This is a genomic window from Devosia sp. (genome assembly GCF_048261455.1).
Lineage (GTDB): Bacteria > Pseudomonadota > Alphaproteobacteria > Rhizobiales > Devosiaceae > Devosia_A.
On record NZ_JBLXGA010000013.1, the window covers coordinates 1 to 112670 of the forward strand.

The 112670-nt window shown below is 63.7% G+C and carries 109 protein-coding genes and 1 other RNA gene (1 of these 110 running past the window's edge); 48 read left to right on the top strand and 62 right to left on the bottom strand.

The features are described 5' to 3' along the window. Positions 1-196: 196 nt before the first annotated feature. The 3 genes from ACN0TK_RS13690 to tolQ are packed head-to-tail and all read right to left on the bottom strand — an operon-like array spanning position 197 to position 2454. Positions 197-1291 (bottom strand): hypothetical protein, encoded by a 1095-nt coding sequence (locus tag ACN0TK_RS13690; protein WP_417310076.1) that lies wholly within the window; start codon positions 1289-1291, stop codon positions 197-199. A 3-nt stretch (positions 1292-1294) separates the two neighbouring features. After that, positions 1295-1750, bottom strand: a complete 456-nt coding sequence (locus ACN0TK_RS13695; protein ID WP_417310077.1) for an ExbD/TolR family protein — start codon at positions 1748-1750, stop codon at positions 1295-1297. Beyond that, on the bottom strand, positions 1750-2454 hold the full coding sequence (gene tolQ, locus ACN0TK_RS13700) for a protein TolQ (RefSeq protein ID WP_417310191.1): 705 nt from the start codon (positions 2452-2454) through the stop codon (positions 1750-1752). Before tolQ ends, ACN0TK_RS13695 begins: the two co-directional genes overlap by 1 nt. Positions 2455-2745: 291 nt before the next feature. Between tolQ and ACN0TK_RS13705 the strand changes: the two genes are divergently transcribed. Further along, positions 2746-3387, top strand: a complete 642-nt coding sequence (locus tag ACN0TK_RS13705) for a CHRD domain-containing protein (RefSeq protein WP_417310078.1) — start codon at positions 2746-2748, stop codon at positions 3385-3387. A 57-nt stretch (positions 3388-3444) separates the two neighbouring features. On the opposite strand, the gene ACN0TK_RS13710 is transcribed toward ACN0TK_RS13705, so the two are convergent. From ACN0TK_RS13710 to ruvC, 4 genes are all read right to left on the bottom strand, one after another. Beyond that, the gene (locus ACN0TK_RS13710; RefSeq protein WP_417310079.1) at positions 3445-3843 is read right to left on the bottom strand and encodes a YbgC/FadM family acyl-CoA thioesterase; all 399 of its coding nucleotides are present in this window, start codon (positions 3841-3843) and stop codon (positions 3445-3447) included. Further along, positions 3840-4877: a Holliday junction branch migration DNA helicase RuvB gene (ruvB, locus tag ACN0TK_RS13715; RefSeq protein ID WP_417310080.1), complete on the bottom strand. Its 1038-nt coding sequence runs from the start codon at positions 4875-4877 to the stop codon at positions 3840-3842. The genes ACN0TK_RS13710 and ruvB overlap by 4 nt, the downstream gene beginning before the upstream one ends. 82 nt (positions 4878-4959) lie before the next feature. After that, positions 4960-5577, bottom strand: a complete 618-nt coding sequence (ruvA, locus tag ACN0TK_RS13720; protein ID WP_417310081.1) for a Holliday junction branch migration protein RuvA — start codon at positions 5575-5577, stop codon at positions 4960-4962. After that, positions 5574-6077 carry a crossover junction endodeoxyribonuclease RuvC gene (gene ruvC / locus ACN0TK_RS13725; protein WP_417310082.1) on the bottom strand — a complete coding sequence of 168 codons (504 nt, stop codon included), beginning with the start codon at positions 6075-6077 and terminating at the stop codon, positions 5574-5576. The genes ruvA and ruvC overlap by 4 nt, the downstream gene beginning before the upstream one ends. Positions 6078-6229: 152 nt before the next feature. Here ruvC and ACN0TK_RS13730 point away from each other — a divergent pair, with 152 nt between their 5' ends. Next, positions 6230-7018: a GGDEF domain-containing protein gene (locus ACN0TK_RS13730; protein ID WP_417310083.1), complete on the top strand. Its 789-nt coding sequence runs from the start codon at positions 6230-6232 to the stop codon at positions 7016-7018. 6 nt (positions 7019-7024) lie between these two features. On the opposite strand, the gene ACN0TK_RS13735 is transcribed toward ACN0TK_RS13730, so the two are convergent. From ACN0TK_RS13735 to ACN0TK_RS13775, 9 genes are all read right to left on the bottom strand, one after another. After that, complete coding sequence (locus tag ACN0TK_RS13735; RefSeq protein ID WP_417310084.1) at positions 7025-7771, bottom strand: YebC/PmpR family DNA-binding transcriptional regulator; 747 nt, start codon at positions 7769-7771, stop codon at positions 7025-7027. Positions 7772-7841: 70 nt separating this feature from the next. Continuing rightward, positions 7842-8321: a DUF421 domain-containing protein gene (locus ACN0TK_RS13740; protein ID WP_417310085.1), complete on the bottom strand. Its 480-nt coding sequence runs from the start codon at positions 8319-8321 to the stop codon at positions 7842-7844. Between the two features lie 215 nt (positions 8322-8536). Continuing rightward, positions 8537-9355 carry a TIGR00282 family metallophosphoesterase gene (locus ACN0TK_RS13745; RefSeq protein WP_417310086.1) on the bottom strand — a complete coding sequence of 273 codons (819 nt, stop codon included), beginning with the start codon at positions 9353-9355 and terminating at the stop codon, positions 8537-8539. Beyond that, on the bottom strand, positions 9352-9942 hold the full coding sequence (locus tag ACN0TK_RS13750) for a 5-formyltetrahydrofolate cyclo-ligase (RefSeq protein ID WP_417310087.1): 591 nt from the start codon (positions 9940-9942) through the stop codon (positions 9352-9354). The genes ACN0TK_RS13745 and ACN0TK_RS13750 overlap by 4 nt, the downstream gene beginning before the upstream one ends. A gap of 18 nt (positions 9943-9960) precedes the next feature. Then, a non-coding RNA gene (gene ssrS, locus ACN0TK_RS13755) (6S RNA) lies at positions 9961-10115 on the bottom strand. A gap of 35 nt (positions 10116-10150) precedes the next feature. After that, positions 10151-10438 (bottom strand): type II toxin-antitoxin system RelE/ParE family toxin, encoded by a 288-nt coding sequence (locus tag ACN0TK_RS13760; RefSeq protein ID WP_417310088.1) that lies wholly within the window; start codon positions 10436-10438, stop codon positions 10151-10153. Continuing rightward, positions 10428-10691 (bottom strand): type II toxin-antitoxin system ParD family antitoxin, encoded by a 264-nt coding sequence (locus ACN0TK_RS13765; protein WP_417310089.1) that lies wholly within the window; start codon positions 10689-10691, stop codon positions 10428-10430. Before ACN0TK_RS13765 ends, ACN0TK_RS13760 begins: the two co-directional genes overlap by 11 nt. Before the next feature lie 79 nt (positions 10692-10770). Then, a complete protein-coding gene (locus tag ACN0TK_RS13770) occupies positions 10771-11166 on the bottom strand; it encodes a cell division protein ZapA (RefSeq protein WP_417310090.1) in 396 nt (131 codons plus the stop codon). Continuing rightward, positions 11166-11453 carry a DUF4164 family protein gene (locus ACN0TK_RS13775; protein ID WP_417310091.1) on the bottom strand — a complete coding sequence of 96 codons (288 nt, stop codon included), beginning with the start codon at positions 11451-11453 and terminating at the stop codon, positions 11166-11168. Before ACN0TK_RS13775 ends, ACN0TK_RS13770 begins: the two co-directional genes overlap by 1 nt. A 221-nt stretch (positions 11454-11674) precedes the next feature. On the opposite strand from ACN0TK_RS13775, the gene tkt reads away from it, so the two are divergent. The 12 genes from tkt (at position 11675) to ACN0TK_RS13835 (ending at position 23595) form a co-directional block, all read left to right on the top strand. Continuing rightward, positions 11675-13657: a transketolase gene (tkt, locus tag ACN0TK_RS13780; RefSeq protein ID WP_417310092.1), complete on the top strand. Its 1983-nt coding sequence runs from the start codon at positions 11675-11677 to the stop codon at positions 13655-13657. 168 nt (positions 13658-13825) lie between these two features. Next, a complete protein-coding gene (gene gap / locus ACN0TK_RS13785; protein ID WP_417310093.1) occupies positions 13826-14833 on the top strand; it encodes a type I glyceraldehyde-3-phosphate dehydrogenase in 1008 nt (335 codons plus the stop codon). A 101-nt stretch (positions 14834-14934) separates the two neighbouring features. Further along, complete coding sequence (locus ACN0TK_RS13790) at positions 14935-15495, top strand: hypothetical protein (RefSeq protein ID WP_417310094.1); 561 nt, start codon at positions 14935-14937, stop codon at positions 15493-15495. Between the two features lie 251 nt (positions 15496-15746). Beyond that, a complete protein-coding gene (locus tag ACN0TK_RS13795; RefSeq protein WP_417310095.1) occupies positions 15747-16613 on the top strand; it encodes an outer membrane beta-barrel protein in 867 nt (288 codons plus the stop codon). 211 nt (positions 16614-16824) lie between these two features. Beyond that, the gene (locus ACN0TK_RS13800; protein ID WP_417310096.1) at positions 16825-17100 is read left to right on the top strand and encodes a hypothetical protein; all 276 of its coding nucleotides are present in this window, start codon (positions 16825-16827) and stop codon (positions 17098-17100) included. A 163-nt stretch (positions 17101-17263) separates the two neighbouring features. Continuing rightward, positions 17264-18115, top strand: coding sequence for an outer membrane beta-barrel protein (locus tag ACN0TK_RS13805; protein ID WP_417310097.1), 852 nt, complete (start codon positions 17264-17266; stop codon positions 18113-18115). Positions 18116-18303: 188 nt separating this feature from the next. Next, positions 18304-19503 (top strand): phosphoglycerate kinase, encoded by a 1200-nt coding sequence (locus tag ACN0TK_RS13810; protein ID WP_417310098.1) that lies wholly within the window; start codon positions 18304-18306, stop codon positions 19501-19503. Between the two features lie 28 nt (positions 19504-19531). Next, a complete protein-coding gene (locus ACN0TK_RS13815) occupies positions 19532-20143 on the top strand; it encodes a GNAT family N-acetyltransferase (protein WP_417310099.1) in 612 nt (203 codons plus the stop codon). A gap of 109 nt (positions 20144-20252) precedes the next feature. Continuing rightward, entirely contained in the window at positions 20253-20873 is a 621-nt protein-coding gene (locus ACN0TK_RS13820) for an NADase-type glycan-binding domain-containing protein (RefSeq protein ID WP_417310100.1), read from the top strand. Further along, positions 20870-21643: a hypothetical protein gene (locus ACN0TK_RS13825; protein ID WP_417310101.1), complete on the top strand. Its 774-nt coding sequence runs from the start codon at positions 20870-20872 to the stop codon at positions 21641-21643. Before ACN0TK_RS13820 ends, ACN0TK_RS13825 begins: the two co-directional genes overlap by 4 nt. After that, positions 21624-22433 carry a M15 family metallopeptidase gene (locus ACN0TK_RS13830; protein WP_417310102.1) on the top strand — a complete coding sequence of 270 codons (810 nt, stop codon included), beginning with the start codon at positions 21624-21626 and terminating at the stop codon, positions 22431-22433. Before ACN0TK_RS13825 ends, ACN0TK_RS13830 begins: the two co-directional genes overlap by 20 nt. 127 nt (positions 22434-22560) lie before the next feature. Continuing rightward, positions 22561-23595 carry a class I fructose-bisphosphate aldolase gene (locus ACN0TK_RS13835; RefSeq protein WP_417310103.1) on the top strand — a complete coding sequence of 345 codons (1035 nt, stop codon included), beginning with the start codon at positions 22561-22563 and terminating at the stop codon, positions 23593-23595. Positions 23596-23649: 54 nt separating this feature from the next. Here the strand turns inward: ACN0TK_RS13835 and ACN0TK_RS13840 are convergent, their stop codons facing one another. After that, a complete protein-coding gene (locus ACN0TK_RS13840; RefSeq protein ID WP_417310104.1) occupies positions 23650-24102 on the bottom strand; it encodes a GNAT family N-acetyltransferase in 453 nt (150 codons plus the stop codon). A 218-nt stretch (positions 24103-24320) separates the two neighbouring features. On the opposite strand from ACN0TK_RS13840, the gene ACN0TK_RS13845 reads away from it, so the two are divergent. From ACN0TK_RS13845 to ACN0TK_RS13870, 6 genes are all read left to right on the top strand, one after another. Next, positions 24321-24866 carry a thiamine phosphate synthase gene (locus ACN0TK_RS13845; protein ID WP_417310105.1) on the top strand — a complete coding sequence of 182 codons (546 nt, stop codon included), beginning with the start codon at positions 24321-24323 and terminating at the stop codon, positions 24864-24866. After that, positions 24863-25984 carry a tetratricopeptide repeat protein gene (locus ACN0TK_RS13850; protein ID WP_417310106.1) on the top strand — a complete coding sequence of 374 codons (1122 nt, stop codon included), beginning with the start codon at positions 24863-24865 and terminating at the stop codon, positions 25982-25984. The genes ACN0TK_RS13845 and ACN0TK_RS13850 overlap by 4 nt, the downstream gene beginning before the upstream one ends. A gap of 69 nt (positions 25985-26053) precedes the next feature. Next, a complete protein-coding gene (locus ACN0TK_RS13855) occupies positions 26054-26845 on the top strand; it encodes an inositol monophosphatase family protein (protein ID WP_417310107.1) in 792 nt (263 codons plus the stop codon). Between the two features lie 176 nt (positions 26846-27021). Next, entirely contained in the window at positions 27022-28041 is a 1020-nt protein-coding gene (locus tag ACN0TK_RS13860; RefSeq protein ID WP_417310108.1) for a flagellar motor protein MotA, read from the top strand. Between the two features lie 24 nt (positions 28042-28065). Then, positions 28066-29082, top strand: a complete 1017-nt coding sequence (locus ACN0TK_RS13865; protein WP_417310109.1) for a peptidoglycan -binding protein — start codon at positions 28066-28068, stop codon at positions 29080-29082. Between the two features lie 42 nt (positions 29083-29124). After that, entirely contained in the window at positions 29125-29409 is a 285-nt protein-coding gene (locus tag ACN0TK_RS13870) for a YrhK family protein (protein ID WP_417310110.1), read from the top strand. Positions 29410-29432: 23 nt separating this feature from the next. On the opposite strand, the gene ACN0TK_RS13875 is transcribed toward ACN0TK_RS13870, so the two are convergent. After that, positions 29433-31166, bottom strand: coding sequence for an ABC transporter transmembrane domain-containing protein (locus ACN0TK_RS13875; protein WP_417310111.1), 1734 nt, complete (start codon positions 31164-31166; stop codon positions 29433-29435). Positions 31167-31427: 261 nt separating this feature from the next. On the opposite strand from ACN0TK_RS13875, the gene rpmE reads away from it, so the two are divergent. After that, complete coding sequence (gene rpmE / locus ACN0TK_RS13880) at positions 31428-31649, top strand: 50S ribosomal protein L31 (RefSeq protein ID WP_417310112.1); 222 nt, start codon at positions 31428-31430, stop codon at positions 31647-31649. Between the two features lie 67 nt (positions 31650-31716). On the opposite strand, the gene ACN0TK_RS13885 is transcribed toward rpmE, so the two are convergent. The 3 genes from ACN0TK_RS13885 to ACN0TK_RS13895 all read right to left on the bottom strand — a co-directional run bounded on the left by ACN0TK_RS13885 (position 31717) and on the right by ACN0TK_RS13895 (position 33208). Further along, positions 31717-32127: a GFA family protein gene (locus ACN0TK_RS13885; RefSeq protein ID WP_417310113.1), complete on the bottom strand. Its 411-nt coding sequence runs from the start codon at positions 32125-32127 to the stop codon at positions 31717-31719. 59 nt (positions 32128-32186) lie between these two features. Next, positions 32187-32717 carry a DUF1465 family protein gene (locus tag ACN0TK_RS13890; RefSeq protein ID WP_417310114.1) on the bottom strand — a complete coding sequence of 177 codons (531 nt, stop codon included), beginning with the start codon at positions 32715-32717 and terminating at the stop codon, positions 32187-32189. Positions 32718-33022: 305 nt separating this feature from the next. Then, the gene (locus tag ACN0TK_RS13895; RefSeq protein WP_417310115.1) at positions 33023-33208 is read right to left on the bottom strand and encodes a DUF1192 family protein; all 186 of its coding nucleotides are present in this window, start codon (positions 33206-33208) and stop codon (positions 33023-33025) included. A gap of 104 nt (positions 33209-33312) precedes the next feature. Between ACN0TK_RS13895 and ACN0TK_RS13900 the strand changes: the two genes are divergently transcribed. The 5 genes from ACN0TK_RS13900 to ACN0TK_RS13920 all read left to right on the top strand — a co-directional run bounded on the left by ACN0TK_RS13900 (position 33313) and on the right by ACN0TK_RS13920 (position 38302). Beyond that, complete coding sequence (locus tag ACN0TK_RS13900; RefSeq protein ID WP_417310116.1) at positions 33313-34368, top strand: NAD(P)H-quinone oxidoreductase; 1056 nt, start codon at positions 33313-33315, stop codon at positions 34366-34368. Between the two features lie 96 nt (positions 34369-34464). After that, positions 34465-35184, top strand: coding sequence for a DUF1013 domain-containing protein (locus ACN0TK_RS13905; protein WP_417310117.1), 720 nt, complete (start codon positions 34465-34467; stop codon positions 35182-35184). A 20-nt stretch (positions 35185-35204) separates the two neighbouring features. Then, on the top strand, positions 35205-37094 hold the full coding sequence (locus ACN0TK_RS13910) for a monovalent cation:proton antiporter-2 (CPA2) family protein (protein WP_417310118.1): 1890 nt from the start codon (positions 35205-35207) through the stop codon (positions 37092-37094). A 33-nt stretch (positions 37095-37127) separates the two neighbouring features. Next, positions 37128-37904, top strand: coding sequence for a sulfite exporter TauE/SafE family protein (locus ACN0TK_RS13915; RefSeq protein WP_417310119.1), 777 nt, complete (start codon positions 37128-37130; stop codon positions 37902-37904). Continuing rightward, positions 37904-38302, top strand: a complete 399-nt coding sequence (locus tag ACN0TK_RS13920; RefSeq protein WP_417310120.1) for a VOC family protein — start codon at positions 37904-37906, stop codon at positions 38300-38302. The genes ACN0TK_RS13915 and ACN0TK_RS13920 overlap by 1 nt, the downstream gene beginning before the upstream one ends. Before the next feature lie 76 nt (positions 38303-38378). On the opposite strand, the gene ACN0TK_RS13925 is transcribed toward ACN0TK_RS13920, so the two are convergent. Continuing rightward, on the bottom strand, positions 38379-38552 hold the full coding sequence (locus tag ACN0TK_RS13925) for a YdcH family protein (protein ID WP_417310121.1): 174 nt from the start codon (positions 38550-38552) through the stop codon (positions 38379-38381). A 194-nt stretch (positions 38553-38746) separates the two neighbouring features. Here ACN0TK_RS13925 and ACN0TK_RS13930 point away from each other — a divergent pair, with 194 nt between their 5' ends. The 6 genes from ACN0TK_RS13930 (at position 38747) to ACN0TK_RS13955 (ending at position 42453) form a co-directional block, all read left to right on the top strand. Then, positions 38747-38953 (top strand): YdcH family protein, encoded by a 207-nt coding sequence (locus tag ACN0TK_RS13930; RefSeq protein WP_417310192.1) that lies wholly within the window; start codon positions 38747-38749, stop codon positions 38951-38953. Between the two features lie 93 nt (positions 38954-39046). Further along, positions 39047-39763 (top strand): TetR/AcrR family transcriptional regulator, encoded by a 717-nt coding sequence (locus ACN0TK_RS13935; protein WP_417310122.1) that lies wholly within the window; start codon positions 39047-39049, stop codon positions 39761-39763. Between the two features lie 88 nt (positions 39764-39851). Then, complete coding sequence (gene purE, locus ACN0TK_RS13940) at positions 39852-40319, top strand: 5-(carboxyamino)imidazole ribonucleotide mutase (protein WP_417310193.1); 468 nt, start codon at positions 39852-39854, stop codon at positions 40317-40319. Next, entirely contained in the window at positions 40306-41397 is a 1092-nt protein-coding gene (locus ACN0TK_RS13945; RefSeq protein WP_417310123.1) for a 5-(carboxyamino)imidazole ribonucleotide synthase, read from the top strand. Before purE ends, ACN0TK_RS13945 begins: the two co-directional genes overlap by 14 nt. 162 nt (positions 41398-41559) lie before the next feature. Continuing rightward, positions 41560-41784 (top strand): 30S ribosomal protein S21, encoded by a 225-nt coding sequence (gene rpsU / locus ACN0TK_RS13950; protein ID WP_417310124.1) that lies wholly within the window; start codon positions 41560-41562, stop codon positions 41782-41784. Positions 41785-41985: 201 nt separating this feature from the next. Next, positions 41986-42453 carry a DUF992 domain-containing protein gene (locus ACN0TK_RS13955; RefSeq protein ID WP_417310125.1) on the top strand — a complete coding sequence of 156 codons (468 nt, stop codon included), beginning with the start codon at positions 41986-41988 and terminating at the stop codon, positions 42451-42453. Between the two features lie 72 nt (positions 42454-42525). Here the strand turns inward: ACN0TK_RS13955 and ACN0TK_RS13960 are convergent, their stop codons facing one another. From ACN0TK_RS13960 to ACN0TK_RS13995, 8 genes are all read right to left on the bottom strand, one after another. Further along, positions 42526-43341, bottom strand: coding sequence for an alpha/beta hydrolase (locus ACN0TK_RS13960; RefSeq protein WP_417310126.1), 816 nt, complete (start codon positions 43339-43341; stop codon positions 42526-42528). Between the two features lie 73 nt (positions 43342-43414). Continuing rightward, the gene (locus tag ACN0TK_RS13965) at positions 43415-44074 is read right to left on the bottom strand and encodes a DsbA family oxidoreductase (protein WP_417310127.1); all 660 of its coding nucleotides are present in this window, start codon (positions 44072-44074) and stop codon (positions 43415-43417) included. Between the two features lie 97 nt (positions 44075-44171). Further along, a complete protein-coding gene (locus ACN0TK_RS13970; RefSeq protein ID WP_417310128.1) occupies positions 44172-45791 on the bottom strand; it encodes a hypothetical protein in 1620 nt (539 codons plus the stop codon). 102 nt (positions 45792-45893) lie between these two features. Further along, positions 45894-46514 carry a LysE family translocator gene (locus ACN0TK_RS13975; RefSeq protein WP_417310129.1) on the bottom strand — a complete coding sequence of 207 codons (621 nt, stop codon included), beginning with the start codon at positions 46512-46514 and terminating at the stop codon, positions 45894-45896. Between the two features lie 158 nt (positions 46515-46672). After that, on the bottom strand, positions 46673-48076 hold the full coding sequence (locus ACN0TK_RS13980; protein ID WP_417310194.1) for an NAD(P)(+) transhydrogenase (Re/Si-specific) subunit beta: 1404 nt from the start codon (positions 48074-48076) through the stop codon (positions 46673-46675). Continuing rightward, complete coding sequence (locus tag ACN0TK_RS13985; protein ID WP_417310130.1) at positions 48076-48213, bottom strand: hypothetical protein; 138 nt, start codon at positions 48211-48213, stop codon at positions 48076-48078. Before ACN0TK_RS13985 ends, ACN0TK_RS13980 begins: the two co-directional genes overlap by 1 nt. Further along, positions 48213-48515 carry a proton-translocating transhydrogenase family protein gene (locus ACN0TK_RS13990; RefSeq protein ID WP_417310131.1) on the bottom strand — a complete coding sequence of 101 codons (303 nt, stop codon included), beginning with the start codon at positions 48513-48515 and terminating at the stop codon, positions 48213-48215. The genes ACN0TK_RS13985 and ACN0TK_RS13990 overlap by 1 nt, the downstream gene beginning before the upstream one ends. Further along, positions 48515-49861, bottom strand: coding sequence for a Re/Si-specific NAD(P)(+) transhydrogenase subunit alpha (locus ACN0TK_RS13995; protein WP_417310132.1), 1347 nt, complete (start codon positions 49859-49861; stop codon positions 48515-48517). Before ACN0TK_RS13995 ends, ACN0TK_RS13990 begins: the two co-directional genes overlap by 1 nt. Before the next feature lie 265 nt (positions 49862-50126). On the opposite strand from ACN0TK_RS13995, the gene ACN0TK_RS14000 reads away from it, so the two are divergent. Next, complete coding sequence (locus ACN0TK_RS14000; protein ID WP_417310133.1) at positions 50127-50795, top strand: outer membrane protein; 669 nt, start codon at positions 50127-50129, stop codon at positions 50793-50795. A 119-nt stretch (positions 50796-50914) separates the two neighbouring features. Here ACN0TK_RS14000 and ACN0TK_RS14005 read toward each other — a convergent pair whose 3' ends face one another. The 5 genes from ACN0TK_RS14005 to ACN0TK_RS14025 all read right to left on the bottom strand — a co-directional run bounded on the left by ACN0TK_RS14005 (position 50915) and on the right by ACN0TK_RS14025 (position 55958). Further along, positions 50915-51157 (bottom strand): aa3-type cytochrome c oxidase subunit IV, encoded by a 243-nt coding sequence (locus tag ACN0TK_RS14005; protein ID WP_417310134.1) that lies wholly within the window; start codon positions 51155-51157, stop codon positions 50915-50917. An 18-nt stretch (positions 51158-51175) separates the two neighbouring features. Then, positions 51176-53014: a M3 family oligoendopeptidase gene (locus tag ACN0TK_RS14010; RefSeq protein ID WP_417310135.1), complete on the bottom strand. Its 1839-nt coding sequence runs from the start codon at positions 53012-53014 to the stop codon at positions 51176-51178. Between the two features lie 99 nt (positions 53015-53113). Further along, complete coding sequence (locus ACN0TK_RS14015; protein WP_417310136.1) at positions 53114-54022, bottom strand: alpha/beta hydrolase; 909 nt, start codon at positions 54020-54022, stop codon at positions 53114-53116. A gap of 83 nt (positions 54023-54105) precedes the next feature. Then, the gene (locus ACN0TK_RS14020; protein ID WP_417310195.1) at positions 54106-55461 is read right to left on the bottom strand and encodes a mechanosensitive ion channel domain-containing protein; all 1356 of its coding nucleotides are present in this window, start codon (positions 55459-55461) and stop codon (positions 54106-54108) included. An 86-nt stretch (positions 55462-55547) separates the two neighbouring features. After that, entirely contained in the window at positions 55548-55958 is a 411-nt protein-coding gene (locus tag ACN0TK_RS14025) for a host attachment family protein (RefSeq protein ID WP_417310137.1), read from the bottom strand. 316 nt (positions 55959-56274) lie between these two features. Here ACN0TK_RS14025 and ACN0TK_RS14030 point away from each other — a divergent pair, with 316 nt between their 5' ends. The 4 genes from ACN0TK_RS14030 to ACN0TK_RS14045 are packed head-to-tail and all read left to right on the top strand — an operon-like array spanning position 56275 to position 58209. Beyond that, entirely contained in the window at positions 56275-56505 is a 231-nt protein-coding gene (locus tag ACN0TK_RS14030; protein WP_417310138.1) for a hypothetical protein, read from the top strand. Beyond that, positions 56502-57260, top strand: coding sequence for an SDR family NAD(P)-dependent oxidoreductase (locus tag ACN0TK_RS14035; protein WP_417310139.1), 759 nt, complete (start codon positions 56502-56504; stop codon positions 57258-57260). The genes ACN0TK_RS14030 and ACN0TK_RS14035 overlap by 4 nt, the downstream gene beginning before the upstream one ends. Next, on the top strand, positions 57257-57724 hold the full coding sequence (locus ACN0TK_RS14040; RefSeq protein ID WP_417310140.1) for a hypothetical protein: 468 nt from the start codon (positions 57257-57259) through the stop codon (positions 57722-57724). The genes ACN0TK_RS14035 and ACN0TK_RS14040 overlap by 4 nt, the downstream gene beginning before the upstream one ends. Further along, entirely contained in the window at positions 57721-58209 is a 489-nt protein-coding gene (locus tag ACN0TK_RS14045) for a hypothetical protein (RefSeq protein ID WP_417310141.1), read from the top strand. The genes ACN0TK_RS14040 and ACN0TK_RS14045 overlap by 4 nt, the downstream gene beginning before the upstream one ends. A 3-nt stretch (positions 58210-58212) precedes the next feature. On the opposite strand, the gene ACN0TK_RS14050 is transcribed toward ACN0TK_RS14045, so the two are convergent. Both ACN0TK_RS14050 and ACN0TK_RS14055 read right to left on the bottom strand, forming a co-directional pair. Continuing rightward, complete coding sequence (locus ACN0TK_RS14050) at positions 58213-59268, bottom strand: malate/lactate/ureidoglycolate dehydrogenase (protein ID WP_417310142.1); 1056 nt, start codon at positions 59266-59268, stop codon at positions 58213-58215. Then, complete coding sequence (locus ACN0TK_RS14055) at positions 59261-60064, bottom strand: IclR family transcriptional regulator (protein WP_417310143.1); 804 nt, start codon at positions 60062-60064, stop codon at positions 59261-59263. The genes ACN0TK_RS14050 and ACN0TK_RS14055 overlap by 8 nt, the downstream gene beginning before the upstream one ends. 306 nt (positions 60065-60370) lie before the next feature. Between ACN0TK_RS14055 and ACN0TK_RS14060 the strand changes: the two genes are divergently transcribed. After that, a complete protein-coding gene (locus ACN0TK_RS14060) occupies positions 60371-61717 on the top strand; it encodes an aspartate aminotransferase family protein (protein ID WP_417310144.1) in 1347 nt (448 codons plus the stop codon). A gap of 35 nt (positions 61718-61752) precedes the next feature. Here ACN0TK_RS14060 and ACN0TK_RS14065 read toward each other — a convergent pair whose 3' ends face one another. The 6 genes from ACN0TK_RS14065 to ACN0TK_RS14090 form a co-directional block, all read right to left on the bottom strand. Next, the gene (locus tag ACN0TK_RS14065; RefSeq protein WP_417310145.1) at positions 61753-62748 is read right to left on the bottom strand and encodes an ABC transporter permease; all 996 of its coding nucleotides are present in this window, start codon (positions 62746-62748) and stop codon (positions 61753-61755) included. An 80-nt stretch (positions 62749-62828) separates the two neighbouring features. Then, positions 62829-63869: a sugar ABC transporter substrate-binding protein gene (locus ACN0TK_RS14070; RefSeq protein ID WP_417310146.1), complete on the bottom strand. Its 1041-nt coding sequence runs from the start codon at positions 63867-63869 to the stop codon at positions 62829-62831. Continuing rightward, positions 63866-64681, bottom strand: a complete 816-nt coding sequence (locus ACN0TK_RS14075; RefSeq protein WP_417310147.1) for an ATP-binding cassette domain-containing protein — start codon at positions 64679-64681, stop codon at positions 63866-63868. The genes ACN0TK_RS14070 and ACN0TK_RS14075 overlap by 4 nt, the downstream gene beginning before the upstream one ends. Then, the gene (locus ACN0TK_RS14080) at positions 64678-65844 is read right to left on the bottom strand and encodes an ROK family transcriptional regulator (RefSeq protein ID WP_417310148.1); all 1167 of its coding nucleotides are present in this window, start codon (positions 65842-65844) and stop codon (positions 64678-64680) included. Before ACN0TK_RS14080 ends, ACN0TK_RS14075 begins: the two co-directional genes overlap by 4 nt. A 327-nt stretch (positions 65845-66171) precedes the next feature. Next, entirely contained in the window at positions 66172-67188 is a 1017-nt protein-coding gene (locus ACN0TK_RS14085) for an ABC transporter permease (RefSeq protein ID WP_417310149.1), read from the bottom strand. 10 nt (positions 67189-67198) lie between these two features. Beyond that, positions 67199-67996, bottom strand: a complete 798-nt coding sequence (locus ACN0TK_RS14090) for an ATP-binding cassette domain-containing protein (protein ID WP_417310150.1) — start codon at positions 67994-67996, stop codon at positions 67199-67201. A 358-nt stretch (positions 67997-68354) separates the two neighbouring features. Between ACN0TK_RS14090 and ACN0TK_RS14095 the strand changes: the two genes are divergently transcribed. Then, positions 68355-69344 (top strand): substrate-binding domain-containing protein, encoded by a 990-nt coding sequence (locus tag ACN0TK_RS14095; RefSeq protein WP_417310151.1) that lies wholly within the window; start codon positions 68355-68357, stop codon positions 69342-69344. Positions 69345-69417: 73 nt separating this feature from the next. Here ACN0TK_RS14095 and ACN0TK_RS14100 read toward each other — a convergent pair whose 3' ends face one another. The 7 genes from ACN0TK_RS14100 to ACN0TK_RS14130 form a co-directional block, all read right to left on the bottom strand. Further along, a complete protein-coding gene (locus tag ACN0TK_RS14100; RefSeq protein WP_417310152.1) occupies positions 69418-71748 on the bottom strand; it encodes a glycosyl hydrolase family 95 catalytic domain-containing protein in 2331 nt (776 codons plus the stop codon). Beyond that, a complete protein-coding gene (locus ACN0TK_RS14105) occupies positions 71745-73610 on the bottom strand; it encodes a dipeptide ABC transporter ATP-binding protein (RefSeq protein ID WP_417310153.1) in 1866 nt (621 codons plus the stop codon). The genes ACN0TK_RS14100 and ACN0TK_RS14105 overlap by 4 nt, the downstream gene beginning before the upstream one ends. After that, positions 73607-74437, bottom strand: coding sequence for an ABC transporter permease (locus ACN0TK_RS14110; protein ID WP_417310154.1), 831 nt, complete (start codon positions 74435-74437; stop codon positions 73607-73609). Before ACN0TK_RS14110 ends, ACN0TK_RS14105 begins: the two co-directional genes overlap by 4 nt. A 20-nt stretch (positions 74438-74457) precedes the next feature. Then, positions 74458-75426, bottom strand: a complete 969-nt coding sequence (locus tag ACN0TK_RS14115) for an ABC transporter permease (RefSeq protein ID WP_417310155.1) — start codon at positions 75424-75426, stop codon at positions 74458-74460. Between the two features lie 54 nt (positions 75427-75480). Then, on the bottom strand, positions 75481-77070 hold the full coding sequence (locus ACN0TK_RS14120) for an ABC transporter substrate-binding protein (RefSeq protein ID WP_417310156.1): 1590 nt from the start codon (positions 77068-77070) through the stop codon (positions 75481-75483). Positions 77071-77258: 188 nt separating this feature from the next. Continuing rightward, positions 77259-78170 (bottom strand): dihydrodipicolinate synthase family protein, encoded by a 912-nt coding sequence (locus ACN0TK_RS14125; protein WP_417310157.1) that lies wholly within the window; start codon positions 78168-78170, stop codon positions 77259-77261. An 82-nt stretch (positions 78171-78252) separates the two neighbouring features. Continuing rightward, positions 78253-80052 (bottom strand): M24 family metallopeptidase, encoded by a 1800-nt coding sequence (locus ACN0TK_RS14130; protein WP_417310158.1) that lies wholly within the window; start codon positions 80050-80052, stop codon positions 78253-78255. 120 nt (positions 80053-80172) lie between these two features. Here ACN0TK_RS14130 and ACN0TK_RS14135 point away from each other — a divergent pair, with 120 nt between their 5' ends. Together ACN0TK_RS14135 and ACN0TK_RS14140 are read left to right on the top strand one after the other, a co-directional pair. Next, positions 80173-81276, top strand: coding sequence for a cis-3-hydroxy-L-proline dehydratase (locus ACN0TK_RS14135; RefSeq protein ID WP_417310159.1), 1104 nt, complete (start codon positions 80173-80175; stop codon positions 81274-81276). Between the two features lie 65 nt (positions 81277-81341). After that, positions 81342-82073, top strand: a complete 732-nt coding sequence (locus tag ACN0TK_RS14140; protein WP_417310160.1) for a GntR family transcriptional regulator — start codon at positions 81342-81344, stop codon at positions 82071-82073. Between the two features lie 10 nt (positions 82074-82083). Here ACN0TK_RS14140 and ACN0TK_RS14145 read toward each other — a convergent pair whose 3' ends face one another. The 6 genes from ACN0TK_RS14145 to rhaS form a co-directional block, all read right to left on the bottom strand. Next, the gene (locus ACN0TK_RS14145; RefSeq protein ID WP_417310161.1) at positions 82084-83346 is read right to left on the bottom strand and encodes an MFS transporter; all 1263 of its coding nucleotides are present in this window, start codon (positions 83344-83346) and stop codon (positions 82084-82086) included. A gap of 101 nt (positions 83347-83447) precedes the next feature. Then, the gene (locus ACN0TK_RS14150) at positions 83448-84863 is read right to left on the bottom strand and encodes an MFS transporter (protein WP_417310162.1); all 1416 of its coding nucleotides are present in this window, start codon (positions 84861-84863) and stop codon (positions 83448-83450) included. 133 nt (positions 84864-84996) lie between these two features. Further along, the gene (locus ACN0TK_RS14155; RefSeq protein WP_417310163.1) at positions 84997-86004 is read right to left on the bottom strand and encodes an ABC transporter permease; all 1008 of its coding nucleotides are present in this window, start codon (positions 86002-86004) and stop codon (positions 84997-84999) included. Next, complete coding sequence (locus ACN0TK_RS14160; RefSeq protein WP_417310164.1) at positions 86001-86978, bottom strand: ABC transporter permease; 978 nt, start codon at positions 86976-86978, stop codon at positions 86001-86003. The genes ACN0TK_RS14155 and ACN0TK_RS14160 overlap by 4 nt, the downstream gene beginning before the upstream one ends. Continuing rightward, positions 86975-88519 carry a sugar ABC transporter ATP-binding protein gene (locus ACN0TK_RS14165; RefSeq protein ID WP_417310196.1) on the bottom strand — a complete coding sequence of 515 codons (1545 nt, stop codon included), beginning with the start codon at positions 88517-88519 and terminating at the stop codon, positions 86975-86977. The genes ACN0TK_RS14160 and ACN0TK_RS14165 overlap by 4 nt, the downstream gene beginning before the upstream one ends. A gap of 74 nt (positions 88520-88593) precedes the next feature. After that, on the bottom strand, positions 88594-89595 hold the full coding sequence (rhaS, locus tag ACN0TK_RS14170; protein WP_417310165.1) for a rhamnose ABC transporter substrate-binding protein: 1002 nt from the start codon (positions 89593-89595) through the stop codon (positions 88594-88596). Positions 89596-89836: 241 nt separating this feature from the next. On the opposite strand from rhaS, the gene glgX reads away from it, so the two are divergent. Continuing rightward, the gene (gene glgX, locus ACN0TK_RS14175; protein ID WP_417310166.1) at positions 89837-91933 is read left to right on the top strand and encodes a glycogen debranching protein GlgX; all 2097 of its coding nucleotides are present in this window, start codon (positions 89837-89839) and stop codon (positions 91931-91933) included. A 39-nt stretch (positions 91934-91972) separates the two neighbouring features. Here the strand turns inward: glgX and treY are convergent, their stop codons facing one another. The 6 genes from treY to ACN0TK_RS14205 all read right to left on the bottom strand — a co-directional run bounded on the left by treY (position 91973) and on the right by ACN0TK_RS14205 (position 106101). Then, complete coding sequence (gene treY, locus ACN0TK_RS14180; protein ID WP_417310167.1) at positions 91973-94636, bottom strand: malto-oligosyltrehalose synthase; 2664 nt, start codon at positions 94634-94636, stop codon at positions 91973-91975. Further along, positions 94633-96519 carry a 4-alpha-glucanotransferase gene (gene malQ, locus ACN0TK_RS14185; RefSeq protein ID WP_417310168.1) on the bottom strand — a complete coding sequence of 629 codons (1887 nt, stop codon included), beginning with the start codon at positions 96517-96519 and terminating at the stop codon, positions 94633-94635. The genes treY and malQ overlap by 4 nt, the downstream gene beginning before the upstream one ends. After that, positions 96516-98375: a malto-oligosyltrehalose trehalohydrolase gene (gene treZ / locus ACN0TK_RS14190; RefSeq protein ID WP_417310169.1), complete on the bottom strand. Its 1860-nt coding sequence runs from the start codon at positions 98373-98375 to the stop codon at positions 96516-96518. The genes malQ and treZ overlap by 4 nt, the downstream gene beginning before the upstream one ends. A gap of 81 nt (positions 98376-98456) precedes the next feature. Beyond that, the gene (gene glgB / locus ACN0TK_RS14195; RefSeq protein WP_417310170.1) at positions 98457-100688 is read right to left on the bottom strand and encodes a 1,4-alpha-glucan branching protein GlgB; all 2232 of its coding nucleotides are present in this window, start codon (positions 100686-100688) and stop codon (positions 98457-98459) included. Next, complete coding sequence (gene treS, locus ACN0TK_RS14200; protein WP_417310197.1) at positions 100685-103963, bottom strand: maltose alpha-D-glucosyltransferase; 3279 nt, start codon at positions 103961-103963, stop codon at positions 100685-100687. The genes glgB and treS overlap by 4 nt, the downstream gene beginning before the upstream one ends. Before the next feature lie 65 nt (positions 103964-104028). Continuing rightward, a complete protein-coding gene (locus tag ACN0TK_RS14205; protein WP_417310171.1) occupies positions 104029-106101 on the bottom strand; it encodes an alpha-1,4-glucan--maltose-1-phosphate maltosyltransferase in 2073 nt (690 codons plus the stop codon). A 989-nt stretch (positions 106102-107090) separates the two neighbouring features. Here ACN0TK_RS14205 and ACN0TK_RS14210 point away from each other — a divergent pair. The 6 genes from ACN0TK_RS14210 to ACN0TK_RS14235 all read left to right on the top strand — a co-directional run. Beyond that, on the top strand, positions 107091-108173 hold the full coding sequence (locus tag ACN0TK_RS14210) for a LacI family DNA-binding transcriptional regulator (RefSeq protein ID WP_417310172.1): 1083 nt from the start codon (positions 107091-107093) through the stop codon (positions 108171-108173). Further along, a complete protein-coding gene (locus tag ACN0TK_RS14215) occupies positions 108170-109438 on the top strand; it encodes a sugar ABC transporter substrate-binding protein (RefSeq protein WP_417310173.1) in 1269 nt (422 codons plus the stop codon). Before ACN0TK_RS14210 ends, ACN0TK_RS14215 begins: the two co-directional genes overlap by 4 nt. A 142-nt stretch (positions 109439-109580) precedes the next feature. Then, positions 109581-110609 (top strand): carbohydrate ABC transporter permease, encoded by a 1029-nt coding sequence (locus ACN0TK_RS14220; protein ID WP_417310174.1) that lies wholly within the window; start codon positions 109581-109583, stop codon positions 110607-110609. A gap of 3 nt (positions 110610-110612) precedes the next feature. Beyond that, the gene (locus ACN0TK_RS14225; protein WP_417310175.1) at positions 110613-111491 is read left to right on the top strand and encodes a carbohydrate ABC transporter permease; all 879 of its coding nucleotides are present in this window, start codon (positions 110613-110615) and stop codon (positions 111489-111491) included. A 27-nt stretch (positions 111492-111518) separates the two neighbouring features. Further along, on the top strand, positions 111519-112511 hold the full coding sequence (locus ACN0TK_RS14230) for a hypothetical protein (protein ID WP_417310176.1): 993 nt from the start codon (positions 111519-111521) through the stop codon (positions 112509-112511). A gap of 26 nt (positions 112512-112537) precedes the next feature. Next, positions 112538-112670, top strand: the start of a protein-coding gene (locus tag ACN0TK_RS14235; protein WP_417310177.1) for an ABC transporter ATP-binding protein. The gene runs 950 nt beyond the window's last position; the window shows 133 of its 1083 coding nt (coding positions 1-133); the start codon lies at positions 112538-112540; its stop codon lies beyond the right edge, outside the window.

Consider the following 112670-nt stretch of genomic DNA (forward strand, 5'->3'; position numbering starts at 1 on the left):
GGATCGGACGAGGCGAAATCGGGAATGGCGATCGGCAGCGGCGTGAAATCGCCGCCGGTGACGACAATCTCGACCAGAGCCTGCGCTCGCGTGGTTGCGAGCAGGGCGCCGCCGGCCAGGCCGAGCAGAAGCGCGTTGCGCCGGGTAATCAGAGTCATGACTGTCTCCCTTTGTGCTCTGGCGTCGGGGTCATTGGTTAGAACTCCCGTGCCCGGAACTGTGCTTTTACGTCTTCCCCGGCGAAGCGGGGATAAGGTCCACATTGCAGAATGGCGCGCACGACGGCACGCGCATAGGCGTCCTCGATGGCGTTTGCCGGAAAGCTCTCAACGGATGGCGTGCCCGAAACGCTCCCGTCGGCGCCGATTGAAAACAGCAGGTCAGCGGTCACGCCCAGGTCCTCGGCGCCAGCCGGCATGAAGATGCACTGGCGGATCTGCGCGGCGAGCGCGTCGAGATCGGTCTTTGTCAGCGTCGCCGAACGGCCATCTTCGCGGCCCAGCGTCGGGCTTCCACCGGCACCGGTCGTCGCGCCGCGGGACTCCTCGGTGTTGATGATATTGGCGACCTCGTCCGCAATGCGCGCCGCTTCGTCCTCGCGGCGCTTGGCCTCGCGAATGCGCGCTTCTTCTTCCCTCTTCTTGCGTTCGGCCTCTTCCTTGGCTGCCGCAGCCTCCGCCTCGGCGGCCCTCGTGCGCTCGGCCTCGAGCTGCCGCTGGAACTCGGCGCGCTTCTGATCGATCGACGCCGTCCTCATAAGCGGGCGCGGCGCGGCATCGGCGGGATTCTCGGTGACTTCCGGCGTGACCAGAGCCTCGGGCTCGGCGACAGGCTCGGGCACCGGCTCGGGGGTCGGCTCGGGTTCGGGCGGCGGTGCCTCGACTGGACGTTCTACGGGCACCGGGGCCACTTCCGGCTCAGGCTCGGGAACCGGTTCGGGCTCGGGCACAGGCTCGGCCTCGGTCGTCGGCTGCGGCGCCGATTGCTCGGTCGGCGCCGGCGTCGCGTCAGGGTTGTCGGCGGGGGCCGGCTGATCTTCTTCGGTATTGCCGGTCGGCTGGGCGATTTCCGGCGGCGTCTTGGATTCGACCACCGACGGCGCATCGGTTTCGACGACTTCGCTGTCGAGACTGCCCAGCCGGATGTTGGAGACGTCGGACAAGGCCACCAGATCGACGGCGATGGCATCGACCTGCGTCGGTTCGAGCGGCCGCGACATGCCGATACCGATCACCGCGATGGCGATCAGTCCGGCGTGCAGCGCTGTCGAGACCGTGAGGCCGGTGCGCATGGGCTACTGGTCCCGTGCTTGTTCCGTGATCAGGCCGATCCGGGAATAGCCGGCGCCCGACAGGGTACCCATCACCTGGACAACCGCACCATAGCTGGCGGCGCTGTCGCCCTGAACGTTGATGCGGTCGACCGCCTTGTCGAGCCCCATCTCATCGAGCCGGGCCGGCAGATCGGCCAGCGTCACCGGCTCGTCGCCGAGAAAGGCGGCGCCATCGGGCGTGACCGTGATGACGACGGGCTTTTGCTGCGTATCGAGCGGACGCGCCGCAGACTGCGGCAGGTCGATCGGCACACCGACAGTCATCAGCGGCGCCGCGACCATGAAGACGATCAGCAGCACCAGCATGACGTCGACCATCGGGGTGACGTTGATGTCGCTCATCGGGCGATTGCCGCCGCGACGGCGCCGCCGGCGCCCCCCGCCCCCGCCACCATTGGTTGGTGTGGCCATGGCCATCAGCGGGCGCTCCGCGCTTCGAGCTGACGGCTGAGGATGGTGGAGAATTCGTCGGCAAAGCTTTCCAGCCGCCCGACCATCTTATTGGCGTCGGAACTGAGCTTGTTATACGCGATCACGGCCGGGATGGCGGCAAGCAGGCCCAGCGCCGTCGCGAACAGCGCTTCGGCGATCGGACCGGCGACAACCGACAGGTTGGTGCTTGAGGCCGCGGAGATGGCTGTAAAGGCGTTCATGATGCCCCATACCGTACCAAAAAGGCCGACGAATGGCGAAGCCGAGCCCACGGTCGCGAGAAAGCCGAGGCGCTTTTCGAGGTTCTCGGTCTCGCGGTTGATGGCGACGTCGAGCACCTTTTCGAGCCGCGCCTGCACACCGAAGAAGGAGGAGGCGTTCTGCTCGTGGCTGCGCTTCCACTCCTTCATGGCGGCGACGAAAACGGCGCCGAGCCCGAAGGCCGGCTTTTCCGACATCTGCTGATAGAGTTCGTCCAGCGACTGACCGGACCAGAACACCCGCTCGAACCGGTTCATCTCGCGGCGCATGCGGCCATACAACATCCACTTGTCGACGATGATGGCCCAGCTCCAGATCGACGCGGCGAGCAGGCCCAGCATGACGGACTTGACGATCAGATCGGCCTGCCAGAACAGCGCCCAGATTGACAGGTCGGCATGTGGCGCGGCCGCGCCAACAGCATCCATAGCGTCCATGAAGGGTCCTTTCGGTCCGGCCCCGACGACCGATTCATAAGCCTAGGTCGATGCGGGCCAAATTTGTCAAATTTAAGAGAAAAGCCCGGAATGACCGAGGTCTCACCATGCGGCTAAGCGCCTGCGTAAGTATGGTCAACAAACGGTTAACAAACCGATTCCGGCGCGCCCTCATCGCCGGCTCCTGATCACGTTCACACACACCGCGCAACCGAATGCGAAACAGCAAGTTGAGTGCCGAGCCCTAAATCTTGGGCGAGCATTTAATGGGAGGACCCCAAAATGAAGACGCATCTTCTGAACCGCACCCTGATGTCCGCAACCGCCATCCTGGCCCTCGGCGCTGCGCCGGCCCTTGCCGAAATGGTGCACTACTCGGCCGACCTGACTGCTGCGGCAGCGGGCACCGACTCTGCCGGCATGGGCATGCTCGATGGCGAGCTCGACACCGACAACAACACCTTCAGCTGGACAATCAGCTACGAAGGCCTGAGTGGTCCGGTGACCGCGGCCCATTTCCACGGCCCGGCCAGCGAAGGTGAGAATGCCCCGCCAGTGGTGCCGATCGACGGCGACCTGACGAGCCCGATCACCGGCAATGTGCAGCTGACCGACGCACAGGTGACCCAGCTCAACGACGCGATGTGGTATTTCAACATCCACACCGAGATGTACCCGGACGGCGAAATCCGCGGTCAGGTGATGGAAGGCATGCGCTCCGACGACGAGATGGCAAGCCCCGGCACCACTGACAACGTGATGTCCGACGATGATGATGACAATGACGACGGCGCCATGTCCGATGACAGCGATGATGATGGCACCGGCGCGAGTGTCGACGTCGATGCCGGTGCCGACGTTTCGGCCGGTGGCACGGACGCGAGCGTCGATGCTGACGCCGGCGTGACCGTCAACGCCAACTAAGACTTTCAGTTGCGAGACTGACCCTGAGCCGCCGGCATGCCCGGCGGCTCTTTTTTGTCAGGGGTCGCTGGTGAGCGCCGTCCGCACTAGGACTGGAAAGCGGGTCACCCCACCCTGCATCTTGATCGCGACAAGCTGAACCTCGGCACGCGTCAGTTCGACACCGTCACGAGAAATCGTCTGGCGGAGGTCCAGCCGGGCCGCGGTAAGCTGCACCAGTTCGGTGGCGACCTCGAGCGCATCGTCGATATGCGCAGCCGCCAGGTACTCGATCTGCAGCTTGCGAACGGCGAACGCCACGCCATCGTTCAACAGCTCGGTGTGATGAACGCCCCGCGCGCGCAGAAACTCCGTGCGCGCCCGCTCAAAAAAATGCAGATAGGCCGCGTAGTAGACATTGCCGGAAAAATCGGTGTCTTCGTAGTAGACCCGGACGGTGAATGTGTCTGCGCTCACGGCTCTGGTTCCTCGAACAGACTGCTCTGCTGCCCAACGAACCCCTGCGGAACCGAAAGGCCGAGATGCTGGAAGGCGATGGCCGTCAGCATGCGCCCGCGCGGGGTGCGCTGGATGAAGCCCTGCTGCAAGAGATAGGGCTCGACGATTTCCTCGATCGCATCGCGCGGCTCGCTGAGCGCTGCGGCCATGGTCTCGATCCCCACCGGCCCGCCGTTGTAGAACTCGGCAATGGTGGTGAGATAGCGCCGGTCGAGCATGTCGAGCCCGCGCGCGTCGACATCGAGCCGCAGCAGCGCGCGGTCGGCGACGGCCCGTGTGATCTCCGACGCCTGTTCGACCAACGCGAAATCATTGACCCGGCGCAGCAGGCGGCCGGCGATACGGGGCGTGCCGCGCGAGCGCCGCGCGACTTCCAGCGCGCCATCCGGCGTCATCGGTGTTCCCATCATCCGCGCGCCACGCTCGACGATCTTCACCAGTTCTTCGGGCGTATAGAAATTGAGCCGGATCGGGATGCCGAACCGGTCGCGCAGCGGCGTGGTGAGCAGCCCGGCGCGGGTGGTGGCGCCGACGAGCGTGAAGCGTGCCAGATCGATCCGCACCGACCGCGCCGACGGCCCCTCCCCGATGATCAGATCGAGCTGGAAATCCTCCATCGCGGGATAGAGGATTTCCTCGACCGCCGGGTTGAGACGGTGGATTTCGTCGATGAACAACACATCGCGGTCTTCGAGATTGGTCAGCAGCGCCGCGAGGTCACCGGCCTTGGCGATAACCGGACCGGACGTCGCGCGAAACCCGACGCCGAGTTCGCGCGCCACGATCTGCGCCAGCGTCGTCTTGCCCAACCCCGGCGGGCCGACGAACAGCACATGGTCGAGCGCCGCCTGGCGCTGTTTGGCGGCCGAGATGAACACCTCGAGATTTGCCCTGGCCTCTGCCTGGCCGATGAAATCGGAAAACCCGGACGGGCGCAGCGCCACATCCAGCGGCTCGTCACGCCCGGCTTCAGGTGAAGTGAGATCGGTCATACCGTCGGCATCCTAGCAGTATTCGGCACAGCCATGAAAACCCGCGCCCTGTCCTGAGGTGTGTTATCGGCGAGAGCGCTGATCAATTGCTCAATTCCCGCAGACCCAGGCGAATCAGCTTGTCGGTCGCGAGGTCATCGCCTTCGCGCGCCACCACCTTGGCGACGGCGGCCGAGGCCTGGGCGCTGGAATAGCCGAGATTGGTGAGCGCCGACACCGCATCCGACACCGGTCCTGCCGCCCGGCCCTCTCCCAGCTCGGTCTGCAGGCCCAGGGCCGTAGCATCGACACCGGCGACAGTCGGGACCTTGCCCTTGAGTTCGGTCACGATGCGCGTTGCGAGTTTTGGGCCGACGCCATTGGCCCGCCCGATCGTCGCCTTGTCCTGCAGCGCGATGGCGGTCGCCAGTTCGGAGGGACCGACCACGGACAGAATGGCCAGCGCGACGCGCGCACCCACGCCCTGGACGCCGGTCAGCGTATGAAACCACAGCTTTTCGGCCCGGCTGTGGAAGCCGAACAGCCGCACGAAATCCTCGCGGACCACCATTTCGGTATAGAGCACCGCGGCCTGCCCCACCTGCGGCAGGGCCGCTATGGTCTTGCTGGAGCAATAGGCTTCGTAAACGACACCCCCGACATCCATTTCGACCAGGTCGTCGCCATAGCCGTCGACGATGCCCTTGAGCTTGCCGATCATGCGCTGAGCGCCATGGCGGCGCGCGCCCGATGGTGCGCATGACAGATGGCGATCGCCAGTGCGTCGGCGGCATCGGCGCCCTTGAAGGTCGCCGTGGGCAGGAGAATCTTGACCATGGTCTGGATCTGCCCCTTTTCCGCGTGCCCGGTGCCGACCACCGATTTCTTGATCAGATTGGCCGCGTATTCGCCGACCAGCAGGCCACGTAGCGCCGGTGTCATCAGCACCACGCCGCGCGCCTGACCCAGCTGCAGCGCCGAGCGCGCGCCGGCGGACACGAAGGTTTCTTCCACGGCCGCTTCGTCGGGCGTGTATTGATCGAGCACGTCGACAACGCCGGCATGCAAGGCGACGAGGCGCTGCGACAGGGCCTGATCGACCGGTGGGGTGATGGTGCCGGAGGCGACGAAACGCAGGCGATTGCCTTCGCTCTCGATGATCCCCCAGCCGCATCGCCGCAGCCCGGGATCAATCCCGATGATTCGAACCATATCTGCCATCCGCCCAGCTTTATGCCACGAGGCCCAGCCTACCAAGCGCTTTGTGAACAAACCGGCAACACAGAGGCAGCTTCGTTAAACTTGCTACGGCTGTGGTGACGGTGCGGACACGCTCGCGACCTTATCTTTGGCGGGCGAAGGATAGGCTCTGAATGCACGGCACGAACTGGCTTCTGGCACCGACGGGGCGCATGCGGGTGATCCTGGGAACGAGCCTGGGCACACTCACCTGCATCCTCGTCGCGCTCGGGGCGGATTCGCCCAATTTCGAAAGCTACAGCCAAGATCAACTCGTCCGCTCCGTGCTGCTGGATGTCCTGCTGCCGCTGGGTCTGGCCGGCCCGGCGCTGTTCTACTTCCTGTCGAAGCTGCGGGAACTGGCCATCGCGCATGAGAAACTGATGATCTACGCGTCCAAGGATGCGTTGACCTCGGTGCTCAACCGGGGCGCGTTCACCTCGCTGGTCGAAGCCTACCTCGGAGACTTGGGTGACGCCGACAAGCTGCCGACCGGCGCATTTCTGGTCATCGATGCGGATCACTTCAAACGCATCAACGATCAATTCGGACACGCCCAGGGCGACCGCGCTCTCATCGTCATAGCCGACACTCTCCGGGCCATGGTGCGCAGCATCGACCGCGTCGGCAGGCTAGGGGGCGAGGAATTCGGCATCTTCCTGCCCGGCGCAACGATCAAGGAGGCAGAGGGGGTCGCGGAGCGCATCAGAGCGGGCATCAACACCGCGCATTTTTCCCCGGACGGGACGGCTAAGCCGCTCAGCGTGAGCATTGGCGGCGTGGCGTTTTCCAGCCAGCTCTGCTTCAACGAACTGTTCCGGCTTGCCGACAAACAGCTCTATTTTGCCAAAGAAAACGGGCGAAACCAGGTCTCGGTCTCGCCCGCGATATCGGGGGATAGCAGGAGGCTTTCGGCCGCCTGAATGGTGTCAGCCGGCGAGGCGCTCTGCGTCTTCGTCGCTCAGCTCGAAATTGGCATAGACGTTCTGCACGTCATCATCGTCCTCAAGCACGCCGATCATCTTCATCAGCGTTTCGCCCTTGTCGCCGTCGATTGGATTGTAGTTCTGCGGCTTCCAGGTGGCCTTGACCGACTCGGCTTCGCCGAGCTGGCTTTCGAGAGCGCTGGCGACATCGCCCATCGTTTCGAACGAGGTGTAGATCCAGTGCCCGTCCTCTTCCGACTGCACATCGTCCGCGCCAGCCTCGATGGCGGCCTCAAGCACGGTATCGGCATCGCCGACCGAGGCCGGATAATAGATCTCGCCGACCCGGTCGAACATGAACGACACGGAACCCGTCTCGCCCAGCGCGCCGCCATGCTTCGAAAAGGTCGAGCGCACATTGGAGGCGGTCCGGTTGCGATTGTCGGTCAGTGCCTCGACGATGACCGCGACGCCGCCGGGACCATAGCCCTCGTAGCGCACCTCATCGTAGTTCTCACTGTCAGCGCCCGCGGCCTTGTTGATGGCACGGTCGATATTGTCCTTGGGCATCGACTGGGACCGCGCATTGGCGACAGCCAGACGCAGGCGCGCATTGAACTGCGGATCGGGCACACCCAGCTTGGCTGCAACGGTGATTTCGCGGGCGAGCTTGGAAAACATCTTTGATCGCACTGCATCGCTCTTGCCCTTGCGATGCATGATGTTCTTGGCGTGCGAATGGCCTGCCATGGTCATCCTCTAGGCTGGAAACGGGTCTTGGAGGCGCCTTATAGGGGGCCGTCGGGACGAAATAAAGGGCTCAGAGCAGTCGCACGCTGAGCGAGCCGTCGCTTTCGAGCACCACCTGATCGGCATCTGCGAGGCTGGCGCCGCCACTGGCACGCACCGCGCTCTCGACTTCCTCGCCGGTAATGCGCTCCCGCTTTGCGGCCTTCTCCAATAGGGTACCATGCTGCAACACAAGCGACGGTTCGGACCTCACCACCCGGGCAAAGGGCGGAAACCTGACGGAGGTGAAGGTGACGAGATATTGCAGCGCAATCAGCACCGCAAAGCCGACAAGTCCCTCGGCCAGCGCCACGGATTCCTGCAGCAGGATGGCGGAGAGTGTCGAGCCGAGGGCGACCGTTACCACCAGGTCGAAAGCGTTCAGTTTGGCGAGAGTGCGTTTGCCGGAAATGCGCAGGAAAAGCACCAGCCCGACGTAGGCGGCAACACCGACGATCACCGTGCGAACAATGTCTTCCCACCCCTGAAAAAACATTGCGGAAAAATCCATCGTCCTACCCTCCCTTGCCACAACTGATCATAGCTCAACGCCACGGGATGAGGATTGATGCACACACGAACTCAGTCTGTCGCGTTAAAGGCGCAGTGGGTGATGTTGTCGAAAGGCGAAATACCGGGGCGTATCGGACGGGTAATTGTGACGAGCGCTCGCCCACTGCCCCGACATTGCCGCCTCACGGCCATACCGATGAACGGACTTTGACTTCAGCCGAAGGCCGGTTCGGCCTGGCTGAGCGAACCGCCGACGCGCACCGGGAACATACGGGACGTGAGCCCTGTTCTCGGGTCGGTCTCGATCGCGACACCGCAAAGGGTCGCTTCGCCTTCAGCCGGCGTGAAGCGGCCGCTGGAAATGCCAGTGAGAAACCGGTTCAGCGGTTCGTCCACCTCGACACCGATGACGGAGTCGAAATCGCCGCACATGCCGGCGTCGGCCATCAGTGCGGTGCCGCCCCGAAGGATGCGGTGGTCGGCTGTGGGGATATGGGTATGGGTGCCGACGACAAGGCTGACCTTGCCATCGAGGAAATGGCCCATGGCCTGGATCTCGGAGGTCGCCTCGGTATGGAAATCGACAACGATAGCGTCAGCCTGCTCGCCGAGCGGACAGGCCGAGACCGCCATCTCGACGGCGCGGAAGGGATCATCGACCGGGTTCATGAACACCCGGCCCTGCGCATTGATCACCAGTACGCGATAGCCGCCGCGGCTTTCGACCAAAGTGGCGCCGCGGCCCGGCGTGCCCGGCACCATGTTGATGGGCCGCACCAGCATTTCCTCGCGCGCGATATAGCTGAGCGTATCGCGCTGATCGAAGGCATGGTCGCCCAGCGTCACCGCATCGGCGCCGGCCGATCGGATATCGTGATAATGCGCCTCGGTGAGACCACGGCCATGGCTGGCATTCTCACCATTGACCACGACGAGGTCGAAGCCGTGCTTCTCGATCAGCCCCGGCAGGCGCGCACTGACGGCATCCCTGCCGGCGCGGCCGACCACATCGCCCAGAAAAAGCAGTTTCATTCGGACGGCACCGCAAAATGCCGGACGCCTGTCTCGGTAATGATCATATCCATAGGCCTATCGTGCGCTTCACGCGGCACGGTGTCCACTTCCTGAGCGGCGAATGCAAGCCCGATGCAAAGCGGACGTATCGCAAAACCCGCCAGCGTCCGGTCGTAGTGACCGGCGCCATAGCCGAGGCGATTGCCCCAGGCATCGAACGCAAGAAGCGGCATGAGCAGCACAGTGGGCGTGAGCAAGTGCTCTGACTCGGCGGGTGCCATGGTGCCGAAACCGGAGCTGACCAGAGCGCTGTCCGGTCCCCAGCGACGGAAGACCAGCGGGTCACCCCGGCTGCCGGTGACCGGAAGGCATAAACGGAAACCCGTGGCTGCGAGACGGTGGAGCGCCGGCCGCGTGTCCAGCTCCTCACCGATCGGCCAATAACCGGCGATGACCGCATCCGGTGGCAACGACAGGTTAGAAAGATGTCCGGCAACGGCCTCTGCTGCGCCAGCGCGATGGGCAAGGTCGAGGGCAGACCGCCTGGCGCGCGCTGCGGCGCGCAGGGCCGACTTGTTGTCCCGGATGCGCGCCGTATTGGTCATCAGCTGTGGCTCAGAAGTTCAGGTGCCGCCCTGGCCGTGGGATGAAATCCTGGGAACCTACATAAGTAGGTGGGCGCCGTGTGCCCGGACCCACGAGTCCGGGCGGGGACAGCTCCCTCAGGAGTGAGTAAGGCCCCAGGGATGTGTATCCTACACGCACCGGGCAGCAGTGCTTATATAGGGACGCGCGGGACGGGGTGCAAAGGGATTAGACGAGATCTCTCCAATTGGCGCTGTGATGCAAGATCCGGATGATCCAGACGTACTCGCCTTCGATGCGATAGAAGATCTGATGTGCCCTGTGGACGGCGATCCTGACAGGCGGCCGAACCACGTCTCGTTCCCGCATCATCAACGGCATCGCTTCAACCGATGCCAAGGTCATGATGAGCTGATCGAGATAGAGATCGGCCTGCTGGACGCCGTACGTCAGCGAGCCGAACTCGTGGAGCCCCACGATATCCCGCTCGGCCTGTGGCGACAGCCTAAGCCGCATCGCGCGCTTTCACCGCGTCCCGTCCCTTTCGCCTTGCCTCTGCAAAAACGTCCTCGATCGGGCGATCACTCATGCCACCCGCAATGCCCTTGTCGATCTCGGCCTGAAGTTCAGAAATCGCGGCTGACCGATCGGCGTCGCGCCGGATGAGGTCCCGTACATAGTCACTGGCGTTGGCGTAGCGGCCGGTGGCGACCTGGTCTTCGACCCACCGCTTCATCTGGTCGGGCAGGGAAATATTCATCGTGGCCATAGGATATCTCCTTTGGCACGATCATAGCAGTTTTTGGCAATGTTTGGCAAAGATTGCCAAAAACCGTCAACGCCGCAGGTCAGTCCTGCTGTTCCGCCTCCGGCGGTGAGGCGGCGCCGGTCTCGTCGAGCACGGTGGCGATGGATTCGATCTTGCGGGCCGCCTCGTTGAGCCGCTTGGCGAAGCGGCGTTCGAGCTCGTCGGCCTCGTCGCTGAGCGCCTCGCCGGCTGCGGTCAGCTCGGCCACGTCCTGCTTTAGGCTCTCGATGCGCCGCTGGGCTTCCGCCAGTTCGTCGACCACGGCGATCCCCGCCATGACTGTCAGGCGATTGTCTCCGATCTCGCCGAAGTCGCCCTTGAACCCGTCGACGTAGCTGTTGAATTGCGCCGCGAGGTCGAGCAGGTGCTGCTCCTGGCCTTCTTCACAGGCCATGCGATAGCGGCGTCCGTTGATCTCGACATTGACCTCGGGCATCACTCGTCCTTTGCCAGCACTTCGCGAACGGTCTCCATGGCGACCACCAGCCGCCGCGCCACATCGGCCGCGCTGTCGTCGAGCCGCTTGGCCTTGGCGCTTTCCTTGTCGAGTTCGCTGGCCAGCCGGGCGCGCTCGCCCATCAGCTTCTTGGCCTCGGCTTCAATGCGGACATGGGCACGCATCCGCCCGTTCAGGCTGCGCACGCTGGCTTCAAGACGGGCAAAGGCGCGATCCAGTCGCGACGCCGCCGCATCAAATCCGTCTTCGCCCCCGGTATCGGCCATATTACAGTTCCGTTCAAACTCGGGAATCCGGCGATTCCATCGATGACTATAGCGCAAACCTCAACACAGGTGGCAACGCTGCAGCAGCTCGACCGTTGAACCAATGCCGATGTCGTGACATTGACAGGCCAACTGAACCTGTTAAGCCTCTGGACCGCCTCGCCTCGGGGGTCCGAGGCGCCCGGAATCCGGCCTCTTTTCACCAAAAAACGAGCGAGTCCATGACCAATACAGCCGCTGCCAACGATATGGCCAATGCCATCCGTTCCCTTGCCATGGACGCGGTGGAAAAAGCCAATTCCGGTCATCCAGGCCTGCCGATGGGCTGCGCCGACATTGCGACGACGCTGTTTACCAAGGTGATGAAGTTCGATCCCAAGGACCCCTGGTGGCCGGATCGTGACCGCTTCATCCTGTCGGCCGGCCATGGCTCGATGCTGCTGTACGCCTCGCTTTATCTCCTCGGTTACGAGGACATGACGATCGACCAGATCAAGCAGTTCCGCCAGTTGGATTCGAAGACCGCCGGGCATCCCGAGTATCACTTTGCCGCCGGTATCGAGACGACGACCGGCCCGCTCGGCCAGGGCATCGCCAACTCCGTCGGCTTCGCCATTGCCGAGCAGAGCCTCGCTGCCGAGTTCGGCCCGGACCTGGTTGACCACCATACCTGGGTGATCGCCGGCGACGGCTGCCTGATGGAAGGCATCTCGCAGGAAGCGATCTCGCTCGCCGGCCATCTGAAGCTCAACAAGCTCACGGTGATCTGGGACAATAACAACATCACCATCGACGGCGCCGTTTCCAACGCAGATTCGACCGACCAGATCGCGCGCTTCAAGGCCGTCGGCTGGAACACGATCGAGATCGATGGGCATGACCAGAGCGCCATCGAAAAGGCGCTGACCGCCGCCAAGGACTCCGACAAGCCGACCCTGATCGCGGCAAAGACCACGATCGGCTTCGGCGCGCCGACCAAGGCGGGCACCCACAATGTGCATGGCTCGCCGCTCGGCGCCGATGAACTGAAGGGCGCCAAGGAAAAGCTTGGCATCACCTACCCCGCTTTCGAAATTCCCCCTGAGACGCTGAATGCCTGGCGCGCGGCGGGCACCCGCTCGGCCAATGCCCGCGGCGACTGGGAAGGCCGCCTCGCGTCGGCGCCCGCCGACAAGCGCTCGGAATTCGAGCGGCGCATGAAGGGCGACCTGCCCGAGGGCTGGGAAAAGGCCATCGCCGACTACAAGGCACAGCTGATCAAGGACAAGCCCAAGGTCGCGACCCGCAAGTCGAGCCAGATGGCCCTCGAGGTCATCAACAAGGCGCTGCCCGAGACCATCGGCGGCTCGGCCGACCTCACCGGCTCGAACCTCACCAATACGCCCGAGACCCTGCCCTTCACCGCCACCGACCGCACCGGACGCTACATGCGTTACGGCATTCGCGAGCACGAGATGGCTGCAGCCATGAACGGCATCGCGCTGCATGGCGGGCTGATCCCCTATGGCGGCACCTTCCTGGTGTTCACCGACTACGCCCGTCCCGCGATCCGGCTCTCGGCGATCATGGAACAGCGCGTCATCTATGTGATGACCCATGACTCGATCGGCCTCGGCGAAGACGGCCCGACCCATCAGCCGGTCGAGCATCTGTCGACACTGCGCGCCATCCCGCAGTTGCAGGTCTTCCGCCCCGCCGACGCCGTCGAAACGCTGGAGTGCTGGCAGATCGCCATCGAGTCCCAGGACCGCCCGTCGATCCTGGCGCTGAGCCGTCAGGGCCTGCCGGCGCTGCGCACCACGGCCACCGAAGGCAATCTGAGCGCCAAGGGCGCCTATGTGATCGCCGGCGACGAAGGCGACACCGATGCCGTGATCTTCGCGACCGGTTCGGAAGTCGAGATCGCCGTCAAGAGTCTCGAGCTGCTGAAGGACCGTGGCGTCACCGCCAAGGTCGTCTCGGTGCCCTCGATGGAACTGTTCAATGCCCAGCCGGATGACTATCGCCAGTCGATCCTCGGCAGTGCCAAGGCCCGTGTCGCGGTCGAGGCCGGGATCGAGATGAGCTGGTCAAAGCTGCTGGGCGACAAGGGCCGCTTCGTCGGCATGTCGAGCTTCGGCGCCTCCGCCCCGGCAAGCGAGCTCTACAAGTTCTTCGGCATCACGCCCGACGCCATCGTCGAGGCGGTGATCGTCCAGCTCTGAGCTGGGCACGCCCCGAACCGAACAGGAGGCCGGGCCCGCAAGGCCGGCCTTTTTCATCTGACAGGCGGCAATTTGCAGCCTGCGTCACCCACGGCTGTTGAAGCTGTCATGAGGCGGATGTAAGAGACCGGCAATCTCTGTTCCGCTTTTCGCTGAGAAGGAGCCATCATGGCTGTTCGCGTCGCAATCAATGGTTTTGGCCGGATCGGCCGCAATATCCTCCGCGCCATCGTCGAAAGCGGTCGCACCGACATCGAGGTCGTGGCCGTCAACGACCTCGGCCCGGTCGAAACCAATGCGCATCTGCTGCGCTATGACAGCGTGCACGGCAAGTTCCCGCACGAGGTGGTTGTCGACGGCGACACGATCACGACCAGCGGCCAGAAATTCAAGGTGACCGCCGAGCGCGACCCGGCCAATCTGCCGCACAAGGAACTGGGCGTCGAGATCGTGCTCGAATGTACCGGCATCTTCACCTCCAAAGAGAAAGCCTCGGCGCATCTGACTGCCGGCGCCAAGAAGGTGATCATTTCCGCCCCCGGCACCGACGCCGACCTGACCGTGGTCTATGGCATCAACCACGACAAGATCGCCAAGGAGCACGTGGTCATCTCCAACGGCTCGTGCACCACCAACTGTCTGGCGCCGATGGCCAAGGTGATGAACGAGCTGGTGGGCATCGAAAAGGGCATGATGACAACCATCCATTCCTATACCGGTGACCAGCCGACGCTCGACACCATGCACAAGGATCTCTACCGCGCCCGCGCCGCGGCGCTGAGCCAGATCCCGACCTCGACCGGTGCCGCCAAGGCCATCGGGCTGGTGATGCCCGAACTCAAGGGCAAGCTCGACGGCATCTCGATCCGCGTGCCGACCCCGAACGTATCGCTGGTCGACCTCAAGTTCGTCGCCAAGCGCGACACGACAGTCGAGGAAGTCAACGAGGCACTGAAGGCGGCCTCCAACGGTGCGCTGAAAGGTGTCATGACTTTCACCGAGCACCCGCTCGTCTCGTCCGACCTGAACCACGACCCGCATTCGTGCACCATCCTGATCGACCAGACCAAGGTGATGGACGGCAATTTCGTCAACATCCTCGGCTGGTACGACAACGAATGGGGCTTCTCGAACCGCATGGCCGACACCACCGTGGCGCTCGCGAAGACGCTGTAATGACCAAGCCGCAACCGATGCGGCATTGGACCTGTTGAGTTGGGGGCTGGCGCGGACAACCGCGCCGGCCCTTTCCATTTTGGAAATCGAGGAGAATTGCCGTGTCCGTCCTGCCCCGCCTCGCGATCGCCGCGCTGATGATCGCAGCCTCCCCTGTCGCCTTGGCCGAGAGCTTTGAGGACGACGCCACAGGGCTGGCGGTGGACGCCTCGGACGCCTGGACCGGCGCGCGCGCCGAAGACGATGGCGCGGACGCGATGTTCGGCTTCACCGCACGCTCGGGCACCCCGCCGATCGCCGGCAACAGCGGCTATCTGTGCGCCGTCAATTTCACAGCGGCGCCCCAGAACGGCGATCTGAGCCAGGCGGAGATCAACGAGATGATCATCTCGGACAACTGGCAGGAGATGAGCCGGAGCATTCTTTCGCAGGTCATGATCATCGATACGGCAGAGCCGTTCATGCGCGACGGCGTGCGAGGGTTTGAGTTTACCGCCACGCCCCGGGTCGGTCCGGACGCCCAGGCGGTGCGGCTCTATCTGACCATGCTCGAAACGCCGAAGGGCCGCACGGCGCAAAGCTGCGCCACGACGCGCGACGCCTTCGAGACCGCGCTGCCGATGTTCCGTGAGCTGCGCGACGGTACGACGCCGCCGAAATAGGCGCCCTCCAGCACGTCACGTGCCGCCCCTCGTGTTCGCCGGCCGAGCCGCAGCGACCATCGCTCAAGTCGCCCCTCGCACGGAAAACCATGGCGGCGAGGCGCCTGGCGGTGCGAACGCAACACACCTCACTGTGGCGTTCATGCCACAGCGCTGCCCGTAGAGTACGTAGTTTTCGCTATGGCCTTGGCAAATCACCCTGAGTTCCGGATGATGGGCCATCTAAGCTATTTTTTCAGGTTATTTGAATCATGCATAAGATACGCCTTCTCGCGGCCTCGGCTGTGATCGTCGGGCTTGGGACCTCCGCAGCCTATGCCGATCCCGATGGATTCCTTTCAGGTAGCCTCGGCCCGCAGCAGCTTTCGTCCGGAGCGAGTGGTTCCACCAATTCGATCGATGGCTACACTGGCGCAGCGCGGTTGACCGGCGCCTATGATTTCACCCCGGTGTTGGGCGTACAGGGTGACATCTTGTTGCGCTATGACGAGCTCACCAATGACTTCAATTCGGTCGAGATGACCAGCCTTGATGCAGCGCTGCACGCCTACTATCGCGAGCCGGAAAACTTCCTGCTGGGTGGCGTCGTTCAGATTGGCAGAACCGAGATGGACTACGGTTCCAGCAACGCCAGTATTGACCGCAGCTATGCCGGTATCGAGGCACAGGCCTTCTTCGACGACCTGACCGCTTATGGCCAGATCGGCATACAGGGCCTGTCCGGAGACAATCTGTCAGACGAGACGGATGGATGGTTCATCACCGGTGAGCTACGCTATTTTCTGACCCCTGACTTCAAGATCGAAGCGCACGCCGGAAGAAGCGAACTTAGCTTGGGCGACACCAACACGCCGTTCTCCGTGGAGTACGCGACGGTGAACGTCGGATTTGGCCTCGAATACAAGTTCGAGGACGCGCCCATCAGCCTGTTCGGCACCTATGATTACGCAACGAGTGAATTTACAGGTCCGTCGACGGTGACGATCGACACCCACCGGGTGCTCATCGGGGCGAAGTTCAACATCGGCGCAGAAACGCTGCAGGAGCGTGATCGCGCCGGCGCCGCGCTGAAGCCCGTCGACTTCGGCACTCTGCCGGTTCCGGGCGGGCCGAGCTGATCTGACGCTGGTTGGGCGCCGGTCGACGGCCGGCGCTCCCCTTCCTTTCACATTCCTACCGTGATTTGCTGTTCGGACGCCCAGGCGGTGCGGCTCTATCTGACCATGCTTGAAACGCCTAACGGCCGCACCGCGATGGATGACGCGAGGGTCGCGCGGATGTGACCTGCCTGCACTAGGCTTCGCGACCGATTCAGTCTTGGATTGTCGCATGCGCGACGTCGAACGCATTCTGGTTTGCCTCAATATCGCAGGTGCCCTGTGGCTGGGCGCCCGTCACAACTCCGCGTGGTTCGTGCTCGCGGTGGTCGGGTTCGGGCTCTACCTCACCATCACCGACCGGCTGCTGCGCCGACAGATTTCGGAGCGCGCCTGGCCCAGCGAGGGCTATGCAAGGTTCGCTTTCAACACCAACCTGTATTTCGCTCTGAAACATCTAATGCTGGGCGCAATCGTGTTCGCCGTGTCCGGCAGCCTGATCGCTTAAACCCGGCGGACATTGTTATTTCCCCTCAAAATTGAGAGTTAGTTGCACTTCTGTCACAGGACTGACCGAAGCGGCAGCAAAACCTGATTGTCCACTTGCGAAACCGCCCGGAACGCGCCGATCTAAGTGATATCACGTAGACCGTCTTACTTCGGAACTCGCATTGAAAAAGTCCTTTTTCCTGGCCGCTTTGACGGCTCTTTTCTCAGTCGGAACTTCAGCCGCTGTGGCTGACCCTGACGCTTTCGTTTCTGCCAGCGTCGGTAATATGTCGGTCGAGTTTGGCCAGTCCGACGAGAGGAATGAACATCTGAGTTTGAGGGGGCGTGTTACAGGCGCCTACAATTTTACCCCGGCACTCGGCGCGCAGGGCGATCTCCTCTTGAGGATGGACTCACATGAAGGAGCAGCGTTCGCCTTCGATTTCAGTGCTATCGACGGGGCCCTGCACCTGTTCTATCGCGAGCCGGAGAACTTCCTGCTGGGTGGCATCGTCCAGCTCGGGAACAGCAAGAGTTTAATCGATGGCGACGAGCTCTGGAGCCTAAACCGCAGCTATGTCGGGGCAGAGGCACAGGCCTTCTTCGACCAGATCACGCTTTACGGGCAATTGGGGTTTGAGACCCTTAGTCCTGATTATGATGCGCTATGGGACGCCGATGGCTGGTTCATCACCGGTGAGGTTCGTCACTTCTTGACTCCCGACTTCAAGCTTGAGGCGCATGCCGGTTTGAGCGAGCTTGACCTTAACGTCGATGATAACGCGATCGCCCTGACGACCCGGAACATTGGCGTGGGCGCAGAGTACAAGTTCGAGAACCTGCCGATCAGCATGTTCGGATCCTACGACTATGGACAAACGTCAATCGACGGGGATGTGGCCTTCGATAGCCATCGGGTCATGGCGGGCCTGAAGCTTAACCTCGGCGAAGACTCGCTGCAGGATCGGGATCGAACCGGAGCTTCGCTCAAGCCGGTGGATTTCAACTCGCTCGACAGGATCACTCTTTTCTAGAGGTCGACCTGATCCAAGGTGCGCGCCATTCGTGAACTGCTCCAGACGGTAAGAGCACCTGTGAAGTTGAATGCCGGCGCTGGGGCCGGCATTTTTCGTTTTGCGTGGCGCGAGACGATCTGCGTGGTTCCGCCTGCCTGCACTCCTTGCTATGAGAGCGCCGACCCATCATTTGCGGGAGCCGTACCATGGCTGACTTCAAGACCCTCGACGATATCGACCTCACCAAAAAGCGGGTGCTGGTCCGTGCCGATCTCAACGTGCCTGTCGCCAATGGCAAGGTGACCGACGCCACCCGGATCGAGCGGCTGATCCCCACCCTTCGCGAAATCGTCAAGCGCGACGGCAAGGCCATCATCCTCAGTCATTTCGGCCGCCCCAAGGGCGAGGTGAACCCCGAGTTCTCGCTCGAGATGGTGGTGCCCGCCGTCGCCGACGCGCTGGGCCACCAGGTCGGTTTCATCGCCACCGACTGGGCCGACGTGAGCGCCGCACAGCAGGCAATCGAGGAGGCCCCCGCCGGCTCGGTGCTGGTGATGGAGAACACCCGCTTTCATCCCGGCGAAGAAACCAATGACACGGAGCTCGCCAAGCGCATGGCGAGCCTAGGCGAGATCTATGTGAACGACGCCTTCTCGGCGGCGCACCGCGCCCATGCCTCAACCGAAGGCGTCGCGCACCTGCTGCCTGCAGCTGCCGGCCGCGCCATGCAGGAAGAACTGCGCGCGCTGGAAAAAGGGCTCGGCGCACCCGAGCGTCCGGTGATCGCCATTGTCGGTGGCGCCAAGGTTTCGACCAAGCTCGACCTGCTCGGCAATCTGCTCAAGAAGGTCGATGCATTGGTGATCGGTGGTGCCATGGCCAACACCTTCCTGCATGCCGGCGGCCTGAGCGTCGGCAAGTCGCTGGCCGAAAAGGATCTGGCCGAGACGGCCAACACCATCCGCGACAGGGCAGAGGCCGACCATTGTGCGGTCATCCTGCCGATCGACGCGACGGTGGCCTGGCATTTCGAGGCCAATGCCCCGCATCGCTTCTATGGCGTCGAGGCCATGGACCCCGATGGCATGATCCTCGACGTTGGCCCGGGGTCGATCGAGCGCATCAAGGGTGCGATCGACGAGGCCAAGACAGTGGTGTGGAACGGTCCGCTCGGCGCCTTCGAGACCGAACCCTTCGACAAGGGCACGGTGGAAATCGCCAAATATGTCGCCGAACGCACCCGCAAGGGACTGGTGGTTTCGGTCGCAGGCGGCGGCGACACGGTTTCGGCGCTGGCCCATGCCGGGGTGAAAGACAAGTTCACCTATGTCTCGACGGCCGGCGGCGCCTTCCTCGAGTGGATGGAAGGCAAGCCCCTGCCCGGCGTCGAAGCGCTGAAGGGCTGACCTGCCCGAACGACTGAAGGACTGGCGCATGGACCGCGCAACCTGGATCGCGGCCCAGCGCCGCACACCTGACCCCGCGATGATTGCGGGGTCGGCACCCCTGCTGCACACCGAGCGGCTGACGCTCGGCCCCTACGCGCTGGCAGGTTACGAGCGGCTTTGCGCCGTCTATGCCACCGAGCGCTCGCGCTATGTCGGCGGACCACTGCCGCCCGACGAGGTCTGGCAGAACATGGCGGGCGGCATCGGCCAATGGCCCCTGCTCGGGCTCGGCACCTGGATGATCACGCAACGCGACACCGGCGCACCCGTGGGCGAGGTGGCGGTGTCGTGGCCACCGCGTTTCCCCGAGCCCGAGATCGGCTGGGTGCTGTTCGATGGGCAAGAAGGCAAGGGTTATGCCCTGGAAGCCGCAACGGCCGCCAGGGACTGGGGCATCCGACTGCGCAAGGTTCCGACGCTGGTGTCTTATGTCGACGAGAACAACCTCGCCTCGCAACGCCTGTGCGAACGGCTCGGCGGGGTGCGCGACCTGACGGCGGCAACTCCAAATGGCGATCCGTGCTGGGTCTATCGCTACGATATCGGCAATTCTGCTGCACAGCCTGACATTGCAGCGCCGTCAGAGGATGTGACTTGAAGTCTTGCTGTCGCCCCCGATAGACTGACCTCCGACTGAGGTGGGAACGGCTTCAACGACAATGATATTTTCGAACGCGCGGGCATGGTCCCTGTTTGCTGTTGGCGGCATGCTTGTTCTTGGCGCATCTGGCGCAGCACTGGCCCAGAACGAGGGTAAACCGACCTGCTTTTTCCTCGAATGCGGGCCCGGAGACACCACGACGCCGCCACCGGCTATCGACCTGCCGCCCAGCCGTCAGGCGCCGACACCAGCGGCCGCCCTGCCCCGCCCATCCATGCCGGGCGAGCAATGCACGGGCCAGGGCTTCGTGACCGTCTGCGCCTCGAGTGTGCTCGACCCATGGCGCGACGTGACCTACGGCCCTGCGAACATGTTCGACAACAAGCTCGATACGGCATGGGTCGAAGGCGTTGACGGCACGGGTAACGGTGAACGGCTGATTTTCGAGTTCGACACCGAGCAGATGGTCGAGGGCATCTCGATGCTCAACGGCTATCACAAGTCCAACGACCTGTTTGCCAAGAACGGCCGCATCACAGAAATCTATCTCGACACCTCCGACGGCCAGCAGCTCGTCGCGCCGATCGCCGACGATCCCGGCGAGCAGGTGCTCTATTTCGATACACCGGTCCGGCTCAAATGGCTCGCGATCCAGATTTCGAAAGCCAAGGCGGGCACGAAATATACCGACACGGCGATTTCCGAATTCAGGGTGTTGGTGAAGTGAGCGCGCTGTTTCCGCGCCGCGCCGTACTGACGGGGCTGGCCGCAATGGCCGGCTGTGCCTGTCATGGCTCGGCATTCGCGCAGGGCGAAATGCGCCAACGCATCAACCCCGAGGGCTGCATGTTGGCGACCGCGGAGGCCAGTGCCGAAGCCAACGCGGCCGCGCAGCGCACGGTCGCTGACTATGCGCTGACCGCCACGCGCAGCACCGGCGACGCCAGGACGGACCGGGCGCTCGATACGGCCCTGCAGCGGCTGGCCGCCATTCTGGAAGTGACGCCAGGCTTCGCCTTTTACGACGATTATGATGGCGAGAATGCCTGTGCGACACCGGCACCGCTGTTGGGCGTCGAGATCGGCTCGGTGTTCTTCGGTACGCGGATGTTCAAAACGCTGCTGAACCAGGACCCGACCGGCGGCGGCGTGATGTGGGTGGTCGCGCACGAATTCGCGCACATCCTGCAGTTCCAGTCGAGCGTGCGAAATCTGTTGCTGCATGGCGAGAAAACGGTGCGGCGGCTCGAACTGCATGCCGATTACATGGCCGGTTTCTATCTGGGTGTACGCAAGCGCAACGAGCCCCGCGCCTCGCTGTTTCATGCCGGCGAAAGCGTGTGGAACGCCGGCGACACCTATTACAACGATCCAAGCCATCACGGCACGCCATCCGAACGCGTTACCGCGTCGGAAGCGGGCTTCATGGCCGCCTATCAGCAGCAGGTGACCCGCGATGCGGCCTTCCAGATGGGCTATGACTTTGTCATGGGCTGACGTCACCGTGCGGCTTATGAAGGCCGAGACACAGAGGTTTCGACGGTCGGCGATTGCAGCGCTGCTGATGCTGGCGGGGACGGGCGCCGCGGGCGCCGCCGACTTCGTTGCCCTGCGCGATATAGACCCCTCGATCGTGCAGGCCATGCACTACGCCACGCCCAACAACTTCACCGGCAAACCCGTGGCCGGTTACGAAAATGGCGAATGCCTGGTGACGCGCCCGACCGCGGACGCGCTGGCGAAGGCACAGGAAAAGCTTAGCGCACGGGGGCTCACCCTCGTGGTGTTCGACTGCTACCGCCCGACGCAGGGGGTGCAGGATTTCGTCGACTGGGCTGAACGCAAGGATCTCGACACCGAGCCGGCCAAGCGGTTCTACGCGCCCGATGTGCCGCCCAACCGGCTGTTCCAGCTGGGCTATATTGCCCACAAGTCCGGCCATAGCCGCGGGGGCACGGTGGACCTCGGGCTGGCCGAGATCGGCGCCAAGGTGGCGATCGGTCCGGTGCCGGCGACCGGCGATTGCCGCGACACCGCCGCGACCGCCGGCGTGCGCGACATGGGCACCAGTTTCGACTGTTTCGATCCACGCAGCTGGGTCGGCGCGAAGGGGTTGAGCAAGGCCCAGCGCGCCAACCGAAAGGCACTGACCGATGCGATGGTCAGTGCAGGTTTCAAACCATACAGCAAGGAATGGTGGCATTTTTCGCTGGCGGCGGGCGACGCCGGCACGGCATTCGACTTTCCAGCCAATGCGGCCAGCCTGCCGGACGCAACGGGCGAATAAAGCCTCAGGCCGCTGATGGCCGGCCCCGGAAGTCGCCGGGCCGGTCGAGACCTTACCAGAACGTCTAATCGAACAGTTTGGGCCGCTGCTGCATTGTGACAGTGCACAGAACAGGAGCTCGCCCCGAATGCCCGCACTGAACGCCATCGCCCGCAAGCTGGTCACCCGTGGAAAGGGCATTCTCGCCGCCGACGAGTCCGAAGGCACGATTGCCAAGCGTTTCGCGCTGATCGGCCTGCCGGTCACGCTTGAAAGCCGCCGCGACTATCGCGAAATGCTGTTTCGCTCCACTGACGCGATGAACAAGTATATTTCGGGCGCCATTTTGACCGAGGAAACCCTCGAGCAATCGGCCAAAGACGGCACGCCGTTCCGCGAATTGCTGGCTGAGGCCGATGTTATCCCCGGTATCAAGGTGGATCGCGGTGCCTTCCCGATCCCGGGCAGCAAGGACGAAAAGATCACCGAGGGGCTCGACGGCCTGCGCAATCGGCTCGCCCATTACGCCGAACTCGGCGCCGGCTTTGCCAAATGGCGCGGCGTCATCGCCATCACCAATTATGCACCCTCGCGCAACGGCATTCGCACCAACGCCCATGTGCTGGCGCGCTATGCGATGTATTGTCAGGAGGCCGGCATCGTCCCGGTGGTCGAGCCCGAAGTGCTGGCCGATGGCGAGCCTGGAGATCATTCGATCGAGCGCTGCGAAGAAGTGACGATGGAGACGCTGGACGCCGTGTTCAGCGAACTGCGGCTGGCTGGCGTCGACCTTGCCGGCATGCTGCTAAAGCCCAATATGGTGCTGCCCGGCGTGCGCGCCGCTGAACGTGCCAGCGTCGAGGAAGTCGCCCGCCGCACGGTCGAAACCCTGCGCCATTCGGTGCCGGCAGCGGTGCCGGGCATCGCCTTCCTGTCCGGAGGTCAGACCGACGAACAGGCGACGGCGCACCTGAGCGCCATGAACCAGATCGACGCCCTGCCATGGACGCTGACCTTCTCATACGGTCGCGCGCTTCAGACAGCGGCGCTGGTCGCCTGGGACGGCCAGGAAAAGAATGTGCCCAAGGCGCAGGCCGCCTTCGAGCACCGGGCCCGCATGAATTCGCTGGCGGCGCTGGGAGAGTGGAGACCGGAACTCGACATGGCCGCCCGAGCGGCTTGATCCCTGGCTGGATGGGCGCCCCGGCCAAGCCGGGACGCTCACATTTGTGCTGCGCTACAGGCGCCACACCAGCCGGGCGTTCTCGAAAGGCAGTCCGCTGTCGTCGACAGGCCGTCGCGAAATCTCGCGAAATCCCTGCCTCAAGTAGAAGCGCAGGGCATCCCGGTTTTCGATATAGACCTCGAGCATCAGCTCGGTCCGCCCGGCCATGGCGTGTGCCAGCAAGCGCCGCCCGATCCCCTGCCCCTGAAAGGACGGGGCCACGAACAAGCCACCGACGAAATCGCCGAGCAAGCTGATGAAACCGACCGGCGTACCGTCACTGTCCGCAACCAACGTCTGTGCCGCAGGCAGATAGGTGTGCTCGATGGCATGCCGCTGCGCGACCAGCGTCTGTTCGCCGATGAACGGGTGGGCCTGACGGGAGGCGGCCAGCCAGATGCCCGACAAGCTTTCGGTGTCCGCGCCCGTAAAGGGCCGGATCACCAGGTCGTTATGCGTTGTCATTGAAATTCCGCAGAAAAAGTCATGCAAGAGATCAGCCCCGAACTCGGGACTGGTGAAACCACCGGGGTGGTCCGATACTGAGCCTCTGCGCATAACTCTCCTTCTTGCGAGGACTCGTAATAGCCGATGTGCCCGACGCCGGACAACCGGCGTGCTGTCGCACTTTCGTGCGCGTTTTGCCGCTGCCATTCCACAATTGCGGCGCTATAAGACGCGCCATGTCTGAGCTCATTGCCGAACTTTTCCTTATCGCCCCCGCCGACGCCGCACCCGAGCCGGTGATCGCTGCGCTGGAGGCCATGGACGAACCCGCCGCAGCGCTGCTGCTGCCGCGTGGCAGCCGCACCGATCGCGACTACGAAATGCTTGTCGCCAAGGTGACGCCCGTGGCGCAGGCCGCCGGCACGGCCGTGCTGATCGAAGCGCCCCCCTCGGTCGCCAAGCGGCTCGGCGTCGACGGCGTGCATGTCGACGGCGACCTGGAGGCCGTGCGCAGCGCCGTCAGCGCGCTCAAGCCGGAGATGATCGTCGGGGCCGCCGAAAGCCGCACCCGTCACGACGCCATGCAGAAGGGCGAACTCGATATCGACTACATCCTATTTGGGCCGCTTTCCGGCGCGATATCGGACGGCGCGCGTGAAATGGCACAATGGTGGGCCCAGACGATGCAGATCCCCTCTGTGCTGGCCGACCCCGAGGCCACGCTTGATGACCATGACGCGCTGGGATGCGAGTTTATCGGGCTGGGACTGAAACTGCCGTGAAGCACAAAGCCGCGATCGCTGTGACACTGACTCTGCTGGCGACCCCTGTTTGGGCGCAAGAGCGCAACGATATCGAGGACCTGCGACCCGCCGACCAGCGCTATCCTGACAATATACTGGTCGAGGACCTGCCGATCGGCCCTGTGCCCGATGAATTCCTGCCCAAGGACCCCGAGGCCGCCAGCTCGATCAGCAACGAGATCTTCGGCCGGCAGGCCGATGCGGCCTATGGCGCCTATCAGCGCGGCTATTTCCTGACGGCGCTGGCGCTCGCCCTGCCCCGGGCCGAGGATGGCGATGCCCACGCCCAGACGCTGATTGCCGAGATCTACGGCAAAGGCATGGGCATTGCCCAGGACAAGTCGCGGGCGGCGAGCTGGTACGAACTCGCCAGCAACAATGGCGACCCGCTGGCGACTTTCGAACTCGCGATGCTTTACCAAAGCGGCGAGGGCGTGGAACGCGACCGCGCCAGGGCGGCGGAACTGTTCGGCAAAGCGGCCGAAGCCGGCAATATCGAGGCCCGCTATAATATGGGCCTGCTGCATATCGAGGGCATCTATGCCCCACCGAACCTGATCAAGGCCGCAGAACTGATCAGTGAGGCTGCAGAAGCCGGGATCACCGAGGCGCGCTACGACTATGCCGGCATGCTGATCGAAGGCGCCGGGGTGCCGCCCGATCCGGAGGCCGCCGCCGAGCAGCTGCGGCTTGCAGCAGAGGACGGCATGGTGGCGGCACAGGTCGACTATGCCACCGTGCTCTATCTCGGCCGTGGCATGCCGCGCGACCGCACCGCCGCCGCCAACTGGTACGCGCGCGCCGCCGAGGCCGGCAATCCCGTGGCCCAGAACCGCTATGCCAAACTGCTGGCCGTGGGCGAAGGCATCGAGGCCGACCCGGAGACCGCCGCCATGTGGCGCGCGCTGTCGCGGCGCAACGGCTTCAATGACCCGCAGCTCGATGCACTGCTCAAGGATTTGCCGGCGGACACCCTGGCTGCGGCAGAAGAACGGGCCCGTTTCTGGCCGTCGGCGCCGCCGAGCCGGGTGGCGGAGAACCGCGTGCCCCCTGCGACAGATGCCGATCTGCCCATGCCCGGCCCCGCCGCCCCTTGAACTGACCGGCGTTCTGCGGCAAAAGCGGCCCTCTTCCTTCCCCCCGGCATACGCGCGGAGTTTATCAGCATGCGCTCGGCGCTTCTCAATATCATGGTGCAGGCCGCCACCAAGGCCGGCCGCTCGCTGGTCAAGGACTTCAACGAGGTCGAAAACCTGCAGGTGTCGGTGAAAGGCCCCGCCGACTTCGTGTCCAACGCTGATCGCCGCGCCGAAGAAATCGTCTTCAAGGAGCTGCAGAAGGCGCGACCGACCTACGGCTTTCTGGGCGAGGAAGGCACCGAGATCGAGGGCACCGACGGCCAGCACCGCTGGATCGTCGACCCGCTGGATGGCACCACAAATTTCCTGCACGGCATTCCGATGTTCGCCGTCGCCATCGCGCTGGAACGCGGCCAGGAGATCGTCGCCTCGGCGATCTTCAACCCGGTGATGGACGAACTTTACACGGCCGAAAAAGGCGGCGGCGCCTGGCTGAATGACCGCAAGCGCCTGCGCGTTGCCGGCCGTAAGCACCTCGCCGATGCCGTCGCCGTGACCGGCATCAATTCGCAGGGCCGTCAGCTCGACAATCACCAGTTGAAACAGCTGGCGCATGTGACGCCGTCGGTTGCCGGCATCCGCCGCACCGGCTCGGCTTCGACCGACCTCGCCTGGCTGGCCTCGGGCCGGTTTGACGCCTATTGGGAAGCCGGCCTGAAGCCGTGGGACGTCGCCCCGGGCTATCTGCTGGTGCGCGAGGCCGGCGGCACGGTTTCCGACTTCAACGGCACGCCCGGCTCGATCTGGAACGGCCAGGTGGTGGCCGGCAACGAGACCATTCAGGGCCAGCTGCTGAAAATCCTGAAGTCGGTCCAGTAGGGTAGACGCTTACACGCCTCATGCTGCCGCGCCGGCCGCGGCAGCGCCCTCGGTCACCTTCGTGACGCAATCCCGCGTTTTCATGGGGTTATACGCCATGACCGGCCGCGAAATATTGCACCGCGCCGCCGAAACACTCTAGACTCTCCGCGATCCGATCGACCCAGGGCCGACACATGTCGCAAAGCTATGATCCGTACCACCTGAGCAGCCCGACGATCTACCTGGTCAAGATCCTGATCTTCCTGGTGTTGATCGCACTGGTCGGCGCAATACTGTTCAACTCGCTGATCGTTTTTTTCTGGGCCAACCCCTTCATCAACAGCCTGATCCTGCTGACGCTGCTGATCGGCATCGTGCTCAGCTTTCGCCAGCTCATGCGGCTGTTTCCAGAGATCCGCTGGGTGAATTCTCTGCAGGACGGTCAGATGCCGCAGCATCAGCCGCACCTGTTGGCGCCGGTCGCCAACATGCTGCGAGATCGGCTCGGCGAGACGGTGATCACGCCATCCTCGATGCGCTCGATCCTGGATTCGGTCGGCAACCGCCTCGACGAAGCCAAGGACACGTCACGCTACCTGACGGGCCTATTGGTATTTCTCGGCCTGCTGGGCACCTTCTACGGCCTGCTGGAGACCGTCACGAGCGTCGCCGGCACCATTCAGGCGCTGGATGCCACCGGCGGCGATACGGTGACGCTGTTCTCCAATCTCAAGGAAGGCCTGGCGGCACCGTTGGGCGGCATGGGCACGGCCTTCTCCGCCTCTCTGCTCGGCCTTTCCGGGTCGCTGATCCTGGGCTTTCTCGATCTGCAGACCTCTCAGGCCCAGAATGCCTTTTACACCGATCTCGAGGACTGGATGACCTCGATGACCGAGCTCGATCACCCGATCACCCAGATGCAGGCGACAGGCCTCGGCGTGTCCTCGGACGAGATGTCGGCCATGCTGGCCCAGTTCGGCTCGACTCTTCAGAACTCCAATTCCTCGCAGAACGCCATCCGGGCCATGGCCGAGCTGGCCCGCGGCATCGACGGTCTGGTCAAGCACATCCGCGCCGAGCAGGACGATCTGCGCAGCCACATCATCGAACAGGGCGAGACCAACAAGAAGCTGCGCGAGCTGATGGAAGCCATGCTGCGCGAAGGCGAGGCCGATCGGGCGAGTGCGGCGGCCGAAAAGCCCAGCGATGTCTAGCGCCAACGGCCAGGATTGCAGCTGATGGCTCGCACCCGCCGATCACAGGTCACCAACTACTGGCCAGGCTTCGTCGATGCGCTGTCGAGCCTGCTGCTCGTCATCATCTTCATGCTGTCGCTGTTCATGCTCAGCCAGTTCTTCCTGAACCAGCAGATCAGCGGCAAAGACACGGCGATGAGCCGGCTCAACGCGCAGATCGCCGAGCTGACCGAACTTTTGCAGCTGGAACAGGCCGGGTCGAGCGATCTCGAGGGGACCATTGCAACCCTGCAGGCCACCCTGAGCGACACCGTCAGCGAGCGTGACGCCATGGCGGCGGAACTGGCGAGTATCGGCACTGGCGATTCCGGCAAGGACGCCGAAATCGCCGCGCTGCGCTCGGAACTGTCGGACTCAGAAGACATGTCGCGCGACGCCGCCGCCCAGGTGGCGCTGCTGAACCAGCAGTTGAGCGCGCTGCGCACCCAGATCGGCGCGCTGGAACAGGCACTTGAAGCCTCCGAGAGCAAGGACACCGAAAGCCGCACGCAGATCGCCGACCTCGGCCGCCGGCTCAATCTTGCGCTGGCCCAGCGGGTTCAAGACCTGAGTCGCTACCGCTCGGATTTCTTCGGCAAGCTGCGTGAAATTCTGGAAGGGCGGGCCGATGTGCGCGTCGTCGGCGATCGCTTCGTCTTCCAGTCCGAAGTGCTGTTCGACGCTGGTGCCGCAGACATTTCGTCCGAGGGCGAAGAAGAATTGGCCAAGCTCGCCAGCGCCATTGTCGAACTTGAGGCGCAGATCCCCGAAGATGTGGACTGGGTGCTACGGATCGACGGGCATACTGACAAGCGACCGATCAATACCCCGCAGTTTCCTTCGAACTGGGAGCTGAGCGCCGCCCGCGCCATCTCGGTAGCGAAATATCTCGTGGCAGAGGGCGTCGACCCCGAGCATCTGGTGCCCGCCGGCTTCGGTGAATTCACTCCGATCGACGATGGCGACAGCGAAGAAGCCTATCGCCGCAACCGTCGCATCGAGTTCAAACTGACCGAGTAGCCGCAGCGCCCGCCGCAACCGCAACAGCAACGGGAGCCGCCGATGGCACTGTTTCGACCCGACACCGCGACAAAGAGCCAGCGCAACAAGCGCATCTATGCACTCTACGAACTCGGACACACGCTGGTCGATTTCGCCGCCGCGCTGTTCTTCATCATCGGCTCGGTCATGTTCTTTTTCGACGCCTGGCAGACTGCCGGCACCTGGTGCTTTCTGATCGGCTCTATCTGCTTTGCACTGAAGCCGACGCTCCGCGTGCTGCGCGAGATTCACTATCTCGCCATAGGCGACACCGAGGACGTGGCAGAAAAGGCGGAGAACGGCTGAACACCGCCACCGCAGGCTTAGGCCTACTCGGCGACGGCCAGCAGCGGCGTGTCGCGGAACTGCAGCTTTGCGAGTTCGGCATATTTGCCGCCCTTGGCGACCAGCTCGTCATGTGTGCCCTGATCGATCAGCCGCCCCTTCTCCAGGACGAGAATTCGATCGGCATCGCGGATGGTGGCCAGCCGGTGCGCGATGACCAGCGTCGTGCGCCCACGCATCAACCGCTCCAGCGCCACCTGAACATAGCGCTCGCTCTCGGCGTCGAGCGCCGAGGTTGCCTCGTCGAGCAGCAGGATCGGCGCGTCCTTCAGCAGGGCGCGGGCAATCGCCAGCCGCTGCTTCTGACCGCCCGAGAGCATGACCCCACGCTCGCCGACGATGGAGTCATAGCCATCGGGCAGATCCCTCACATAGTCATCGACCAGCGCCGATTTCGCGGCCGCCTCGACTTCGGAGAATGGCGCGTCGGGTCGCCCGAACCGGATATTGTCGGCAATCGTGCCAGCAAAGATCGTGGGCTCCTGCTCCACATAGGCAAAGCGGCTGCGCAGTTCTGAGGGCAGCACGGTGCGGGCGTCCACACCGTCGATCAGGATCCGCCCGGTGACAGGATCGTAGAAGCGCTGCACCAGCGAGAAAATCGTCGACTTGCCCGCCCCGGATGCACCCACCAGCGCGACCGTTTCGCCGTGTGCGACGGTGAAATCGAGATCTCGCAGCACCCGCTCGTCCTCGCGGCTCTGATAGGCGAAATTCACCCGATCGAACTGGACGGTACCGCGCGGCGGTTGCGGCATCGCGACCGGATTGGCCGGCGGCTTGATGCGCGGCTCGGTATCGAGAATTTCCACCAGCCGCTCGGTGGCACCGGCAACCGATTGCAGCGTACCCATCAACTCGCTGAGGTTGGACATCGCATTCGACGCCATCAACGCATAGATCATGAACTGCGCCAGCTCGCCCGCCGTCACGACACCGTCGAAAACCGCCTTGGAGCCCCACCAGATCAGCGCCACCAGCGCAGCGGTGGACAGGAACATCATGCCGCCCATCAGAGTGGCGCGGGTGCCCAGCCTATCCATTTCGGCCGTAAAAGACTGCTCGGCCCTGCTGCCATACTGGCGCGACTGTTCGGGCTCCTGCACGAAGCTCTTGATGGTCCGCGTCGCACCGAGCGCCTCGGTGGCCATAGCCGACATCTCGGCGATCGTATCCTGGGCGCGGCGCGACATGCGGCGCAGCCGGCGCGCGAACAGGATCACCGGCAGGATGACGGTCGGCCCGAGGATGACCAGAACGACGGCGAGGTAGGGGCTGGTGAGAAACATCAGCGTTACGGCGCCGACCAGCGTCACCAGAGCCCGCAGCGACATCGAAAGCGTCGCGCCGATTGCGCCGCGAATGGTCGCGACATCGCCGTTGAGGCGTGACGTGAGCTCACCCACCCGGTGCCGATCAAAGAACGCCGCATCGAGTGACAAGAGGTGATCGAAAACGGCGCGCCGCAGATCGGTGAGGACCCGCTCGCCCAGTGAAGAGATGAAATAGAATCGCGCGCCACTCGCCACGGACATGACCAGCGCCACGAGCACGGCGATGCCGCCATACTGCGCAACCGCGTTCAGATTCTCGGACAGAAAACCCTTGTCGATGATCTGTCCGCCAAGGGCGGGAATGATCAGTGAGGAAATCGAGGAGATCAGCAGGAACGCGATCGTCAGGCCAACCCTCCAGCGATAACGAAAGACAAAAGGCATGAGTCGCCGGATCGGCCGCAGATCTGTGCGTCCCCTGGCGTTCTTGTCGTCGCTGCGCCGCTGCCTTGCGGCAGCTGCCATTCTGCGTAAGCCGGTTCTCAAAGTGCCCCCGATATAGGTCGGCGCATCCCGCCCCGCAACTGAAATGGACGGTTTGCCAGCTCCCCTTGCGGAAGCACCCGATATTCTTTATGAAGCCGCAAAACTGATATCCGGCTTTTGCGGGCGCTTTAGGGCGCCCTTCCCATTTGAGGCACCGCCATGAAGAAAGATACCCATCCGGACTACCACATGATCACTGTGGCGATGACCAATGGTACGACCTACCAGACCCGTTCGACCTACGGCAAGGAAGGCGACACGCTGCAGCTCGACATCGATCCGACCACGCACCCGGCCTGGACTGGCCAGACCGGCAACCTGATGGATCGCGGTGGCCGCGTCTCGCGCTTCAAGGACAAGTTCAAGGGCTTTGGCATCTGAGCCAAGTCTCTTCGACGATACGAAACGCCCGGCCTTCGCGCCGGGCTTTTTGTTTGCCCCGACCCGCTCACCCGCGGCCGGTTTCGGTGGCGGCTACGGCCGGATCGATCTCCGCCCAGTCGACACGCGAGCGCGTCCAGGCCTCGCGGTCGGGCTTCACCACGCTCGGATCATCGAGGCTGCCGGCCTTGATGAAGACCACTTCGGGATGCCGCGGTGGCAGTGTGTAAAGCGGTGAGCCACACGCGCCACAAAAGAAGCGGGACACCTCGCGTCCGCTGTCGCCGCGCTTGGTAAAGCGGCTTGGCGCGCCTGCGACGATACGAAAGTCCGAAGCGGCGACTCGCACGCTGATGCCGAAGGCGCTGCCAGAAACATGGCGGCAATCGGAACAGTGGCAATAGCCGGCCGGGCCGACCTCGCCCTCATAGGCGTAGCGCACATCGCCACACAGACAACCACCCGTTATCGTCGTCATCGCCGATCCCCCGTCAGTCCACGGTGGGAAAGCCTATGGCGCGGCGAAGTCGGCGTCTACTAGTCGAGCCGGCCGAACGCGGCCTTGAGTCGCGCGAACTGCTCGGCGACGCTGCCGATCGAGGGGGAATCGTCGGCGGGGAGATCGGGCACGGAGCCGCGTTCCAGCTTGTCGAAACGCTGCACCCGCTCGAACAGCCGATCGCCATGCGCGATATAGTCGCGCAACCGCTGCGGCATCTCGGCATAGCCCGGACCACCGCGCTCGGACGGCGTGGCGGAAAACCGCACCTTTTCCTTTTCGGTGCGAGCATTTTCGGCCGTCAGTTCGCCTTCGTTCACCGCCCGCTGCAGCAGCAGCCAGGACGCAAGCTGCATTAGACGGGTAGTCAGGCGCATGGATTCGGTGGCGTAAAGGAAGGAGGCCTCGCGCGGCAGTGAGCGGCTTTCATCGCGCCCCTCGCCATCGAGGTAGGCGGCGACCTCTTCGATCAGCGCCATGCCTTCACGATACAGCGCATCAAACCCGCCCGAAGCGACGATCCGCGGTCCGATGGCCACTGCCTGACGATTGTCCTTGCTGTCGTCCACGCCATGATCCGTTCTTGGGGAATGGGGGGCCTCTGAGATGCCCTTGTAATGCGCCTTGGCATCTTAGGGGAGGCTTAACGCCGAAAACGTGACCCTGAAAAAGAAAAAAGAGCCGTCGAAACGGCTCTCGAAAGTTACAGGGAGGCGTCAAACAGAGGAAAAGGATCGCTCTGCCAAGTCCGGCGAACCGAACCCCTTAAAGTTAACAAGCGGATGTTAATTTGGGGTTAACGAGACTCAGTTTCTTAACCCTGCCAGAGCGTGAATGGCCAAGCGTCTGATCGCGCTGCTTTATTGCGCCTAGATCAGCTCTTGAAGAACGCGTCGGCGGCCGCACGAGTGGCGCGCGCCGAGGCAATGGCCGCTTCCAGCCTGGTGATCTCGGCGCGAACGAGCCCAAGGCGTTCCTCGAGTTCCTCCACCGACATGCCGTCGAGCTTCATGCCGACCTCATGGCCTGTCGGCTTGCGCACCACATCGTCATCGAACATCTCGCACGTCCTCCCTTTCTCAACCCCCGACTCTAAGAGGGCCAGATCGGCCAAGGCAAGGACGCCCTGTTGCCATCTGCGCTTGCAGTGATGAGGATGCCGAAATGACTCAGATACCCATGATGCGTGCCATCGCCATAACCGAGCCGGGCAGCGCCGACGTCCTGCAGCCGGTCGACCTGCCGCGACCCACCGCCGGACCGGGCGAAGTCGTGATCCGTGTCGCCGCCGCCGGCGTCAACGCGCCTGACCTCGCGCAGCGGCGCGGCGTCTACGACCCGCCGCCGGATGCCTCGCCGCTGCCGGGCCTCGAAGTGGCAGGCGAGATCGTCGCTGTGGGCGACGGCGTGGAGCGCTGGCGCGTCGGGGCCGCGGTGGTGGCCCTGACCCATGGCGGCGGCTATGCCGAATATGTCGCAGTGGCCGCCGGACAGGTTCTGCCCTGCCCCACCGGCTGGTCGCTGATCGAGGCGGCGGCCCTGCCCGAGACCTTTTTCACGGTCGAGCAGACGTTGGTGATGCGCGCCGGGCTGGCCGAGGGCATGCAGGTGCTCGTGCACGGGGCCGCAGGCGGCATCGGCGGGGCGGCGATCCAGCTGTCGCGCCTGCACGGAGCAGAGGCCATCGCCGTCGTCTCGACCAAGCAAAAGGCCGACTATGCCCTGTCGCTTGGCGCCCGCGCCGCCATCCGCCACGACAACGAGGATGTCGTCGCGCAGTGCAAGGCTCTGACCGACGGGCGGGGCGCAGACCGCATCGTCGATGTCATCGGCGGCGACATGCTGGACAACAACATTCGCGCCGCAGCCCGCTTTGGTCACATCGTGATCATTTCGACGCTGAGCGGCGGCAAATCCGAAATCAACGCCGGGCTGATCCTCGCCAAGCAGTTGACGCTGTCCGGGTCGACGCTGCGACCGCAAAGCGCCGCCACCAAAGCCGCAATTGCCGCGAGCCTTGAAAGCAGCGCCTGGCCGGCCCTCGCGGATGGCCGCATCAGCCGGCCGCGCATTCAGGCTCTGCCGCTCGATCGGGCCGCTGCGGCCCATCGCCTGATGGAGGATCGCAGCTTTTTCGGCAAAGTCGTTCTCGTGACAAACTGGGGGGAAACGCTGCTCACGACAGGGCTGGACGGTGACAATCCAATTGAAATGGCCTGAAGCCCCGGGTATAGAAGCACCAAATCCCCCTCAATTGTCATCGCACCGAGGCGGGGCGGACCGGAAAACCGGCCGCGCCTCAAGGAGACATATATTATGGCCACACCGCTATTGATGCCCAAGGCGACCGCTGTCTGGCTGGTCGACAATACGGCGCTCAGCTTCGACCAGATCGCCGCCTTCTGTGGTCTGCACCCGCTGGAAGTACAGGGCGTTGCCGATGGCGACGTGGCCGCCGGCATCATGGGGGCAAACCCCGTTCAGAACGGGCAGCTGACCCGCGAGGAAATCGAGAAGGCGGAAAGCGATCCGGCCTATCGCATGAAGATGAGCGAGCCCAAGGTTCGCGTCGCTGCGCCCAAGCGCAAGGGGCCACGCTACACGCCGATCTCGCGCCGCAACGAGCGCCCGAACGCCATCAAGTGGCTGCTGCGCAACCATCCCGAGATGAAGGACGCCCAGATCATGCGTCTGGTCGGTACCACCAAGTCGACCATCGACTCGGTCCGTGAAGGCACGCACTGGAATAACGCCAACATCACCCCGATGGACCCGGTGACGCTGGGCCTGAGCAGCCAGATCGACCTCGATCTCGAAGTGAAGCGCGCTTCCAAGGGCGCCCCGAGCCCGGACGAGGCCAGCCAGGGCACCATGCTGCTCTCGGCCGAAGAGGCCCTCTCCTCCGCCGGCTCGCGGTCCGCGCAGGATGAGGATGCCGAAGGCGGCACCCCGCAGCATACCGAGCGTGAGGAAGAGCTTGACGCCGATTCGGTGTTTGCGAAACTCACGTCTCTCAAGGACGATTCCGACAACTGACGCGAGAACGGGCAGGCTGAATGGAAGTCAATTTCCTGCTCGCAATCTTTGTGTTGCTGACGGCCAGCGTGCTGCTGGTGCCGCTCGCCAAATGGGCAGGTCTCGGCACGGTGCTCGGCTATCTGGCCGCCGGCATCTTGATCGGTCCATACGGCCTGTCGCTGGTGTCGGACAGCGAGGTAATTCGCTCGGTCTCGGAATTCGGCATCGTCATGATGCTTTTCCTGATCGGGCTTGAAGTCGAAGCCCGCGAATTGTGGCGCATGCGCAACCACCTGCTTGGGCTCGGCATGACCCAAATGGTGGTGACCTCGGGGCTGATCGCGGTCGTCTTCCACTTTCTGGGCTTTTCGTGGGGTCCAGCCGTGATCATCGGCCTGGCGCTGGCCATGAGCTCCACCGCAATCGCCATGCAGACAGTGACGCAGCGGGCCATCAGCCGCACCGACACGGGACGGGCGACGCTGTCGATCCTGCTGGTTCAGGACGTGGCGGTGATCCCAATTCTCGCCGTCATTCCTCTGATGGCCACGGTTTCCACCAACCCCGTCGAGCAGCTTGGCGAAGGCGTGCTGGATGTCGTCGACAATCCCATCGGCTGGCGCATCGCCATCGGCCTGGTAATAGCCTTCGTCCTCGCCATCATCGCCAGCCGCTATGTCGTGCGCCCGGCGATGAGCTGGATTGCGCGCTCGAAAGTGCCCGAGGCTTTCACCGCTTTTGCACTGGCCCTGGTCGTCGGCGCCGCATTGGTTGCGGAGAGCTTCCACGTCTCCCCGGCGCTGGGCGCCTTCCTCGCCGGCGTGCTGCTGGCAGAAAGCGAGTACCGCCACGAGCTCGAGAGCAATCTCGAACCCTTCAAGGGTCTGCTGCTTGGGCTGTTCTTCATCTCGGTGGGCATGTCGATCGCCTTCTCGGTGGTGATCGAAAACCCCATGCTGGTGCTGGGACTCGTCGTCGCAATCATCGCGGTGAAGATGGCCGTGCTGTTCGCCCTCGCCACCCTGTTCCGCATGCATGTCGCCGAGCGCCTGCTGCTCGCCGTGCTGCTGAGCCAGGCCGGCGAATTCGCCTTTGTGGTGCTGCAGTTCGCCCGCCGCGCCAATGGCATTCCCAGCGACGACCTGGAACTGCTGACCGTTGTGGTGGCGCTGTCGATGGCGGTGACGCCACTGCTGGTGTTCCTGTTCGACCGCCTGTGGGCGCCCAGACTCAACCGGCACAATGTCGTGCAGGGTGACCAGCCGCCGGGGCCCACCGACGAGGATGGCACGGACAAGGTCATCGTGCTCGGCTATGGCCGGTTCGGCCAGATCGTCACACGGCTGATGCGCGCCCAAGGCTTCGAGATGACCCTCATCGACGACGATCCGGCCCAGATCGAGCTGGTGAAGCGCTTTGGTGTGAAGGTGTTTTACGGCGACGGCGCGCGACTCGATATCCTGCGCGCGGCGGGGGCGGCCGAAGCGCGCATGATCGTCATCGCGGTAGCGGGCGGCGACCGCATTCTGCAGATCGCCGCGCTGATCCGGCGCAACTTCCCGCACGTGATCATTGCCGCCCGCGCCGTCGACCGCAGCCATGCCCATAATCTGATGGCGCTGGGTGTGGAGGTGTTCGAGCGCGAGACCTTCCACGCTGCCATCCGCTTAGGCGAGCGCGCCCTGGTGGCGCTCGGCAAGCCGGCCCACGAAGCGCGCCGGGTGAGCGCCGCCTTCGAGACCCACGACGTACAGATGCTGACCGACAGCTACGACGTACGGCACGACCAGGCGGCCTATGTCGGCCTCGTGCGTCGCTCGACCGAATTGCTGGACGAAGTGATGCGTGCCGACCGGGAAAGAACCGATCACCCCCCCGAAGAATCGCCGCCTGATATTGACAAGCCAGCCAAGGAAGGGTCCGACTGACCGGCCTTTCCAAGACCAATCCCGTCTTTTTCCATGCATGATCTGTATTTCTGGGCCGTCGCGGTCGCCGCGGTCTTCATTGTTGCCCTGAGCAAATCCGGGCTCGTTGGCAGTCTGGGCATGGTTGGCGTGCCGTTGCTGTCGCTGGTAATGCCGGCCCGGGACGCGGCCGGCATGATGCTGCCGCTGCTGCTGGTCATGGACGTTATCGCCGTTTGGACCTACCGCCGTGACGCCAGCTGGCGCATCCTCAAAATCATGCTGCCGGGCGCTCTGGTCGGTACGGCGATCGGCTGGGCGCTGTGGAGCGTCGTCAGCGACGCCATGGTGCTGCTCTTCGTCGGTGTGATCACCCTGCTCTTCGTGCTCGACGCGCTGCTGCCTCTACGCAAGAAGCTCGAAGGCCTGCCGCCCTCGAAACCCTGGGGCGTGTTCTGGGGCGGCTTTGCCGGCTTCACCAGCTTCATCAGCCATACCGGCGGCCCGCCGTTCCAGATCTATGTGCTGCCGCAGAGGCTCAAGCCGGTGGACTATGCCGGAACGACGGCCTTCTTCTTCGCCATCGTCAACACCACCAAGCTGGTGCCCTACTACTTCCTGGGTCAGCTCAATACCGAGAACCTGACCAATGGCCTGATCCTCGCGCCGCTGGCTGTCGCCGGTGTGCTGCTGGGCGTATGGCTGGTACGGCGCATTTCGGTGAAACGCTTCTACCAGCTCACCTACTGGCTGGTCTTCCTGCTCGCCCTCAAGCTGATCTACGATGGCGTGACGGATATCTTCTTCACCAGCACCGGGGTCGTTGCCTGATGACCAGCACCGCCTATCGCATCGATCACATCGCCCTGCTCGTGCGTGACCTCGACGAGACCGCGGCATTTCTGACCGACGTCCTCGGGATCGCTGAGATCGCCAACCCGATGGGGGGAACCGAAATCCGCTGGTTCGAGATCGGCAATGGCCAGCGCCTGCATGTGCAGGCCGGCGACATCTCGGCCACCCATGTAGAAAAGCGCACGCACTTTGCGCTGACGGCGCCGGACTTCGACGCAATGCTGGCGCGCTTTCGAGCCGAGGGCGTGGATTTTTCCGACATGAAGGGCACGCCGGGCGGCGTCAATGTGCGGCCGGACGGCATGCGGGCGATTTTCGTCGAGGATCCGAACGGCTACTGGTTCGAGATCAACGACTTCGCGCCGCCGGTCTGAGCGTCTGCCGACAGTCGGGCATCAAAAAAGGCCGCGGCGGCTGCCGTGGCCTTTCCCAGAATCGATAAGGGAATGATCAGGCTGCGCGATCCTGCAGCCGTGTCAGTTCGTCCTTGAGTTCCAGCTTCTTGCGCTTGAGTGCCGAGACGAGGAGGTCGTCGTGGCTGAGTTGATTTCTTTCGTTCTCGATTCTGAGATCGAGTTCCCGGTGGCGCCTTTCGAGCGATGCGATGTGGCCTTCAGTCGTCATGGACAACTCCTCTCCAACTTGCTTCGGGCGAATCGATCGTCACAAAAAATTCACGTCTTGTCGATGTGCGAGAACACGTTGTCAGGCCTCTGAGGAAAATTCAGATGCAAATCTTGGTCTGATCGGTTAACCCGGAGTAACCCCACACGCCGGGGGTTTTGCGGGGAAACGGACCGACTGCTCCGATGATGCAGCTGACACAGGAACAAGAGGCTAACCTGGGGCTCGAGCTTGCCGCCAAGCGCCAGGAGCACGCCGATCTCGACGCGGCCATCCATACGCTGGCATCGTCCGGCTATGCCGACCAGATGCTCCTGCAGCGGCTCAAGAAGCGCAAACTGGCGCTGAAGGATCGCATCACCTATCTCGAGAACATCCTGCTGCCGGACATAATCGCCTGAGCCAGAACGGCCGCGCGAAACAAATTGAAATTTGACATGACTGGATGTTGGGTTCAGACCCGAAGTCGGTCGACATTCAAGCTGGAGGGCCGGATGGCGCTTCCTCACCTTGCCTCTACGTCTGAAGACTACCGCGAAGTCATTATCTACGCGGCCAAGACCGTGTTCGCCGAAAAGGGTTACGACGCAACAGCGCTCGATGACGTGCTGGCTGCGGCCGGAGTGAGCCTCGACGAGTTTCAGCGCCACTTCGACGCCAAGGAAGATCTGATCGAGGCGTTGGCGCACAGCTATGCCATGCAGGCTGCGGCGTCGACACGAAGATTGCTCGATGACCCGACGCTGGACAGCTTCGCCAAGCTCAGCGGTTTCTTCGACGATATGCGCGGCCAGAAACTGAGCTCGGCGGCAGAGTTTCGCGCGACATTCGCGCCGCTGCTGCGCGACGAGAACCTGCAACTGCACGAGCGCACCCAGCGCGCCATAATCGAAGTCGTGCGCCCCATGCTGGTGGAGATCATCACCGAGGGTGTCGCCGAGCGCACCTTCGATACACCGGACCCCGAAAGCGCGGCCGAGGTCATCGTCTATCTGCTCAGCTCTAACCGCCAGCTGATCATCGACCTGCATGCGACGCGTGACAAGGAAACGCTGGAGCGCCTTTCAGAGAAGCTGGTGACCAAGGTGGCCTATGTGTCGACCGTGATCGACCGCATTCTCGGCCTGCCCGAGGGCAGCCTGGATCTGGCCGACCGGGCAACGCTGCAAATGCTGGTCTGTGCCGTTAACAGCACGGCCGACGCCGCCTGACGGCTTGCGCTTCGTCCGTACGCCCCCTAAGGGTGGATTTTAGAGCGGGGGGACCAAAGTGCCGACTTCACCAGCCGTCGCCATCGTCATGGGCAGCCAGTCCGACTGGCCGACGATGCGCCTTGCCGCCGAGGTGCTCGACACGTTGAAGATCGACTATGAGGCGCGCATCGTTTCCGCGCACCGCACCCCTGACCGCATGTACGATTTTGCCACCAATGCGCGCGACCAGGGCTTCAAGGTGATCATCGCCGGCGCCGGTGGCGCGGCGCACCTGCCAGGCATGATCGCCGCGCTGACCCCCCTGCCCGTCTTCGGCGTGCCGGTCAAATCCCGCGCCATGTCCGGCCAGGACAGCCTGCTGTCGATCGTGCAGATGCCAGCCGGCATCCCGGTGGGCACGTTGGCGATCGGCGAGGCCGGCGCCAAGAACGCAGCCCTGCTAGCCGCCGCGGTACTGGCGCTGTCCGACGACGAGATCGCAGAGCAGCTCGACGACTACCGCCAGAACCAGACCGACATCGTGCCGGAATATCCTGTTGATGACCCAAACTGACGCCCCGCTGCCGCAGGGCAGCATCGTGGGCATTCTCGGCGGCGGCCAGCTCGGCCGCATGCTGGCTCTTGCCGCCTCCCGACTTGGCCTCAAATCCCATATCTACTGTCCAGACCCGGACAGCCCGGCCTTCGACGTGACGCCGCTGAAGACGGTTGCCGACTATGAGGACCCGGCGGCACTCGCGGCCTTTGCCGCCGAAGTCGATGTGATCACCTATGAATTCGAGAACGTGCCAGCGCGCACGGCGGAATTCCTCGCCGACCACAAGCCGCTGCGTCCCGGCGCCAATGCCCTGGCCGTGGCGCAGGACCGGCTGGCAGAAAAAGCCTTCCTGAGCATCAACCGCCTGCCCGTCGCCCATTTCGCCGCGATCACCGATCTCGACAGGCTGGAGGCGGAGATCGAGGAGATCGGTACGCCTGCCGTGCTGAAGACCACCAGGCTCGGCTATGACGGCAAGGGCCAGCGCATCGTCGACAACATGGAAGATGCGGCGCTGGCCTGGGAATTGCTGACCCCCAAACCCTTGGTGCTGGAGCAGTTCATCCCGTTCGAGCGCGAAATCTCCGTGATCGTGGCGCGCAATGCGGCCGGACAGGTCGCCGCCTATGATCCTGCAGAGAACGTCCACCGCGACCACATCCTGCACACCAGCACGGTGCCGGCAGCGATCACCGGCAAGACCGCTGCGAAAGCGCTCGAGATTGCCACGGCGATCGTCGAAGCCCTGAACTATGTCGGTGTCATGGGGGTCGAGTTCTTCGTGCGCGACAACGGCAAGCTGCTGGTCAACGAGATTGCGCCGCGCGTCCACAATTCCGGACACTGGACCGAGGCCGTGTGCATCACCGACCAGTTCGAGCAGCATATCCGTGCTGTCGCCAACTGGCCGTTGGGAGATCCGGCCCGCATGGCCAATGTGGTGATGGAGAATCTGATCGGCGACGAAATAGCGGCCATACCGGGCCAACTCGATCCGACGACGCGCCCGCATGCCTACGGCAAAGCCGAGTCGCGCGCGGGCCGAAAGATGGGGCATATCAACCGAATTACCGTCAAAAAGCGCAAGAAATAGCGTTTCCGCGCATGCAGCGGGTGTGGACAAGGCAGTTCGATTGGCCTATATAGCCGCCCAACGCGGTCGGCTTTTGTCGATCGGCGCTGCTGCAATCGACTTCGGTCGGGTGCTCCAGCGCTTTCTCAAACAGTTTTGACGGATTACGAAGGGCGGTAGCGCTTGCAAGTAGTTGTTCGCGACAACAATGTGGATCAGGCGCTCCGGGCCCTGAAAAAGAAGCTTCAGCGCGAAGGTGTCTTCCGCGAGATGAAGCTTCGCAACTACTATGAGAAGCCTTCCGAGAAGAAGGCCCGCCAGAAGGCCGAGGCCGTTCGCCGTGCCCGCAAGCTGGCCCGCAAGCGCGCTCAGCGCGAAGGCGGTCTGGTGACTGCCGGTCGCCGTTAAGAGCGACTATTTACAGAATCTGCACCACGCCGCCCAAAAGGCGGCGTTTTGCATTGGGGCGCCCGAATTCTGCCCCAATATTGAAGTGTCGCAAGACTGGCTTCAAAAGCATCCGGCACCAATGCAACGCGTGCCGACCGGGGGCCGTTTAAGCCCTGTGCGTGTCACTATGATCACGCGTCAAACATTGAGGGATCAGATATGAAGAAACTTATCGCAGCCGCTCTCGCCACCGTCGTGATGGCCAGCTCCGCTGGTATTGCCCAGGCCGAAACCCGCGTTCAGGTCGGGCGTCTATCCTGCGACGTTGAAGGCGGCGTCGGTCTGCTGATCGGTTCGTCCAAGGACATGAGCTGCGCCTTTTACCGCAAGGGCCACCAGACCGAGTACTATGACGGCCGCATCGACAAGCTCGGCCTCGACATCGGCGTGACCGGCCAGACCCAGATCGAATGGCTGGTGTTCTCCGGCGCTTCGACCAAGTACGGCCCCGGCTCGCTGTCCGGTACCTATGTCGGTGGTTCGGCCGAAGCCACGATCGGCGTCGGCCTCGGCGGCAACTGGCTGATCGGCGGCTCGAAGCGCGGCTATGCGCTGCAGCCCTTCTCAATCCAGGGTCAGACCGGCCTGAACTACGCCGTGACCTTTACCGGCCTGACGCTCTACTGAGCTGAAGCCGCATCGCTGAGACTGAAAGCGCCGGCCCTGTGGCCGGCGTTTTGCTGCGTGGACCCTGAATGCTCAGCGGCCCGAATCGGCCCTGCTGAAGAACACTTGCGCTGCCGCCCACAACCCGCGATCCCACAGGTCGGAATGGCCGCCACCTGCAACGATCAGCAACTCGTCCTTGTTGGGCGCGAGCCGATGCACCGCCTCGCCATGCTCCACCGGAATGGTGCTGTCGGCAGTGCCATGCGCGACAAACACCGGCTCAGTGACATCGGGCATCCATTCGCTGAGGCGGTACTGGTCGTGCATCAGCAGCCGCACCGGCAGGACGGGGTAGCGCTCGGCGGCGACCTGAACGGCGGACAGGAATGGGGATTCGAGCAGCAGCGCCTGCGCCTCGCGTTGCGCGGCGACCCAGGTCGCTGGCGCCGTGCCGAGCGACCGCCCCCACAGGACGATTGGAAAACCCTGCTGCGCCGCCCAGTCGAAGGCGGCGAGACCGTCCGCGAGGACATGCGCTTCGGTCACCTCGCCCGGCGAGGCCGGAAAACCGCGATAGTCGAAGGCCAGAAAGCCGTAGCCGGCGGCGACGAAAGCTTCAAAACGCGCATGCTCTCGCCCGAAGCTCTGCGCATTGCCGCGGAAATAGACGATCAGTGGTTGGCCGCTGGCCGGCTTCTGGTACCAGCCGTTGATGACCGCACCGTCCGAGGTGGGAATGGCCACGGCCTCGGCTGCGCTGAGCGCTGTGTCTGAAAGGGCCAGAACCGCGCCGTCACGAACGTACTGCAGGTCGCGCTGGAACACATACATCCCGACCACTGCAGCCATATAGGTGACGGCGATACCGATGAGAGCGCCAATGCCGGCGCGCCTGAGCCTGCCCATGCCTGCCACCTCCAAGCCAAATGGATGGCACGAGCCGGCGCGCTCGGCAATGGGACCCGCGGCCCGAGACCGCTCAGTTGGCCTGCTGCTGGAGCTTGCTCGGATCGATCGCCGCTTCAAAGGCGCGTGTGAACATCTCCTGCGGCTGGCAGCCGGACACCGCAAAGCGGTTGTCGAAGATGAAGAACGGCACGCCCTGAATACCCTGCTGCGCCGCGGCGACGGCAAGCTCGTGGGTGATCCGCAGCGCCTCGGAATCATTTACCGCCGCTATCGCCTCTTCGCGCGTGAAGCCGTGCGCGACCGCGATGTCGGCGAGCACCTTGTCGTCGTGTATCTGCCTATGGTCCAGGAAATAGGCCGAGGCAATGGCATTGGCGAGCGCATGCTGGGTGCCCTTCTCCCGCGCCAGCCGCACCAGCGTATGTCCCTTGCGGGTCGGGAAAACAGGCGGCTGCTGGCTCAGATCGAGATCGATCCCGGTGCTCTGCGCTTCCTGCTCGACCCTGGCCCACATCTCTTTGGGGTCGCGGCCATATTTCTCGCGCAGCATTTCGGCAACCACGACGCCCTCTTCGGGCGTGTTGGGATCGAGATAGAACGGATGGTTCTCGACATCGACCGTGACGCCATCGGGCAGTTCGGCGATCGCCTTGTCGAGCCGTGCTGACCCGACGATGCACCAGGGGCAAACGCTGTCGGTGAAGAGATCAACCTTGATCGTGCGGGCCATGTGGAACTCCTTTTGATGAGCCCTCTACATGGAAGCTGCGCCGCGAACCGACAAGAACGCACATGGGAGTAACTGCCCGGGGGCGCGGTAGCCGTCACTACCGTTTCAGCCCGACCGCGTTTCGAAGCATCTCCGGCGCGGTCTCGTCGCCCTTTGCACCGATCTCGATCCAGTACTTGCCATGGGTGAAGCCGGAGCCCGGAACGTCGCGCATTTTGGTGTCCTTTTCGACGATACCTTTGCCAAAGAGGTCAGGCTCGCCGACGATGCTGGAGATGAAGTCGCCGCTATAAAAGAACGATTCACCTTCATGAGTGTCGGTGAGGTTGGTCCACCGCACAACGCTGAACACCGCCGCATGGTGCGTCGCCTTGGCGCCCTCATCAAGAAAGCCCCACTCGGGGTGATTGACCGCATCGTAGTCGACAGGTGGAGACATCGACAGCAAACGCTCGACGCGCATTTTTTCGAAATGGTCCGGCCCATCGGCAATCAGCATCCGCGCGTGGCCAAGTGGCGTGCCCAGGCTCACGAAGTCGGAGATTTTCCAAGGCTGGTTGGGCGTGGTCTCGGCGTCTGACGGGGGGACCGCACCTTCAGCCTGTGGCTTCGGCCGACTTGGGCCAAGCGCCAGAAATGCCTGCCATTGCAGATCCTGGTACTTCTGCCGCTGCTCGGGTGTCCAATCTCCAGGATTGCTGGTGACGAAGTTCCGGACATTCCTCAGTGGCCGCATTGCCGCGGCCGACGGTGGATTGAGCTTGGTCGGTCCAACCCGCTGCCAGAAAATCTGCAACAGATCATAGGCCAGGACCGTGCCGAGCGAATGAGCGACGATGATGATGCGATCATAGCGATCCGAGTTGTGTAGCCCCTCAAGCAGCTTCAGACCGCGTTCGCGAATGCGCGCCCGTGGCCCCACTGTCTCGACCTGTGCCTTGAGGTAGACCGCCGCATCGCCGAAGACCGGTAGACCGAATTGGAACAGCAGATAGACGCCCAGGCCGATCAGACTGAGTGGCGCGAAGATCTGGGTAGTCGGGAAGATCGCGACATTGGCGAGGAAAATGATGAGAGCGACAAGGCTATAGCGCCACCTGTGTACGAGCGGCAGAAAGGCGAAGGCCGCGAGAAGTGGCACGATGGCGCCGAGCGCGATCAGCGAGACGGGTGTCAGGCATAGCTGTGCTCGCATGAGGGACGGGATGGCCAGCAGCGCCCAGATGATCATCAAGCCGCATAGAAACAGCACGGTGCTCACCAGCAGCAGCAACTGCTTCATCGACGGGCTGATCGCCGATTTCGGCAGGGCGAGAAGGCCACGGAGCCAGTTCGCCAAGTTGCGGAACGGCGTATCTGCCAGCAGGTCCGCATAGTAGAGTTCGAAAAAGTCCGTCTTGCGGGCGCCGTTCCCCGGCTGGCCCGGCTGCGCCGCCTCGGTCGGCGTGGTGATACGGTGCAGTTCGAATGAACCGGTGAGTTCGTCGGGCACGATGTAGTAGCGCGGCTCGCCATTGGCGGTGGTAGCTGCGCCGGGCGGCAGCAGACCGTCGACGATGGCCCTGAGCGTCTCCATCGGGCGCTGCTGGCCCTGGCCGTGGACCACGACCACGGCCTGCCGGCGGATCGGGTCCTTTTTCTGCGGCTGCGTGGCTTCGTCCCGTTTGCCCGCAGTCTGCTTCGCTGTCCGTCTAGGATCGTCGCCGTCGTCGCTCATGCCGCCCTCCCGGTCGAGCCTACGATGGAGTCCAGGGGGCAGTGTCAAGCAGCGGCACGCCCACGTCGACTGCGGAAAACCACTTATGCAAAAAGTGGCCGGTCAGACCGCAGTCTTTATCAGCAGCCAGATGGCGACGCCGACCAGCATGACGGCAAAGACTAGCGCCGTGGCCTTGCGCAGGTCGGGGCGCTTGAAGAACGGCGTGAGCGTGGAGGCCAGCAGCACAATGACGGCATGGATGGCCGTGGCCGCCAGCACATAGGTGGCGACGAGCACCGTGGTCTGCGCATTCAGCGAGGCCGCCGGGTCCATGAAGCCCGGCATGACAGTGATGAAGAACAGCGCCGCCTTGGGGTTGAGCAGATTGGTGACGAAGCCGCGGCGGAAATAGACCCATTTCCGTACCGGCAGCGCGCCGGTTTCGGTCTCGCGCTGCGCGTCGCGCCAACCATCCCATGCCAGCCAGAGCAAATAGGCTGCGCCAGCCCAGCGCAGCGTTTCATAGATGAACCGGTTCTCGAGGATCAGCGAACCGACCCCGACCCCGACGATGGCGCCAAGCAGCGCTAGGCCGACGGCCACACCGAGCACCGCCATCATCCCGTCAGCGCGACCGCGCGACACGCCAACGAGCGCCAGATAGGCCATGTTGGGACCGGGCGTCAGCTCGATGGCGACTGAGGTGAGGAAGAACCCGGCGAGCAGGGCCAGATCAAGCATCGCCCGATCTCACCACTTCTGAACTGAGCCACCGGCAGATGTCACTCTGATCCGGTCGAAGATCGAAGGCGTAGCAAGCTCGCCGAGCCCGATCTCGTGGTTCGACAAGCTCACCATGAGGTCTCAAAACCATCGATCCCGCCTTGCGCTCTTGCGCACTAGTGCCCGAGCGCCTTGACGATATCCTCGGTCATCTTCTTGGCGTCGGCAAACAGCATCATCGTGTTGTCGCGGAAGAACAGCTCGTTCTGCACGCCGGCATAGCCTGCCGCCATGCCGCGCTTGATGAACAGCACCGTGCCCGCGTCTTCGACGTTGAGCACCGGCATGCCATAGATCGGCGAGGTCTTGTCGGTCTTGGCGGCGGGATTGGTCACGTCATTGGCACCGATGACAAAGGCCACGTCGGACTGGGCGAATTCGGAATTGATGTCCTCGAGCTCGAACACCTCGTCATAGGGCACATTGGCTTCGGCGAGCAGCACGTTCATGTGCCCCGGCATGCGGCCTGCCACCGGGTGAATGGCATATTTGACCTCGACCCCCTCGGCCTTGAGCAGATCGGCCATTTCGCGCAGCGCATGCTGCGCCTGAGCGACGGCCATGCCATAACCGGGGACGATGATGACCTTGCTGGCGTTCTTCATCAGATAGGCGGCATCATCGGCAGCGCCCTGCTTGACCGGACGGGTCTCCTCCTCGCCGCTCGCCGCCGCGCTGTCATCGGCACCGAAGCCGCCGAGAATGACGGAGATGAAGCTGCGGTTCATCGCCTTGCACATGATGTAGCTGAGTATGGCGCCGGACGACCCCACCAGCGCACCCGTGATGATCAGCGCCGAATTGCCCAGCGTGAAGCCGATGCCTGCGGCCGCCCAACCCGAATAGGAGTTGAGCATGGATACGACGACCGGCATGTCGGCCCCGCCGATCGGGATGATCATCAACCCGCCGAGCACCAGCGCCACGATGGTGATAAGCCAGAACCAGACCGGGTTGGCGGTGAAGTAGAAGATGACAATCAGCACCAGCAACACCGCACCGAGTCCGATGTGGATGGCATGCCGGTTGGGCAAGAGGATCGGCTTGCCGCTCATCGAGCCGTTGAGTTTGAGAAAGGCGATGACCGAGCCGGTGAAGGTGAAGGCGCCGATGGCCACGCCGAGGCTCATTTCGATAAGGCTCGGCGGGTGAATTTGGCCGGCCTCTGCGATCCCGAAAGCATCGGGTGCATAGAGCGCTGCGGCGGCGACGAAAACCGCCGCGAGACCGACCAGCGAATGGAAGGCCGCGACCAGCTGCGGCATGTCGGTCATCTTGACGGTGCGCGCCATGAAGGCGCCGATGGCGCCGCCGATACCGATACCGCCCAGGATCAGCAGCCAGCTGACCCAATCGGAGACACCGGCGACGAACAGCGTGGTGACGATGGCGATGCCCATGCCCACCATGCCGAACATGTTGCCCTGCCGCGCCGAAGCGGGACTGGACAGCCCGCGCAGGGCCATGATGAACAGCGCACCGGCGACCAGATAGAGTAGCGCGGCAATGTTGGCGTCGATCATGATGCCCTCGCAACGGTGGCGCTGCGCGCCTGGAAGACGAGGCCGGCGGTGATCAGCAGCAGCGCAAAAGTGAGCCCCGTCAGAATCTGGAAGGTCGGCGGCAGGATGGCTGCGGCCTGGGTGGGCGACAGCATCACGACTTCCTCTTGTACATCGCCAGCATGCGCTGGGTGACGAGGAAGCCGCCGAAGATATTCACGCTCGCAAGTACCAGCGCGATGAACCCAAAGATCTTCGAGGTCCAGTTGGGTTCGCCCACATGGCTGACCCCAACCGCCAGCAGCGCGCCCACGACGATCACCGAGCTGATCGCATTGGTGACGCTCATCAGCGGCGTGTGCAGTGCCGGGGTCACCGCCCAGACGACGAAATAGCCCACGAAGATCGCAAGGACGAAGATCGAGAACTGAAAAACGAATGGATCGATCGTACCCATCACTTGCTCTCCTTGGTGGCGGGCTTGCGCGCGCGGCTGGCGGCGGCGGGTTTCGCTGCACCGGCTTTTCTGGCAGCGGGCTTTTTGGCGGTTGCGGGCTTTTTGGCGGCAGCGGGCTTCGCAGCGGCAGTTTTCGGGGCCGTCAAACTGGTGGTGGCCGATTTTGACGCTGCAGACTTCGCAGCGGCTGCCGGCTTCGTGGGCTTGGCCGCCGCAGCTTTTGGCGCCTTGATATTGGGATGCACAATGGCGCCATCGCGGGTGAGCACGGTGGCCTTCACCAGCTCGTCCTCCCAGTCGATCGCCAACGTCTTTTCGGACTTGTCGATCAGCGTTTCGAGGAAGGCGGCGAGGTTCCGCGCATAGAGCTGACTGGCCGAGGTGGCGAGGCGTCCCGCCATATTGGTGGGCCCGAGAATGGTGACGCCATTGTCGGTGACGACCACTTCATCGGGTTTGGTCAGCGCAACATTGCCGCCCCGCTCTGCCGCGAGATCAACAACCACCGAGCCCGGCGCCATGGAGGCAACCATCGCCGCAGTGACAAGCTGCGGCGCAGGCCGGCCCGGGATCAGGGCGGTAGTAATGACGATATCCTGCTTGGAGATATGCCCGGCAACCAGTTCCGACTGGGCCGCCTTCTCCGCATCGGTCAGTTCGCGCGCATAGCCGCCGGAACCCGACGCATCCTTCAACGCCTCAGTCATGACGAATTTCGCGCCGAGCGATTCCACCTGCTCGCCAGCTGCCGCGCGGACGTCCGTAGCAGTGACCATGGCGCCCAGCCGCCGCGCCGTGGCGATGGCTTGCAGGCCGGCGACACCGGCGCCCATGACGAACACCTTGGCGGGCCGCACCGTGCCGGCGGCGGTCATCATCATCGGCATGGCGCGCTCGAACACGCCGGCCGCATCGATGACGGCCTGGTAGCCGGCCAGATTGGCCTGGCTGGACAGGATATCCATCACCTGTGCCCGGGTGATGCGCGGCATGAACTCCATGGCGACCAGCGTGACGCCGGTATCCGCCAGCGCGGCGATATCGGCCTCATGGCCGAACGGGTCCATGCCGCCAATGACCAGAGCGCCCGCAGCGACGCTCTTGAGGGACGCGGCCTGCGGGCGGCGGACCGTCAGGACGACATTTGCGCCCTTGGTCACCGCCGCGGCAGTGCCGAGCGTGGCGCCGGCAGCGGCATAATCCGCATCGGGGAATCTCGCCTTGGCGCCGGCATCGGTTTCAACAGCGAACTCGGCACCGAGAGCCACGAGCCGGGCGACTGTCTCCGGCGTCGCCGCCACCCGGGTCTCGCCTTCGACACGTTCGCGCAAGACGGCGATCTTCATAAGCGAATCCTCAATCGGCACTCGCAAACATGATTAAAGAAGCGGCACAAGAAAATCCAGAACCATGCAAACAGTCGGCGGCACCACGCACTTGACGACTGCGGTCGCTGCCTCGGGCCTTGCAGTCGGCGTAATGACCAGCCGTTCATGGTGAGGCTTCGCGGTCACATCCCGACCATTTCAGAGCAATTCAGAAATATACCTCTTTTAATTCTCTTTGACCGGCGTATGGACTCTCCGACTACGTGACATTTGGGAGATGACTATGCGTAAACTATCAGTATTGAGTATCGCAGTTGCTGCGATGAGCGTCGGAACATCGGCCTATGCCGCAGACCTCATCATTAGCGAACCCGCACCGATGATGATCGACAACTATGCACCGGCCAATGGCTGGGAGGGCGCATATGTCGGTATCCATGGCGGCTACGCCTCGGGCGATGTGGATTCCTCGACCGGCACGACCGGCGACCATGGCATCGCTGGTGGATTCCTCGGCGCTCAGCTGGGCTACAACTTCATGCTGACTGAGGGCCTGGTGCTCGGCGTACAGGGCGATATCAGCTGGGCCAACATCTCGGGAACAGAAGACTACGGATTCGTGGAAATCACCGACTCCGTCAACTGGACCGGCTCAGCCACTCTGCACCTCGGCTTCGACGGCGGCGTATTCATGCCCTACGTTTTGGGTGGTCTGGCCTTCGCGAATAACGAACACAGCGACGACTTCGGCGGATTTACTGACGATAGCCAGACTCACATAGGCTACACTGTCGGCGCTGGCGTCGCGTTCATGGTGACCGAGCAGGTTTCGGCATTCGTCGAAGCGCGTTACAGCGACTACGGGACCAAGACCTATGACCTTGGTGGCATCAATCCGGATATTTCCCTGTCCGACACCTCGCTCCGCGCCGGTGTGAACTTCCACTTCTGATCTGAAACGCAGACGTAAAAACGGCCCCTTTCGAGGGGCCGTTTTTGTTCTTGATCGGGGTCGAACCCGCGAATGAGAGCAAAGCCCGGGCGCATTAGCTGCGCCAGGAGGCTTGCAGCCTATTTGCGCTCGCGCATCACATAGGCACCGCCGATGGTGACCGGGATCAGCAGCAGCAGGACAAGGCCGAGAAGCGGCTGGTCCGCCTCGATGAAGCAATACAGCGCCAGCACCACGTAGACCATGGAGATGATTCCCCACTTCACCATGGCGATGAAGCCCTCATAGGTACGCTCGTGCATGGCGTAGTCCATCTCGGGCGGGATCTCGTCAGTGCTGTTCGGATTGGTCGTATTGGCCATCGGATTCCTCAAGGCTCGTCAGTTCGGGTCGGTCGCTTCCAGCTCGTCGATCAATCTCTCGATCATCGACAGGCCGAGTGACCAGAATTGCGGGTCACGCGCATCAAGTCCGAAGGGCGCGAGCAGCTCGGAATGATGCTTGCTGCCCCCCGCCTTCAGCAGCTCGAAATAGCGCTCTGCGAAGCCGTCATTCGCCTTTTCATACTGTGCGTAGAGCGAGTTCACAAGGCAGTCGCCGAACGCATAGGCATACACATAAAACGGCGAGTGAATGAAGTGCGGGATATAGGCCCAGAAGATCTCGTAGCCGTCGTTGAGCTTGATCGCCGGCCCCAGGCTCTCGGCGCTCACATCCTGCCAGATGCGGTTCAAATCCTCGGTGGTGAGCTCGCCCTGGCGTCGCTGCGTGTGGACTTCGCGCTCGAACGTATAAAAGGCGATCTGCCGCACAACGGTGTTCAGCATGTCCTCGACCTTGCTCGACAGCATGGCGAAGCGCTGTTGCGGATCCGTTGTCTGGTCGAGCATCGAGCGGAAGGTCAGCATCTCGCCGAACACCGACGCGGTCTCGGCCAGCGTCAGCGGGGTCGGCGCCATCAATGGCCCCTGCTCTGCCGCCAGAACCTGATGGACGCCATGTCCCAACTCATGGGCGAGCGTCATCACGTCGCGCGGCTTACCCAGGTAGTTGAGCATCAGATAGGGATGCGCCGACGGCACGGTGGGGTGAGCGAAGGCGCCCTGCGACTTGCCGGGCTTTGTCGGGGCATCGATCCAGCCACGCTCGAAAAACGGCGTGGCGATCTCGACCAGCTTTGGGGAGAAATCGCCATAGGCCTTCAGCACCGTGTCCTTGGCGGCCTGCCAGTCATAGACACGCTCGTCGCTGGTCGGTAGCGGCGCATTGCGGTCCCAGGCATTCAGCTGGTCCTTGCCAAACCACTTTGCCTTCATCTTGTAGTAGCGGTGGCTGAGCCGCGGATAGGCGTCGCGCACCGCCGTCTCAAGCGCGTCGACCACCTCGCGCTCGACGGAATTCTCGAGGTGCCGGCTGTCCGCGATGTCTTCGAACCCGTGCCAGCGGTCGGAGATTTCCTTGTCCTTGGCGAGGACATTGGTGATGTGGGTGAACAGGCTTTTGTTGGCGACAAGCGTCGTCGAGAGCGCCTCGAACGCCTTTTCGCGCTTGGTCTCGTCGCGATCGGTGAGCAGGTTGAGCACGCCTTCGAGATTGAGCTCTTCGCCCTCAAAATCGAACTTCAGCGCCGCCATGGTTTCATCGAACAGCCGGTTCCAGGCCGAAGCGCCGGTCGTCGACTTCTCGTGGAACAGCTCTTCGAGCCGGTCTTCGAGCTGATAGGGCTTGGCCTTGCGCAACTCGTCGAACCACGGCTTGTAGCGCGCCAGTTCCGCGTCGGCTGCATAGGCCGCATCGAGAATGGACTCGTCGATCCGGTTGAGTTCGAGACCGAAAAAGATCAACCCGGTGGAGAGGTCCGTCAGCGCCTGCGTGGTGTCGCCGAGGAACTTGACCTTGTCCGGCTCCTGCGTGTTCCGCACGTATTGCAGGAAGGCATATGAGCCGATGCGACCGGTCACATCGTTCAGCTTCTCGTAGCGGGTGATGGCATCGCGCAGTCCGCCGGACTGCGTCAGTGACACCAGCTTGCCCTTGTAGTCGGCTTCAAATGCCTTGGCCTCGGTCTTCGCCCAGTCGAGGTCAGACTTGAGTTCGGCGGAGTCGTTGCCCGTATACAGATCGTCAAGGTTCCACACGGGCAGCTCGCCCAGCTGGTTGTGCACCTTTTGGGCAGCGGCCTCGGGTGCATGGAGCGGCTTGGGAGAATTCAAGATCATCACCTCGCTAAAACGCGCGCGACCTTAGCCAGCGCGGCGGTTGATGGAAAGCGCAGCGACGCCGCAGCTTGCGGCAGCGCAGCGCCTCTGTGTGTCGGATCAGTCCAGTAAGCCGCGATGGCGCATCCAGTTGCCGAACAGATCGATCCACGGATCGGAGAGCAGGCCGTTCTCGCCCATGCCGAAGCCATGCGCACCATTGCCGAAGATGTGCATTTCGACCGGAAAGCCGGCCTTGTGCCAGTTCTCGTATAGCCGGGCCGTCGAAACCGGCGACACCGACCGGTCATCATCTGAAATGACGAGAAACAGCGGCGGCGCATCGACCGGCACGCGCATGTCGGGCCGCCAGGCCGGATAGATGCCACAGACGAAATCGGGGCGGCTGTCGCGATCGTGCAGCATGGCAGCGCCCATGGCGACCCCGCCACCAGCGGAAAACCCGGCGATGCCGATCTTTTCAGGGTCCAGACCGAACTCGCCCGCCCGCTGGCGCACGAAGGTGATGGCTTGCCGCCCGTCCTCCTCGCCCAGCATGCGCGCCCCCATGATGGCAGCTGCGTTCGGGGGCGCCGTGTCGCTGATCCGCGCCTCGCCAAGCTGGCGCTGCAGGTTATTGCGGAAATCGAGTAGTTCGGCGTCATCGTCCGGAGAGCGTGCCAGCCGGTACTTCAGTACAAAGGCAGTGACGCCACGCTGGGCCATCCAGCGCGCCATTTCATAGCCTTCGTGGTCGATCATCAGAAAATGGAAGGCGCCGCCGGGTGCGATGACGATCGACGTGCCGTTGGCCTTGCCGTCCGGCGGCCGGAACATGGTGAGTGTTGGGATCACCACATTGCGGGTCAGCCGGCGCCCCTCCTTGCCAGCCCAGGGGATCGGCATCGTGCTTTCGGCATGCGTCCAGCTTTCCGACCCCGGCGCATGTCCGTCGCCGGGCCAGATCGTATAGACGGCGCTCGCGTCGGGCGCGTCCTTCAGCGTGGTGATGGAATCATTGTCGTTCATTCAGGCGTCCTCCCAAAGAGTCCCCTAGCGGCAATAGGCCGGTCGCAAAAGTCCCTGGCGGACCGGATGCCGACGCGGCGCGATCAGTCCTTGAGCAGGTTTGTCTCGGATTCAGGAATACGGCCCTCGCGCTGCTGGCCGATTTCGCGCGTCTCGCTTGTGAGATCTCCTTCGGCGGCGGTGGCGTCTGTGGCCTCTTCAGTCACGCGCTTGCGCGGATGCGGCGCGGGCGCCGGGCGCACGGAGTTGGCATCCGCCTGGATGATCGGCACACCTTGCGGGAAGACCACCTCACGGGCCGGATCAGGCATTTCGACACCGCCCTCATACAGTGCGTTCTTGGTGAGCCGCAGCAGGGCCGAATTGATCTTGGCCGGTGAATAGGCCGCGCTGTCGAACCAGTAGAAGACGCGCATGTTGACCGTCGCATCGCCCAGCTGATCGACCAGAACCAGCGGCTCGGGCTTGTCCAGCACCGCCGGATGCGCCTTCAGCACGCCGCCGATCAGCTCCTGCGCCAGAACCACCGAGGAATCGTAGCTGATGCCGACGACATACTCGGCCCGGCGGCTGGGGATGCTGGAGTAGTTCTTGATGATGCTCTTGAACACCGTGGCATTGGGAATCTGGACGTGATTGCCATTGAGCGTCAGCAGCACGGTGCTACGCGTATTGAGGTTCTGCACGACGCCGGTATAGCCCGCCACCTCGATCAGATCGCCGCTGTTGAACGGATTGCGGACGCTGAGCAGGAGGCTGGCGAGGAAATTCTCGGCGATGTCGCGAAAAGCAAAACCGATGATGATACCGACCAGACCGGTGCCACCGAGAATGGTGAGCGCCAGCTGCGTCAGGCCCGCAATGCGCAGCACGAAATAGATACCGAGCACAAAGACCGGCAGCGAAATGGCGCGCAGAATGACGCTCATCAGCAGCGGCGAACTGACCCGCCGCGCGATAAACGGCCGCGCGATCATCGCAATCAGCTTCGCCACCAGCCAGCTGGCAACGACAATTATGAAAACCAGCAGCGCCATCGGCCAGGCCTGCAGCGCCCGGTCAACAAGCACGCGCAGTTCGCTCAGGGCACGCTCGAACGTGGTCTGCAGGTCGCTGGCGACGGCAAGATTATTGACGACCGCCACGACGCCTTCGGTGCTCTTTGCAAGATTGCCGGCCCAGGTGGAACGCTCGCGGGTCTCTGCCGTCCCCTCGAGAAAAACCACACCTTCCTGAACCCGGACCGCCGGGTTGGTGAACCAGCCCGTCGCCTCCAAGATGCGCTGCAGTCGAGTGGCCACATCTGCATCGGAAGCTGCCGGAACGGCTTCGATGGTCCGCTCGGGTATCGCCGGGTCGACGCTTGTCTGATCGAGCAGCCCCGGCAGATCGGCTTGCGCCCGCGCCGGTACGGCAGCAAAAACGGCGGTGAGCAGCATGAGCACGACAAGAACCGGCCCGAGCAGTCGGACCGGTTCACTTTTATTTCCGCGAACGAATGCGCCCGCTGCTGCCGCCAGCGAAATCAGGCGGCTGCCTTGTGGATGGTGGTTTCGAGTTCCGCCACGGACTGACCCATCAGTTCCTTATCGATGCTCAGCACTATACTGGCTTCGACCGTTTTGTGCAGCGTTGCGCGCACCTGCCCCAGAGTCTGAGGATCCGCCGCCAGCACCAGATGCTCGTACTTGCCGCCGTGGCGCATCTTGTAAAGCAGCTCTGCGAGCTGCTTGGCGAAGGTCGCCTCGTCGGTCTGGCGGGGCGTCTGTTCTTCAGGGCGGCTACCGGAGGGACCCTCGTCATCGAGGTTCTTCGGCGTCAGCTGACGCTCTTCCTTCAGTGACAGGCCATCGCCCGCTTTCTTGGCGCGCAGCAGGGTGGCCCCATGACCGTCGGCGATCACGACCAGCGTGTCATCGGGAATGGAAACGGACATTGGAAATCCTCCGGTTTGCAGGACAATCGAGCGAAAAACTCACGGTCCAACTGTTCAAAAATTGTGCTCGGAGCCCAACGCGTCACACCCCTCAAAGGATGCACGCGACAGATGGCCTCAGGTCTCCGGCGTGCATCGATCGCCCGCCGCGAAATCGAGGTGCGAGAGCGGTTTGTCGCCAGTTCTTTCGACGCGTTTCGCCGAGCGAAACAGCGCCGCCTTCTCCTCCAAATGAAAATGGGCAAGCCTCGCAGTGAGCCCCGGCAGGCAATTGCAACCGATCGCCATCGCTCGGGCACTGATGCCCGGACCAGAGATGCTGAAGGATCTGGTCGAAAATCCGGGGCTGGGGCTGGTATTCATCGCGCGCGGCCTGTCGGTCGTCGCCTACACGACAAGCAGGGTTTACGTCATGTCCGCAGGAAAGATCGTCGAGACCGGAAAACCGCTCGACCTGTTCCGCCAACCGCAGGCCGAGGCCACGCGCGATCTGGTGGGAGCCATTCTCAGCGTTGTAGGCGGACTCGCCGGGAAAGCCCTGTCATGAGCGCGCAATGTGTTGCGATCACCGGCGCGACCACCGGCATCGGCTATGGCATTGCCGAAGCCTTCGCCCAGAAGGGCGCGCGCCTCGTCATCAATTCGCATGTCGAGGACACCGTGGCCGCCGAGCGCCTTGGCGCGCTGACAGAATGCCATTTCATCAGGGCGGACATGTCGACGGTGGAGGGCGCCGAGGGTTTTGTCGCCGAGGCCCATGCAAAGCTGGGACGGCTCGATACCCTGGTCAACAATGCCGGGACGTTCCGCGATAGCGATTTCGGCACGCTCGATGCCAGGGCGTTCACCCAGACCATCGACCTCAATGTGCGTGGCTATCTGTTCGCGGCGCAGGCCTTCGCAAATCTGGTGGGCCCCGAGCAGAGCGACGCCAGCATCGTGTGCATCGGGTCCTCGAATTCGCTGCAGGCGGAAAAGAACAGCGTGATCTATGACACCTCGAAAGGCGCCGTGCTGATGATGGTGCGCAGCCTGGCCGTGTCGCTGGCCGAGCGCAGCATCCGCTGCAATGGTGTCGGTCCGGGGCTGATCACCACGCCGCTGACTCAGGCGGGACTGGATCGGCCGGGCGCGCGGGACGCGGTGAGCCAGAAGATCCCGCTCGGGCGTGTCGGCGACCCGCAGGATATCGGTCCGGTCGTCGTTTTTCTGGCCTCGCCCGAAGCACGCTATGTCACCGGCCAGATGCTCTATGTCGATGGCGGCATCACGGCGCAGCAGACCTCGTGGGAGCCGGCATGACGGAACACCCGGCCGACCCGGTACCGCTGCGCTACGCCGAAACCGGCGAAGTGCATCTCGATTTTCACGGCGCCACCAATACGACGATCGAGTTCATCTTGGCGCGGTTTGGCCAGGACGCGCTGGACCAGATCTTTCGCAAGGTCGGGACGGACGTCTATCGATCCATCCATGAGGATCTTGCAGCCGGGGACACCCGGCAACTGGTGGCCCACTGGGAACACTTCTTCACCCGCGAAGATTGCGACTACGACATCGCGGTGGGCGAAGACGAGATCGTCCTGACCGTCCGCCGCTGCACCGCCTGGCACCACGTCGCAAAGCTCGTCGGCGCCCCGTCGCCGCAGTTCTGTGACCAGACCACTCGCACCAATGAGGGCATGGCCGAAGCAACGCCCTTCGCCATCGACACCGAGATCACCGGCCCCGGCAGTTGCCGCCAGATCATCCGGAGGCGCTCATGATCCCGTCCGATCATTTTACGCGTTTTTACAATGAAGTGTTCAAATTTCTTGAAGCGCAAGGCGAAACCGTACTTGAGGATTATTTCCTCGCGATTTCGAAGAACCAGGAAAAGCACATCCTCGAGCTGATCGAAACCGATGGCCTCGCCGGGATGGACGCCTACTGGACGCACATCAAGATCGAGGAAAACTGCGATCTCGACATCACGCGCGACGACGAGCACCTCGAACTGCGCATGAACGTCTGCCCGAGCCTGAGCAAGGTGATGGACAACGACGCCGAGCCGATGGGCCGCTATTGCGACCATTGCGCCGGCTGGATCGGGCCGATCATGGACAAGACCGGCTATCACCTCGTCTATGACGTCATCGACCGAAAACAGCCGCATTGCGTGATGCGGATCTTCAAGGACGAGGCGAAAGCGAAGGCCGCCGAACGTGAGGCCGTGCTGCCGATGCGCTGGCCCGGGTGCACGCGCGACTAGGGTTCAGTCGAGCGCCAGATCGCCGGCGCCGACTTCCGTCCCTGCAGCAATGAATTGCGCCAGGGTTGCCGCATCGACCGGGATGCCGGCCTCGAGGCGCGCCGCACGGGTCGCCAGTTCAGGATCGCCGGGGAGTTGCACCCCACTGCCTGTCGCGTTTTCCGACAGGACCCAGTCGAGGACGCTTTCGAGCTCGGTTGCGAACGGCGCGGCCGTGCCCAGCCGTGCGGGCGCCACGACAACCGAGAACATGGAATTGACCACCGCATGGGCGTCAGCGCTGTGCTGAGTGTCGCCACCGACCAGCGCCGCGCCGAGCAGTTCGCACGCCAGCATCAGTCCCCACCCTTTGTGCGCACCGAAGGTGGTGAGCGCGCCGGGCGTCGCATCGAACAGCTGCGCGGGATCTGTGGTCGCCTGCCCCTTGGCGTCGAGCAGAGCGCCCGGCGGCAGCTGCTCGCCCTTGTTATGCGCCACCCGCACCTTGCCGGAGGCAAGGGTGCTGGTGGCGAAGTCGACGATCACCGGCGGGGCACCCTCGCGTGGAAACCCGGCTGCGAAGGGATTGGTGCCGAGCCGTGCCTTGGTGCCGCCGAAGGGCGCGACGATCGGCCCGGCGACCACATTTACGAAGTGGATCGAGACCATGCCGGCGGCAGCGCATTGCTCGGCCCAATGGCCGATGCGCCCGACGTGATGGCTGTTACGCAGACTGACGATGGCGCTGCCTGTGTCGCCGGCGCGGGCGATGGCCAGGTCCATCGCGTCATGCGCCATCACCTGCCCCATGCCGCGACCGGCATCGCAAACCAGCATGCCGCCACTGTCGAGTGCCACCGTGAGGCTCTGGTTGAGTTTCAACCCGCCGGACGCAAGGCCCTTGAGATACATCGGCACGACGCCGATGCCGTGGGAATCGTGACCGCGCAGATTGGCCTCGATCAGATGTACGGCAACCAGTTCGGCCTCGCGCGCCGATGATCCCGCGGCGCGAAACAGCTTCTCGGTCGCCACCCGCAACCGATCAGCGGGGATGCAGGGCGTCTGGCTGTCAGCCATCGAGTTCCTCAAAGGTTTCCGGCGCGGTGCCGCCGCCAAGTCGGCGCGAAATGCGCAGCGCGGCGCTCTTCAGCGCCTCTGCGGCGCTGGTGGCCAGCTCCGGTCGCATCCGCCGCTCGGGCGCCGACAAGCTGATGGCGGCAACCGGGAAGCCGGCCGGATCGAGGATCGGCACGCCGATGCACATCAAGCCATCTTCGTTCTCGCCCATCTCGATGGCATAGCCGCATTTGCGGATCGTATCGGTCTGGCGGCGCAGCGCCCGCGCATCGGTGAGCGTTCGGAAGGTCATTTGCGGCAGTTCGGGTGCGTTGAGCAGCCCGCCGCCCGCATCGGGCAGATAGGCGAGGATGGCCTTGCCGAGCGAGGTCGAATGAACGGGGTGCCGATGCCCGACACGGGCATGCGCCCGTTGCGGCCGGCCCGTCTCGAGCATTTCGATATAAACGATCTCCCCGTCAGACAGCACGGCGAGGTTGACCGTCTCCCTGAACTTCTCAGCCAGCTTCTGCATTTCAGGCTGGGCCAGCTGGCGCAGGCCGGCGAACGCCGTATCGCGCGCTGCGAGATCGCGGAACCGCTCGCCGACGCCATAGCGATCGCGTGGGATGTCATGGGCGAGGAAGCCGGTCGCCGACAGGGTCTGCAGGTAACGAAAGACGGTGGTCTTGGGCAGGCCGAGCTCGTGCACGATCTCAGTCAGGCTCACCATATGGCCTTGCCGCGCCACATAATCGAGCACCTGCAGCGCCTTGACGACGGGCTGCACCATGTAGTCGCCCTCGGGCTTGTCCATTTGCATGCCTCCAAGGCCCTGTGCCAAAGCCGAACCGTGGGACGCCCACCTGTCGACCGACAACATAGTGCCGAACACACTGATACGCTTCAACAAAACTAAGGGCGTTCCGCGTCTCACTGTCAACGGGCCATAGCACTTTGGGGGCAGAGATGGCGCGCGGCAATGGGGTCGCCGAACCCGATCCATGCAAACATGAGCCCGCCGTGGCCGTCGCCAGCGTTTTTCCACCTCGCGGAACCCGATGGCATTTACAACACCGGGTGTAGTGAGGCCCTTTGACGCAAAAGACCAAGGAGCCTTCATTTGACCGTCTCACCAAACGCGCTGACCGAAACCGATGGGGACCTGATGCGCTTCGACAAGTCGGCTGAAACGATCCGCCGGAATTCCCAATGGATCTCGGGCGGGGTCAACAGCAACTTCCGGCTCAACATCGCGCCGACGCCGCTGGTGTTCGAGAGTGGCGAGGGCCCCTATCTGCACGATGTCGATGGCAATACGCTCATCGATTACTACCTCGGCATGGGGCCGATGATCCTGGGCCACAAGCCCAAGGCGCTGGTCGATGCGGTCAAGACCCAGATCGACAATGGCATCCTGTTTGCCGGCCAGACCGCAGTCGAAGCCGAAGCCGCGCGGTTGGTGTGCGAATTGGTGCCCTCGGCCGAGCGCATGCGCTTCGGCTCGTCCGGCTCCGAGGTCGACCAGGCGGCAATGCGCCTGGCTCGGGCCGCGACCGGCCGCACGCTGATCGTCAAGTTCGAGGGCCATTATCACGGGTGGTTCGACAATGTGCTGTGGTCGACGGCGCCGGCTGCCGGCCAGGGCGGCGACGAGTCTGCGCCGACGCCGGTGATCGGCTCGAAGGGCCAACTGCCGGAATCTGCCGACGAACTCGTGGTGCTGCCGTGGAACGATCTCGCCGTGCTTGAAGCGCGGCTGGCCAAGGGCGACATCGCCGCGGTGATCATGGAAGCCGCCATGTGCAACCAGGGCGCCATCCAGCCCGCCGACGGCTATCTCGAAGGTGTGCGTGAAGCCTGCACCAAGTATGGGACGATCCTGATCTTCGACGAGGTGATCACCGGCTTCCGGCTGGCACCGGGCGGCGCACAGGAAAAGTTCGGCGTGCTGCCGGACCTGTGCACCTTCGGTAAGGCCATCGCCAATGGCTTCCCGGTCGCGGCCATCGCCGGGCGCGCTGACCTGATGGACATGTTCACCAACGCCGGTGTCGTGCATGGCGGCACCTACAACGCCCAGCCGGTGGCCATGGCCGCGACGGTCGCCACGCTCAAGTCGCTCACGCCGGCGCTCTATGACGGCATCGCCGAAAACGGCAACGCACTGATCGAAGGCTTCCGCGAGATCTTCGCACGCGAGGGCGTGACGGCGCAGGTCGTTGGCTTCCCGCAGGTCTTCCACGTCGCGCTGGGCCTGGAGCAGCCGGCACGCAGCTATCGCGACCTGACCAAAATGAACAAGAAGGCCTATGTCGCGCTGACCACGGCCCTGCTGCAGCGCGGCGTCCGGGCGCTGGAACGCGGCGCCTGGTTCATGTCGAGCACCCACGACAAGGCGGTCGTCGACGCCACCCTGGACGCCATGTCCGGCGCCGTGAAAGCCCTCAAGGCCGACGGCACGATGTAACGCGCCGTCGCGGCCCGTAGGACAGACGCTCCGGGTCAGGCCAGCCTGGTCCGGAGCGAGTGCTTCAGGGTGTCGAGCAGCACGGCGGCGAGCACGAGACCGCCGTGGATCATCTGGGTAAAATGCGCCGGCAGGCCCATCAGGTTGATCGCGGTGTTGATCGACGACAGCAGCAGGACGCCTGCGTAGACTCCGGGCAGCGCACCGACGCCACCCTTGAGGCTGACGCCGCCAATGACCACCGCCGCGAAGGCGTTGAACAGCATGCCCACGCCGAGGTTGGCGGTCGCGCCCGAGGTGCGGATGGCCAGCAGCCAGCCGGCGAGACCGGCAATGGCACCAGCCAGTACGAAGGTGAGAATGAGGATGCGCTTGACCCGGATGCCGGCGCGATAGACGGCGTTCTCATTGCCGCCAATCATGAACAGGTGCCGGCCAAACGGCGTCTTGAACATGATGAATGAGAAGACCACGAAACAGATGATGGCGATCCACGCCGTCAGCGGGATGCCCACGAGGCGCTGCACGCCGAGCCAGCGGATCGACGGCGCCAGATCCTGTGCGGAACGGCCACCCGAAATCGCGACGACGAGGCCACGCACCCAGATATAGCTGGCAAGCGTGACGATAAAGGCGTTCATGCGCACTTTGACGACAAGATAGCCGTTGATGGCGCCGATCACGGCGCCGGTAGCAAGACCGAGCACCAGCGACAAAGGAACGGCGAGCCAGTCGGGCGTCAGTTCGATACCCATGCCGATACCGGCCGAGCAGAACAGGATGCCGGTGACCATTGCGGCCAGCGCCGCCGAGGACTCGACCGACAGGTCCATATGCCCTGCAATGATGACCATGGCGAGCCCGATCGCCATCACCCCGAGCACGCTGGACTGTTCGACGATGTTGGCGAAGATGCCGACCTGGAAATAGTGCGGCACGGTGGCCGAAAAGATCACCAGAACCGCGAGCAGCATGAACCACACGAGATTGTCGAGAACGAATTCGAGGATGTGCCGGGTGCGCGGATTCATGGTCACTTCGATGTATGAGAGACAGGGAAAAGTGGCTGAGGTCCACCGCCCGACCACGAGGGCCGGGCGGTGGCGCGCGATTACTCGACCGAGCTGATGCTGTCGGTCGGCGGCTGCATGTTGCCCCAGAAGGCGGGGTTATCGATGTTGTCCATGGTGATCACGGCACCGGGGATCTTGATGTTCGGACCCCAGTCTTCCATCGTCACGGTCGACTCGAGACCGATGACGTCATAGGTGCCCGGCTCGATCTCTTCCTTGTTGACGATCTTGTCCATGAACATGGCGACCGCAGCAGCCTGAGCGTAGAGCGGCTGCTCCACTTCGGCCTGCATCCAGCCGCGACGGATCAGGTCGAGACCGACAGGCGCTCCGTTGGACGACAGCATGAAGATGTCGCCCGGCTGCTTGCCGGCGCTTTCGAGCGAAGCGGCTGCCGCCACGGACAGATGCGCGGCATGGTTGAAGATCAGATCGATATCGGGATTGGCGAGCAGCTGGTCGGACACGATCGTGCCGGCATTGCTGGCTTCCCACTGCATGGCGGGCACCGAGATGATGGTGACGTCCGGATAGGCCGCCATCTTTTCTTCAAAGCCCTTCTGGATGTCGAGCGTGTAGGGGTCGCCCGGGTCGCCGAGGACCTGAAGCACCTTGCCCTTCACCTCACCATATTTCGAGCTGAGCAGATCCTGCACCACGCCGGCTGCGACATAGCCGATCTCGACCGTGCCAGCGACCGAGGTGAAGGCCGACGGCGTCGAGGTGATCTGGCGATCGAACTCGACCACCGGAATACCGGCCGCCATGGCCGCCTCGATCGAGGGCTTGAGGGCGTTGAAATCCACCGCCGCGAGGATGATCGCAGCAGGCTTGAGCGCGATGACGTCGTTCATCTGGCTCTGCTGCACGTCGGTCTTGTTGTCCGCGTTCAGCGTCTGCATCTCGTATCCGACCTGCTCGAGAAACATCTCGAGCGCGCTCACCGAGCCGGTCTGGAATTCATCGAGAAGCGTTGGGACGAGATAGTAAACTTTGCCTTTGTCCTGGGCGTAGGCCGGCGAGAGTATGGACATCGCCAATACCACAACGCCGAAGGCCGCTATAAGCATGCGCTTCATATCGTTTGCTCCTGTTCGCCGGACCCTCTCTCAGCCGCCGACGGCCCTGCCGGTCCGGCACCGGTCACAGGCTCTCCGGTGATCATGCTGATCACCGCATCGGTCGTCGTATTCCTGGTTTCCACGTCGCCAGCGACCACGCCTTGGCGGATCACCACGATCTTGTCGGCGACCTGAAAGGCCTGCTGCATGATGTGGGTGATGATGACGACGCCAATGCCCTGGTTGGCGACACGGCGGATCATTTCCAGCCCGCGTCGTGTCTGATCGACGCCAAGCGCCGCGAAGGGCTCATCGAGCAGCACCAGCTTGCCGCCCCAATGGACGAAACGGTTGAGTTCAATCGCCTGGCGCTGCCCACCCGACAGGGTCTCGACCTTGTTTCGCAGCGACGGAATGCGGGTGCCGGCGTTTTCCATCGCCTCGGCCACCACACGCTCCATCTCCTTTTCCTGCAGCACGGGGATGCCGAACACCTTCCTGGTGATCTCGCGGCCCATGAAGAAGTTGGCGACGACGTCGACATTCGTGCACAGCGACAGGTCCTGATAGACCGTCTCGATCCCGGCCCGCTTGGCCTCGGACGGCGACTGCGCCTGGAACGGCTTGCCATCGAAGGTCATCCTGCCCGAGGTCGGCTCGAGCCCGCCGGAAATGATCTTCACCAAAGTGGATTTGCCCGCGCCATTGTCGCCGAGCAGCGCCACCACTTCGCCCTTGCCGATCGAAAAGCTGATGCCTTTCAGCGCTTCGATGGCACCGTAGTTCTTCTTGATGTCGTCGAGGACCAGCAGCGGTTCGAACCCACTCATGCGGCTATCCTTTTGGAAAGAGGATCGTGATCTTTGCCGTCGCCGGCGAACAACTGCCCGAAGCGCGGGGACAGCACGCCGGAGACCGCCAGCGCCGCAGCGCCGCGCAGGACGGTGTCGGCGCCGCCATCGGAGAGGATGACCCGGGGGGCCTGACGGTCACTGCGGGCCGATACCGAATTGGGCAGTTGCTGTGTCGTGTCGATCAGTGCCGACAGCAAGGAGACCGGCGCCAACCCACCAATGATCACGGTCTGCGGATCGAAGAGGTTCTCGACCGTCGTGACGGCGGCACGGAACATCGGCGCCACCATCCGCGCCCAGTCGGTCTCGCTGGTGCCGGGTGGGCGGCGGTTGAAGGCTTCGAGCGACACATAGCGCTCGAGACAGCCGTGATTGCCGCAGGGACAGGCTTCCCCATCGAGCACGACGGGCATATGCCCGATTTCGCCGGCATTGCCCCAGGCACCACGGAGCACGGCCCCATCGTGGACCATCGCGCCGCCCAGCCCGAAACCGAAGAACAGGTAGTAGAAATTGGGGTACGCGCCGCCGGCGCCATAGAGCCGCTCGCCCAGCGCAGCGGCGGCCATATCGACCTCGATGAAGGCCGGCAGGCCGGTCGCCTCGGTCAGCCTCTGCCGCAGATTCACCCCGCCCCAGCCCCTGAGGGTCGTGGGTCCGACGAAGCTCATTGCGGTGATATCGAATGGGCCGGGCAGCGCCATGCCGACGCCGAGCATCCGGCTGTCGGGCCGCTCAGCTCGCAGTTCCGCACTCAGGTCGCGAATCTCGGCAAAGGCCTGATCCGGCGACATGTCGGCGATGGCGCGGGTGCGGCTGGCAACGACATCTCCGTTGAGATCGATCAGGCCGACGTCGACGCCCAGCGGCGTCACATGGACGCCGATGGCATAGCCACCATCCGGATTGAGCCGCAGCGTCGTGGGGGGCAGCCCCCGCCCCCGCGGCTCTTTTTTCTCGGTCAGCAGGAAGCCCTGCTCTTCGAGTTCGCGAACGATGGTGGACACGGTCTGGACGGTCAGCCCGACCTGCTGGGCGATGTGACCGCGGGTGGTGGGGCCATAAAGGCGCACCGCTTCGAGCACGATGCGCCGGTTATAGGGCCGTCCGAATTCCTGGTTCGTGCCGCGCAGCGCCATGCCACCCCCTGTCCATGTTCAAAGTCTAGGCACCGCCTAATTATTAAGTCAAATGGATTTCTAAAATAGGTGACATGCGGTGCGCGGGCGGCGGAACTCCGTCGAGCTTCGCCAGGACGGCACTCTGCATATTGGGGGTAAGGCTGGCAGGCTGCGCCGCGCCGTTGATGGCGCGCGGCGAGATCAATGTCGCGCTGGCCTCAACGGCTGGTACGCAAAATCCGTCCGCGCCCTTCTGGGGTGCGGACGGGCGAGGCGTTCAAATGCGCGGCGGACCCGCTGCGCGGCAGCGCTAGAACCTGGCTTTGCGCCTGGCCGCGGCCCTTGTTATTCCCCGGTCTCGCGGTTGCGCAACCGGTCGAAGCCGACGGCGATGATGATGAATGCGCCGACGAACGTGCCCTGCCAGAAGGTCGAAATACCCAGCAGTGTCAGGGAATTGCGGATGATCTCGATGAGGATGGCCCCGACCACGGCGCCGAGCGCCGTGCCCGACCCGCCCGCCAGATTGGCTCCGCCGATGACCGTTGCCGCGATCACCGTCAACTCCAGCCCGGTGCCGAGACCGGTGGTCACCGAGCCGAGCCAGCCGGTCATCAGGAAGCCGGTGACGCCCGCGCAGAAGGCGGCGAACATGTAGACCGAGACCTTCATCGCCTTGACCGGCACGCCGGTCAGGATGGCCGCGTTCTCATTGCCGCCGATGGCATAAAGATGCCGGCCCCAACGGGTCCAGCGCAGCGCGAAGCCGGTGATCAGCGCCAGAACGATCATGATGATCAGCGGGTTGGGGATCGGCAGCCCGAACAGCGAGACCGAGCCGCCACCGATGGCGAACAGCATCGCCTGGTCCGGACCGAACTCGTAGATCAGCGCGTTGTTCGACAGCACCATGCCGATGGAGCGCGCCACCGACATCATGCCCAGGGTGACGACGAAGGCCGGCATGCCGGCGACAGCGATCAATAGCCCGTTGACCAGCCCGACGAGCAGGGACGCGCCCATGGCCGCCGGCAGAGCCAGCGCCAGCGGCAGGCCGGCATGCATGATCAGCGTTGTGACCATGGCCGAGATCAGCACCGTGGCACCGACGGACAGGTCGATGCCGCCGGTGATGATCACCGCCGTCATGCCCAGCGCCACAATGCCCACGAAGGCGAAATTACGTGTGACGTTGAACAGGTTATTGGGAGTCGCGAATGTGCTGGTCGACAGCGACATGAAAACGACGGCGAGGATAACGGCGATCAGGATCCAGAAGATCTGCCGGCTGACCAGCCAGGCGAGCGGGCCGCGATGGGTCTGTTGACCGATGACGTCCTTGAGGGTGGCATCTGCGCTCATGGGTGGTCTCCTATGCGTACTCGATGGCGCCGGTGATGAGCCCGGTCACTTCCTCGGGTGAGGACTCGGCGACCGGCTTGTCGGCGACTTTCTGGCCGCGGCGCAGCACCACCAGCCGGTCGCAGACGGCAAAAATGTCGGGCATGCGGTGGCTGATCAGGATGACGGCGATGCCCTGCTCCTTCAGCCGGTGGATCAGGGCCAGCACCTCCGCCACCTGGCGCACGCTGATGGCGGCCGTGGGTTCGTCCATCAACACGATCTTCGGATTGGACAGCCGCGTGCGGGCGATGGCGACGGCCTGGCGTTGCCCGCCCGACATGCGCCGTACGACATCGCGCGGCCGGGTCTCCGACTTGAGCTCGGAAAACAGTTCACCCGCCCGGGCATACATGCCCCGATAGTCAAGTATCTCGGGCACCAGCCAACGCCAGCCGCGCCGCCGCACATGCACCGGCTTTTCGGCCTCGGCCGGAGTGCGGGCCAGCGAGGTGAGTTCGCGGCCCAGAAAGATATTGGCCGCAGCCGTCAGATTGTCGGCCAGCGCCAGATCCTGGTAGACGATCTCGATCCCCTTGGCGCGCGCATCCTTGGGACCGTGCAATTGCACCGGCTTGTCATCAAGCCGGATTTCCCCCTCCGACGGATGGAAATTCCCGGCGATGATTTTCACAAGCGTCGTCTTGCCTGCGCCGTTGTCGCCCACCAGACCCACGACCTCGCCCGCATTGAGCGACAGCGAGATATCCCTCAGTGCGGTGATGGCCCCGTAATGCTTGGCGATATTCACCAGCTCGAGAACCGCCATTGCCTCCCCCTTTGTCGTCTTACCCGCATTTACCGCGGATTTTCTTGATTCACATCCGGAAAGCTCAATTCTGCTTTCCTCACAAAATATACGTAAGCCTTCGAACCTCACTCACACACCGAAACATCACAAACCGCCCAACTGCGAAAGGCGAGGCTCACCGCATTACATACCGTTGACTCGTTTTGCAGGTAAAGTAATATTAATTCTCAATGACGTCCTGGTGCACGCTGATGCAAGCGCGCACCAGGACAGACGGCTTGCCGGGGTCGCAGCGACGGAGTCTCAAGATACTCCGCGTTCTGCTGCACCGGTTGGGGGACCTGCGGACAGCGGGCAATGCAATCGGGAGGAAAACATGAAGACGACAATGATGATGCTCGCCAGCGCCGCGCTCGTCGCCGGCCTTGCGGGCGGCGCGGTAGCGCAGGACAAGAAGGTTCTGGCCGTCGTGGTGAAAGGCCTCGACAACCCGTTCTTCACGGTGATGGGCCAGGGCTGTGCCGATTGGAACGAGGCCAATCCGGACAGCGAATATGAGTGCCTCTACACCGGGCCGGCGCTGAGCTCGGATGAAGCTGGTGAAATCCAGATCGTCCAGGATCTGATCAACCGCGGCGTGGCCGGCATCGCGATTTCGCCGTCGAACGCACCGGCAATGGCCAACATGCTGCGCTCCGCCAACCCCTCGATGCCGATCATGACGGTCGACGCCGATCTGCTGCCGGACGACAGCGACCTGCGGTCCACCTATTTCGGCACGAACAACTACGACATGGGCGTCGGCATGGCCAATGAGCTGATGAAGCTCAAGTCCGAGGGTGGCACCGTCTGCCTGCAGCTCGGCAATGTGGCAGCCGCCAACATCAACGAACGCGCTGCCGGCTTCCGCGACACGATCGCCGGCGCCGAGGGCACCGATCGTCTGTCCGACACCAATGGCTGGACCGAGATCGAAGGCTGCCCGGTGTTCACCAACGACGACATCCCGACCGCCAACCAGCAGATGGCGGACGTCCTGACGGCCAACCCGGACCTCACCGCCTTCGTGCTCGTCGGCGGCTGGGCCCAGTTCGGTCCGCAGGCCTATTCGCAGAACACCGACCAGGTGATGGACAAGCTGAAGTCCAAGGATCTGGTGATCCTCGCCGGCGATACACTGCCGCCGCAGACCCAGGCCTTCCGTGAAGGGCGCAGCCACTTCCAGATCGGCCAGCGTCCCTATCAGATGGGCAACGAGGCTCCGGACATCCTGATCTCGCTGATCAACGGTGAAACCGTCGAGGATCCGAAGTTCACCGGTCTCGACCTCTGCACCCTGGAAGACGCCGGCATCTGCGCCGAGTAAGCCGATAAGGCCATCGAGAGTTTGGGGCGCCCGAGGGCGCCCCTTTTTTGTTATGCGCGTGGATGTGGCGGAATCATGCCGCGACCGGGCGCAACGACAGACTGTCGCCGGCTGCCGTCGCGAGCTCGGCAACATGCACCCCGCCCTGCTCAACGCTGCGCACCGTCTTGTCGCCCATTGCCACCTCGAACGGCGCCGCGTGCACCACTGTACAGTCGCGCCCATGCGTCGAACGAAGGGTCGCCGATTGCAAACCACCATCGGCCCATGTGATGTCGACTTCGAAGCCGCCGCGGGCCCGGAGGCCGCTGACCTTGCCCTCCTTCCAGGCCGCCGGCAGTGCCGGCAGCAGCGCGATCTCACCCGCCTGGGACTGCAGCAGCCCCTCGGCGATCGCCGCGGTCAGCCCAAGATTGCCGTCGATCTGGAAGACATGCACCGGATTGCTGCCCTGGGGCGGATGCATGCTGAACAGGTTCCTGTCGGTGCTTTCGCGCAGGAATTCCAGCGTGTGATGGCGCAGCTCGTCGCCGTCGCCCAGCCGGGCAAACAGCCCGGCGATCCAGGCGCGGCTCCAGCAGGGTCCGGCGCCCCCATTAGCGATGCGGAACTCCAGCGAATTGCGCGCCGCCTCTGCCAGATCCGGCGTGCCCCGCACGGTGATCTGATCGTCGGGATAGAGCCCGAAGAGGTGCGAATTGTGCCGATGGCCGGGCTCGTATTCCTCGACGTCGTCGAGCCACTCCGCGATCCGGCCATTGGGATCGATGCGGGTGGCTGGCAGACGCGGCAGCAGGGACTTGAGCTCGGCCGCGAAGGCATCGTCGACACCGAGGATACCGGCGGCTTCGATCACGCACTGATAGAGCGCGCGGGTGATCTGCACATCCATCGTATCGCTCATGCACAGCGCCAGGCGCTCGCCATCCTTGCCCTTCCAGGCATTTTCAGGGGAGATCGTCGGCCCCGCGAGGAGGCGCCCGTGCTCGTCCTCGATATGGAAATCGACGAGGAACTCGGCGGCTTCCTTGAGGATCGGATAGGCCTTTTCACGCAGGAACGCTTCGTCGGGCGCGAACAGATAGTGTTCCCACAGGTGCAGCGTCAGCCACGCGGCACCGAAGGGCCAAAGGCCGCAGAAGACATTGTCGAGCGGGGCGCAATCGGCCCAGATGTCGGTGTTGTGGTGAGCAACGAAGCCGCGGCAGCCATAGTGGACGCGCGCCACCTCGCGGCCACTGACGCGCATCCGGTCGATCAGGTCGAATAGCGCATGATGCGTTTCGGCGAGATTGGTGGTTTCCGCCGACCAGTAGTGCATCTCTTCGTTGATATTGATGGTGAATTTCGAATCCCAGGCCGGGGCGACGGTGTCGTTCCAGATTCCCTGCAGCGTCGTTGGCAGCGTGCCGGGCCGGCTGGCCGCCTGCAGCATGTAGCGGCCATAGGCGAAGACCTGAGTGATCAGGCCATCGTCCTCACCGCCGGCCTTCACCTTGTCGAGCCGCGCATCGGTGGGGAGCGCCGCGAGCTCCGCCTGGCTTTCCGGCAATTCGAGCGACAGGCTGACGCGTGAGAACAGCCGCTGGTGATCGGCGACATGGGCGGCGCGCAACTCGTCCCACGACTTGCCGGCCGCTGCATCGACCGTGGCGCGCACCTTGGCGCCATAGTCGGCATGGCGGAAATCGCTGGCGACGCCGACAATGATGGTGACGGCATCCGCGTCGGTGATCACCTGATGGTCGGTACAATCCGCCACCGAGCCGCCTTCGGTGACGACCTTGACCAGCGCCTCATAGCTCACGCCGTGTAGCCCGCAGCGGCCCTTGAGGCTCAACAGATCCGGTGACAGGCATTGCGGCACATAATTGTTGTCGTAGCGCCGCCAAAACGCGGTGCTGAGAGTCAGGGCAGCCGGCCGATCCGCCGTCAGCCGGATCACCACCACGTCGTCAGGACCGCTCGCCAAGATTCCGCGGCGATAGTGCGTACCTTCGATCGTATAGCTGACCGACGCGATGCCCGTTTCCATATCGAGCTCGCGGCGATAATCGGTGACCGCCTCGTCATACTGGCCGTCGAACAGCAGCACCAGATTGCTCAGCGTCTCGTAGGTGGTCAGCGTCGGGGGCGTGCCGAACATGGTGTTCTCACCAAGAAACTGCGCCGTGCGCACATCGCCCGACATGATCAGGCGGCGCATCTCGTCGAGGTTCTCGCGGGCGAGCGGGTTGATCCGCTCACGGGCATGCCCCGTCCACAGCGTTTCCTCGTTGAGCTGGATCCACTCCTTGCGCACCCGCCCGAACACCATGCCGCCCAGCCGTCCATTGCCGACGGGCAGCGCCGCCAGCCAGTTGATCGCCGGCTTGTCGTACCAAAGGGTCAGATCATTGCTCATGTGTTTGCCTCCTCCACCGCGTGCGACTGGCCCGGAATGGAGCCGATCAGGCGGCGCGTATATGCATGGGATGGCCTGTCCAGCACCTGGCTGACTGGCCCCTCCTCGACGATGTTGGACCGGTAGAGCACGTAGACGCGCTCGACGACCTGGCGCACCACCGCAAGATCATGGGTGATGAACAAATAGCTGAGCCCCAGCTCCTGCCGCAGCTCGCGAAACAGCGTCAAAATCTGAGCCTGCACGGACACGTCGAGCGCCGAGACCGGCTCGTCGCAGACGATCAGCTTGGGATTGACCGCCAGAGCCCGCGCGATGGCGACGCGCTGGCGCTCGCCGCCCGAAAGCGACCGCGGAAAACGCTCGGCATAGGCCTTTGGCAGCCCCACCATGTCGAGCAGTTCGGCGATGCGGGCGCTGATCCGATCGCGCGGTGCGCCGTTGACGGACAGCGTTTCACGCAGTGTGCCGCCGATGGAATGGCGCGGGTTGAGCGAAGAATAGGGATCCTGAAAGACGATCTGCGCCGTCCGGCGCAACTGCCGCCGCACCTCGGGGGACGCCGCGTCGTAGTTGGACGCGTCGAGCCCGTCGATGGTCAGCTGCCCCGAAGTGAGAGTTTCGAGCCCGGCGATGCAGCGCCCCAGCGTGGTCTTGCCCGAACCGGATTCGCCGACGAGGCCGACAGATTCATTGGCGCCGACGGTGATCGACACCTCGTTGAGCGCAATGACGTCGGGCGAACCCGCCGTGCGGGCGCCGAAGCGCTTGGTACCCTTGTCGACCGTGACCAGCGCAGCCTGCTGCGCGACTGCGGGCATCGCAGCCGTTGCATCGACCGCCAGATCGGCAGCGGCACGGCGGGCAGCGAGCTCGGGACGGATCTCGGAAATGCGGCAGCAGGCGGTTTGGCGCCGGTCGTCGATCGGTAGCAGTGCCGGCCGTGCGGCCACGCAGACCTCCTCGCGCCAGGCGCAGCGATCGGCGAAGGCGCAGCGCTCGGCAACGCTGTCAGGCGTCGGCACCGAACCCGGGATCGCCGAGAGTTCCACGGCGCGCCGGTCGATGCGCGGCTCGGACATCAGCAGCCCGAGGGCATAGGGATGCAGCGGCTCGCGGGCGAGGTCGGCGGCAGGCGCCGCCTCGAGCACCCGCCCGGAATAAAAGACGTGCACCCGGTCGCACACCGAGAACGCGACCCGCAGGTCGTGGGTGATGAGCAGGAGCGCCATGCCACGGGCCCGCTGCAGCGACGCGAGCAGTTCGAGAATTTCCGCCTGAGTCGTGACATCGAGGGCGGTCGAGGGCTCATCGGCGATGAGCAGCCGCGGGTCGGAGGCGAGCGCCGCGGCCAGCGCCACGCGCTGCCGCATTCCACCGGACAGCTGGAACGGATAGCGGCGCGCCACATCGGCGTCACGAATGCCGACCTCGGCGAGCCGGCGCACCGCTTCGTCCCAGAGTTCGGTGCGCGAGACCCCGCTGCGACGCACCTTCAGCCCCTCGACGATATGCGCACCGCAGGTCATCAGCGGGTTAAGCATGGTGAAGGGGTCCTGCATCAGCAGCGACACCGTGGGCCCACGCAACTGCGCCATGCGGCTTTCGGACATCCCGAGCACATCGTGCCCGTCGAGCGTCACAGTGCCGGTGGCGACCAGCCCACGCGGCAGCAGCCGCATCACCGACTTCGCCGTCATCGACTTGCCGGAGCCGGATTCACCGACAATGCCGACCGTCTCGCCTTCGCTGAGGCCCAGGCTGACGCCCGAGAGGATGGTGCGGCTGCCCGGCCCCTGCCCCACCGTGACGGCAAGGTCGGAGATCGACAGCAATGGGCTGGATGTCTCGGGATCACTCACTGTCCGGCATACCTGTCGTAGATCCAGTCGCCGATCAGGCTGACCGTGACAGCAAGGAGGATGATGGCCGTCGCCGGGGCCAGCGCCGCAGCCGGATTGGAGAACAGCAGCGCCTGCCCCTCGGACAGCATGGAGCCCCATTCGGGCGTCCCGAGCTCGGCGCCGAGGCCGAGAAATGCGAGGCCCGCGAGCGCCACCAGCGATCCGGCAACATTGATGGCGAACTGCGAGGCCTGCAGCGCCAGGATGTTGGGCAGGATGTGCAGGTAGAGGATACGCCAGCGCGGCACGCCGACCGCCCGGGCCGCCTCGATATAAGCGAGGTTGCGCTCCTTGAGCGCCGCGCCGCGGACGATCCGGATGTCGCCCGGCAGGTTGAGCAAGCTGAGCACCGCAATTGCGAGCCAGTAGCCGCCGCCGAGCACCGACACCAGCACGATGGCGATCAAGAGGCCCGGCATGGCGATGACGAAATCGACGACCCGCATGATGATATTGTCGGCCGTGCCACCACTATAGCCGGCATAGATGCCGATGAGGCTCGACATCACGAAGCCGAAGACGGCAACGACCAGAGGGCCGATAAGCGCGGTGCGCGCGCCGACGATCAGCCGCGCCAGGACGTCGCGGCCCAGTTCGTCGGTGCCGAGCAGATGCTCGGCCGACGGGGGCGCGGAGATGCGGTAGAGATCCTGCGCGCTGGGCGAATAGGGCACGAGCCAGCCGCCGAACAGCGCCAGTACGGCGACGACCAACACATAGGCGAGCGCCAGCCAGATGAGGATCGGCAGGCGCGGCAAGCGCAGCCTGCGACGCGTGGCGCTCATGCTTTCCCCGGTGATGCTCATCAGCGCACCGCCCGCCCAAAAGCGACCCGCGGATCGATGAGCGTATAGAGCAGGTCAATCACGAGGTTGATGAAGACGATCCAGGCGGCGACGAAGAGCACGACGCCCTGCATTACTGGAAAGTCGTTGAACTGCACCGCCGTGACCAGCAGCCGGCCCATGCCGGGCAGTCCGAACACGGTTTCGACGAAGACGGTGCCGGTCAGCAGGCCGACGAACAGCAGCCCCGCCGCCGTGAGGATGGGGATAAGCGCGTTGCGGAAGGCGTGAACTGCGAGGACCCGCCGCCAGGCGATCCCCCGCGCCCGGGCGAAGGTGACGAAATCCATGTCGAGCTGGTCGATCATTGCGGCGCGGACCATCTTGGTGACGAAGCCCAGCGGCCCGACCGAAACGATTAGGGCCGGAAGCACCAGATGCCAGGCGGTCGTCAGCGGACCGCCCTTGCCGATGCCGAACAATGGAAACCAGCCCAGCTTGTAGGCAAGGAAATAGAGCCCGGCGATCGCCATCACGAAGCTCGGGGCGCTCGACAGGAACAGCGCGATCGAGGTGATGGCGCGATCGACGCCGCTCCCACGCCGCACGGCCGCAAGGACGCCGAGGCCGGTACCGACGAAGAGGCAGATGACGACGCCGGCAAGGTTGAGCGCCAGGGTGAGCCAGATGCGCTCGCCGATCGCCGCAGCCACCGGCTGGCCGGTGAAGATCGACGTGCCCAGATTGCCCTGCAGCAGCCCGCCGAGCCAGAGCCCGTACTGAACCCAGATCGGCTCATCGAGATGGTAGCGGATCCGCATTGCCTCGATGGTCGCGGTGTCGGTCGACTTGCCGGCCAGCAGCGCGGCGATCGGACCGCCCGGAATGAGCGAGGCCAACAGGAACACCACCAGCGAGACGCCGAAGGCGAGCGGGACCAGCATGAGCAGCCGGCGCAACAGATAAAGGGCTAAGCCGCGAGCGTTCATCTCACTTACCGCATATACCCGTTCATCTCAGTCACGCCGGCCGGTCCGTTCAGACTATTCGGTTTCGATCCGGTCGACCCAGACCGACATGTCCCAGTTCGGGCGCAGCCCCTCCATGGTCCAGCCCTTCTGCAGCGCCAGCACCGACTTCTGCCAGATCAGCGAGACAAACGGGACCTGAGCGCCGGCCATTTCCTGCGCCTCGAGAATGGCGCGGGCACCGACCGCCGGATCGGTCGCGGCGAGGGCTTCGGCCAGCACCGCATCGATTTCCGGGTCCTTGAGGTTGGACGAGTTGTTGCCGTTCTTGGCCGCCTGAGCGCTGGAGAAATACTGCTCGGCCATCTGGGCCGGATCCGGAGCGTCCGGCCGGTTGCCGATGACCTGCAGGCCGAGGCCCGGCTCATGGTCGAGAATGACCTGGAAGCGCGGTCCGCCCGGCATCAGGTTGAGCGTCAGGTCGACACCGATCTCGGCCCACTGGGCCTTCACGGCCTGGGCGATATTGCCGATCAGCGAGGAATCCTCCGGCACGTTGAGCGTTACCGCAAACCCGTCCGGATACTCGGACTGCGCCAGCTCTTCCTTGGCTTTCTGGAGATCGAACGGGAAGCTCTCGATCTTGGCATAGGACGCCTCGATCTCGTCGGCCGGCAGCACGCCGTCGAAGAGGCCGGGATCATTGACCGTGGACGCGGGCACCGCGAGCCCGGCGAGCAGGCCGGAGGCAATCGCCTCCTTGTCGGTCGCGTAGTTCAGCGCCTTGCGGACATGGATGTCGTCGAACGGCGGGGTTTCGAAATCGAGCGTAAAGCCGCGCCAGATGAAGGACGGGAAGTCGATCACATTGGCCACGGCGCGCCACTGCGCCAGCGCCGTGGTGGGCACGACGAAAGTGCCGTCGATCTCCCCCTGCTGCATGGCAAGGAAGCGTGTCTGGTCGTCGGGCAGCACATTGAAGGTGACGGTGTCGAACTGCGGTGCCTCGCCCGCATAGTGCGGATTGCGCACCAGCGTCACATGCGAGTCCGCGACCCACTCGGACACCATGTAGGGGCCGGAGCCGATCGGGAAGACCTGCGGGCTGCCGTAGTTCTCGAGATTGGCCTCGACCGAGTCCTTCTTCCAGATATAGCCGCCGATGGAGGCCGGGATGAACTTCCAGGTCGAGTTCGGCTCCTTGAGCTTGACGGTGACCTTGTCACCCTCGCCGGTGATGGATTCGACCGAGCCATAGAGCGAGGCCAACTGCGAGCCGACGGCGGGGTCGAGATGCAGGTTGAGCGAATAGACGACGTCTTCGACCGTCACCGGCGTGCCGTCGGAAAACACCGCATCGTCGCCGATCGTATAGACATAGGTCAGCGGGTCGGTGGCTTCCCAAGAGGTCGCGATATCCGGCTGCATCGAGCCGTCCGCACCAGCCGTCAGCAGCTGATCCTGGATCAGCGACATGATCATCGTGTCGGGCGAATAATTGTAGGGGGCGAACAGGGCGCGGGGCGTGTCGCGAATGCCCCAGTCGAGTTCTGCGTCCTGAGCCAGCGCCGGGCTCGTCGCCGCGACGCCGAGGCCCGCCATGACGGCGAATGCCGTGCCGTGCAGCAGCGCGCGCGCGTGTCGAGATAGAATGCGATTGTACATCGATGGTCTCCCAATGAGCAGCGAGCCAGGGTTGCTGGATCGAAACGCCCCAGTGCGTCCGACCCGCCCCGGCGGTCCATCCCATCCCGGAACGTGCTCTCGCCGGGTGGACCGAAACATTGTGCACACACTGTCGACAGGATGTCCAGACAGACGTCTGCCTGTTCATCCGTGACCGTGTTTTGGCGCTAGAACCCGAAGCGGGCGAGGTCGGGACGAACCGCCAGCGCCTGCTCGACCACGCGGCGCACCTCGGCCTCCGCCGCGCCGACAAGCGGCAGGCGCGGTGCGCGGACGGCGAGCGAGGTGCCGCGGGTCATGTGTTCGACGAGCTTGATGTTCTGCACAAAGCGCACCGACACATCGAGGTGCAGCAGCGGGAAGAACCAGCGATAAAGTTCGAGCGCCTCGGCGGTCCGACCGGCCTTCGCCAGTTCGTAGATCGCGACGGTTTCGCGCGGGAAGGCGACGACGAGGCCAGCGATCCAGCCGACGCAGCCAAGCGTCAGGCTCTCCAGCGCCAGATCGTCGACACCGGTCGAGATCTGGTAGCGGTCGCCCGTCAGGTTGATGATGTCGGTGATCCGGCGCAGGTCGGCCGAGGATTCCTTGATGCCGACGAACTTCGGTTCATCGGCGAGTTCGGCCAGCATCTCCGGCGTTACGTCGACCGTGTAAGCGACGGGATTGTTGTAGACGATGAGTGGCAGACCGCTGGCATCGGCAACAGTCCGAAAATGCGTCAGCGTCTCGCGGCGATCGGCGATGTAGCGCATGGCCGGCAGCACCATGAGACCGTAGGCCCCGGCCGCTTCGGCCCGCTGCGCCACGGCACAGCAGGCGCGCGTCGAGTCTTCGGCAATCGTGAGGATGACGCTGGCCTCCGATCCGGCCGCCTCCAGCGCCGCTTCGAGGATCGCGATCTTTTCGTCGGCGACGAGTGTCGAGGCCTCGCCCAGCGAGCCGCAAACGATGATCTTGTCGACGCCACCATCGATCTGGAAGCGCACGTCGGCCTTGACGGCGGCGAGATCGACCTCCTGGTCATCGGTCATCTTGGTGGTGATGGCACTCATGATGCCGGTGAAGTTCGCTTGCATTGATCAGGCTCGTGTTGGCGCGAGAGAGTGTCCCTGCGCTATCTTGTACTCAGTTTGTCGACAGATGCAAATAGCCCTTGTGTCAAACGGCAATCGGCGCGGTCGCGGACGCCAGCCAGTCGCGCGTTTCCGGCAGTACGCGCGGCATCAGTTCCGCCCTGACTCGGGCGTGGTATTCGTCGAGAAAGGCCCGCTCGGCAGCTGTCAGTTCGGAGAGTTCTGCCATCTCCAGCAGAATCGGACACAAGGTCAGACTGCGCAGTTGCAGAAAGCCGTTCGCGACGTCCACCACTTCGACCTGGTTCTCGATACGGATGCCGAACTGACCCTCGACATAGCAGCCCGGCTCGACCGTCAGCACCTTGCCAGGTGACATCTCGAAGGGATTGGCGACCCGGGTGATGCGATGTGGCGCCTCGTGGATAGCGCCGACGTGACCGACGCCGTGGCCGGTGCCATGGTCGAAGTCGAGACCGAGGTCCCACAGCGGCTTGCGTGCGAAAGCGTCGATCTGGTGCCCGAACGTGCCGGCGGGGAAACGCAGCATCAGCGTTGCGAGCAGCCCCTTCAGCACGGCCGTATAGGCAGAGCGGAACTGCGCATCAGGCGGCGCGAGGCACATGGTCCGGGTGACGTCGGTGGTGCCGCCAAGATAGTGTCCACCGGAATCCAGCAGATAGACGCTCGACGCGGTAATCGGCGCATTGGTCTGCGGCGTGGAGACGTAGTGGCACATTGCGGCATTGGCATCGGAGGCCGAGATCGCGCGAAAGCTCGGCTGCAGGAACTGCGATGAGGCCTGCCGGAACGCGAGCACCTTCTCCTCGGCTTCGAGCTCGGTCACCGGATTGCCACTGGCAGCGCGCGCCGGGACGGTAGCCTGCAGCCAGGCCATGAAATTGCTCAGCGCCACCCCGTCCTCGATATGGCAATCGCGGAAGCCCTGCAGCTCGACCGCGTTCTTCGAGGCTTTCATCAGGGTGATCGGCGACATCTCGCGAACCACGCGCCCGCCGCCGATCTCCACAGCCAGAGCCAGCGCGGCCGGTGCGTGTTGTGGGTCGACAACCACCGCCCTGTTGGAGGCGCGGGCAGTGATCCGCTCGACAAGGGCGCCGGGCGACCGCAGGGTGACGCCATCAAGTTCGAGGCTGTCCCGGTCATTGGGGAGCTTGCGCTCGTCGACGAACCATTCGACCCCGCCGTCGCCATCGACCAGCGCAAAACTGTGCGGCGCCGTGGTGGTATCCACATCGACGCCGCGGACATTGAGCAACCAGGCGATATTGTCGGGCTGCGCCTCGACCAGCAGGTCGGCCTGCAGATCATGGAGCCGCGCGCCGATGCGCCGTCGCTTGTCTGCGCTGGTCTCCCCGGACCGCTCCGCCGGCATGGCCGAGATCGGTGCGAGTGGTGGTGGCGGCTGATCCGGCCAGATCCGGTCCACCGAATCCGCGTCGAGCGCCACCAAGGCGCCACCACCGCCGGTCAGTACGCGCGAGAGCTCTGCGTGGAGCTCACCCGGGATGAGCATGGGATTGACGCCGACCCGCAGTCCGGTCGCGCCGCTCTCGACCAGCCACCGCGCCACAGGCTGCTCGATGAGATGAGCAATCTCGAACTGGTCGAGATCCACCTGCTGTCGCACCTGCACCTGATAGCGGCCATCGACAAACATCACGGCACGGTCGGCAAGGATCAAACACATGCCGGCCGAGCCGGTGAAGCCGGTCAGAAATCGCAGCCGTTCGTCGTGCGGTGCGCAATACTCGCCCAGATGGGCGTCGTAGCGCGGCACCAAGACGGCATCGACGCCATCACCCGGAAAATTGGCGCGCAAGCTGTCGAGGCGCTCCCGGGACGGATTGGAGGGGTGAAGCATGGGACACCTTGCATCAGAGACGAAACGCAACCAAAACGGCTTGCGTCATATCCTGTCGACAAACTAAATACAACAATCAACGCCGGGACATCACCGGCTGGATGGACCGGGAGTTGCCGCGTGAAAATTACCTCGATAACCGCCTGGCAAGTCGATCTGCCGCTCAAGGAAGGCCGCTATTCCTGGTCCAACGGTAACTACATGGACGTCTTCGATAGCACCGTTGTCGCCATCGGCACCGACGAAGGCATCACCGGCTATGCCGAAAGCTGCCCGCTCGGCTCTGCCTACCTGCCCTCTTACGCGCTGGGTGTGCGCAGCGGGCTGGAGGAGCTGGCACCGCGCCTGATCGGCGAGGATCCGACCAACCTCGGCGCCATCAACCGGCTGATGGACGACAGCTTGCGTGGCCACCCCTACATCAAGGCACCGATCGACATCGCCTGCTGGGACATCCTCGGCAAGGTCACCGGGCAACCGGTCTACGCCCTGCTCGGCGGCGCGGCGCAGCAGAGCGTGGCGCTCTATCGCGCCATCTCGCAGGAGGACCCGGACGCCATGGCGGCAAAGATCGCCGGCTATCGGGCCGAGGGCTACACCAAGTTCCAGCTGAAGGTTGGCGGCGACGCCAATGAGGATATCGAGCGCATCCGCGCCTGCCGCGCCATTCTCGAGCCGACCGATATCCTCGTGGCCGACGCCAACACCGGCTGGACGCAGCACGAGGCCGCGCGCGTCGTCGGCGCGGTGCGCGACCTCGACGTCTATATCGAACAGCCCTGCATGAGCTATGACGAATGCCTGTCGGTGCGGCGGCGAACCGCCCTGCCCTTTATTCTCGACGAGGTGATCGGCGACGTCGACGGGCTGATGCACGGCTTTGCCGACGATGCCATGGACGTGATCAACCTCAAGATCTCCAAGGTCGGCGGGCTGACGAAAGCCAAGCTGATCCGCGACCTCTGTGTGGCGCGCCGCATTCCGATGACCATCGAGGACACCTGGGGCGGCGACATCGTCACCGCGACCATCGCCCATCTGGCGCGCTCCACGCCGGAAGAGTTCTGTTTTTCGGCAACCGACTTCAACTCCTATGTCACCCAACCCATCGCGTCCGGTGCGCCGGTGCGTGAGGATGGCACCATGACAGCAGCCGACCGGCCGGGTCTGGGGATCGATCCCATGTCAAATGCGCTGGGAAGCCCGGTGCTCTCGTTCGGATAAGCTTCCGCACCCGCTGAACTTCGGCTATGGGACGGCGCAGCAAAACCATGGCAGGAGCCCGGACCTTGGCCGTCAAGCAGCAGAGTACACCGGCGATTGAACCCAAGCCGGCGGGCGCCGGACGTGGCTTCGGCGTCCAGAAGGTGCACAGTGTCCTGCGCAAGGAAATCATCGAGATGACCCTCGCGCCCGGCGAGCCCCTCGATGAGACGCGGCTGTCCGAGCGCTTCCAGATGTCCCGGACGCCGGTGCGTGAAGCCCTGGTGCGGCTTGCCACCGAGGGCCTGGTCACCACCCTGCCAAACCGCAACACGATCGTATCGATGATCGAGTTCGAGAAGCTGCCGGTCTATTTCGACGCCCTCACGCTGATGTATCGGGTGACGACACGCCTCGCCGCGATGCACCGCTCGGAAAGCGATATCGAGGCCATCCGCACCCAGGCGGCGCGTTTCGACGCAGCCGTCGAGGCCGAGGATGCGCTGGAGATGATCGGCTCGAACCGCGATCTGCACGTCGCCATCGCCGAAGCCGGTGGCAATCCCTACTACACGGAATTGTTCACCCGCCTGCTCGATGCCGGACGCCGCATCCTGCGCATCTACTACAGCACCTTCAACGACCGTCTTCCGCGCCAGTATGTGAACGAGCATGCGCTGATGCTCGAGGCGATCATCTCCCGCGATGCAGAACGCGCAGATCAGTTGGCGGCAGACCACGCGGCGCAGATCATCGGCCAGATACAGGCCTTCCTGACATCCGATGTCGGGGCGCGCATCACGCTCGACCTGCGCTGAGCCCAGCCGATCAGTCGGCGGGCTCCTGCACGACCAGATCGCTGAGCTGAACCGCATCCTCGTCGCCAACGACGGCAACGGCCGCGCTGGTGCCGAGATCGAAGTGCTGCTTTTCCTCTTCCGGCAGACCTTCGCGACGGCTGAGCCGGATCGCGACGAAACCCAGCATGAGAATCTGTACGGCGCTGGTGGTCAGGAACAGTCCGTTCGGCCCATATAGCTGGATGGCAAAGCCTGCGATCAGCGGTCCAACGGTCGAGCCGAGACCATGGAGCAGGAGCAGACCAGCCGAGATTTCCACATAGTCGGAGCGCTCGGCGAAATCGAACACGTGTGCTGCGGCAATCGCATAGGTCGGAAGCAGCCCGGCACCGAGACCGAAGGCCAGCGCGAACCACAGACCCGGAATGAACGGCAAGATTGCGATCACTGTGCCAACGACCGCGCAAAACCCGCCTAGCGCAATGATCACCCAGCGTCGATCGATCGAGTCGGAAATCTTGCCTGCGGGCCACTGGACGATGGCGCCGGCCAGGACGGCCACGCTCATGAACCAGGCAGCATCCGTGATACTGCCACTCGTCTGACTCGCATAGGTTGGACCGACTGACCAGAAGGCGCCGGTGGCTATGCCGATCAGAAATGTTGCAACGGTGCCGGTCGGCGACAGCCGGAACATCCGCACCGGACGGAATCGCACATAGGTAATCGGTGGCGGCTGGCTGGACCGCGTCAGGGCGATGGGCACGGCGGCCACCGACACGAGGATCGAGGCAATGGAAAACAGCACGAAGGATGTCGGCTGCACCACAGTGACCATCATTTGCCCGAAGGTCGTGACAATGAAATTGACCGCGACATAGGTCGAGATCAGCATGCCACGGGTTTCGTTTGTCGCCTGGTCGTTCAGCCAGCTCTCGACCACGAGATATAGCCCTGCGAGGCAGAAGCCGGTGATCAGGCGGAAGGTCACCCAGATCAGCGGATCAACTGCGAGTGGATAACCGAGGGCCACCGCGGAGGCGACGGCGACCAGCGCGGCAAAGGTGCGGATATGACCGGCCCGTACGATAAGCCGGGGCGTCGCCACGCAGCCCAGAACGAAGCCGAAGAAATATCCCGAACCGAGCAGACCCAGTTGCACCGGCTCGAACCCTTCGAGGCCACCGCGAATGGGCAGCAGCATGAGCTGCAGGCCATTGCCCATGACCAGCAAACCGACACTGAGATATATCGCGACAGCGCCAAGCAGCGCCGATCGTGTCTGAGCCATTGAGCCGGATCCTCTTGCCCGAAGCGAAACGTCGGGACTGATGCCTGACCCTGCGGGCAATTGCCAGCGCTCAATGGCAGAACTGTGCCCGAAACCGGCCGTCAGGCGGCGCTTGGCCGCGAATGCCCCGAAACTTCTGCCCCAGCCGCGCTTTGCAGACCCAGAAAGCGTAGCGAAGCGAGAACGACGATGCCGCCCATGATGAACAGTGTCAGCTGGAAATCGATGGTTTCCAGCGCCGGCGCGCCTCGCCACATCTGCAACAGGTTGAGGCAGCCTGCCGCGACGGCGACACCGAACACCATCGAGATCTGCTGCGACATGCTCGAAATGGTGGTCGCGGAACTGCGCTGCTCGGCCTCGACATCGGCAAAGGCCAGCGTGGCGAGCGCCGTGAACTGCATCGAGCGCGTCGCGCCCGCCAGAACCAGAATGCCGATCAGCAGCGGATAGGCAGTTCCCGCGTCCAGCAGACCGCAGGCCGCGGTGGCGAGACCGGCCAGACAGCCGTTACCGACCAAAATCGAGCGGAAACCGAAGCGCCGCAGCAGCGGCGTGGTCACGGCCTTGATGGCAAGATTGCCGAAGAAATAGGCCACCACCAGACTGCCCGATTGCAGCGGGTCCAGCCCGAACGCGACCTGGAACATCAGCGGCAGAAGGAAGGGCGTTGCGTTGATCGCCGTCCGCACCACGGCACCAGCGCCGGCATCGGTTCGCGCGAAGGTCTGGATGCGCAACGTTTGCAGGTCGAGCAGAGGATGGCGGTGCCGCAGCAGCCACATCACGGCAAGCGTGCCGGAGACGGCAGCGACCGCCACCAGGCTCAGTGCCATGCCGACCGGAAGCGTACCCTGCACCAGGGCGTCGAACCCATAGAGCAATCCGGCAAGCGTGATGGCCGTCAGGATGAAGCCCAGCGTATCAAACGGACGCTGCTTGAACTCGGTATCGACCGGCACGATGCGCGAGACGAGAACGAAGGCAAGAACGCCGAGCGGAATATTGATCCAGAAGTTCCAGTGCCATGAGGCATATTCGGTCAGAAAGCCGCCGAGCGCCGGGCCGAGCACCGGCGCGAAGAGCGCCGGCCAGATGGTGAGCCCGATGGCCGAAACGATTTCGGATTTCTTCGCGGTGCGCAAAACGATGATACGCCCCACGGGGAACAGGACGGCCCCACCCGCCCCCTGCATGGCCCGCGCCACGGCGAACTGCGTCAGATCCTTCGCCATGCCGCAGGCGAGCGAGGTCAGGGTGAACACGGCAATGGACATCAGAAACACCCGCCGTGCCCCGAAGCGGTCAGCCAGCCAGGCCGCCGAGGGAATGCAGATCGCCACGGCGAGCATGTAGATCGTGACGCCTATGCTCATGTGCAGCGTGTCGACGCTGAAGTCGCGCGCCATCTGCGGCAGCGCCGTGACGATGATCACCCCATCCAGCAATTGCATGAACAGGGCGGCAGCGACGACGAGCGCAACATTGCGCGACTGGGCGGACAGAACGGCAGGCATGCTAGTTCGAAAAGCGCGGCGCAGGACGGAGCGGAACGGTCTGCCCGCTGGGGCGGGAATGGCGATAATCTGTCACGGTTTTCGCGCCCCGCCTACTCCAAAGCGCCCTGCCCGCCTCATCAATAGGGCGCACCTAGGACGCCGTCCTTCGGGCCATGCGATAGATGATCGGCAAGGCGATGACGACGATCAGCAGCCCGCCGATGAAGATCGACATGACGATGCCGGGGACGTTGAGCAGACCGAGGCCGAAGGTCACGAGGCCCATGATGAAGGCCGCGATGACGACGCCGATGATCGAGCCAGCACCGCCCAGAATGCTGACGCCGCCGAGCACCACCATGGTGATGACCTCGAGTTCCCACCCCTGCGCGATCGCCGGGCGGGTCGACCCCAGCCGCGAGGTCAGCAGCACGGCCGCGATCCCGCTCATGGCGCCGGTGAGGCAGAACAGCACGAACTTGATTGCCCCGACCCGGACACCGGAAAAGCGTGCCGCGACCTCGTTATTGCCGATGGCAAACACGCGGCGGCCGAAACTGGTGCGGTGCAGGAGGAAGAAATAGCCGACGGCGAAGATCAGAAACAGCGTCAGCTCGAACGAGATAACCCAATAGACATAGCCCTGGCCGAAGAAGCCGAAATCCTTGGGATAGCCCTTGAACACACCGTCGCCGAGGATGATGAAGCTCAGCCCGCGGAACAGGCTCATCGTGCCGATGGTGACGACGATGGAGGGCAGCTTGAGCCCGGTCACCAGCGCGCCGTTGAAGGCGCCGCAGAGCAGCCCGGTGCCGATGCCGATGGCGACCAGCGTCGGCGTATCGGCACCATATTGCACGGCCAGCCCCATCAGCGTCGAAGCCAGCGCAATGATCGACGCGACGGAGAGGTCGATCTCGCCGGAGATGATCAGCAGCGCCATGGCGAGCGCGATGATCGCCTTTTCGGTGAAGTTGAACGTCAGATCCGACAGGCTCCACGCATTGAGGAAATAGGGTGAGGCGAAGGAGTTGACGATGAAGATCACCACCGCAACGAGCAGCAGCAGCGTTTCCCACGACAGCAGGACCGAGCGCACTCGGTTGTCGAGACGATCGGGGATGTCGCGTGCGGAGGGGGCCTGATTTTCCGTGGTCATGGCGTATCCGCCTGCTTGAGAATGATCCGGCCGCGCTGCCGCTCACCGCGCGAGTTGAAGACGACGGCAAGAAGGATGGCCGAACCGGAAATCGCCATCTGCCAGAAGGGCGAGATGCCGATCACCGGCAGGGCATTGTTGACGACGCCGAGGAACAACGCGCCCAGCACGGCGCCGACCGCGGTGCCGGTGCCGCCGGCGATCGAGATCCCGCCGATCACGCAGGCGGCGATGATGTTGAGCTCGAACCCGCCGGCCACATCGACATAGGCCACGGCATAGCGCGCGATCCACAGATAGCCCGCGAGGCCCGAGACCATGCCGGCGATGCAGAAGCCGATGAAGCGGGTGCGGCCCACATCGATGCCGGCATAGGTCGCGGCCGTCGGATTGATGCCGGTGGCGTAGAACGAGCGGCCGAGCGGCGTGCGCGTCATCAGCAGATAGAAGCCCAGCACCACGATAACGGCGATCCAGCTCAACAGCGTGATGCCGAGCACTTCGGTGCGCGGCACCGCCTTGAACGCGTCGGTCATCTGATGGGCGTTGACCCAGCTGCCGCCGGCGATGACATAGATCATGCCGCGATAGATGGTGAGCGTCCCCAGCGTGACGACGATCGGCGGAATATCGAGCTTCCACACCAATATGCCGTTGAAGGCGCCGAGCGCCGCGCCGAAGGCCGCGGCAGTCAGCATCAGCAGCGGCACCGGCATGCCCGGGAAGGCGACATTGATCAGCGCCACCAGCATGCCGCTGAGCGCCAGGTTGGCCGCCATCGACAGATCGATCGAACGGGTGAGGATCACCACCATTTGGCCCAGCGCCAGCATGATGAGGATCGAGGTGTCGTTGAAGATATTGGCAAGGCTCGCCGGCGCCAGAAAGCCCTCGGAACGGGTCGAGACGCCGAGCCCGAGAACGACGATGACGCAGGCCAGCCAGAATTCGCGGGCTCTCAGGAGTGACTTCATGCCTGTGCTCCGATGCCGGCAGCGGTCTTGACCAGCATCTCTGCGGTCAGCCCGTCGTTTTCATGTGTGGCGACGATCCGCCCCTCGCGCATAACCACGACGCGGTCGCTCATGCCCAGAATTTCCGGCAGTTCGGATGACACCATGATCACCGACAGGCCCTGGCTGACCAGTTCGCCCATGAACTGGTGGACGGCGGCCTTGGAGCCGATGTCGATGCCCTTGGTCGGCTCGTCGAGAATGATCACGCGCGGGCTGGTCGCCAGCCACTTGGCGATCACAACCTTCTGCTGATTGCCGCCCGAGAGGGTCCCGACGTCCTGGCTCAGCGACGCCGCACGCAGATCGAGCCGCTTGGTAAAGGTCCGGGCCAGCGCGAACTCCTCGCGCAATTGCAGCACACCGGAGGTGCTGGTGCGCCTGAGTGACGGCAGCGAGACGTTCTGGAAGATCGGCAGGCCGATCACCACGCCCTGCTTGCCGCGCTCTTCGGGCACATAGACGATGCCGGCGTTGACGGCATCGGCGGGCGATTTCGGCGCGATGGCATCGCCGCCGAGCGCGATGGTGCCGCCAGAGGGCTGAGTAATGCCGAAGAGCGCCTGCATCACCTCGGACCGGCCCGCGCCCACGAGACCGTAAAAGCCGAGGATTTCGCCCTCGTTCAGCGTGAAGCTGATGTCGGCGAATTCGGTGGGATGCGACAGCCCGCTGACCTCGAGCAGCGGGGCGCCACTGCGTTTTTCATGGCGCGGGAAGATCTGGTCGACCGAGCGGCCGACCATCATCTTCACGATCTCGTCCTGCGGCGTGTCTGCGAGCAGGCCGTCGCCGACCATCTCGCCATCGCGGAACACGGTGTAGCGATCGGCAATGCGATAGATTTCGTCGAACTTGTGGGTGATGAACAGGACCGCCTTGCCTTCCTGCTTGAGCAGCTCGATGAGGACGAACAGGTCCTCGATCTCCTTGTAGGAGAGCGCCGCGGTCGGTTCGTCCATGATCACCACATCGGCATCGATCGACATGGCGCGCGCCACACCGACCAGATGCTTGTTGGCGATGCTCAATTCCTTGAGGCGGGTATTGGGATGGATATGGCCGGCGCCCATGCCGTCGAGCACGGTCTTGGCCTCGCGTCGCATCGTCGCCCAGTCGATAGTTCGGAACCGGGTGCGCGGCGCGTGTCCCAGATAGATGTTCTCGGCCACCGAAAGTTCGTCGAACAGCACGGTTTCCTGATGGATGGCGGTGATGCCGGCTTCGAAGGCGTGATGCGCCGTATCGAGCTTTACCGGCGTCCCGCGGACCGCGATCTCGCCCGCATCGGGCTGATAGATGCCGGTCAGGATCTTGACGAGGGTGGACTTGCCCGCGCCGTTCTCGCCGATCAGCGCAGTGACCTGGCCCGGATAGAGGGACAGCGACACATCATGCAGGGCCCTCACGCCCGGAAAATGCTTGGAGACGCCCCGCAGCGTAAGCACGGGCGTCGTGCCCGCAGCTGCGCTGGGCGCGGTAGTGGTCTTGGGATCGAGCATAACTGGCCCAGTCATCCGGTCTGGAATAAGGGAGCCGGCAGCGAGAGCCGCCGGCCCCGTAAGGACGGATCGACTTAGAAAATCGACGAGAAATCGTCGATGTTCGAAGCGTCATAGGTGAACGGGTCACTCATGGCGGCCGAATTGTTGTCGTCGAGCGTGATCGTGCCGACGCGGCCGATCGGGATTTCCGCACCCGGCTCGGCGGTCACGTCGCCCTTGAGCAGGTGATAAGCGATCATCGTGGCCGAATAGCCGAGGTCGATCGGGTTCCAGATGGCGAAGGACTGCGAGGCGCCAGACTTGACGTGCGCAGCCATTTCCGACGGCAGACCCAGACCGGTGACATTGATCTTGCCGATGAGACCGGCGTCTTCGACGGCCTGCGCCGCAGCGACGATACCAACGGAGGTCGGCGCCGAGATGGCAGCGAGATCCGGGTAGGACGAGATCAGGCCCTGGGCTTCGCGGTAGGACTTGTCGAACAGGTCATCGCCATAGACGGTCGCGACCACTTCAACGCCGGGGAACTCGTCGTAGTGTTCCTTGGCGGCGGCGAGCCAGGCGTTCTGGTTGGTGGCGGTTGCCGTACCCGACAGAAACGCGATCTTGCCCTCGCCATTCGGCAGGTGGTCGGCGGCCAGCTTGACGATGGTCTTGCCGATCAGATCGATCGACGAGGGGTCGAGCTGCACGTCGCGGCCTTCCGGCGCGACGCCGGAGTCGAAGGACACCACCGTGATGCCGCGCTGCTGCGCCTTCTGCAGGGACGGCACGAGCGCGTCGGGGTCATTGGCGGAGATGACGATGGCATCGACCTGCTGGGCGACCAGCGTGTTGATCACCTCGATCTGACCTTCGGCGGTCGGCTCGGTCGGGCCGGTGAAGATGATCTCGACATCGCCGAGTTCCTCGGCCGCCTCTTCAGCGCCCTTGCCCGCCGCAACGAAGAAACCGTTGCCGATATCCTTGGCAACGACGGCGATACGGGTCTGCGCAAAGCTCACCGCCGTAGTGGCGGTCAAGGCGAGCGCGGCCACGGCTGCGCCGAGGCCCAAAGTCCTGATTAGTTTCATAACATCCTCCCTGATGATATACTAACATGTTAGCATTTCAGTGCGGGTGATGTCGAGCGGTTTTGAGTTTTGCAGGGTCACGGACGGTCAGAACTATCTGAAACCGCAAATTGCTGCGCAGACCTGACGGTTCAGTGTGAAAGAGTATGCATTCGACCCCTGCGCTCAGCGCAGGCAGCCTTCGCGGCTATTGCGCGTTGACAGTCGGGCGATTGCCATCGCCTAGTCCTGTCTCCCCAGCATGAGTAATCCCTTGCCCAACAGATCAAGCCTTCACCGTGAAGTCCTTCCCGGCGACTATCGCACACTCGGGGCGACCTGGGATGGAAATGGCACCAATTTCGCACTGTTCTCGGCGCACGCCGAACGTGTCGAGTTGTGCTTGTTCGAACGCAACGGCCGCTCGGAAGTGCAACGCATCACCCTGCCCGAATATACCAACGAGGTCTGGCACGGCTATGTGCCCGGCGTCGGACCGGGACAGCTCTACGGTTATCGCGTGCATGGGGCGTTCGACCCGGGCAATGGCCACCGCTTCAATCCCAACAAGCTGCTGCTCGACCCCTATGCCAAGGAACTGGTCGGCGATTTCAAATGGTCGCGTGCGCATTTCGGCTACGACCTGAAGTCGGACCAGACGGACCTTACGTTTTCCAAGCGCGACAGCGCATCTGTCATGCCCAAGTGCCGCGTGATCGACCCCAACGCCTATGACTGGCAGGGCGACACCAAGCCCAACACCGACTGGGCCGACACGATCTTCTACGAATCCCACGTCAAGGGCATGACGAAACTGCATCCGGCCATTCCGGAGCATCTGCGCGGCACCTTCGAAGGCCTGGGGAACAAGGCCATCGTCGACTATGTGAAGAGCCTCGGCATCACCTCGATCGAACTGCTGCCGATCCACTCCTTCACCGATGACGAGTTTCTGCAGGCCAAGGGGCTGCACAATTACTGGGGCTATAATTCCATCGGCTTCTTCTCGCCGGTGCAGCGCTATTACGGCCCGAATGGTCTGAACGGCTTCCGCGACATGGTGCGCGCTTTCCATGATGGCGGCATCGAGGTGATCCTCGACGTGGTCTACAACCACACCGCCGAAGGCAATGAGCTGGGCCCGACCCTGTCGTTCAAGGGCATCGACAATTTCTCCTACTACCGCACGATGCCGGGCAATTCGCGCTACTACATCAACGACACCGGCACCGGGAACACGGTGAACACCAGCCATCCGCGCGTCCTGCAGATGGTGACGGATTCGCTGCGCTACTGGGCGACCGAGATGCATATCGACGGCTTCCGCTTCGATCTCGGCACCATCCTGGGACGCGAGCCCGAAGGGTTCGACCAGCGCGGCGGCTTCTTCGACGCCGTCGGTCAGGACCCGGTGCTGTCGCAGGTCAAGCTGGTAGGCGAGCCCTGGGACATCGGCCCCGGCGGCTATCAGGTCGGCGGCTTTCCGCCGGGCTGGGCCGAATGGAACGACAAGTATCGCGACGGCATGCGCGACTACTGGAAGGACAACGAGCATTCGGCAGGCGAATTCGCCGCCCGCTTTACGGGCTCCGGAGATGTCTATGACCTGCGCGGCCGCCGCCCCTGGGCGGGCGTCAACTTCATAACGGCCCACGACGGCTTCACCCTAAACGACGTCGTTTCCTACAACGACAAGCACAATGATGCGAACGGCGAGGGCAATAACGACGGGCACAACGACAACCGCAGCGCCAATTATGGCGCCGAGGGCCCGACGGACGACCAGGCGATCATGGACATCCGCAATCGCCAGAAGCGTAACTTCATGGCGACCCTGCTGCTCTCGCACGGCACGCCGATGATCCTTGCCGGTGACGAATTCGGCCGCACCCAGCATGGCAACAACAATGGCTATTGCCAGGACAGCGAGATCAGTTGGATACACTGGGAGAACCAGAGCCCCGAGGATATCGCGCTCACCGAGTTCACGCGGCGGCTGATTGCCCTGCGCAAGCAGCAGCCGCTGCTCAATCGCACGAGCTTCCGGGATGGCATGGCCATCACCTGGCTCAATCCGGGTGGCGGCGAGCAGCAGGCCGAGCATTGGCAGGACGCCGGCGCGACCAGCATCGGCCTGAGGATTTCGCGGGACGACCTGCAGGGGCAAGACGGCATCTGGCCAGAGGTACTGCTGCTGTTCAACCCCTATCACGAGACGGTCGATTTCCACCTGCCGGCGCGCGACGGGCGTGGCTGGACGCTGATGATCAACACTGCCGACCTCGATGCGGCGCCTAGCGATCTGCCCGAAGAGCATACGCTGCCGCTGATCGGCCGCTCGATGACCCTGTTGGTCTGAGTGATGCTCGGGGTGCGCCGCTGGCGCATCCCGACACGTCTAGCGCGACATCAACAGCGCGACCGGCACGTCGGCTAGAAGGTCTGCGACCGGCACCCGGCCCTGCCACCGCACTTCGCCATCGGCGAAGACATTCCGAAGCGCCCCGGATTCATCCGGCAACATCACCGCCGTGTCGCCCCATTGCCCCGCAGGAATGCTCAGGCCGTCGCCCTCCTTCAGCAGATCGAAGGTCCAGCGCGGCGCGATAATCATGGCGCTCCCTGAACCCTGTCGCCGGGCGAACGCGATGACATGCTGGCTACGGTCACCGGTGACCTCCAGCGGGTGATATTGGCCGTGCGTGAACAGCTGAGGATATTCTGAACGCGCCGCCAGCCCCCGGTGCAGCAGTGCCTGCTTGATCCGACCGTCGTGCCAGCCTTCGACCAGCGCCGACATTGGCATATCGGGGATGGCCGCGAGATTGCGGGCATGGCTGTCGAAATCGACGGGCCGCCGGTTGTCGGGATCGACGAGGCTGAAGTCCCAGCCTTCGGTGCCCTGATAGATATCCGGGATGCCTGGCGCGGTGAGCTTGAGGACGGTCTGGGTGAGACTGTTCAGCGCCCCGGCCCGCATGAAGGGCTGCAGCGCTTCTGCGAAATCGGCGAAGAAGGCCGCATTCTGCGCGTCGAACAGCCCGGCACCGAACGCGTCGATGATCTCTTCATAGCCTTCGTCGATATCGACCCAGTTGGTAAACTGCTTGGCCTCGCGCACGACCTTGGTGAGATAGGGCAGAAAGCGGGGCCGCAGATCGTCCAAGATTGCCGAGATTTCGGCAGCAGAATCGAGCGGCCAGATGCCGGCGAGCGCCTGATAGACCAGCCATTCGAGCTCGGCAGATGGTGTCGGCGCGCCTGCGAAATCCTTGACCAGCCCGGCGTTCATCTCGCGCCAGCGCGCCACTCTTTCGGCCCAGAGCGCCGGTGCTTCACTGAGCGCATAAAGCCGCGCACGGGCATCCTCACCCCGCTTGGTGTCATGCGTCGAGGTCGCGAGCAGGCCCTCCGGCTGCGCCGTTACCCGGGCCGCCATGGTGTCGTGGAAGGAAGACAGCGGCCGACCGAAACTCTGCGGGTCACCGCCGACCTCATTGAGCGCCAGCAGCCGGTTGCGCCGATAGAACAGTGTATCTTCGAGCGCCTTGGCCATGATCGGACCGCTGAGCTGCTGGAAGCGCACGGTGAAATCGAGCGCCGCGCCCTTCGCGGAAACGCTGACCTCGAGCTTCAGCAGGCTGACGATGAAACCGATCGCCTCGGCGCAATCGGGTAGCTGTTCGGTGGCGTCCGCAGCGATCTCGGCAAGCAGCGCCTGATCGGCCTGCGACTGGCCTTCGGCATTGCCATAGGTGCGGTAGACCGGAAAGGCGGTGATCAGCGCCGCCATGGCACTGCGCAGATCCGGCGCGGTCAGCGCAAGCTGCTCCAAGTCGGCCAGTGCCGCCGCGCGATCGGTGAGCCCGGTCATTTCGGTTTCGAAATTGACGGCCAGCATCTGCTGCTTGGCCTGCCGCCGCTCCGCGTCGAGATCGACCCGCGTCTTGATAGATGCGCTGTAGCAGTCCTCGAAGGCATCTGCCTGACGCTGATCGACAAGAACACCGGCCAGCGCGTCGATGAACTCATAGCCCGTGGTGCCTTCGATAGCCCAGTCCTCGGGCAGGGTCTCGCTGCTTTCAAGGATCTTTTCGACCACCAGCCAGGTGTCGCCGATGCGACTGCGCAACTGCTTCAGATACCCACCGGGGTCGGCGAGACCATCGACATGGTCGATGCGCAGCGCGTCCAGCGTGCCGTCTGCGACGAGGTCCAGTGTCTTACGGTGCACGTCCTCGAAGACGGCCAGATCTTCGACGCGCACGCCGGCGAGCCCGGTCACCTCGAAGAAGCGCCGATAGGAAAGGTGACTGCGCGCCTCGCGCCAATAGTTCAGCCGCCACCGCTGCGCCTCATGCACGGCAGCCAACAGACCCGGGGTCTTTGCCCGCTCTGCCACCGCTGCTTCGAGGGTCTCGCGGGTGTCCCCGGTCAGCGTCGCGAGAATACCGGCATGGAAGGCATCGGCCCCTCCGGGCTGGGCCGCCTCGGCCCGCGATGCGATTTCCCGGGACGCGGGGTGCGTGACTTCACCCAGCACCATGCCGTAGGAAGATGGGTGCAGCGGCACGATCGTTTCGTAATATTTGAGCCCGAGCACGCCACGCTCCGTGTCGAACCCGAAGGACAGCTCGCCCGCCGCGAGGCAATCGGCGAACGGCTGGCCGAGAAACGGCAGTGTCAGCGGCTCGCGCCAGTCGATATCGAAATGCCGCGCATAGGGGCTGTCGGCACCCCACTCGACCACGCTGTGCCACCACGCATTGGCGAAGTCTGCCGCCATATGGTTGGGGACGATATCGAGCATCAGCCCCAGACCGGCGGCCTTGAGCGCCGCCGAGAGTTCGGCGAAGCCGGTGTCACCGCCGAGTTCGGGGTCGAAGTGATTGTGGTCGGTGACGTCATAGCCATGCGTCGAGCCGGGTGTCGCCACGTAGATCGGCGAGGCATAGAAATGGCTGGCGCCCAGCGCCTTGATATAGGGCACGAGCCGGAGCGCTTCGGCGAACCCCATGCCGTTGCGGAACTGCACCCGATAGGTGGCGGTGGGCGTGGTCATGACTGTCTCGGCCGATCTGCCGCCATGGCCGACGTGACCGTGCGGAACAGCGGCAGGCTGCCGATGTCCTCGATGGTGACCGCCAGCTTGCGCTTCCAGTTCGGGTAATCGTCAACCGTGCCTGGCAGGTTGACCGGCAGGGTTTCGCCGACCAGATCCTCGATCCGCACCGCCAGCATGCGGCAGGCGCCGCGCGACAGGAAGCGATGAATGGCAACGACCAGCGAGGCCGGCAATGGCGCATCGGGATTGCCGCCTGCCGCCGAGGCTTCGGCGCTTTCATCGGCGCTCAGCAGCTTGAGCCAGACCAGATGGTCGAGCAGTTGCGCCCGCTCGATAACGCGCAGCTCGGATTGTGTCCTGGCAGCCTCGGCGTCGATCAGGCCGTAGCGGAGACGAAGTGCCACGTCGGCGGCGCGCCACCAGCCATCGATGGTCGGCAGATCATGCGTTGCCACACAGGCCAGCGCTTCGCGGGGGTAGTCTAGCGCCGACACGAACCCATCGTCTTTCCGCTCGAAATAGAGGATGCGGTAGGAGAGCAGCCGGATGTCGGCCATCAGGTCGCGGAACCCTTCGGGCACATAGCCGAGGTCCTCGCCGATCACCACCGTGCCATAACGATGCGAGGTGTCAGCCAGCGCCTGAACGAGCTGCGGCGTGGGATAGCGCACATAGGCGCCCGCCGCCGGCGAGGCATCCTCGGGCACCAGGAACAGCTGGCGGATGCCCATGGCGTGGTCGATGCGCAGCGCCCCGCAATAGCGCATGGAGCTGGCGATCATCTCGCCATAGGCCTCGTCGGGGGCGGCGCGCAGCGCGGTCGGCGACAGCGGCGCGATGGCCCAGTCCTGCCCGGTGCTGGAGAAATAGTCGGGCGGCGCGCCAATATGAACGCCGCGCATGGCGAGCGCCGGCGCGCCCCAGGTAGCCGAGCCGTCCGGCGCTTCGCCGACGGCAAAATCGAGATAGAGCCCGATGCGCATGCCGCAGGCCTTGGCATGGGCCTGCGCCGCGCTCAGCTGCACACTCGCCAGCCATTGCAGCCAGAGGTGAAACTGCACGTCGTCGGCATGTGCCTCGGCAAAGGCGGCAACCTCGGTGCCCTCGACATCCTGCAGGGCCTCGGGCCACTCGTCCCAGCGGCTGCGCAGACCCTTCGTGGCCATCTCGGCGGCCAGCGCCTCGAACAAAGCATGCCGGCGCAAAGACTCGCCGCCCGCGGTAACGAAGGCATCGAAGGCCGACGGCGCATAGTCGGGCGGATTGGCCTCCGACGCCTGCCACACGGGCCAGAGCTTGCGCAGGGCATCGAGCTTGAGCGCGGCGACGGCGATATAGTCGACCAGTTCGGCATCGCGCGCTGCAGCGATGCCGGCAACGTCGCCCATGTCGGGGCGATAGCCGGGCACCTGATCGACGGCGATATAGATCGGGTTGAGGTGCCTGCGGGTCGAGGGGAAGAACGGGCTGCGCCGGTCCGGCTCGGACATGAAGATGGCGTGGAGCGGATTGGTGCCGAGGAAATCTGCACCGGTTGCGGCACTGGTTTCGGCCATCGCCGCGAGATCGGCAAAGTCGCCGATGCCCCAGTTGCGCGCCGAGCGCAGCGCATAGACCTGCAGCGCCACGCCCCAGCAATTGCCGGTCTCGAGCCAGTCGGGAATGTAGCACTGCGCCGGGGTCCAGCCGGACTCGTCGGGGAGCGGCGCGACGCTCGTCAGCGATTTGGCGGCGGCGGCATCGTCGCCGGCCTCCAGCCCCATCGCCGCAAGGATCGCCACCTTGCTGGCGTCCGGCACTTTATGGTCGACCCCGTCGAGCCCGGTGTATCGGATCGCCACGCCGCAGCGGGTGGCAAGGGCATCGAGGGTTTCGCTCATGATTGGGACGCCGTGGCCTGATGTGAAGCTGAGAGGGTGACGACAATGGCATGGCCGGGGAGGCAACTCTCCGCGGCGTGGCGCGTCTCGGCCTCGAGCGAAGCGTAGATCACCTCGCCTGCTGGAAGGGTGATTTCGCGCGGCTCGTCGTCGAAATTGGCGGTCATGTGCAGCACAGTGTCACCGAGCTGCCAGGATACGGCGATCTTGCCATCCTCGGCCGTCTCGATATGCCCTGCTCCGCCGCGCGCCGCAGCGAGCAAGGGGACGATCCGCTGCTGGCGCAGCTGCAGCAGGTGTTTTGTGAACCCCAGCCAGTCCTGGCCGTGCTCGCTGTCGACGCAGTCCCAGTTGAGTTTGGAGGCCTCGAACGTGCCCGGCGCATTGGGATCCGGCACATGGCGCAGCGCATCTTCGTCGTTGTGGAAGGCGCCGAAGCTGGCGAACTCGCGGCGCCGGCCCTCGCGCACCGCGTCCGCCAGCTCGCCGTGGAAATCGGTGAAGAAGGTGAAGGGACGGGTCTCGCCATATTCCTCGCCCATGAACAGCAGCGGGATATGCGGCGACAGCAGCAGCATCGCCATCATCGAGCGCACCATGCTGTCTTCGGCAAGGTCGATCAGCCGCTCGCCGAAGGCGCGGTTGCCAACCTGGTCGTGGTTCTGGATGAAATCGACGAAGGCCGTCGGGGGCAGATGCCCACTCGGTACGCCGCGGGGTGTGTTGCCGCCGAAGGGCGTCGGTTCGCCCTGATAGGCAAAGCCCTCCGCAAGGCAGCGCGCCAGCTTCCACCAGTGCTTGTCGACGAAGTCAGCGTAATAACCTTCGGTCTCGCCGGTCGCGATGGCATGGGCGACATTGTGCAGATCGTCATTCCACTCACCGGAAAACAGCGGCATGCCGCCATCGGCATCCCGCTCGTGCAGCCGGGTGATATTGCGGTTGTCCTCGGTGGTCAGATGCAAAGCGCGGTCTGGATAGCGGGCCCGGATGGTCTGGGCCATCTCGACCAGGATTTCCGGATCCGACTCCGCGTCGTGGATATGGTCGACGGCATCGAACCGCAGCCCGTCGAGGTGGAATTCCTCGAGCCAGTAGAGCGCGTTTTCAATGAAGAACTGCCGCACGGGCGGCTTTTGATAGGCGATGGCGTCGCCCCATGGGGTGTGTCGTTCACCGTCGAAGAAGTCCGGCGCATAAAGCGACAGATAGTTCCCGTCCGGGCCGAAGTGATTGTAGATCACGTCGAGCACCACATTGAGCCCCAGCCCATGCGCGGCGTCGATGAAGGCCTTCATGTCCTCGGGCGTGCCATAGGGGCGATGCGGCGCGTAGATCAGCACGCCGTCATAGCCCCAGCCGCGCTCGCCGCCGAACTGCCCAACGGGCATGAGTTCGACCGTGGTGATGCCGAGCTGTGCCAGGTAGTCGAGCTTTTCAATCGCCGCCCGGAACGTGCCCTCGGGCGTGAACGTGCCGATGTGCAATTCGTAGTAAACGGTTTCTTCCCATGGCCGCGCCCGCCAGTCGGGATGCTGCCAGCGATAGGCACGTGGATCGACGACGATCGAGGGGCCATGCACATCGCCCTGCTGCGCCCGCGCCGCCGGATCGGGCACGACCGTTCCGTCCTCGAGCACGTAGCAATAGGCTGTCCCCGGACCAGCGCCCTCGACGATCCGCTCGCACCAGCCGTCGGCTGCCTCGGGCATGTCGAGATCCTGCCCATCAAGCCGCAGCCTGACCGCCTGGCCGCCCTTGCTCCACAGCCGGAACCGAACGCGGTTTCCGTCGAGCACCTCCGCGCCCCAATGCATGGTTGCAGCACGCGTCGTCTCGGAACCGGTAGCGCTCATAGTATATCCAGACAGTATCAATGCGTCATCGACAGGCCCGTATGGTGGAACGGACCTGTCGTCATAAGCAAGCGGAGAGGCTCAGTCGTCGGGGGCGAGAATGACCGTGCCGAGCGGCGGCAGCGTCAAGCGCAGCGACGCCGGGCGACCGTGACAGCCTTCGTCGAGCGCGTTGAGATAGCCGCCATTGCCGGCGTTCGAGCCGCCATAGATTTCGGAGTCGGTGTTGAGCAGCTCGCGCCACTTGCCACCCACCGGCACGCCGATCTGATAATCGCTGCGCACCACCGGCGTCATGTTGCACACGACAACGACCGGCCGTGCGCCGTCCTTGCCCTTGCGCAGATAGACGAAGACGCTGCTTTCCGCATCGCTGGTATCGATCCACTCGAACCCCGCCGGATCGCAATCAAGCTCATGCAGCGCCGGCTCGTCGCGATAGAGGTGATTGAGGTCACGCACCAGCGATTTCAGCCCGCCATGCATCGGGTCGTCGAGCAGATGCCAATCGAGCGACTGATCGTGGTTCCACTCGCGCTCCTGGCCGAACTCCTGGCCCATGAACAGCAGCTTCTTGCCCGGATGGGTCCACATGAAGCCGTAGTAGGCGCGCAGGTTGGCGAACTTCTGCCATCGGTCCCCCGGCATCTTGCCGAGCATCGAGCCCTTGCCGTGCACCACCTCGTCGTGGCTGATCGGCAGGACGAAGTTTTCCGAGAAGGCATAGACCAGGCCGAAGGTCATCTGATCGTGGTGGTATTGGCGGTGGATCGGGTCGGTCTGCATGTACTGCAGCGTGTCGTGCATCCAGCCCATGTTCCACTTGTAACCAAAGCCCAGTCCACCCATGTCGACCGGCCGGCTGACCTGCGGCCAGGAGGTCGATTCCTCGGCAATGGTCTGGATGCCGGGGTGGCGCTCGTAGAGCAGCGTATTGGCTTCGCGCAGGAAGGCCACGGCCTCGAGATTTTCCCGGCCGCCATGGCGATTGGGAACCCACTCGCCCTCCTTGCGGCTGTAGTCGAGATAGATCATCGAGGCGACGGCATCCACGCGCAGGCAGTCGATGTGGTAGCGGTCGACCCAGAACAGCGCATTGGCGACGAGGAAGTTCAGCACCTCGTTGCGCCCGAAATTATAGATCAGCGTGTTCCAGTCATTGTGGTAGCCGAGCCGCGGATCCTCGTGCTCGTAGAGCGCCGTGCCATCGAAGCGCACCAGACCATGGGCGTCGGACGGGAAATGCGCCGGCACCCAATCCATGATGACACCGATATCGGCCTGATGCAGACGGTCCACCAGCTTGGCGAAGTCCTCCGGCGAGCCGAAACGGCTGGTCGGCGCGAACAGCCCGATCGGCTGATAGCCCCATGACCCGGCGAAGGGATGCTCGGTAACCGGCATCATTTCGACATGGGTGAAGCCCATTTCCTGGACATAGGGGATCAGCTGGTCGGCGATCGCATTGTAGTCGAGCACCTCGGCATTGCCGCCGGTGCGCCACGAGCCCAGATGCAGCTCGTAGATCGACATCGGCGCCGACAGCGACTGCCGATCCTTGCGGCTCTCGATCCAATTGGAGTCGTTCCACTCCTGCTTGGGCAAGCCATGCACGATGGACGCCGTGGCCGGCGCCTGCTCCTGATAAAAGGAGACCGGGTCGGCTTTCAGCGGCAGGCGCTCGCCATGCGCGCCGATGACTTCGTATTTATAGGTTATGCCGCTTTCCAGCGCCGGCACGAACAGTTCCCACACGCCGACGCCGATGCGCTTGCGCATGGGGTGCCGCCGCCCGTCCCAGGCATTGAAATCGCCGACGACGCTGACGCGCTGGGCGTTCGGCGCCCAGACGGAAAAGGCGACGCCCTCGACACCCGCGAGGGCCATCGGATGCGCGCCGAGCTTTTCATACTGGTCGCGGTGCTTGCCTTCGCCGAGCAGATATTCGTCGAGCTCACCCAGGATGCCGGGGAAGCTGTAGGGGTCGTCGATGACCCAGCTATCGGCGCCGGAGGTCAGTCGCAGCTTGTAGGCGAACCGTTCGGTGCGATCGCCGATATAGCCCGAGAAAAAGCCCTCGGGATGGATGCGGACGAGCCGCGCCGCCACTTCGCCGGTCTTGGTGTCGATCACCTCGATATCGGTCGCCTGCGGCGTGAACGTATTGACTGCCACTGGGGCGCCGTCGCCACCCTGCATGCCGAGCACGACGAATGGATTGCCGTGCCGACCGGCGACGATCGCCTCGACATCGGAGGCATAGGCGGCGGGACCGGGATCCGGTTTTGCCATCTTCTGTGTCGCTGGGGTCATGATTTGCCTTCTCGTGTGAGTAGGTCGCGGATACCCCTGAGCGGGATGTCCACCCAGTCCGGCCGGTTGGCCAGTTCGTAGCCGACCTCATAGATCGCCTTTTGCAGGATCAGCAGGTCGGTCAGCGCTTCGGTAAAGGCGTCGGTTGGTGAAGAAGCGGCGTCGCCATCGAAATGTTCCCGATAGGCAGCCATGAAGTCATCGCACACCTTCTGCCGCCACGTCTCAACGCGCGCGGCGCTCGCCTCATCGGCGGTGCCACTCATCGCCTCGAGACGGTTGAGTGCGGTATAGGCGGCGTAGTCGAACGAGCGCAGCATGCCGGCCACATCGCGCAGCGGCGAGGATTTCGCCCGGCGCTCTGCGAGGCTGCGCTTGGGCTCGCCCTCGAAGTCGATGATCATCACATCGCTTTGCGCCACCAGCACCTGACCGAGATGATAGTCGCCATGGATGCGCGACATCTTTCCGGTCGGCTTGAGCTTGGTTGCCGCCTTCAGCCGCTCGGTGAGCGCGCTCTTGTGTTCGACGACAGCATCGACGAGTTCCTGCGCTTCGGCAGACAGCTTGTCGCGACCCGCCTTCAGACGCTTCAGCATCTCGGCGGCTTCGGCCTGGGTTTCTTCCGACCAGGCCTTCACCGTCTCTGGCGTCAGTTCTTCGACGGCGAAATCCGGATCGTCGCTCGGCGTCGCCAACGCGCTGTGCAGTTCTGCGGTGCGCTTGCCCAGGAGCCCGCCCATGTCGAGCAGGTAGCCGAAGGACTCACTGTCCTGCTCGTCGGACGGCTCTGCGGTTTCCTGCTGCTGCAGGACCTGCTGTTCGAGATCGAGCAGCAGCGCGTCGGTGATGACGCTCCACGCATCGCCCTGATTGGGGACGAAGGCAAAGGCGGCGGCGAGCGTTGTCGGCTCCGCGTCGCTCTGGCGATATTCGATGGCGCCGAGAAACGCCGGAGTGTTCTCAAAGTTCGCCACTTCGGTAAGGAAACGCGCCACCTCGACATCGGGCTGCTCGCCGACCCGCAGTCGGCGATAAAGCTTGAGGATGATCTTGTCGCCATAAGCGATCGACACATTGGATTGCTCGACGCCGAGCGGCCGCGGCTCGCCCAGATCCTCGTCGATATCGGCCAATAGCGAGCCGCTTTCGAACACGACTTCGCCACCGGTCGCGGAAACGCTGCCGCCCTCGCGCAGCTTGGTGATGAGCGCAGCCGCCAACTGCTCATCGAAGACACCATCGATCAGCGCGCCGACCTTGGCGTTGCGGCGCACTTTGGCCAGCGTATAGCTGAGCTTGGGTGCACCCATCTGCAAGTTTTCCTCGCCCCAGCGTGCCGAAAACGGCAGCAGATAGCGCTGCGTTTCACCCGCGACGGCGACGTCGATCACCGCCAGCGCGTGCTCGGATTTGATCAGCTCGGCCAGAGGCGTCAGCGTGACGCTTTCGATCGCGTCGTCCTTGGCGCCGAACCAGCGCTGCAGCGGCAGGAACTGCGGCAGCACATCGGCTTCGAGCTGTTTTTTCTCGCGTCCGGTCAGCGCCGTCATGACGGAGCCGTCACGGGTCGTGAGCGTGATGAATTCGGGGAGCATCTCTGGCATCTCCTCGTGCCACTCCGGCCCCTGCTCGTCGTCGGTCAAAAGGAACCAGAAAAAGCCGAAGGCCGGCAGGGTGACGAGGTATGGCAGGTCGCCGATGGGCGGAAAGACCGACCGGCCGGTGAGTTCGACAGGTACCGTGCCCTTGAACCGCGACAGGTCGATCTCGACCGCCTGGGCGCTTCGGGACAGGTTGGCGACACACAGAACACGCTCGCCCTCGAGTTCGCGCACATAGGCCAGCACTTTGCGGTTGCGCGGATAGAGCAGCGTCATCTCGCCCCGGCCGAAGGCGGGGTGTTGCTTGCGCACGGAGATCATCCGCCGCATCCAGTTGAGCAGCGAGGACGGGTCGCCCTGCTGGGTTTCGACATTGATCGCCTGGAAGCCGTAGACCGGATCCTGGATCGTCGGCAGGTAGAGCTGCTGCGGATTGGCGCGAGAGAAATCGGCGTTCCGGTCGGCCGACCACTGCATCGGCGTGCGCACACCGTCGCGGTCGCCGAGATAGTAATTGTCGCCCATGCCGATTTCGTCGCCGTAATACATGATCGGCGTACCGGGCATGGAGAGCAGCAGCGAGTTCAACAATTCGATCTTGCGCCGGTCGTTCTGCATCAGCGGCGCGAGGCGCCGGCGGATGCCGAGATTGATGCGCGCGCGGCGATCTGCGGCATACGTGCTCCACAGGTAATCGCGCTCCTGGTCGGTCACCATTTCGAGCGTCAGCTCGTCATGGTTGCGCAGGAAGATGCCCCACTGGCAGCCGTCCGGGATCTCCGGCGTCTGGCGGATGATGTCGGTGATCGGGTGCCGGTCTTCCTGGGCCAGCGACATGTACATGCGCGGCATCAGCGGAAAGTGGAAGCCCATGTGGCACTCGTCGCCCTCGCCGAAATAGGGGCGGGTGTCTTCGGGCCACTGATTGGCCTCGGCGAGCAGCATGCGATCCGGATAGCCCTTGTCGAGCTCGGCCCGGATGACCTTCAGCACGTCGTGGGTTTCGGGCAGATTCTCGTTGTTGGTGCCCTCGCGCTCGACCAGATAGGGAATGGCGTCGAGCCGCAGCCCGTCGACCCCCATGTCGAGCCACATGCGCATGACCTTGAGCACTTCCTCGATGACGCGCGGATTGTCGAAGTTCAGGTCGGGCTGGTGCGAATAGAAGCGGTGCCAGTAATAGGCGCCGGCCTCGGCATCCCAGGTCCAGTTGGACTTTTCGGTATCGGTGAAGATGATCCGGGTCTCGGGGAACTTGGTGTCGGTGTCGCTCCACACGTAAAAGTCGCGCGCCGCCGAACCGGGCTTCGCTTTCCGCGCCTTCTGGAACCACGGATGCTGGTCGGATGTGTGGTTGATGACCAGCTCGGTGATGACCCGCAGCCCGCGCTTGTGGGCCTCGACGACGCAGGCCTTGAAGTCTTTCATCGAGCCATAGGCGGGATTGATCGAGCGATAGTCGGAAATGTCATAGCCATCGTCGCGCAGCGGCGAAGGATAGAACGGCATCAGCCAGATCGCCGTCGCGCCGAGGTTCTGCACGTGATCGAGGCGCTGCATCAGCCCCTTGAAGTCACCGATGCCGTCGCCATTGGCGTCCTGGAACGCCTTGACGTGCAGCTGGTAGATGATGGCGTCGCGATACCATTGGGTATCGGAGCGATCGATGATGCCGTCGGTGCGCGAGGCGCGGGCCTTGCTGGCGGTGTCCGGAGTGTCTTTGAGCAGCTTGTCCATCAGTCGGAAACTCCGGGGCGCACCAGGCGCCAGATTGCATAGGGCTTGTAATAGGGGTCGAGACGCAGCGTCTGCGTCTTGCCGTACCAGCGGAAGCGGTGTCCGGTGACCATGTCCTCGACCTCGATCGAGCCGTCATCGGGCAGGCCGAATTCCCACAGCGGGACTTCAAACGTCGTCTGCTGGGCGCTGTGCGGATCGAGACAGACGTGGAACAGCAAGAAGTCGTCGAGATCGGGCGTGCGTTTGCCGTAGGCAAGGATCTGCGGATTGTCGGCGTTGTAGAACTGCAGGCTGGTGAAATCATGCAGCGCCCGATGCTCCTGGCGCAGCCGGTTGAGGAACTGGATGTCCCACTTGATGTTGTCCGGCTGGTCGAAATCCCAGCTGCGCAGCTGGAACTTCTCGGAGTCGAGATATTCTTCCTTGCCCGGCAGCGCGGCGGCTTCGGAGATTTCGAAGCCGTTGTAGATGCCGTAATTGCCGCCCAGCGTCGCCGCGAGGATCAGCCGGATCTGGAATCCCGGGCGGCCGCTGTACTGCAGATAGATCGGGTTGATGTCCGGCGTGTTGGCGAAAAAGTTCGGCCGCATGTAGTGCTTGCATTCTTCGGTGGTGAGCTCGGTGAGATACTGCTCGATCTCCCACTTCGAATTGCGCCAGGTGAAGTAGGAATAGCTCTGCGAAAAGCCGACCTTCGCGAGCCGCTTCATCACCTTGGGGCGCGTAAAGGCCTCGGCGAGGAACACCGCATCGGGGAATTCCTCGTGCACCTCGGCAATCAGCCACTCCCAGAACGGGAAGGGCTTGGTATGCGGGTTGTCGACCCGGAACATCCGCACACCGTGCCGCGCCCACAATAGCACCACGTCGCGCAGCGCGTGCCACAGGCCCGGGATCGCGTCGCGGTAGTAATGGACGTTGACGATGTCCTCGTATTTCTTCGGCGGGTTTTCAGCGAATTTGATCGTGCCGTCGGGCCGCCAGTCGAACCATTCCGGATGCTGCTTGATCCACGGATGGTCGGGCGAGGCGTTGATGGCGATATCGAGCGCGATCTCCAGCCCGTGGTCGGCGGCGGCGGCGACTAGCCGGTCGAAATCGTCGAACGTGCCGAGTTCGGGATGTATGGCGTCGTGGCCGCCCGCTTCCGAGCCGATGGCATAGGGGCTACCGGGATCGTCCGGCCCCGGGCTCAGCGTATTGTTCGGGCCCTTGCGGTTGGTCTTGCCGATCGGGTGGATCGGCGGGAAATAGAGCACGTCGAAGCCGAGATCGCGGACGTATCCGAGCTTGTCGATGACATCGTCGAAGGTGCCGTGACGGTTGACATCGCCGGACTGCGAGCGCGGGAACATCTCATACCAGGCGCTGAACGCAGCGGCCTTGCGATCAACGAAAACCTCGAGGATGCGCTCATAATGGCTGAGATTGGTGCGCACGCCATGCTGGCGCATCAGCTCTGCCGTGGCGTCTGAACTGAGCAGGGCCAAAGCATCCTGATCGGACTCGGCGGCTTTGCACCTGGCGATCAGATCGGCCAGCGCGCCGGCTTCGCTCTTCGCACCGGAGCTGCGCAGTTGCGCCTCGGCCGCCTCGATCAGCAGGCGCCCCTCTTCGACTTCGAGCGAAATCTTCTGGCCGGCGGCGAACTTTTTCGCGGTGTCCTTGCTCCAGGTCGCGAACAGATCCCGCCAGGCGATGACGGTGAACTCATACATGCGGTTTTCAGTGAACTGCAGAGTGGCCTGCCAGCGGTCATTGACAACGAATTCGAGCGGCACCTCGCTCCAGCGTTCGGTGCCGCGAGCCCTATATCGCACCGCTGCGGCAATGCTGTCGTGCCCGTCGCCGAACACATCGGCGCTGACGATGAAAGGCGCACCGACGACGCTCTTCGCCGGGAACCGCCCGCCATCGATCTCGGGCTCGATACCCTCGATCGCCACGCGATTGGCGGCCAGACGGCGCAGCAAGTCCTCGGAGGCCGAATTGTCTTGGCTCTTGGGCGGCGCGGTTGTCACGCTGACCGCGGTGCGTACCGTGCTCGTCTTCTCGCCAGATTTGATCATATTTTCAGCGCCCCCGTGAGATGGTCGGAAATTGAGCATAGGCGCAATCACACCTGTGTCCAATTTTGACGGTGCCCAGTGCTTCGCGGCTACGATGCCAATCGGCTCGGGTTTGCGTGACACTCGACGAGACAAGCATAACAAGATGACGCGATCAAAACGCAGCCCGTGTGCTGCAAGTCACTCCGAATGAACGCCTGCCGGTGCAAATGGTTCAAAATTGCCGGCACTGGCGGCGCAAGATTCAACTTGGCATGCCGAGATGTCCGACGGCCCCATCGGCCCCGGATTTGCGCGCTTGCGGTAGCGGGGCCAGCGAGGCGATTGCCCCGATGCGGTCGTCCGCAAATGATAGGCTGAGGTGCACGCCTCGCCGGCCGGCCGGGGTTTTGGGCTTATGGCACGTGAGCCCGGGTGCATCCCGTGCCGCATCGCCGGAGAACCGGGCTTCCGCGATCCCCGGATTAACCGGCCGATCGCTTTCCCCCACCGCCCGATGCCGGGCAGCTCGTCCTCCCCGCATGGCCAGCATCCTGCCATGCGCGGCGTGCCAGCGGCTTGTCCGGCGAACCGGACCATGCCGACGTGCTTTTGGCCTGATGCAAGGCGACCCCCGCATCACCCGGTCTCCGCGCGCCAACCACTCGTCATGATCTCGCTTCGGTGCGCGGACAGGACGAGTATCCCATGCGGCGTACCGGGTGGGGATAAGTGTCGCAGGTGTCTGAGCCAAGTCGCGGAAACGCCTCGATATTATGGTGTTTCGCGCTGCGTTGACCTCTCGTAATAGCGACGATGAGAGACGGCAAGATGGGGCCGCGATTTCACCGCGAGATTGACAAGATCGGGACTCTTGATATGTATGACACCGATGTCATGACACCGGTGTCATAAACCGACACGACATCCTGCGCCCGACCGGAAAGGCCACGCCATCGCATGAGATGGCGGCAAAACAGGCCATCGGAGGGCGCATGCGGAGGATCTGAATGGCTACCATCTATGATGTTGCGCGGGTTGCAGGCGTATCACCCAAAACCGTCAGTCGGGTTCTGAACGGCGCCGCCATGGTCAATGCCAAGACCCGGGACGCCGTCCACGCCGCGATGGAAGATCTGAACTACGTGCCGTCCAGCGCAGCGCGCACGATGCGCTCGCAGCGCTCCGGCCTTGTGGGCATGATTACCGGCGCCATCAGCACCTCACCGCATACTGAAGTCAGCGGCCTGCCGGAAATCTATCTCGTGCAGGGCGCCCAGCGGGTCTTTGCCGAACACAACATGACGCTGCTGATCGCCGATACCGGTGGTCATGCCGAACGCGCGCCGGAACTACTGACCACCTTCCGCGAACACCGCGTCGAAGGCGTGCTCTACGTCGCCGAGTACCATCAGGAAGTGCGCCTGCCCGCCAATCTCGGCGAGACCAAGATGGTGCTGGTCAACTGCTTCGACCACCACGGCACCCCCTGCGTGCTGCCGGATGACGAAGCCGGCCAGTACCAACTGGTCGACGGGCTGATCCGCCGCGGCCATCACCGCATCGGCTTTCTCACCCTGCCCGAGCGGCAGGCCGCGCAGCCGCTGCGCACCGCCGGCTATCGCCGGGCGCTCGCAGAGCACGGCCTGCCCTTTGACGATGGTCTCGTGCAGACCGGCGCGCTCAGCGACGCCGCCCATGAATACGACCTGCTGTGGGATGCGCTCGATCGGATGTTCAAGATCGACAACCCGCCGACCGTCATCTGCTGCGCCAACGACAAGATGGCGATGCGGGTCTACGGCCTGCTGCGCGAGCGCGGCCTCAACATTCCCCGCGAGATCAGCGTCGCCGGATACGACGATTACCGCATGATCGCCGAATATCTGCATCCGGGCCTCACCAGCGCAGAGCTGCCTTACGGCACCATGGGTGCCCGCGCCGCCGAAAAGCTGATGCGCCTGATCTCGGGCACCACCAAACCGAATGAGCCCAGCCAGGAACTGGTCTCGGCTCCGGTCGCATGGCGCGAAAGCGTCGAACCGCGTGACACCAATGTCACCCCTATCCACCAACGGAGGAGAGACTCATGAAATCTCTGATCACACTCGCTGGCGCCCTGGCGCTCAGCACCGCCCTGAGCGGCACCGCCCTCGCCCAGACCGACCTGACCATGTGGTACCACGGTGCCGGCAGCTCGGTTGAACGTGAGCTGATCGTCGGCATCATCGACGACTTCAATGCCTCGCAGGACGACTGGAAGGTCTCGCTGCAGGAATTCCCGCAGGCCGCCTATAACGACTCCGTCGTCGCCGCCGCGGTTTCGGGTAACCTGCCCGACATCATCGACGTCGACGGCCCGGTGATGCCGAACTGGGCCTGGGCCGGCTACATGCAGCCGCTGGAGCTGTCCGAAGGCACGCTCGACGGCTTCCTGCCCGGCGCCATCGGCAAGTACAATGGTGAGGTCTATTCCGTCGGCCTGTGGGACGCGGCGGTCGCCATGTATGCGCGCAAATCGACGCTCGAGAAGTACGACATCCGTGTGCCGACCCTCGACAATCCCTGGACCAAGGACGAATTCAACGAAATCCTTGCCAAACTCAAGGAAAGCGGCGAGTTCGAATATCCGCTGAACCTGGGCATGGCCGACCAGGGTGAATGGTACCCCTATGCCTTCGCCCCCTTCCTGTGGAGCTTCGGCGGTGACCTCGTCGACCGCTCGACCTATACGACCGCCGAAGGCGCCCTGAACGGCGATGCGGCCGTCGAATTCGGCGAGTGGTGGCAGAGCCTGTTCGAGAACGACTATGTCCCCGGCACCAGCCAGGACATGGCCGATCACGAGACCGGCTTCATCGACGGCGACTACGCCCTGCAGTGGAACGGCAACTGGGTCGCCGTGAAGACGCTCGACGCACTCGGTGATGACGTGCTGTTCCTGCCGGCCCCCGATTTCGGCAATGGCCCCAAGATCGGCGGCGCCTCCTGGCAGTTCGGCGTTGCGTCGACTTCCGAGCATCCCGAAGGCGCCAGCGCCTTCATCGAGTTCGCCCTGCAGCCGAAATATCTGGCCGCCTTCTCTGACGGCATCGGCCTGATCCCGGCGACCGAAGAAGCCGCCGCGATGACCAAGAACTACGCGCCGGGCGGCCCGCTCGAGGTCTTCTATGCCCTGTCCGAAGAGCAGGCCATGCTGCGTCCGGTGACCCCGGGCTATGTCTTCGAGGCGCTCGAGTTCCGCAAGGCGCTCTCCGACATCGCCAATGGCGCCGACGTGGTCGACGCCCTCGACGCGGCGACCGACGCGATCAACGACGATATCGCGCGCAACAACGACTACGCCGTCGCGCAGTAACGACCTCCTCCCAAGCACGGCCGGCCCGGAACACTCCGGGCCGGCTTTCCGGCACGTTCCAAAAGGCACGTCTTCAAGGCAAACCGACATGCGCTCGCAAAAGACAAAATCGCTGCAGACCCACACATTGGCCGGATGGCTGATGAGCGGCCCAGCGCTCATGCTGATCACCCTGTTCCTGATCGTGCCGTTCCTTCTGGCCTTCTGGTTCTCCTTCACCAACCAGCGGCTGATCTCGCCCAATCCGACCGAATTCGTCGGCACCTCCAATTTCGAGCAGCTGCTCGGCGTCGGCACGCTGGTGCTGGAGCCCGAGCGCGCCGAGGACGGCAGCCTGATCGTCGCGGATGATGGCGAGCTGAGCTATCCGCGGGTGCGAAATTTCACCCGCAACAACCCCGATTACCAGCACCTCAACGGCATGCGCGAGTGGTTCAGCTGGGACTGGGGCGACAGCAAGGTTCTGGTGCTGGCGCGCGACCTCGTGTTCATGAAGGCGCTGACCAACACCCTGTTCTTCGTGATCGTCGTAGCGCCGGTGCAGGCCTCGATCGCGCTGCTGCTGGCGCTGATGATCAATCAGAAACTGCGCGGCATAAACGTCTTCCGCACCATCTATTTCATGCCGGTCGTGGTCTCGATCGTCGTCGTCTCGCTGCTCTGGCGCTTCATTTATGACGGCAACAGCGGGCTGCTGAACAACCTGCTGGAGTTCGTCACCTTCGGCGCGTTCAAGCCGGTGGACTGGCTCGGCAACCCCGATACCGCCATGGGCGCGATCATGGCCATGTCGATCTGGCAGGCCGTGGGCTTTCACATGGTGATCTGGCTCGCCGGGCTGCAGAACATCCCTGCGACGCTGTACGAAGCCGCCGACATCGAAGGCGCCAACACCTGGCAGAAGTTTCGCTTCGTCACCTGGCCGGGCCTACGCAACACCGCGGTGCTGATCCTCGTGGTTATCACCATGCAGGCCTTTGCCCTGTTTTCGCAGATCGACGTCATGACCAATGGCGGTCCGCTCGATTCAACCCAGACGCTGGTCTTCCAGGCCGTGACGCGCGGTTACGAGCAGCAGAACATTGCCGGTGGCTCCGCCATCTCGGTGCTGCTGTTCCTGCTCGTGCTGTCGATCTCGCTGATCCAGCGCTACATCACCCGGGAGCGCTGAGAAATGGCTGCTGTCACCTCGCCCAACCAACGCCTGAAGACCAGCATGAAATACCTGCTGCTGGTGCTGGTGGCGCTGGTCTTCGTGTTTCCCATCGTCTTCATGGTGGTGAGCTCGCTCAAGCCCGACCTGCAATTGCTGCGTGACACCGCCTCGATCCGGGCCTTCCTGCCGGTGGGCGACATCTCGCTCGACAATTATTTCGACGCCTTCCAGCGCGCGCCCGTGGCGCAGTTCGTCTTCAACTCGATCCTCGTCACCGTGGTGACGGTGGTCGGCTCGCTGTTCCTGTGCTCGATGGCCGCCTTCGCCTTCGTCTTCCTCGAGTTCCGCGGCAAGAACATTGTGCTCTCGATCATCATCGCGACGCTGATCGTGCCGTTCGAGACCATCGCCGTGCCGATGCTGATGGTGGTCAACTCCCTGCCCTGGATCGGCCCCGAGGGGATCACCTGGGGCTGGCTCAACAGCTATCACGTGCAGATCGTGCCCTTCCTCGCCGATGCGCTGACGATCTTTTTGTTCGTGCAGTTCTTCCGCGACCTGCCCAAGGACCTGATCGAAGCCGCCCGCCTCGATGGCGCCAGCTGGTTCGAGGTCTATTCCATGGTCATCGTGCCGATCTCCGGCCCGGTGTTCGCCACCGCGGCGATCCTCAAATTCCTCGCCATGTACAACCAGTACCTGTGGCCGCTGATGGTCACCCAGTCCGAGCAGTTCCGCCCGGTCATGGTGGGCCTGCAATATTTCTTCCAGCTCAACACGGCCTGGGGCGAAGTCATGGCCTATTTGTCCATGATCACCCTGCCCGTTCTGGCCTTCTACCTCTTCCTCCAGCGCGCCTTCATCAGCTCGATCGCCTCGACCGGCATCAAGGGCTGACGCCTAAAACGATAGAAAGACACGACTTTGGTTCTCGCTCTGAAAGACAAGTGGATCTGGGACTTCTGGCTGTATCGCGACGGCGATGACTACCACGTCTATTTCCTGCAGGCCGACAACACGCTGCCCGACCCCGAGATGCGCCACCGCAACGTGACGCAGGGTCATGCGGTGTCGAAGGACCTGATCAACTGGACGCATCTGGGCACCACCTTCGCGCCGGCTGCACCGACCGCCTGGGACGACTGGACCACCTGGACCGGCTCGACGCTGCGCGATGACGATGGGCTGTGGCACCTGTTCTATACCGGCACCGAACACGCCGAAGCCGGCATGAAGCAGCGCATCGGCCACGCCACCTCGACCGACGGCCACAACTGGACCCGCGTCGGCAATGGCCTGGCGCTCGATATCTCGGGCCCCGATTACGAGGAGTTCACCCCCGGACACTGGCACGACCGCGCCTTCCGCGACCCCTGGGTGATGAAGAACCCCAAGGGCGACGGCTGGGTAATGTATATGGTCGCCCGCCGCCCCGGCGTCGCAGAACCCAATGCCGGCGGCACCATCGGTTTTGCCACCTCGCCCGACCTCAACACCTGGACGCTGCAGCCGCCCGTCTACACCGGCGGCATGTTCGGCCAGATGGAAGTGCCCCAGGTCTTCGAGGTCAACGGCAAGTGGTACATGCTGTTCTGCACCGACGGCAGCCACTGGTCCGAAGCCTACAAGGCCTTCAACCCCGAGCCGCCGGTGCGCGGCACGCATTATCTGATGGCCGACGATCCGATGGGCCCCTGGGAGGTCGCCCCCGGCCCGTTCTTCGACGGCGCCCAGGGCAGCCGCTATGCCGGCAAGATCGTCGAAACCGACAACGGGTTGGTGTTCATGGGCTTTTTGCATGACGCGGCGGACGGTTCGTTCATCGGCCAGGTCTCCGATCCCATCCCGGTGCGCGTCGACGCCGACGGGCTGCTGCACACCGAACTCGACAAGCTTCCCCCCGGCGCCAGGGTCTAGGCCCGCGTGCGCAAAAGGAGATTCCCATGGCTGGATTGAGCCTAAAGAACCTGCACAAGACCTATGGCAAGGTCGAAGTCATCAAGGGTGTGGACCTTGAGATCGAGCACGGTGAATTCGTTGTCTTCGTCGGCCCCTCCGGCTGTGGCAAGTCCACCC

What these genes read in the sequence shown, in the direction of transcription:
- ACN0TK_RS14160 (WP_417310164.1), bottom strand. Translation starts at nt 86,978, where the DNA reads ATGAAGTCACTCCTGAGAGCCCGCGAATTCTGGCTGGCCTGCGTCATC.
- ACN0TK_RS13895 (WP_417310115.1), bottom strand. Translation starts at nt 33,208, where the DNA reads ATGTTCGATGACGATGTGGTGCGCAAGCCGACAGGCCATGAGGTCGGC.
- ACN0TK_RS13975 (WP_417310129.1), bottom strand. Translation starts at nt 46,514, where the DNA reads ATGCTTGATCTGGCCCTGCTCGCCGGGTTCTTCCTCACCTCAGTCGCC.
- ACN0TK_RS14210 (WP_417310172.1), top strand. Translation starts at nt 107,091, where the DNA reads ATGGCTACCATCTATGATGTTGCGCGGGTTGCAGGCGTATCACCCAAA.
- glgX (WP_417310166.1), top strand. Translation starts at nt 89,837, where the DNA reads ATGAGTAATCCCTTGCCCAACAGATCAAGCCTTCACCGTGAAGTCCTT.
- ACN0TK_RS14035 (WP_417310139.1), top strand. Translation starts at nt 56,502, where the DNA reads ATGAGCGCGCAATGTGTTGCGATCACCGGCGCGACCACCGGCATCGGC.
- ACN0TK_RS13770 (WP_417310090.1), bottom strand. Translation starts at nt 11,166, where the DNA reads ATGCCCGAGGTCAATGTCGAGATCAACGGACGCCGCTATCGCATGGCC.
- ACN0TK_RS13855 (WP_417310107.1), top strand. Translation starts at nt 26,054, where the DNA reads ATGCGCTCGGCGCTTCTCAATATCATGGTGCAGGCCGCCACCAAGGCC.
- ACN0TK_RS14065 (WP_417310145.1), bottom strand. Translation starts at nt 62,748, where the DNA reads ATGAATCCGCGCACCCGGCACATCCTCGAATTCGTTCTCGACAATCTC.
- ACN0TK_RS13995 (WP_417310132.1), bottom strand. Translation starts at nt 49,861, where the DNA reads ATGAAGATCGCCGTCTTGCGCGAACGTGTCGAAGGCGAGACCCGGGTG.
- ruvC (WP_417310082.1), bottom strand. Translation starts at nt 6,077, where the DNA reads ATGGCAGATATGGTTCGAATCATCGGGATTGATCCCGGGCTGCGGCGA.
- ACN0TK_RS14050 (WP_417310142.1), bottom strand. Translation starts at nt 59,268, where the DNA reads ATGGCTGACAGCCAGACGCCCTGCATCCCCGCTGATCGGTTGCGGGTG.
- ACN0TK_RS14080 (WP_417310148.1), bottom strand. Translation starts at nt 65,844, where the DNA reads ATGGCGCTGCGCGGCACGAACCAGGAATTCGGACGGCCCTATAACCGG.
- ACN0TK_RS14220 (WP_417310174.1), top strand. Translation starts at nt 109,581, where the DNA reads ATGAGCGGCCCAGCGCTCATGCTGATCACCCTGTTCCTGATCGTGCCG.
- ACN0TK_RS14205 (WP_417310171.1), bottom strand. Translation starts at nt 106,101, where the DNA reads ATGATCAAATCTGGCGAGAAGACGAGCACGGTACGCACCGCGGTCAGC.
- ACN0TK_RS13775 (WP_417310091.1), bottom strand. Translation starts at nt 11,453, where the DNA reads ATGGCCGATACCGGGGGCGAAGACGGATTTGATGCGGCGGCGTCGCGA.
- ACN0TK_RS13705 (WP_417310078.1), top strand. Translation starts at nt 2,746, where the DNA reads ATGAAGACGCATCTTCTGAACCGCACCCTGATGTCCGCAACCGCCATC.
- ACN0TK_RS13750 (WP_417310087.1), bottom strand. Translation starts at nt 9,942, where the DNA reads ATGACCAATACGGCGCGCATCCGGGACAACAAGTCGGCCCTGCGCGCC.
- ACN0TK_RS14055 (WP_417310143.1), bottom strand. Translation starts at nt 60,064, where the DNA reads ATGGACAAGCCCGAGGGCGACTACATGGTGCAGCCCGTCGTCAAGGCG.
- ACN0TK_RS13690 (WP_417310076.1), bottom strand. Translation starts at nt 1,291, where the DNA reads ATGCGCACCGGCCTCACGGTCTCGACAGCGCTGCACGCCGGACTGATC.
- ACN0TK_RS14075 (WP_417310147.1), bottom strand. Translation starts at nt 64,681, where the DNA reads ATGAGTGGGTTCGAACCGCTGCTGGTCCTCGACGACATCAAGAAGAAC.
- ACN0TK_RS13860 (WP_417310108.1), top strand. Translation starts at nt 27,022, where the DNA reads ATGTCGCAAAGCTATGATCCGTACCACCTGAGCAGCCCGACGATCTAC.
- ACN0TK_RS14110 (WP_417310154.1), bottom strand. Translation starts at nt 74,437, where the DNA reads ATGAGCGCCACGCGTCGCAGGCTGCGCTTGCCGCGCCTGCCGATCCTC.
- ACN0TK_RS13730 (WP_417310083.1), top strand. Translation starts at nt 6,230, where the DNA reads ATGCACGGCACGAACTGGCTTCTGGCACCGACGGGGCGCATGCGGGTG.
- ACN0TK_RS14095 (WP_417310151.1), top strand. Translation starts at nt 68,355, where the DNA reads ATGAAGACGACAATGATGATGCTCGCCAGCGCCGCGCTCGTCGCCGGC.
- tkt (WP_417310092.1), top strand. Translation starts at nt 11,675, where the DNA reads ATGACCAATACAGCCGCTGCCAACGATATGGCCAATGCCATCCGTTCC.
- ACN0TK_RS13985 (WP_417310130.1), bottom strand. Translation starts at nt 48,213, where the DNA reads ATGCTGTCGCCCACCCAGGCCGCAGCCATCCTGCCGCCGACCTTCCAG.
- ACN0TK_RS14115 (WP_417310155.1), bottom strand. Translation starts at nt 75,426, where the DNA reads ATGAACGCTCGCGGCTTAGCCCTTTATCTGTTGCGCCGGCTGCTCATG.
- ACN0TK_RS14215 (WP_417310173.1), top strand. Translation starts at nt 108,170, where the DNA reads ATGAAATCTCTGATCACACTCGCTGGCGCCCTGGCGCTCAGCACCGCC.
- ACN0TK_RS14120 (WP_417310156.1), bottom strand. Translation starts at nt 77,070, where the DNA reads ATGTACAATCGCATTCTATCTCGACACGCGCGCGCGCTGCTGCACGGC.
- ACN0TK_RS14100 (WP_417310152.1), bottom strand. Translation starts at nt 71,748, where the DNA reads ATGAGCAATGATCTGACCCTTTGGTACGACAAGCCGGCGATCAACTGG.
- ACN0TK_RS14130 (WP_417310158.1), bottom strand. Translation starts at nt 80,052, where the DNA reads ATGCTTCACCCCTCCAATCCGTCCCGGGAGCGCCTCGACAGCTTGCGC.
- ruvA (WP_417310081.1), bottom strand. Translation starts at nt 5,577, where the DNA reads ATGATCGGCAAGCTCAAGGGCATCGTCGACGGCTATGGCGACGACCTG.
- ACN0TK_RS13990 (WP_417310131.1), bottom strand. Translation starts at nt 48,515, where the DNA reads ATGGGTACGATCGATCCATTCGTTTTTCAGTTCTCGATCTTCGTCCTT.
- ACN0TK_RS13970 (WP_417310128.1), bottom strand. Translation starts at nt 45,791, where the DNA reads ATGAGCGACGACGGCGACGATCCTAGACGGACAGCGAAGCAGACTGCG.
- ACN0TK_RS13915 (WP_417310119.1), top strand. Translation starts at nt 37,128, where the DNA reads ATGCATGATCTGTATTTCTGGGCCGTCGCGGTCGCCGCGGTCTTCATT.
- ACN0TK_RS14090 (WP_417310150.1), bottom strand. Translation starts at nt 67,996, where the DNA reads ATGGCGGTTCTCGAGCTGGTGAATATCGCCAAGCATTACGGGGCCATC.
- ACN0TK_RS13865 (WP_417310109.1), top strand. Translation starts at nt 28,066, where the DNA reads ATGGCTCGCACCCGCCGATCACAGGTCACCAACTACTGGCCAGGCTTC.
- ACN0TK_RS13960 (WP_417310126.1), bottom strand. Translation starts at nt 43,341, where the DNA reads ATGGGCAGGCTCAGGCGCGCCGGCATTGGCGCTCTCATCGGTATCGCC.
- tolQ (WP_417310191.1), bottom strand. Translation starts at nt 2,454, where the DNA reads ATGGATGCTGTTGGCGCGGCCGCGCCACATGCCGACCTGTCAATCTGG.
- ACN0TK_RS14025 (WP_417310137.1), bottom strand. Translation starts at nt 55,958, where the DNA reads ATGTCCGTTTCCATTCCCGATGACACGCTGGTCGTGATCGCCGACGGT.
- ACN0TK_RS13945 (WP_417310123.1), top strand. Translation starts at nt 40,306, where the DNA reads ATGACCCAAACTGACGCCCCGCTGCCGCAGGGCAGCATCGTGGGCATT.
- ACN0TK_RS13830 (WP_417310102.1), top strand. Translation starts at nt 21,624, where the DNA reads ATGACTTTGTCATGGGCTGACGTCACCGTGCGGCTTATGAAGGCCGAG.
- ACN0TK_RS14005 (WP_417310134.1), bottom strand. Translation starts at nt 51,157, where the DNA reads ATGGCCAATACGACCAATCCGAACAGCACTGACGAGATCCCGCCCGAG.
- ACN0TK_RS13845 (WP_417310105.1), top strand. Translation starts at nt 24,321, where the DNA reads ATGTCTGAGCTCATTGCCGAACTTTTCCTTATCGCCCCCGCCGACGCC.
- purE (WP_417310193.1), top strand. Translation starts at nt 39,852, where the DNA reads ATGGGCAGCCAGTCCGACTGGCCGACGATGCGCCTTGCCGCCGAGGTG.
- ACN0TK_RS13735 (WP_417310084.1), bottom strand. Translation starts at nt 7,771, where the DNA reads ATGGCAGGCCATTCGCACGCCAAGAACATCATGCATCGCAAGGGCAAG.
- ACN0TK_RS14020 (WP_417310195.1), bottom strand. Translation starts at nt 55,461, where the DNA reads ATGCTGCTCACCGCCGTTTTTGCTGCCGTACCGGCGCGGGCGCAAGCC.
- rpmE (WP_417310112.1), top strand. Translation starts at nt 31,428, where the DNA reads ATGAAGAAAGATACCCATCCGGACTACCACATGATCACTGTGGCGATG.
- ACN0TK_RS14045 (WP_417310141.1), top strand. Translation starts at nt 57,721, where the DNA reads ATGATCCCGTCCGATCATTTTACGCGTTTTTACAATGAAGTGTTCAAA.
- ACN0TK_RS13835 (WP_417310103.1), top strand. Translation starts at nt 22,561, where the DNA reads ATGCCCGCACTGAACGCCATCGCCCGCAAGCTGGTCACCCGTGGAAAG.
- ACN0TK_RS14070 (WP_417310146.1), bottom strand. Translation starts at nt 63,869, where the DNA reads ATGAAGCGCATGCTTATAGCGGCCTTCGGCGTTGTGGTATTGGCGATG.
- ACN0TK_RS14165 (WP_417310196.1), bottom strand. Translation starts at nt 88,519, where the DNA reads ATGCTCGATCCCAAGACCACTACCGCGCCCAGCGCAGCTGCGGGCACG.
- ACN0TK_RS13925 (WP_417310121.1), bottom strand. Translation starts at nt 38,552, where the DNA reads ATGACGACTGAAGGCCACATCGCATCGCTCGAAAGGCGCCACCGGGAA.
- ACN0TK_RS13955 (WP_417310125.1), top strand. Translation starts at nt 41,986, where the DNA reads ATGAAGAAACTTATCGCAGCCGCTCTCGCCACCGTCGTGATGGCCAGC.
- ACN0TK_RS13920 (WP_417310120.1), top strand. Translation starts at nt 37,904, where the DNA reads ATGACCAGCACCGCCTATCGCATCGATCACATCGCCCTGCTCGTGCGT.
- ACN0TK_RS13875 (WP_417310111.1), bottom strand. Translation starts at nt 31,166, where the DNA reads ATGCCTTTTGTCTTTCGTTATCGCTGGAGGGTTGGCCTGACGATCGCG.
- ACN0TK_RS13965 (WP_417310127.1), bottom strand. Translation starts at nt 44,074, where the DNA reads ATGGCCCGCACGATCAAGGTTGATCTCTTCACCGACAGCGTTTGCCCC.
- ACN0TK_RS14150 (WP_417310162.1), bottom strand. Translation starts at nt 84,863, where the DNA reads ATGCCTGCCGTTCTGTCCGCCCAGTCGCGCAATGTTGCGCTCGTCGTC.
- treZ (WP_417310169.1), bottom strand. Translation starts at nt 98,375, where the DNA reads ATGAGCGCTACCGGTTCCGAGACGACGCGTGCTGCAACCATGCATTGG.
- ruvB (WP_417310080.1), bottom strand. Translation starts at nt 4,877, where the DNA reads ATGACCGATCTCACTTCACCTGAAGCCGGGCGTGACGAGCCGCTGGAT.
- glgB (WP_417310170.1), bottom strand. Translation starts at nt 100,688, where the DNA reads ATGACCCCAGCGACACAGAAGATGGCAAAACCGGATCCCGGTCCCGCC.
- ACN0TK_RS13905 (WP_417310117.1), top strand. Translation starts at nt 34,465, where the DNA reads ATGGCCACACCGCTATTGATGCCCAAGGCGACCGCTGTCTGGCTGGTC.
- rhaS (WP_417310165.1), bottom strand. Translation starts at nt 89,595, where the DNA reads ATGAAACTAATCAGGACTTTGGGCCTCGGCGCAGCCGTGGCCGCGCTC.
- ACN0TK_RS13740 (WP_417310085.1), bottom strand. Translation starts at nt 8,321, where the DNA reads ATGGATTTTTCCGCAATGTTTTTTCAGGGGTGGGAAGACATTGTTCGC.
- ACN0TK_RS13885 (WP_417310113.1), bottom strand. Translation starts at nt 32,127, where the DNA reads ATGACGACGATAACGGGTGGTTGTCTGTGTGGCGATGTGCGCTACGCC.
- ACN0TK_RS14010 (WP_417310135.1), bottom strand. Translation starts at nt 53,014, where the DNA reads ATGATCTTGAATTCTCCCAAGCCGCTCCATGCACCCGAGGCCGCTGCC.
- ACN0TK_RS13760 (WP_417310088.1), bottom strand. Translation starts at nt 10,438, where the DNA reads ATGCGGCTTAGGCTGTCGCCACAGGCCGAGCGGGATATCGTGGGGCTC.
- ACN0TK_RS13815 (WP_417310099.1), top strand. Translation starts at nt 19,532, where the DNA reads ATGGACCGCGCAACCTGGATCGCGGCCCAGCGCCGCACACCTGACCCC.
- ACN0TK_RS13795 (WP_417310095.1), top strand. Translation starts at nt 15,747, where the DNA reads ATGCATAAGATACGCCTTCTCGCGGCCTCGGCTGTGATCGTCGGGCTT.
- ACN0TK_RS13765 (WP_417310089.1), bottom strand. Translation starts at nt 10,691, where the DNA reads ATGGCCACGATGAATATTTCCCTGCCCGACCAGATGAAGCGGTGGGTC.
- ACN0TK_RS13695 (WP_417310077.1), bottom strand. Translation starts at nt 1,750, where the DNA reads ATGGCCATGGCCACACCAACCAATGGTGGCGGGGGCGGGGGGCGCCGG.
- malQ (WP_417310168.1), bottom strand. Translation starts at nt 96,519, where the DNA reads ATGAGCGAAACCCTCGATGCCCTTGCCACCCGCTGCGGCGTGGCGATC.
- ACN0TK_RS13910 (WP_417310118.1), top strand. Translation starts at nt 35,205, where the DNA reads ATGGAAGTCAATTTCCTGCTCGCAATCTTTGTGTTGCTGACGGCCAGC.
- ACN0TK_RS14125 (WP_417310157.1), bottom strand. Translation starts at nt 78,170, where the DNA reads ATGCAAGCGAACTTCACCGGCATCATGAGTGCCATCACCACCAAGATG.
- ACN0TK_RS14015 (WP_417310136.1), bottom strand. Translation starts at nt 54,022, where the DNA reads ATGAACGACAATGATTCCATCACCACGCTGAAGGACGCGCCCGACGCG.
- ACN0TK_RS14225 (WP_417310175.1), top strand. Translation starts at nt 110,613, where the DNA reads ATGGCTGCTGTCACCTCGCCCAACCAACGCCTGAAGACCAGCATGAAA.
- ACN0TK_RS14085 (WP_417310149.1), bottom strand. Translation starts at nt 67,188, where the DNA reads ATGAGCGCAGATGCCACCCTCAAGGACGTCATCGGTCAACAGACCCAT.
- ACN0TK_RS13935 (WP_417310122.1), top strand. Translation starts at nt 39,047, where the DNA reads ATGGCGCTTCCTCACCTTGCCTCTACGTCTGAAGACTACCGCGAAGTC.
- gap (WP_417310093.1), top strand. Translation starts at nt 13,826, where the DNA reads ATGGCTGTTCGCGTCGCAATCAATGGTTTTGGCCGGATCGGCCGCAAT.
- ACN0TK_RS13870 (WP_417310110.1), top strand. Translation starts at nt 29,125, where the DNA reads ATGGCACTGTTTCGACCCGACACCGCGACAAAGAGCCAGCGCAACAAG.
- ACN0TK_RS13810 (WP_417310098.1), top strand. Translation starts at nt 18,304, where the DNA reads ATGGCTGACTTCAAGACCCTCGACGATATCGACCTCACCAAAAAGCGG.
- treY (WP_417310167.1), bottom strand. Translation starts at nt 94,636, where the DNA reads ATGACCACGCCCACCGCCACCTATCGGGTGCAGTTCCGCAACGGCATG.
- ACN0TK_RS13800 (WP_417310096.1), top strand. Translation starts at nt 16,825, where the DNA reads ATGCGCGACGTCGAACGCATTCTGGTTTGCCTCAATATCGCAGGTGCC.
- ACN0TK_RS13900 (WP_417310116.1), top strand. Translation starts at nt 33,313, where the DNA reads ATGACTCAGATACCCATGATGCGTGCCATCGCCATAACCGAGCCGGGC.
- ACN0TK_RS14030 (WP_417310138.1), top strand. Translation starts at nt 56,275, where the DNA reads ATGCTGAAGGATCTGGTCGAAAATCCGGGGCTGGGGCTGGTATTCATC.
- ACN0TK_RS14145 (WP_417310161.1), bottom strand. Translation starts at nt 83,346, where the DNA reads ATGGCTCAGACACGATCGGCGCTGCTTGGCGCTGTCGCGATATATCTC.
- ACN0TK_RS13840 (WP_417310104.1), bottom strand. Translation starts at nt 24,102, where the DNA reads ATGACAACGCATAACGACCTGGTGATCCGGCCCTTTACGGGCGCGGAC.
- ACN0TK_RS14040 (WP_417310140.1), top strand. Translation starts at nt 57,257, where the DNA reads ATGACGGAACACCCGGCCGACCCGGTACCGCTGCGCTACGCCGAAACC.
- ACN0TK_RS13820 (WP_417310100.1), top strand. Translation starts at nt 20,253, where the DNA reads ATGCTTGTTCTTGGCGCATCTGGCGCAGCACTGGCCCAGAACGAGGGT.
- ACN0TK_RS14155 (WP_417310163.1), bottom strand. Translation starts at nt 86,004, where the DNA reads ATGACCACGGAAAATCAGGCCCCCTCCGCACGCGACATCCCCGATCGT.
- ACN0TK_RS14000 (WP_417310133.1), top strand. Translation starts at nt 50,127, where the DNA reads ATGCGTAAACTATCAGTATTGAGTATCGCAGTTGCTGCGATGAGCGTC.
- ACN0TK_RS13745 (WP_417310086.1), bottom strand. Translation starts at nt 9,355, where the DNA reads ATGAAACTGCTTTTTCTGGGCGATGTGGTCGGCCGCGCCGGCAGGGAT.